This is a genomic window from Streptosporangium brasiliense (assembly GCF_030811595.1).
GTDB classification, from domain to species: Bacteria; Actinomycetota; Actinomycetes; order Streptosporangiales; family Streptosporangiaceae; genus Streptosporangium; species Streptosporangium brasiliense.
Genome location: NZ_JAUSRB010000002.1, coordinates 6331002 through 6441891, shown reverse-complemented (window position 1 = coordinate 6441891; position 110890 = coordinate 6331002). Strand labels below are relative to the sequence as shown.

Annotated in this window: 116 protein-coding genes and 1 pseudogene (1 of these 117 running past the window's edge); 60 read left to right on the top strand and 57 right to left on the bottom strand. The window is 69.5% G+C overall.

What is annotated here, in order from left to right:
- Nucleotides 1-370: 370 nt before the first annotated feature.
- Complete coding sequence (locus J2S55_RS37915; protein WP_306871131.1) at nucleotides 371-727, bottom strand: ArsR/SmtB family transcription factor; 357 nt, start codon at nucleotides 725-727, stop codon at nucleotides 371-373.
- An 81-nt stretch (nucleotides 728-808) separates the two neighbouring features.
- Here J2S55_RS37915 and J2S55_RS37910 point away from each other — a divergent pair, with 81 nt between their 5' ends.
- A complete protein-coding gene (locus J2S55_RS37910; protein WP_306871129.1) occupies nucleotides 809-1930 on the top strand; it encodes a cation diffusion facilitator family transporter in 1122 nt (373 codons plus the stop codon).
- 445 nt (nucleotides 1931-2375) lie between these two features.
- Nucleotides 2376-3581 carry an erythromycin esterase family protein gene (locus tag J2S55_RS37905; RefSeq protein ID WP_306871126.1) on the top strand — a complete coding sequence of 402 codons (1206 nt, stop codon included), beginning with the start codon at nucleotides 2376-2378 and terminating at the stop codon, nucleotides 3579-3581.
- A gap of 389 nt (nucleotides 3582-3970) precedes the next feature.
- Here the strand turns inward: J2S55_RS37905 and J2S55_RS48455 are convergent, their stop codons facing one another.
- Nucleotides 3971-4342, bottom strand: coding sequence for a ClpX C4-type zinc finger protein (locus J2S55_RS48455; RefSeq protein WP_370879737.1), 372 nt, complete (start codon nucleotides 4340-4342; stop codon nucleotides 3971-3973).
- 424 nt (nucleotides 4343-4766) lie between these two features.
- Between J2S55_RS48455 and J2S55_RS37895 the strand changes: the two genes are divergently transcribed.
- The gene (locus J2S55_RS37895; RefSeq protein WP_306871124.1) at nucleotides 4767-6026 is read left to right on the top strand and encodes a pentapeptide repeat-containing protein; all 1260 of its coding nucleotides are present in this window, start codon (nucleotides 4767-4769) and stop codon (nucleotides 6024-6026) included.
- Between the two features lie 611 nt (nucleotides 6027-6637).
- On the opposite strand, the gene J2S55_RS37890 is transcribed toward J2S55_RS37895, so the two are convergent.
- Nucleotides 6638-7516, bottom strand: coding sequence for a helix-turn-helix domain-containing protein (locus J2S55_RS37890; RefSeq protein ID WP_306871121.1), 879 nt, complete (start codon nucleotides 7514-7516; stop codon nucleotides 6638-6640).
- A 41-nt stretch (nucleotides 7517-7557) separates the two neighbouring features.
- Here J2S55_RS37890 and J2S55_RS37885 point away from each other — a divergent pair, with 41 nt between their 5' ends.
- Complete coding sequence (locus tag J2S55_RS37885) at nucleotides 7558-8337, top strand: phytanoyl-CoA dioxygenase family protein (RefSeq protein WP_306871118.1); 780 nt, start codon at nucleotides 7558-7560, stop codon at nucleotides 8335-8337.
- A 565-nt stretch (nucleotides 8338-8902) separates the two neighbouring features.
- On the opposite strand, the gene J2S55_RS37880 is transcribed toward J2S55_RS37885, so the two are convergent.
- The gene (locus tag J2S55_RS37880) at nucleotides 8903-9487 is read right to left on the bottom strand and encodes a TetR/AcrR family transcriptional regulator (RefSeq protein ID WP_306871116.1); all 585 of its coding nucleotides are present in this window, start codon (nucleotides 9485-9487) and stop codon (nucleotides 8903-8905) included.
- A 7-nt stretch (nucleotides 9488-9494) separates the two neighbouring features.
- Nucleotides 9495-10025 (bottom strand): hypothetical protein, encoded by a 531-nt coding sequence (locus tag J2S55_RS37875; protein WP_306871114.1) that lies wholly within the window; start codon nucleotides 10023-10025, stop codon nucleotides 9495-9497.
- A 657-nt stretch (nucleotides 10026-10682) separates the two neighbouring features.
- Here J2S55_RS37875 and J2S55_RS37870 point away from each other — a divergent pair.
- From J2S55_RS37870 to J2S55_RS37855, 5 genes are all read left to right on the top strand, one after another.
- Nucleotides 10683-11153: a hypothetical protein gene (locus tag J2S55_RS37870; protein WP_306871112.1), complete on the top strand. Its 471-nt coding sequence runs from the start codon at nucleotides 10683-10685 to the stop codon at nucleotides 11151-11153.
- A gap of 98 nt (nucleotides 11154-11251) precedes the next feature.
- The gene (locus J2S55_RS48450) at nucleotides 11252-11395 is read left to right on the top strand and encodes a DUF6245 family protein (RefSeq protein WP_370879736.1); all 144 of its coding nucleotides are present in this window, start codon (nucleotides 11252-11254) and stop codon (nucleotides 11393-11395) included.
- A gap of 245 nt (nucleotides 11396-11640) precedes the next feature.
- Entirely contained in the window at nucleotides 11641-12561 is a 921-nt protein-coding gene (locus J2S55_RS37865; protein WP_306871109.1) for an alpha/beta fold hydrolase, read from the top strand.
- A gap of 9 nt (nucleotides 12562-12570) precedes the next feature.
- Entirely contained in the window at nucleotides 12571-13197 is a 627-nt protein-coding gene (locus J2S55_RS37860) for a TetR/AcrR family transcriptional regulator (RefSeq protein ID WP_306871106.1), read from the top strand.
- Nucleotides 13198-13771: 574 nt separating this feature from the next.
- Nucleotides 13772-14263 carry a hypothetical protein gene (locus J2S55_RS37855; RefSeq protein ID WP_306871103.1) on the top strand — a complete coding sequence of 164 codons (492 nt, stop codon included), beginning with the start codon at nucleotides 13772-13774 and terminating at the stop codon, nucleotides 14261-14263.
- A gap of 386 nt (nucleotides 14264-14649) precedes the next feature.
- On the opposite strand, the gene J2S55_RS37850 is transcribed toward J2S55_RS37855, so the two are convergent.
- Complete coding sequence (locus J2S55_RS37850; RefSeq protein WP_306871101.1) at nucleotides 14650-15144, bottom strand: GNAT family N-acetyltransferase; 495 nt, start codon at nucleotides 15142-15144, stop codon at nucleotides 14650-14652.
- 153 nt (nucleotides 15145-15297) lie between these two features.
- On the opposite strand from J2S55_RS37850, the gene J2S55_RS37845 reads away from it, so the two are divergent.
- Nucleotides 15298-16089 (top strand): phosphotransferase, encoded by a 792-nt coding sequence (locus J2S55_RS37845; protein ID WP_306871098.1) that lies wholly within the window; start codon nucleotides 15298-15300, stop codon nucleotides 16087-16089.
- A 264-nt stretch (nucleotides 16090-16353) separates the two neighbouring features.
- Here the strand turns inward: J2S55_RS37845 and J2S55_RS37840 are convergent, their stop codons facing one another.
- Nucleotides 16354-16692, bottom strand: a complete 339-nt coding sequence (locus J2S55_RS37840; protein WP_306871097.1) for a HEAT repeat domain-containing protein — start codon at nucleotides 16690-16692, stop codon at nucleotides 16354-16356.
- Nucleotides 16693-16758: 66 nt separating this feature from the next.
- Here J2S55_RS37840 and J2S55_RS37835 point away from each other — a divergent pair, with 66 nt between their 5' ends.
- Both J2S55_RS37835 and J2S55_RS37830 read left to right on the top strand, forming a co-directional pair.
- Nucleotides 16759-17820, top strand: a complete 1062-nt coding sequence (locus J2S55_RS37835) for a Tn3 family transposase (protein ID WP_306871095.1) — start codon at nucleotides 16759-16761, stop codon at nucleotides 17818-17820.
- 106 nt (nucleotides 17821-17926) lie between these two features.
- Entirely contained in the window at nucleotides 17927-18073 is a 147-nt protein-coding gene (locus tag J2S55_RS37830; protein ID WP_306871092.1) for a helix-turn-helix domain-containing protein, read from the top strand.
- Between the two features lie 31 nt (nucleotides 18074-18104).
- Here J2S55_RS37830 and J2S55_RS37825 read toward each other — a convergent pair.
- Nucleotides 18105-18218 (bottom strand): annotated as a pseudogene (locus J2S55_RS37825) (helix-turn-helix domain-containing protein); the annotation flags it as partial.
- Nucleotides 18219-18381: 163 nt separating this feature from the next.
- On the opposite strand from J2S55_RS37825, the gene J2S55_RS37820 reads away from it, so the two are divergent.
- On the top strand, nucleotides 18382-18873 hold the full coding sequence (locus J2S55_RS37820) for a DinB family protein (RefSeq protein ID WP_306871090.1): 492 nt from the start codon (nucleotides 18382-18384) through the stop codon (nucleotides 18871-18873).
- A gap of 52 nt (nucleotides 18874-18925) precedes the next feature.
- Complete coding sequence (locus J2S55_RS37815) at nucleotides 18926-19960, top strand: alpha/beta fold hydrolase (RefSeq protein WP_306871086.1); 1035 nt, start codon at nucleotides 18926-18928, stop codon at nucleotides 19958-19960.
- 173 nt (nucleotides 19961-20133) lie between these two features.
- On the opposite strand, the gene J2S55_RS37810 is transcribed toward J2S55_RS37815, so the two are convergent.
- Nucleotides 20134-21762 carry an ABC-F family ATP-binding cassette domain-containing protein gene (locus tag J2S55_RS37810; RefSeq protein ID WP_306871083.1) on the bottom strand — a complete coding sequence of 543 codons (1629 nt, stop codon included), beginning with the start codon at nucleotides 21760-21762 and terminating at the stop codon, nucleotides 20134-20136.
- 97 nt (nucleotides 21763-21859) lie between these two features.
- On the opposite strand from J2S55_RS37810, the gene J2S55_RS37805 reads away from it, so the two are divergent.
- Nucleotides 21860-22606, top strand: coding sequence for a TetR/AcrR family transcriptional regulator (locus J2S55_RS37805; RefSeq protein WP_306871079.1), 747 nt, complete (start codon nucleotides 21860-21862; stop codon nucleotides 22604-22606).
- 142 nt (nucleotides 22607-22748) lie between these two features.
- Here the strand turns inward: J2S55_RS37805 and J2S55_RS37800 are convergent, their stop codons facing one another.
- Complete coding sequence (locus J2S55_RS37800) at nucleotides 22749-24026, bottom strand: MFS transporter (RefSeq protein ID WP_306871077.1); 1278 nt, start codon at nucleotides 24024-24026, stop codon at nucleotides 22749-22751.
- Nucleotides 24027-24224: 198 nt separating this feature from the next.
- The gene (locus J2S55_RS37795; RefSeq protein ID WP_306871074.1) at nucleotides 24225-24677 is read right to left on the bottom strand and encodes a carboxymuconolactone decarboxylase family protein; all 453 of its coding nucleotides are present in this window, start codon (nucleotides 24675-24677) and stop codon (nucleotides 24225-24227) included.
- A 47-nt stretch (nucleotides 24678-24724) separates the two neighbouring features.
- Here J2S55_RS37795 and pdxR point away from each other — a divergent pair, with 47 nt between their 5' ends.
- Complete coding sequence (gene pdxR / locus J2S55_RS37790) at nucleotides 24725-26188, top strand: MocR-like pyridoxine biosynthesis transcription factor PdxR (protein WP_306871072.1); 1464 nt, start codon at nucleotides 24725-24727, stop codon at nucleotides 26186-26188.
- Between the two features lie 80 nt (nucleotides 26189-26268).
- Here the strand turns inward: pdxR and J2S55_RS37785 are convergent, their stop codons facing one another.
- Complete coding sequence (locus J2S55_RS37785; RefSeq protein WP_306871070.1) at nucleotides 26269-26910, bottom strand: TetR/AcrR family transcriptional regulator; 642 nt, start codon at nucleotides 26908-26910, stop codon at nucleotides 26269-26271.
- A gap of 103 nt (nucleotides 26911-27013) precedes the next feature.
- On the opposite strand from J2S55_RS37785, the gene J2S55_RS37780 reads away from it, so the two are divergent.
- The 3 genes from J2S55_RS37780 to J2S55_RS37770 all read left to right on the top strand — a co-directional run bounded on the left by J2S55_RS37780 (nucleotide 27014) and on the right by J2S55_RS37770 (nucleotide 28797).
- Nucleotides 27014-27214, top strand: a complete 201-nt coding sequence (locus J2S55_RS37780; RefSeq protein WP_306871068.1) for a hypothetical protein — start codon at nucleotides 27014-27016, stop codon at nucleotides 27212-27214.
- Nucleotides 27215-27292: 78 nt separating this feature from the next.
- Complete coding sequence (locus tag J2S55_RS37775) at nucleotides 27293-27916, top strand: CatB-related O-acetyltransferase (RefSeq protein WP_370879808.1); 624 nt, start codon at nucleotides 27293-27295, stop codon at nucleotides 27914-27916.
- 176 nt (nucleotides 27917-28092) lie between these two features.
- A complete protein-coding gene (locus tag J2S55_RS37770; protein ID WP_306871064.1) occupies nucleotides 28093-28797 on the top strand; it encodes a ubiquinone/menaquinone biosynthesis methyltransferase in 705 nt (234 codons plus the stop codon).
- 124 nt (nucleotides 28798-28921) lie between these two features.
- On the opposite strand, the gene J2S55_RS37765 is transcribed toward J2S55_RS37770, so the two are convergent.
- Nucleotides 28922-29476 (bottom strand): YceI family protein, encoded by a 555-nt coding sequence (locus tag J2S55_RS37765; protein ID WP_306871061.1) that lies wholly within the window; start codon nucleotides 29474-29476, stop codon nucleotides 28922-28924.
- Between the two features lie 100 nt (nucleotides 29477-29576).
- On the opposite strand from J2S55_RS37765, the gene J2S55_RS37760 reads away from it, so the two are divergent.
- From J2S55_RS37760 to J2S55_RS37715, 10 genes are all read left to right on the top strand, one after another.
- Complete coding sequence (locus J2S55_RS37760; RefSeq protein WP_306871059.1) at nucleotides 29577-30428, top strand: helix-turn-helix domain-containing protein; 852 nt, start codon at nucleotides 29577-29579, stop codon at nucleotides 30426-30428.
- 26 nt (nucleotides 30429-30454) lie between these two features.
- Nucleotides 30455-31291, top strand: coding sequence for an aldo/keto reductase (locus J2S55_RS37755; RefSeq protein ID WP_370879735.1), 837 nt, complete (start codon nucleotides 30455-30457; stop codon nucleotides 31289-31291).
- A gap of 349 nt (nucleotides 31292-31640) precedes the next feature.
- Nucleotides 31641-32318 (top strand): GntR family transcriptional regulator, encoded by a 678-nt coding sequence (locus J2S55_RS37750; RefSeq protein ID WP_306871056.1) that lies wholly within the window; start codon nucleotides 31641-31643, stop codon nucleotides 32316-32318.
- A gap of 68 nt (nucleotides 32319-32386) precedes the next feature.
- On the top strand, nucleotides 32387-33292 hold the full coding sequence (locus tag J2S55_RS37745; RefSeq protein WP_306871054.1) for an NADP-dependent oxidoreductase: 906 nt from the start codon (nucleotides 32387-32389) through the stop codon (nucleotides 33290-33292).
- Nucleotides 33293-33711: 419 nt separating this feature from the next.
- Entirely contained in the window at nucleotides 33712-34104 is a 393-nt protein-coding gene (locus tag J2S55_RS37740) for a GntR family transcriptional regulator (protein WP_306871051.1), read from the top strand.
- Nucleotides 34105-34150: 46 nt separating this feature from the next.
- Complete coding sequence (locus tag J2S55_RS37735) at nucleotides 34151-34990, top strand: ATP-binding cassette domain-containing protein (RefSeq protein WP_306871049.1); 840 nt, start codon at nucleotides 34151-34153, stop codon at nucleotides 34988-34990.
- On the top strand, nucleotides 34987-35250 hold the full coding sequence (locus J2S55_RS37730; protein ID WP_306871046.1) for a hypothetical protein: 264 nt from the start codon (nucleotides 34987-34989) through the stop codon (nucleotides 35248-35250). Before J2S55_RS37735 ends, J2S55_RS37730 begins: the two co-directional genes overlap by 4 nt.
- Complete coding sequence (locus J2S55_RS37725; protein ID WP_503167709.1) at nucleotides 35184-36047, top strand: ABC-2 membrane transporter-related protein; 864 nt, start codon at nucleotides 35184-35186, stop codon at nucleotides 36045-36047. The genes J2S55_RS37730 and J2S55_RS37725 overlap by 67 nt, the downstream gene beginning before the upstream one ends.
- Complete coding sequence (locus tag J2S55_RS37720; protein WP_306875929.1) at nucleotides 36044-36673, top strand: hypothetical protein; 630 nt, start codon at nucleotides 36044-36046, stop codon at nucleotides 36671-36673. The genes J2S55_RS37725 and J2S55_RS37720 overlap by 4 nt, the downstream gene beginning before the upstream one ends.
- The gene (locus tag J2S55_RS37715) at nucleotides 36622-37827 is read left to right on the top strand and encodes an alpha/beta hydrolase family protein (protein ID WP_306875730.1); all 1206 of its coding nucleotides are present in this window, start codon (nucleotides 36622-36624) and stop codon (nucleotides 37825-37827) included. The genes J2S55_RS37720 and J2S55_RS37715 overlap by 52 nt, the downstream gene beginning before the upstream one ends.
- Here the strand turns inward: J2S55_RS37715 and J2S55_RS37710 are convergent.
- Nucleotides 37781-38200 (bottom strand): SRPBCC family protein, encoded by a 420-nt coding sequence (locus J2S55_RS37710; RefSeq protein WP_306871042.1) that lies wholly within the window; start codon nucleotides 38198-38200, stop codon nucleotides 37781-37783. The two genes, J2S55_RS37715 and J2S55_RS37710, sit on opposite strands and share 47 nt — an antisense overlap.
- Before the next feature lie 12 nt (nucleotides 38201-38212).
- Nucleotides 38213-38569, bottom strand: coding sequence for a VOC family protein (locus J2S55_RS37705; RefSeq protein WP_306871039.1), 357 nt, complete (start codon nucleotides 38567-38569; stop codon nucleotides 38213-38215).
- A 116-nt stretch (nucleotides 38570-38685) separates the two neighbouring features.
- Between J2S55_RS37705 and J2S55_RS37700 the strand changes: the two genes are divergently transcribed.
- Nucleotides 38686-39651, top strand: a complete 966-nt coding sequence (locus J2S55_RS37700) for a helix-turn-helix domain-containing protein (RefSeq protein WP_306871038.1) — start codon at nucleotides 38686-38688, stop codon at nucleotides 39649-39651.
- Complete coding sequence (locus tag J2S55_RS37695) at nucleotides 39648-40016, top strand: hypothetical protein (RefSeq protein ID WP_306871036.1); 369 nt, start codon at nucleotides 39648-39650, stop codon at nucleotides 40014-40016. The genes J2S55_RS37700 and J2S55_RS37695 overlap by 4 nt, the downstream gene beginning before the upstream one ends.
- Before the next feature lie 28 nt (nucleotides 40017-40044).
- On the opposite strand, the gene J2S55_RS37690 is transcribed toward J2S55_RS37695, so the two are convergent.
- Entirely contained in the window at nucleotides 40045-41499 is a 1455-nt protein-coding gene (locus tag J2S55_RS37690; protein ID WP_306871033.1) for a purine-cytosine permease family protein, read from the bottom strand.
- Between the two features lie 69 nt (nucleotides 41500-41568).
- Here J2S55_RS37690 and J2S55_RS37685 point away from each other — a divergent pair, with 69 nt between their 5' ends.
- Nucleotides 41569-42345: a TetR/AcrR family transcriptional regulator gene (locus J2S55_RS37685; protein ID WP_306871030.1), complete on the top strand. Its 777-nt coding sequence runs from the start codon at nucleotides 41569-41571 to the stop codon at nucleotides 42343-42345.
- Nucleotides 42346-42376: 31 nt separating this feature from the next.
- Nucleotides 42377-43999 carry an amidohydrolase gene (locus J2S55_RS37680; protein WP_306871027.1) on the top strand — a complete coding sequence of 541 codons (1623 nt, stop codon included), beginning with the start codon at nucleotides 42377-42379 and terminating at the stop codon, nucleotides 43997-43999.
- 161 nt (nucleotides 44000-44160) lie between these two features.
- Here the strand turns inward: J2S55_RS37680 and J2S55_RS37675 are convergent, their stop codons facing one another.
- Together J2S55_RS37675 and J2S55_RS37670 are read right to left on the bottom strand one after the other, a co-directional pair.
- Nucleotides 44161-45093: a GlxA family transcriptional regulator gene (locus tag J2S55_RS37675; RefSeq protein ID WP_306875727.1), complete on the bottom strand. Its 933-nt coding sequence runs from the start codon at nucleotides 45091-45093 to the stop codon at nucleotides 44161-44163.
- 169 nt (nucleotides 45094-45262) lie between these two features.
- Nucleotides 45263-46243, bottom strand: coding sequence for a helix-turn-helix transcriptional regulator (locus J2S55_RS37670; RefSeq protein ID WP_306871024.1), 981 nt, complete (start codon nucleotides 46241-46243; stop codon nucleotides 45263-45265).
- A 185-nt stretch (nucleotides 46244-46428) separates the two neighbouring features.
- Here J2S55_RS37670 and J2S55_RS37665 point away from each other — a divergent pair, with 185 nt between their 5' ends.
- Nucleotides 46429-47448, top strand: a complete 1020-nt coding sequence (locus J2S55_RS37665) for a zinc-dependent alcohol dehydrogenase family protein (RefSeq protein WP_306871023.1) — start codon at nucleotides 46429-46431, stop codon at nucleotides 47446-47448.
- A gap of 510 nt (nucleotides 47449-47958) precedes the next feature.
- Here J2S55_RS37665 and J2S55_RS37660 read toward each other — a convergent pair.
- The 7 genes from J2S55_RS37660 to J2S55_RS37630 all read right to left on the bottom strand — a co-directional run bounded on the left by J2S55_RS37660 (nucleotide 47959) and on the right by J2S55_RS37630 (nucleotide 55466).
- The gene (locus tag J2S55_RS37660) at nucleotides 47959-48960 is read right to left on the bottom strand and encodes an Acg family FMN-binding oxidoreductase (RefSeq protein WP_306871020.1); all 1002 of its coding nucleotides are present in this window, start codon (nucleotides 48958-48960) and stop codon (nucleotides 47959-47961) included.
- 13 nt (nucleotides 48961-48973) lie between these two features.
- Complete coding sequence (locus J2S55_RS37655) at nucleotides 48974-49633, bottom strand: CBS domain-containing protein (RefSeq protein ID WP_306871017.1); 660 nt, start codon at nucleotides 49631-49633, stop codon at nucleotides 48974-48976.
- 130 nt (nucleotides 49634-49763) lie between these two features.
- Nucleotides 49764-52049: a heavy metal translocating P-type ATPase gene (locus J2S55_RS37650; protein ID WP_306871014.1), complete on the bottom strand. Its 2286-nt coding sequence runs from the start codon at nucleotides 52047-52049 to the stop codon at nucleotides 49764-49766.
- Nucleotides 52050-52136: 87 nt separating this feature from the next.
- A complete protein-coding gene (locus J2S55_RS37645; RefSeq protein ID WP_306871012.1) occupies nucleotides 52137-53036 on the bottom strand; it encodes a universal stress protein in 900 nt (299 codons plus the stop codon).
- Between the two features lie 192 nt (nucleotides 53037-53228).
- Nucleotides 53229-54053 (bottom strand): universal stress protein, encoded by an 825-nt coding sequence (locus J2S55_RS37640; protein ID WP_306871010.1) that lies wholly within the window; start codon nucleotides 54051-54053, stop codon nucleotides 53229-53231.
- A 67-nt stretch (nucleotides 54054-54120) separates the two neighbouring features.
- A complete protein-coding gene (locus J2S55_RS37635) occupies nucleotides 54121-54603 on the bottom strand; it encodes a CBS domain-containing protein (RefSeq protein ID WP_306871007.1) in 483 nt (160 codons plus the stop codon).
- The gene (locus J2S55_RS37630) at nucleotides 54600-55466 is read right to left on the bottom strand and encodes a universal stress protein (protein ID WP_306871004.1); all 867 of its coding nucleotides are present in this window, start codon (nucleotides 55464-55466) and stop codon (nucleotides 54600-54602) included. The genes J2S55_RS37635 and J2S55_RS37630 overlap by 4 nt, the downstream gene beginning before the upstream one ends.
- Before the next feature lie 316 nt (nucleotides 55467-55782).
- Between J2S55_RS37630 and J2S55_RS37625 the strand changes: the two genes are divergently transcribed.
- A complete protein-coding gene (locus tag J2S55_RS37625) occupies nucleotides 55783-56454 on the top strand; it encodes a pyridoxamine 5'-phosphate oxidase family protein (RefSeq protein WP_306871002.1) in 672 nt (223 codons plus the stop codon).
- A gap of 97 nt (nucleotides 56455-56551) precedes the next feature.
- Here J2S55_RS37625 and J2S55_RS37620 read toward each other — a convergent pair whose 3' ends face one another.
- Complete coding sequence (locus J2S55_RS37620) at nucleotides 56552-57400, bottom strand: universal stress protein (RefSeq protein WP_306871000.1); 849 nt, start codon at nucleotides 57398-57400, stop codon at nucleotides 56552-56554.
- A gap of 48 nt (nucleotides 57401-57448) precedes the next feature.
- Between J2S55_RS37620 and J2S55_RS37615 the strand changes: the two genes are divergently transcribed.
- Nucleotides 57449-58456, top strand: a complete 1008-nt coding sequence (locus J2S55_RS37615) for a glycoside hydrolase family 65 protein (RefSeq protein ID WP_306870997.1) — start codon at nucleotides 57449-57451, stop codon at nucleotides 58454-58456.
- Here the strand turns inward: J2S55_RS37615 and mgtA are convergent, their stop codons facing one another.
- Entirely contained in the window at nucleotides 58457-61138 is a 2682-nt protein-coding gene (mgtA, locus tag J2S55_RS37610; protein ID WP_306870994.1) for a magnesium-translocating P-type ATPase, read from the bottom strand.
- A 170-nt stretch (nucleotides 61139-61308) separates the two neighbouring features.
- Here mgtA and J2S55_RS37605 point away from each other — a divergent pair, with 170 nt between their 5' ends.
- The 4 genes from J2S55_RS37605 (at nucleotide 61309) to J2S55_RS37590 (ending at nucleotide 66256) form a co-directional block, all read left to right on the top strand.
- Complete coding sequence (locus J2S55_RS37605) at nucleotides 61309-63963, top strand: bifunctional acetate--CoA ligase family protein/GNAT family N-acetyltransferase (protein ID WP_306870991.1); 2655 nt, start codon at nucleotides 61309-61311, stop codon at nucleotides 63961-63963.
- A 43-nt stretch (nucleotides 63964-64006) separates the two neighbouring features.
- Nucleotides 64007-64564 (top strand): CBS domain-containing protein, encoded by a 558-nt coding sequence (locus J2S55_RS37600; protein ID WP_306870989.1) that lies wholly within the window; start codon nucleotides 64007-64009, stop codon nucleotides 64562-64564.
- A 160-nt stretch (nucleotides 64565-64724) separates the two neighbouring features.
- A complete protein-coding gene (locus J2S55_RS37595; RefSeq protein ID WP_306870987.1) occupies nucleotides 64725-65690 on the top strand; it encodes an Acg family FMN-binding oxidoreductase in 966 nt (321 codons plus the stop codon).
- A gap of 134 nt (nucleotides 65691-65824) precedes the next feature.
- The gene (locus tag J2S55_RS37590; protein WP_306870983.1) at nucleotides 65825-66256 is read left to right on the top strand and encodes an Hsp20/alpha crystallin family protein; all 432 of its coding nucleotides are present in this window, start codon (nucleotides 65825-65827) and stop codon (nucleotides 66254-66256) included.
- Between the two features lie 302 nt (nucleotides 66257-66558).
- Here the strand turns inward: J2S55_RS37590 and J2S55_RS48445 are convergent, their stop codons facing one another.
- From J2S55_RS48445 to J2S55_RS37570, 4 genes are all read right to left on the bottom strand, one after another.
- A complete protein-coding gene (locus J2S55_RS48445; protein ID WP_370879734.1) occupies nucleotides 66559-66684 on the bottom strand; it encodes a hypothetical protein in 126 nt (41 codons plus the stop codon).
- A gap of 336 nt (nucleotides 66685-67020) precedes the next feature.
- On the bottom strand, nucleotides 67021-68955 hold the full coding sequence (locus J2S55_RS37580; RefSeq protein WP_306870980.1) for a multicopper oxidase family protein: 1935 nt from the start codon (nucleotides 68953-68955) through the stop codon (nucleotides 67021-67023).
- Between the two features lie 339 nt (nucleotides 68956-69294).
- Entirely contained in the window at nucleotides 69295-69528 is a 234-nt protein-coding gene (locus J2S55_RS37575) for a hypothetical protein (RefSeq protein ID WP_306870979.1), read from the bottom strand.
- Entirely contained in the window at nucleotides 69519-70424 is a 906-nt protein-coding gene (locus tag J2S55_RS37570) for a M14 family zinc carboxypeptidase (protein ID WP_306870978.1), read from the bottom strand. Before J2S55_RS37570 ends, J2S55_RS37575 begins: the two co-directional genes overlap by 10 nt.
- 7 nt (nucleotides 70425-70431) lie before the next feature.
- Here J2S55_RS37570 and J2S55_RS37565 point away from each other — a divergent pair, with 7 nt between their 5' ends.
- On the top strand, nucleotides 70432-70593 hold the full coding sequence (locus tag J2S55_RS37565; RefSeq protein ID WP_306870976.1) for a hypothetical protein: 162 nt from the start codon (nucleotides 70432-70434) through the stop codon (nucleotides 70591-70593).
- 12 nt (nucleotides 70594-70605) lie between these two features.
- Here J2S55_RS37565 and J2S55_RS37560 read toward each other — a convergent pair whose 3' ends face one another.
- Together J2S55_RS37560 and J2S55_RS37555 are read right to left on the bottom strand one after the other, a co-directional pair.
- A complete protein-coding gene (locus J2S55_RS37560) occupies nucleotides 70606-71478 on the bottom strand; it encodes a universal stress protein (protein WP_306870973.1) in 873 nt (290 codons plus the stop codon).
- A gap of 319 nt (nucleotides 71479-71797) precedes the next feature.
- Entirely contained in the window at nucleotides 71798-72667 is an 870-nt protein-coding gene (locus tag J2S55_RS37555; RefSeq protein WP_306870970.1) for a universal stress protein, read from the bottom strand.
- 482 nt (nucleotides 72668-73149) lie between these two features.
- Here J2S55_RS37555 and J2S55_RS37550 point away from each other — a divergent pair, with 482 nt between their 5' ends.
- The 5 genes from J2S55_RS37550 to J2S55_RS37530 are packed head-to-tail and all read left to right on the top strand — an operon-like array spanning nucleotide 73150 to nucleotide 77630.
- A complete protein-coding gene (locus J2S55_RS37550; RefSeq protein WP_306870967.1) occupies nucleotides 73150-74223 on the top strand; it encodes a 4Fe-4S dicluster domain-containing protein in 1074 nt (357 codons plus the stop codon).
- Nucleotides 74211-75029, top strand: a complete 819-nt coding sequence (locus J2S55_RS37545; RefSeq protein ID WP_306870965.1) for an FAD/NAD(P)-binding protein — start codon at nucleotides 74211-74213, stop codon at nucleotides 75027-75029. Before J2S55_RS37550 ends, J2S55_RS37545 begins: the two co-directional genes overlap by 13 nt.
- The gene (locus J2S55_RS37540) at nucleotides 75029-75826 is read left to right on the top strand and encodes an NADH-quinone oxidoreductase subunit B family protein (protein ID WP_306870963.1); all 798 of its coding nucleotides are present in this window, start codon (nucleotides 75029-75031) and stop codon (nucleotides 75824-75826) included. Before J2S55_RS37545 ends, J2S55_RS37540 begins: the two co-directional genes overlap by 1 nt.
- On the top strand, nucleotides 75816-77102 hold the full coding sequence (locus J2S55_RS37535; protein WP_306870961.1) for a Ni/Fe hydrogenase subunit alpha: 1287 nt from the start codon (nucleotides 75816-75818) through the stop codon (nucleotides 77100-77102). The genes J2S55_RS37540 and J2S55_RS37535 overlap by 11 nt, the downstream gene beginning before the upstream one ends.
- Nucleotides 77103-77126: 24 nt before the next feature.
- Entirely contained in the window at nucleotides 77127-77630 is a 504-nt protein-coding gene (locus J2S55_RS37530; RefSeq protein WP_306870960.1) for a hydrogenase maturation protease, read from the top strand.
- On the opposite strand, the gene J2S55_RS37525 is transcribed toward J2S55_RS37530, so the two are convergent.
- From J2S55_RS37525 to J2S55_RS37510, 4 genes are all read right to left on the bottom strand, one after another.
- Nucleotides 77627-78484: a universal stress protein gene (locus tag J2S55_RS37525; RefSeq protein ID WP_306870958.1), complete on the bottom strand. Its 858-nt coding sequence runs from the start codon at nucleotides 78482-78484 to the stop codon at nucleotides 77627-77629. The genes J2S55_RS37530 and J2S55_RS37525 overlap by 4 nt on opposite strands.
- A 197-nt stretch (nucleotides 78485-78681) precedes the next feature.
- The gene (locus J2S55_RS37520; RefSeq protein ID WP_306870955.1) at nucleotides 78682-79539 is read right to left on the bottom strand and encodes a universal stress protein; all 858 of its coding nucleotides are present in this window, start codon (nucleotides 79537-79539) and stop codon (nucleotides 78682-78684) included.
- Nucleotides 79540-79638: 99 nt separating this feature from the next.
- Entirely contained in the window at nucleotides 79639-80490 is an 852-nt protein-coding gene (locus tag J2S55_RS37515) for a universal stress protein (protein ID WP_306870952.1), read from the bottom strand.
- Between the two features lie 217 nt (nucleotides 80491-80707).
- Entirely contained in the window at nucleotides 80708-80812 is a 105-nt protein-coding gene (locus J2S55_RS37510) for a universal stress protein (protein ID WP_370879807.1), read from the bottom strand.
- Here J2S55_RS37510 and J2S55_RS37505 point away from each other — a divergent pair.
- The 4 genes from J2S55_RS37505 (at nucleotide 80777) to J2S55_RS37490 (ending at nucleotide 83028) form a co-directional block, all read left to right on the top strand.
- Nucleotides 80777-80959 carry a hypothetical protein gene (locus J2S55_RS37505; RefSeq protein WP_306875926.1) on the top strand — a complete coding sequence of 61 codons (183 nt, stop codon included), beginning with the start codon at nucleotides 80777-80779 and terminating at the stop codon, nucleotides 80957-80959. The two genes, J2S55_RS37510 and J2S55_RS37505, sit on opposite strands and share 36 nt — an antisense overlap.
- Before the next feature lie 22 nt (nucleotides 80960-80981).
- Nucleotides 80982-81185, top strand: coding sequence for a hypothetical protein (locus J2S55_RS37500; protein WP_306870951.1), 204 nt, complete (start codon nucleotides 80982-80984; stop codon nucleotides 81183-81185).
- Between the two features lie 105 nt (nucleotides 81186-81290).
- The gene (locus tag J2S55_RS37495; protein WP_306870950.1) at nucleotides 81291-81806 is read left to right on the top strand and encodes a site-specific integrase; all 516 of its coding nucleotides are present in this window, start codon (nucleotides 81291-81293) and stop codon (nucleotides 81804-81806) included.
- A 100-nt stretch (nucleotides 81807-81906) separates the two neighbouring features.
- Nucleotides 81907-83028: an IS630 family transposase gene (locus tag J2S55_RS37490; protein ID WP_306870948.1), complete on the top strand. Its 1122-nt coding sequence runs from the start codon at nucleotides 81907-81909 to the stop codon at nucleotides 83026-83028.
- 36 nt (nucleotides 83029-83064) lie between these two features.
- On the opposite strand, the gene ybiA is transcribed toward J2S55_RS37490, so the two are convergent.
- Complete coding sequence (gene ybiA / locus J2S55_RS37485; protein ID WP_306870943.1) at nucleotides 83065-83544, bottom strand: riboflavin biosynthesis intermediates N-glycosidase; 480 nt, start codon at nucleotides 83542-83544, stop codon at nucleotides 83065-83067.
- A 263-nt stretch (nucleotides 83545-83807) separates the two neighbouring features.
- Between ybiA and J2S55_RS37480 the strand changes: the two genes are divergently transcribed.
- Genes J2S55_RS37480 through J2S55_RS37470 form a run of 3 tightly spaced genes read left to right on the top strand, consistent with a single transcriptional unit; the run spans nucleotide 83808 to nucleotide 84714 of the window.
- Nucleotides 83808-84188, top strand: a complete 381-nt coding sequence (locus J2S55_RS37480; protein WP_306870941.1) for a hypothetical protein — start codon at nucleotides 83808-83810, stop codon at nucleotides 84186-84188.
- A gap of 38 nt (nucleotides 84189-84226) precedes the next feature.
- On the top strand, nucleotides 84227-84538 hold the full coding sequence (locus tag J2S55_RS37475) for a hypothetical protein (RefSeq protein ID WP_306870938.1): 312 nt from the start codon (nucleotides 84227-84229) through the stop codon (nucleotides 84536-84538).
- A complete protein-coding gene (locus J2S55_RS37470; RefSeq protein WP_306870936.1) occupies nucleotides 84535-84714 on the top strand; it encodes a hypothetical protein in 180 nt (59 codons plus the stop codon). The genes J2S55_RS37475 and J2S55_RS37470 overlap by 4 nt, the downstream gene beginning before the upstream one ends.
- Nucleotides 84715-85199: 485 nt before the next feature.
- On the opposite strand, the gene J2S55_RS37465 is transcribed toward J2S55_RS37470, so the two are convergent.
- Complete coding sequence (locus J2S55_RS37465; RefSeq protein ID WP_306875725.1) at nucleotides 85200-87695, bottom strand: cation-translocating P-type ATPase; 2496 nt, start codon at nucleotides 87693-87695, stop codon at nucleotides 85200-85202.
- 224 nt (nucleotides 87696-87919) lie between these two features.
- On the opposite strand from J2S55_RS37465, the gene J2S55_RS37460 reads away from it, so the two are divergent.
- A complete protein-coding gene (locus J2S55_RS37460; RefSeq protein WP_306870933.1) occupies nucleotides 87920-88177 on the top strand; it encodes a DUF1876 domain-containing protein in 258 nt (85 codons plus the stop codon).
- Between the two features lie 87 nt (nucleotides 88178-88264).
- Complete coding sequence (locus J2S55_RS37455) at nucleotides 88265-88471, top strand: DUF1918 domain-containing protein (RefSeq protein WP_306870932.1); 207 nt, start codon at nucleotides 88265-88267, stop codon at nucleotides 88469-88471.
- A gap of 98 nt (nucleotides 88472-88569) precedes the next feature.
- On the opposite strand, the gene J2S55_RS37450 is transcribed toward J2S55_RS37455, so the two are convergent.
- Both J2S55_RS37450 and ftsH read right to left on the bottom strand, forming a co-directional pair.
- A complete protein-coding gene (locus tag J2S55_RS37450; protein ID WP_306870929.1) occupies nucleotides 88570-89112 on the bottom strand; it encodes a pyridoxamine 5'-phosphate oxidase family protein in 543 nt (180 codons plus the stop codon).
- Between the two features lie 80 nt (nucleotides 89113-89192).
- Nucleotides 89193-91118, bottom strand: coding sequence for an ATP-dependent zinc metalloprotease FtsH (gene ftsH / locus J2S55_RS37445; RefSeq protein WP_306870927.1), 1926 nt, complete (start codon nucleotides 91116-91118; stop codon nucleotides 89193-89195).
- 298 nt (nucleotides 91119-91416) lie between these two features.
- Between ftsH and J2S55_RS37440 the strand changes: the two genes are divergently transcribed.
- Nucleotides 91417-92910 (top strand): bifunctional aminoglycoside phosphotransferase/ATP-binding protein, encoded by a 1494-nt coding sequence (locus J2S55_RS37440; RefSeq protein ID WP_306870926.1) that lies wholly within the window; start codon nucleotides 91417-91419, stop codon nucleotides 92908-92910.
- 147 nt (nucleotides 92911-93057) lie between these two features.
- Here the strand turns inward: J2S55_RS37440 and J2S55_RS37435 are convergent, their stop codons facing one another.
- Nucleotides 93058-94758, bottom strand: a complete 1701-nt coding sequence (locus J2S55_RS37435) for a sensor histidine kinase (RefSeq protein ID WP_306870925.1) — start codon at nucleotides 94756-94758, stop codon at nucleotides 93058-93060.
- Nucleotides 94759-95011: 253 nt separating this feature from the next.
- On the opposite strand from J2S55_RS37435, the gene J2S55_RS37430 reads away from it, so the two are divergent.
- Complete coding sequence (locus tag J2S55_RS37430; RefSeq protein ID WP_306870922.1) at nucleotides 95012-95320, top strand: CBS domain-containing protein; 309 nt, start codon at nucleotides 95012-95014, stop codon at nucleotides 95318-95320.
- Complete coding sequence (locus tag J2S55_RS37425; RefSeq protein ID WP_306870919.1) at nucleotides 95304-95426, top strand: hypothetical protein; 123 nt, start codon at nucleotides 95304-95306, stop codon at nucleotides 95424-95426. Before J2S55_RS37430 ends, J2S55_RS37425 begins: the two co-directional genes overlap by 17 nt.
- A gap of 125 nt (nucleotides 95427-95551) precedes the next feature.
- Here J2S55_RS37425 and J2S55_RS37420 read toward each other — a convergent pair whose 3' ends face one another.
- The 9 genes from J2S55_RS37420 to J2S55_RS37380 all read right to left on the bottom strand — a co-directional run bounded on the left by J2S55_RS37420 (nucleotide 95552) and on the right by J2S55_RS37380 (nucleotide 104214).
- On the bottom strand, nucleotides 95552-96235 hold the full coding sequence (locus J2S55_RS37420) for a CBS domain-containing protein (protein ID WP_306870916.1): 684 nt from the start codon (nucleotides 96233-96235) through the stop codon (nucleotides 95552-95554).
- A 40-nt stretch (nucleotides 96236-96275) separates the two neighbouring features.
- Nucleotides 96276-97184, bottom strand: a complete 909-nt coding sequence (locus J2S55_RS37415; protein WP_306870915.1) for a universal stress protein — start codon at nucleotides 97182-97184, stop codon at nucleotides 96276-96278.
- Nucleotides 97185-97554: 370 nt separating this feature from the next.
- Nucleotides 97555-98667, bottom strand: coding sequence for an IS30 family transposase (locus J2S55_RS37410; RefSeq protein WP_306870913.1), 1113 nt, complete (start codon nucleotides 98665-98667; stop codon nucleotides 97555-97557).
- Entirely contained in the window at nucleotides 98630-99034 is a 405-nt protein-coding gene (locus J2S55_RS37405) for a transposase (RefSeq protein WP_306870910.1), read from the bottom strand. Before J2S55_RS37405 ends, J2S55_RS37410 begins: the two co-directional genes overlap by 38 nt.
- A gap of 133 nt (nucleotides 99035-99167) precedes the next feature.
- Complete coding sequence (locus tag J2S55_RS37400) at nucleotides 99168-99821, bottom strand: response regulator (protein WP_306870909.1); 654 nt, start codon at nucleotides 99819-99821, stop codon at nucleotides 99168-99170.
- Nucleotides 99818-100891, bottom strand: a complete 1074-nt coding sequence (locus tag J2S55_RS37395) for a sensor histidine kinase (RefSeq protein WP_306870906.1) — start codon at nucleotides 100889-100891, stop codon at nucleotides 99818-99820. The genes J2S55_RS37400 and J2S55_RS37395 overlap by 4 nt, the downstream gene beginning before the upstream one ends.
- Nucleotides 100888-101469 (bottom strand): DUF998 domain-containing protein, encoded by a 582-nt coding sequence (locus J2S55_RS37390; RefSeq protein WP_306870904.1) that lies wholly within the window; start codon nucleotides 101467-101469, stop codon nucleotides 100888-100890. Before J2S55_RS37390 ends, J2S55_RS37395 begins: the two co-directional genes overlap by 4 nt.
- Before the next feature lie 405 nt (nucleotides 101470-101874).
- Entirely contained in the window at nucleotides 101875-103050 is a 1176-nt protein-coding gene (locus J2S55_RS37385) for a pentapeptide repeat-containing protein (RefSeq protein WP_306870903.1), read from the bottom strand.
- A 528-nt stretch (nucleotides 103051-103578) separates the two neighbouring features.
- Nucleotides 103579-104214, bottom strand: a complete 636-nt coding sequence (locus J2S55_RS37380) for a hypothetical protein (protein ID WP_306870902.1) — start codon at nucleotides 104212-104214, stop codon at nucleotides 103579-103581.
- A gap of 218 nt (nucleotides 104215-104432) precedes the next feature.
- On the opposite strand from J2S55_RS37380, the gene J2S55_RS37375 reads away from it, so the two are divergent.
- Together J2S55_RS37375 and J2S55_RS37370 are read left to right on the top strand one after the other, a co-directional pair.
- A complete protein-coding gene (locus J2S55_RS37375; RefSeq protein WP_306870901.1) occupies nucleotides 104433-104591 on the top strand; it encodes a hypothetical protein in 159 nt (52 codons plus the stop codon).
- Between the two features lie 222 nt (nucleotides 104592-104813).
- On the top strand, nucleotides 104814-107063 hold the full coding sequence (locus J2S55_RS37370; protein WP_306870899.1) for a LamG-like jellyroll fold domain-containing protein: 2250 nt from the start codon (nucleotides 104814-104816) through the stop codon (nucleotides 107061-107063).
- Between the two features lie 171 nt (nucleotides 107064-107234).
- Here the strand turns inward: J2S55_RS37370 and J2S55_RS37365 are convergent, their stop codons facing one another.
- From J2S55_RS37365 to J2S55_RS37340, 6 genes are all read right to left on the bottom strand, one after another.
- Nucleotides 107235-107570, bottom strand: a complete 336-nt coding sequence (locus tag J2S55_RS37365) for a hypothetical protein (RefSeq protein WP_306870898.1) — start codon at nucleotides 107568-107570, stop codon at nucleotides 107235-107237.
- A gap of 93 nt (nucleotides 107571-107663) precedes the next feature.
- Complete coding sequence (locus tag J2S55_RS37360) at nucleotides 107664-108101, bottom strand: PhzF family phenazine biosynthesis protein (RefSeq protein WP_306870897.1); 438 nt, start codon at nucleotides 108099-108101, stop codon at nucleotides 107664-107666.
- A 79-nt stretch (nucleotides 108102-108180) separates the two neighbouring features.
- On the bottom strand, nucleotides 108181-109263 hold the full coding sequence (locus J2S55_RS37355) for an MBL fold metallo-hydrolase (protein ID WP_306870896.1): 1083 nt from the start codon (nucleotides 109261-109263) through the stop codon (nucleotides 108181-108183).
- A 268-nt stretch (nucleotides 109264-109531) separates the two neighbouring features.
- Nucleotides 109532-109840 (bottom strand): hypothetical protein, encoded by a 309-nt coding sequence (locus J2S55_RS37350; protein ID WP_306870893.1) that lies wholly within the window; start codon nucleotides 109838-109840, stop codon nucleotides 109532-109534.
- Nucleotides 109841-110188: 348 nt separating this feature from the next.
- Complete coding sequence (locus J2S55_RS37345) at nucleotides 110189-110542, bottom strand: hypothetical protein (RefSeq protein WP_306870890.1); 354 nt, start codon at nucleotides 110540-110542, stop codon at nucleotides 110189-110191.
- 11 nt (nucleotides 110543-110553) lie between these two features.
- Nucleotides 110554-110890 carry the 3' portion of a TetR/AcrR family transcriptional regulator gene (locus J2S55_RS37340; protein WP_306870888.1) on the bottom strand. It continues 134 nt past the right edge of the window, so 337 of the gene's 471 nt are visible here — the last part of the coding sequence; its start codon lies beyond the right edge, outside the window; the stop codon is at nucleotides 110554-110556.

Below are 110890 nucleotides of genomic sequence, written 5' to 3'. Positions count from 1 at the left end.
CCGTGCCGCATCCCGGCCTGTCCGGCGGGCTCACGGGCGGGCCGGTCCACCTGGACCACAACGCCACCACACCCGTCGACCCGCGGGTCGGGTCCAGCCGAGATACGGGTAATACCGGCCATGGGTAGATCTCGAAGACGCCGACCTGGGCAGACGGCATCTCGCACGTACGGCCGAGCACCACGCTCCGACTTCCGGGATCAGCCGATCCCGGAAGTCGGCTCCAGGCTGGACTTCCGAGATTTCGCATCCCAGAACCTCAGACAGGCCCCAGCCGCTTCCGAGATCACGAACATGATCGGCTCATGGCCGCCTCCGGCCGCATCTCGGCCGGACCCGGGAAAGGCGTGCGCAGCCGGTCGCGGCGAGTTCAATCGTGCGGCGGGAGATGGCCGAGCTGATGGTCGGCGGCATTGAGCGCTTCGTCGATCAGGCGCCGCAGGTGCCCGTGGCGCAGGGCGTAGATCACGCGACGCCCTTCCTTGCGGGTGGTGACCAGGTCGGCCAGGCGCAGGCGGGCCAGGTGCTGGCTGACCGCCGGGCGGGCGAGGTCGCAGGCCGCGGTGAGCGTCGTCACGTCCGTCTCGCCTTCGGACAACCGCTGCAGCAGGGCCAGGCGGGTGCGGTCGGCCAGAAGGGACAGGATGTCGGCGGCCACCGCCAGGCGTTCGCCCTGGTTGCGCTCCTGCGAGTCATGCGCACCTGAGAGGTGCATGCGTGCGCTCATATGCACATAATGGAGGATGCGTGGTCCGTCGTCCAACCGACCCGCCCGACGCATCCCCCATCCGCACAAGTTGGAGCCGTCATGAGCGACCGGAGCACCCCACATGAGCCGCACCATCCTGACCACGCGTCGGGCGGTACCCATGGCCACGAGCATGAGCACGAGCATGGCCACGGCCACGGGCACGGCCATGGGCACGGGGAGACTGGTGGCGGCGGCAGGATCCGTGCGCTGCTCGCCCGCGCCGGGCACGCCTTCACCCCGCACAGCCACGACAGTGCGGACAAGACCGATGCGGCGCTGGAGTCCAGCAGCCGTGGCATGCGCGTCCTGGCCATCTCCTTTGCCGCGCTCATGGTCACCGGTGTGGTCCAAGCGGTCGTCGTCGCCCGCTCCGGGTCGGTGGCCCTGCTGGGCGACACCTTGCACAACTTCGCCGACGCGCTGACCGCCGTACCGCTCGCGATAGCGTTCTCGGTCGGCAGGCGGATGGCCACCCGCCGCTTCACCTACGGCTACGGCCGGGCGGAGGACCTGGCGGGCATCGTCATCGTCGTGCTGATCGCGGCCTCGGCAGCTCTGGCCGGGTACGAGGCGGTCAAGCGGCTGATCGATCCGCAGAACGTGGAGGCGCTCGCCTGGGTGGCCGGCGCCGGGTTCGTCGGTTTCCTGGGCAACGAACTCGTGGCCCGCTACCGCATCAAGGTCGGCAAGGAGATCGGCTCGGCGGCCCTGGTGGCCGACGGGCTGCACGCCCGCACCGACGGCTTCACCTCGCTGGCCGTGCTGCTCGGCGCCGGCGGCGCCGCGCTGGGTTTTCCCATCGCCGACCCGATCGTGGGCCTGCTCATCACCGTGGCCATCTGCCTGGTACTGCGTGACGCCGCGCGTGAGATCTACCACCGGCTGATGGACGCCGTCGACCCGGCGCTGGTCGAACAGGCCGAGCAGGTCCTCGCCACGGTGCCGGGCATCCGGCGGGTGGGCTCGGTACGGCTGCGCTGGATCGGCCACGCCCTGCGCGCCGAGGTGGACATCCAGGTGGACCACCAACTGTCCCTGGTCGAGGCGCACGCACTGGCCGTAGAGGCCGAGCACCGGCTCATCCACGAGGTGCCCAGACTGAAGGCCGCCACCGTGCACGCCGATCCCGACGGCCCGGCCGGGGCCGATCACCACGCTGTCTTGCTCGCTCATCGATAGTGGGCAGGGCTCACGACCCGCCACCCCCGGCTGCGTGGCGGGCGAGAAACACCGCCGGGTGGGCCCTCCGCTCCCGATCGTGTCCCCAGGCTCTGAGGCTGGCACCTGCTCACAACATGCGATTAGCCGCCAAGTAGTGCTGCGATAGACGGGTCCCGGTAGCCAACAGGACGGCGGCCACAGTCACGTAACTGTGGCCGGGATGAATGTGAGGAATGTCCGCAACGCCGCCGCATGGCGCGGAACGTGTGGCGTGGCCGTACAGCGAGCTCCCGGTCGGCGGTGATCCCCGCCTTCTCATGGTTGCGTATCTCATGGGCGTACAGGCTGTGCTCGCGCACCGGATCCATGGGGCGCACAACCACTACTTTGAAGGTATGTCCTTATCAGCAGCCAGAAATGCCGCAAAAGTTTACACTTTAAGTTCAACGATACAGTTTAAACAATGACGGCCTCGATCCGGGACGCCGCGCGTCCCTTCACCGGCGGTACCCTCACCGCGCTGCTGCCCCGCACCACCCGCCTGCTCGGCCTCGGCGAGCCCACTCACGGCGTCGAAGCCTTCCCCGAGCTGCGCAACGAGATCTTCCGCCACCTCGTCGAACACGAGGGCTACCGCTCGATCGCCATGGAGAGCGACTGCCTGGCGGCCCTGACTGCCGACGCGTACGTCACCGACGGCACCGGGACCCTCGACGACGCGATGAGGCACGGCTTCAGCCATGGCCTCGGCGCCTCACCCGCCAACCGCGAGCTCGTGCGTTGGATGCGCGCCTACAACGAGCAGCGTCCGCCGCAGGAGCGGCTCCACTTCCACGGTTTCGATGGCCCCCTGGAGATGACTGGCGCCGCCAGCCCTCGCCCGGCATTGACCGCACTGCACGATTACCTCTCCGCCCACCTCGACCTGGCCTGGAGCCGCGAGACCCTCGACGAGCTGTTCGGCCCCGACGAGCGTTGGACCAACCCGGCCGTCACCACGGATCCCACCCAGTCCGTCGGCCGCACCCCTGAGGCCAAGGAACTGCGCCTGGTCGTCGACGACCTGCGCACACTGCTCACCGCGCACACCCCTCACCTGACGGCCGCCACCTCCCCTGACGGCTGGTGGCGCGCTGACCTGTACGCCCGCACCGCTGCGGGGCTCCTGCGCTACCACGCCGGCATGGCCGACACGGCGCCCACCCGCGTCGGCACACTGATGTGCCTGCGCGATGCGATGATGGCCGACAACCTCGGCGCCATCGTGGGCCGCGAAGCCCGCCGCGGCCCCACCCTCGCCTTCGCACACAACCGCCACCTGCAGAAAGACAGGAGCCGCTGGCTGTTGCCCGAGGGCTGGGGCCCGCTGGCGGGCCGGACGCTGGAATGGTGGAGCGCCGGGGCAATCGTCGGCACCCGCCTCGGTGAGCAGTACGCCTTCGCGGCCACCACCTTCGGCACCCGCGGCTCCGACGTCCCCCAGCCCGACACCCTCGAAGGGCGACTGTCGGCCCTCCCTGACACCCGCGCCGTCATCGATCCCGTCCGCCTCGCCGCGGTCCTCGACCGGAAGCCAACGCCCCGCGTCCCGACCGACCACACCTACCTTCCCCTCGACCCGGCCACCACCGACCAGACCGACGCCATCATCTTCGTCAAGGAAATCTGAGCCGCCCTTTGGCCAGGGTGTCCACTCGCGGGCGTTCCGTTAGGGCCCCGGAACACCGAGCGATCAGGCTGGACGCCCAGGTCAAGGTGTTCCGTATACGGGTCCCGGTAGTAATCGCGGAAAATCCAACGGACATACCCCTGGCCTGCTCTGATGTGAGGGCGCCGCAGGACTGGTGCGCCGGTCGATGGGGCGGTGGGCCGGACCGGGCATGTCGCTGACCTCGCCCGGATGCCTCACGTCAACGCTGGTCGGCGAGATCCACCGGAACGGCCGCCGCGCGACTCGGGTGCGCTGTCCGGTACATCGGCGACCCAGCAGATCCGATGCGGGTCTTGGGCTTATGCGGGTCGGACCTCTCAGACGCAGGTGGGCTGCCCCGGATCGCGTCACTCCTCGCCGGAGAACCGCTCCCATGCGGACTGGCGGGTGATTCCGAGAGCTTCCCCGAGCCTGGCCCAGGTGACGCCGCGCCGACGCAGTTCCTGTGCCCATGAACGCAGGTCAGCCTCGGCCTGGTCGATGTGCGCGGCGACGCGCGGAATATGGCTCAGCATCTCCTCGTCGGTCAGCGACTCCCACATGGGCACGCGCGGTCCTGCGGTGCTTTCGGGGCTCCCGTCGATGATCGACGCGGATAGAGCCACGCACTCGTTGCAGATGTACACGCCGGGGCCGGCGACCAACTTGTCGACCTCGGTGGTCGGCTTGCCGCAGAAGGAACACCGAGCGAGTCCGGCCAGGGTGTCAGGCGTTGTCACAGCACACTCCCAGGTTGTCAGGGTGTCCCTGACAACCTAGATTGTCAGGGAAGCCCTGACAACTCGTGTGCACGTTGCACCGCCCTGAAACGCCTCGCTGACAACACCCCAGCAGCAGGGCGATGAAGAGTAAATCTCGGTCAGGTGGCGGCGTGGCCCCGGTGCGGCGGGTTGGACAGAACGACGGTGGGGCGCTCATCTTGCAAGCACGTCCTCGGCACCGCCCACCGGACGCCCGCGCACGACCGGTGGCGCATACCTGACAGTGTTTTCGCTCTGTCCGACCTGCCCGGTAACGATCACGTAGCGTCCGGCCGGATGCGGGCCGCGGGCGGCTGAAATGGAGGACATGCCGTTACTGCCGCGCCGTCCTTCCTCCCGAGTCGATGTGCCGGTCGTTGCGGCGGAGGTGGTTCCGCCGCGGTTGCGTACTCCCCGGCCGGCGGCGTGGTGGATCGTGCCGGTCACGTTGCTGGTGGGCGGTGTGGTCGGTGGGCTGGCCTGGCTGCTGCTGGGGGCCGGGTGGAGCGCGGCCGAGGCCACCGCCCGTCAGGGTGCGATCCAGACCGCGCTGGCGGCCGGTGCCGGGGTCGGCGCGGCGGTCACGCTGATGCCGGCCTTCCGCCGTCAGCGTCACCAGGAGCACGCCGCGCACGTCACCGCCTACCTCGCCGAGCGCAACGCCGCGCTGGCCGAGCAGGTGGCCGACAACACCAAGCACGACGCCACCGAGCGCCGGGTCACCGACCTGTACACCAAGGCCGCCGAGCAACTCGGCCACGGCAAGGCCGCCGTCCGCCTGGCCGGCTTGTACGCGCTGGAACGCCTGGCCCAGGACAACCCCGGCCACCGCCAGACCATCGTCAACGTCATCTGCGCCTACCTGCGCATGCCGTACACCCCACCCCCGAGACCCGATCCGGCCGCCGACCGGGCCGAGGCCCTGCGCGCCGCCCGGCGCCGCCACCACGCCCTACGCACCGCCGCCCGCGGACGCACCACACCCCCACCCGCCCCAGCCGGCACCGACACCGGCCAGGACACCGAAGGCGAACGCCAGGTCCGCCTCACCGCCCAACGCATCCTCACCGACCACCTGCGCGACGAACGCACCCTCGAGCAGCGCGAGAGCCAACCCGCCGACGCGCGATTCTGGCCCGGCATGCATGTCGACCTAGCCGGCGCCGCTCTCATCGACCTGAATTTCCTCTCCTGCCGCCTTACCCGCGTCGACTTCCACAGGGCGACCTTTATCGGGGTCACCTGGTTCGACGGGGCGACCTTCATCGGGCACGCCCGGTTCGACGAGGCGACCTTCACCGGGCACGCCTTGTTCCGCGAGGTGATCTTCACCGAGGACGCCTGGTTCTACGGGGTGACCTTCACCAAGAACGTCTGGTTCCGCGAGGCGACCTTCACCGGGAACGCCATGTTCGGCGGGACGACCTTCCACCAGGAGGCCTGGTTCGACCAGGCGACCTTCTACCAGGATGCTTGGTTCGACCAGGCGACCTTCGTTGGGAACGCAATGTTCGACGAAGCGATTGTCCGGCGTCCGGAGGCCGATCATTCCTGGCCGATGGGCTGGGCGGTCGTGGCGTGCCCCGACGGCAGGGGGCGGCTGGAGCGGGTGGCCAAGACGACAGTGGACCCGAGCCTGCCCGACGGTTCAACGCCTGCCTGATAGGGGTCCCCATAGCAAACGGCGGAAATCCAACGGCTTTAGGTCTGGCCTGCGGTTTCTCGCGTTTTCCGTTCCCGCCACGCCACCGGGCCGAGCTCGGCCCGGGGCTGGAACGCGGTGAGCGCCGGGCAGGCGAGCGTGCGGCGGCGTACCGTCACAACCAAGATCACGACCGGTAACGTCGGCGAAGGAGCCCGATGAGCGAGACGTCGTCGATCGAGTCGCGATGGACACGACGGCTGCGGCTGGCGGCCCAGACCGTTCTCGTCATCATGGGGTGGGGCTGGTGGTGATGCTGCCGTTCTCCAGCTGCCGGCGTGGGCCAACTCCCAGCGAGGGCTGGACCAGCCGGGGTTATCGCCCCGCGGACCAGCGCTCCCCCTCCCTGCCACACCGGCCTTCTGGGAGGGAATGCATCTGGACCTGACCGGCGCCCCCTCATCGACCTCGACCTGACCGGCGGCCATGTCACCGAGGCCGCCCGCATTCTCAAGATCGGCCGGTCCACCGCTCACGCGACCCTCGCGGGGCGCTGACCAGCACCCATATCGGTGCGCGGCCCGTTTCCGCCGTATTCCGGTGGCACCCCTGTAGAGCACATCGCTCCAGCTCTAGCTCGGCGGACGCAGGCGGGTGCGGTAGTCGCGGGGCGGCATGCCGTACTCCTGCCTGAAAGCCCGGCTGAAGTGGAACGGGCTGACGAAGCCGGCCGCCGCGGCGACCTGTCCGATGTCGAGGTCGGTCACCTCGAGCAGCCGGGCCGCGTGCCGGATCCTGGCCTCGCGTACAGCCCGCATCGGCGTGCGTCGGGTCTGTTCGGCGAATAGATGGGCCAGCCGGGAGGGCGACAGCGCGACGGAACGCGCCAGCGACGCGACCGAGTGCCGCGCGCCCGGCTCGGCGGCGATGAGCGCGAGCACCCGCTCCACCCTCGGGTCGCCGCCCTGCTCCGACCGGCGCGCGGAGGCGGTCGCCAGCACCAGCACCTCCTCGACCGCGCCCAGCACCAGTTCCCGCGCCGCCGCCGTCACGGCCACGGCGGGCCCGGCGCCCGGCTGAGGCGGCTCGTCGGAGCCCGGCGGGATCCAGCGGGTGTCCTGAAGCGCGCGGCCGAAGGCCCGGTCGATCCGAGCGTGAACGGTCGTGGGCACGCCCTCGACCAGATGGCACCCCGCCGCCAGTGTGTACGGCCCGAGCCAGGTCAGCCAGGACGGGCGCGGCTGGAAGTGCACCCACCAAAACCGCCACCGGTCGCCGCCAGGCGCCACGCGGTAGTGGTGCGCGGCATGGGAGCCCAGCACGACCAGGTCCCCAGGCCCGGCGGTGAACGAGGCCCCCGCCTGCTCGACGAGCCCGGCGCCCGTCTGGGTCCACATCAGCAGCCAGCTGGGCGATCCCGAGGCGCGGCGGGTGGCGTAGCCAGGCCCCCTGTCGTAGTGGCCCACGATCATCAGGTCGGCAGCAGGAACAGACAGGTCCTCAGCGGTCACGGGCATACCCTTCACCGGTCGTGCTTCCTACCGTGGAGGGTATGGGACTCCACGACTTCCACGATCAGGGCTACGTCCTCGTGCCCGCACTGCTCTCCCCCGCCGAGGTCGCCGAACTGCGGGAGGAGTTCATGGCCCTGCACGCCAGGGGCACCGTGCCGGGCCATTTCACGCCGACGCCGCAGGAGCCCGGCCGGCCGTACGATATTCTGCGCGACTATCCGCGGGTCATGCATCCGCACCAGATCAACGATGCGGCGTTGCGCTATCTGCTCGACAGCAGGATCGCGTCGATCCTGCGCGACCTGCTCGGCGAGGAGCCGATAGCAGCCCAGAGCATGTTCTACTTCAAGCCGCCCGGGGCGCGGGGCCAGGCGCTGCACCAGGACAACTTCTATCTGCGGGTCGAACCGGGCACCTGCGTGGCGGCGTGGATCGCGCTCGACCGGGTCGACCGGGCCAACGGCGGCCTGGAGGTGGTGCCCGGCACGCACAGGATGGACCTGTTCTGCCCGGAGGACGCCGACCTGGATGTCTCTTTCACCAGGGAATACGTCCCGCCGCCGCCGGGCCTGGAACGGGTGCCCGTCGATATGGACCCGGGTGACGTGCTGTTCTTCAACGGCAGCCTGGTGCACGGCTCGGAGCCCAACAGCACGGCCGACCGGTTCAGGCGCAGCTTCATCTGCCACTACGTGGGGCGCTCCGCCGAGCGGATCTCCGGCTTCTATTCCACGCTCACCATGTCGGGCGAGCCGGTCCGCCTCGAGCCCGCCACCGGTGGCGGCCCATGCGGGACGGAGGCTACGGGCCCGCACTGATGCTGCGTTCCTCATAGCAGGTAGACGAATTTGCGGCAAAGGCTCGGGGCTGTGGCGGTGGTCGTCCCCAGATTCAGGGGGCGTGGGTTGAGTTGCGCGGTGGCGAGGGTGACCGCGTGGGCGATCTCAATGGCGACGGTAAAGCCTGCCCGGCGAACGCTGCCTTGCGTAGCAGTCGCCACCAGCCTTTCACTGACGCCACTGGCCGTTCGGTTGCTGCTCAACCCCCGTGCACTGGTTCTGCCTGCTCTGACCGCCGATGCGATCGGGTGTGCTTGGTAACCCTTGGTAGTGGCCGCGATGACAGGCCTGTCATTGCGGCCACACTTTTGACACTGGCATCCCATCAACCCCTGACCGCAGTCCCGCCAGGCAACAGCCAGGACTACGACCCGGGACTCAACGCGGGCTCGCTCTCCTTCACTCCTGCCGCTGAGCTCCCCGCCAACCTCCGCCCCGAGTGACGGCCAGCCGCCGGGGCCTTCGCGGGTCCAGCCGGGATACTCGGAAGCACGGCTCGCGCCAGCCGTACGGCTCCCCTGTGAGGGGGTGCAGTTTTCTCGGCTCAGCGACTCGCCTCGGGGGCGGTGTTCCAGAGGCGTGCGAGGAACAAGGTGAGCGTGTCCGTGACGGAGTGGTCGAGCTCGCTCGGATGGTCGAGCGCCCAGGTGTCGAGGGCGTCGAAGACACCGGTGGTCGCCACGGTGATCAGTTCGGCGTTCGGGTACGGGTCGATCACGTTGATGTGCAGGCCGTTCGCGACGAGCCTGTGGATCCAGGAGCTGCCGTCGCCGCCGGGATGAGGCCGCCCGGCAAACACCGCCCGGTCATCGGGGTGGTCGCGCAGGTGCGCCATGAGCCGTGTGGTGCCTGCCGTCACCTGCCCCCACAGTTCATCCTCGGTCTCTACGTCGATCCAGGGACCGAGCGCGGCGAGCATTCGTTCGGCCGCGTCGGCGACTACGGCGCCGAAGAGGTCGTCCTTGCCGTCGAAGTAGTGGTAGGCGGAGGTCTTGGAGATGCCGGCTTCGGCGATGATCTGGTTGAACGACGCGGCGTTCTTGCCGTCGCGGGCGAAGTGGGCGCGAGCGACGGCGAGGATGGCGGCTCGTGTGCCGACCGGCAGTCGGTCGAAGCGAGGCAGCGGCATGGCTTTCCTAGAGGCTGTGCGTGAGCGGGGCGGCCGGTTGCCGGGTGGCAAGCGTGCGATTGGCGCGGACTGTCATGATCCAGTGTGCCGCCCACAGCGGGAGGGCGATTGCTCCGCCGACATACCCGGCCATCCCCGGGAAGAGCGACAGGATCTGGAACGCGCACCAGCCGTATCCGAGTGCCGCCCATCGCCGGATGAACCCGCTCGTCATCTGCTCGTCAGCGGCCAGCGAGGTGGAGACGGCGCGCACGATGAAGAAATCTTCGGTGAAGTTGTAGGGGATCGCGAACATCCACCAGACCGACGTGGGCGACGCGGTCCTGGCACCGGGCCGCACGAGCGTCATCGTCCGCTGGAGGGCTCGGCAGTACAGCGCAACGAGCCCGAAGAAAACGGCGACGGCGATCAGTCCGCCGGGCATTGCCCGCGCTTCGATCTCCCCCAGGATGCCGCGTCCCCACTCCGGTGCCCAGAGCGGATAGCTGAGGAGGATCGAAACCAGGATGGTGCCCGCAGGCTTGACGATGGCTCTCATATCTGGAGTGTACTGGCAGTACACACCAGTGGTTCACCTGTGATTGGGAATGGTCGGGAGCAGCGGAGGGGCGGGACCGCGGCTTTCCCGCAGCCAGAGATACCGACCGGAGAAAGTTGGGCGTCATGGGTTGCTCAGGGTGCTTGTCCGCCCTGTCTGCCCAGGTGACAGCCTGAAGGTATGAGGTGCTCGGACAGGAGCGGGGAATTGTCCGGCACGGAGCGAGAGCATCGTGAAGCGCTGCGACTTCGGGCAGCGGACATGTTCCCCGGAGGGATCAAGCGGTCCCTTGGCGTCCCGATCCTGGCGGCTCCCATTGCCGCCTCCAACTCCCTGACGGAATGGGACGACGAGCCCACCCCTTCCAGGTCGGCAGCCTCGCGGCGTGCGTCACCCTGTCCGCACGGGCCGCCTGGCGCACCGCAAGGGGGACCCGGAGAATTCCCTGTCGGGCGCGGTGACGCCGCAGCAAGAAGCCCGCTTAACGATGAGCCTCGGCGTGCCAAAATTCAGCTCGCCGCATGAAGCACACATGTCCCGACCTGCGGAAATTCATTTTTATACAAATATATGGCTGCCCACTTAGTGACACACACCCACCCTTTGAGTTCACATTTTCGGAGCTCTTTTTATCTACGATAACGATAATTCCCGGCAATGAAAATCAGGTGGGAGAAACGCTTTCCAGGCGAGGCGCGAATCCCCTACATGGCATCCGAAGCGTTCTACACGACCGCCGCCCAGGTCCTACCGACGCCGCTCATCGCCCTCTCGATCGAGATCGGGATGATCTTGCGCCCATACGCAGAAGCCGCCAAAGCGGCACAAGCAGCGGCACAGACATTTCGCGCCCAGATCAAGGAGGGCCTGCCTCCCGCCCTGACCCCCGAGCAACTGCGCAGCCTTGAGATCGTCGTGTCTGATCGAACAGCCCTGTGGCTGCGATGGGCCTTCCTGCTCGGGCTCGGCTTCCTCGCCGGTGAGACAGTCGCCCTACTCGCGGTCGCCTACCGCTGGTACAACCCCTGGACCTTCTACGTCACAGGCGCGTCCATCCTTCTCATGATCATCACAGCTGCCCTCATCCCCCTGCTGCGCCTGAGTCTTGACGTGTACCCGGTCGAGTAGACGCATCTTCCTACCCCTGCGTATTACCCTGCGGTCCCTACCCCTGCGTATAACCTGCGGATATTCAGCCCGCCCCCGCCCCCCAGCTCGGCGCCGCGATGGCCGCCCTCGGAATGTACGACGGCACCAACACCGCCGAGGAGCACGCCGAGGAGGCGGCCCGGCCCGGCGGGCCGGAACCGTATCGGATGCGGCAGGCGCCGGGTCCGGTTCGGATTCGAACAGCGCCAGTTGCTCGCTGAAAGGTTCGACATGGATGAGTTTGAGGCAGCGGAAGCGGCCCGGCGAACCGTTCCGTCCGGGACGGAACACGAGCGGGAAATTCCCGGCTTGAGCGGCCCTCGGCGGCGAGGTCCGCGGCGGGCGGCCTCGCGCTCCAGGTAGTCCAGGCCGTCCTGGTAGGCCGCGCCGAGATCGACCAGGACGCCGACGAGCGCGTTGTATGGTTAGGATACGACTGTATCCATTCAGAGGAGATGAGGTCACCATGCGTGCCTCCGACCGGCCGTCGGCCTTCACCAGCGACTCCGCCCGTGACAGATACTTCGCCGCCTATGGCCGAGTGCTCGGCGAACTGTGGCCGGCGCCGGCGGACGCCATCGACGTCGAGACCCGCGCCGGCAGTGTGCGGATCCACCGGGCCGGGCCCGCCGAAGGGGATCCGGTGATCCTCCTGGCCGGTGCCGGCGGGAACGCCCTGGCCTGGTACCGCTACATCGAGCCGCTGGCACGCATGCGTCCGGTCTTTGCCATCGACCCGCTCGGCGAGCCCGGCTGCTCGGTTCAGAGGCAGCCACTCGCGAACGGCGCCGAGGTCGGCGGCTGGCTCACCGACGTCCTGGCCGCGCTCGGCGCCGAGCGCGCACATATGGTGGGCTCCTCTTACGGCGGCTGGACCGTGATGGAACAGCAGCTCGGCGGGGGCGGCCGGGTCTCGGCGCTGACGCTGGTGGATCCGGTCGGCTTCGCGCCGTTGACCGGGCGGTTCTACCGGTGGGTCATCGTCGGCGGTATGGCCGCCCTGCTCCCCCGAGCGCTGCGACGCCGTATCGCCGACACCGTCGGCAACGGCACGCTGCGCGAGGATGTGCTGATGAAACTGATCGCGGCCAGCCGGTCCTTCCGCCGACGGCTGCCCATCCCGCCCGCCTACACCGACGAGCAGGTGCGTGAGCTGTCCGTGCCCGTGCAGGTGCTGCTGGGCGCCCGTAGCGCGCTGCACGACGCGCAGGCGGTGGCCGCACGGCTGGCCGAGATCGCACCGTCGTGGCGGGTGGAGATCGTGCCCGACGCCGGACACGCGCTGCCCGTCGAAGCTCCAGACCTGGTCATCGAGCGGATCCTCACCTTCCCCGGCCAAGTCCAGGCCGAGATTGCAACGCCGGAACACGACACGGACCGCGGCTAGGAAACCGGCATGCCCAAACAGGTGGACCATGATGAGCGGCGACGCCAGTTGACCGAGGCGCTGCTGCGCATCGCCGGCACCCGCGGCCTGCAGGCGGTGTCGATGCGTGAGATCGCCGCCGAGGCCGGAGTCTCACTGCGCGTCGTCCAGTACTACTTCACCGACAAGCAGGCCCTGCTCGACTCCGGTCTCAGCGAGCTGACCGCCCGCCTGGACCGCCGGGTCAAGCAGCGGGCCGCCGCCGCCACGGGCGGGCTGTCCACACGAAATGTCTTCGAAGCCGTCCTCGGCGCGATCCTGCCCACCGACGAGCAGAGCCGACTGGACTCACTCGCCTGGACCGCCTACTACACCGCCGCCCTCACCGACCCGGCACTCGCCGCGGCCGCGCTCACCCGACCCGACGCGCTGGAAGACTTTCTCACCACCCGGCTCACCGCCGCGCAGCAGGCCGGAGACCTCGCCTCCGACCGCGACCCGCGCACCGAGGTCGCCACACTTCTGGCCCTCGCCAACGGCCTGACCGCCAGCGTCCTGGGCCGACAGCGCAACCATGGAGCCGCCATCGCGATCATCGACTATCACCTCGACCGCCTCTTCGGACCGAAAAGCAGTCCAGATCGGGGTTCCGCGTAGTCACGGATCCGAATGGAGGGGCGCCGCCACCCCACAGGCCGAACCGAAAACGGGTGATCAGGCGGACACCTCCGCCACGCCGAACTGTTCAGACAGCGCAACTGCAGCGTGAGTCATCGAGGTTCAGTCTGACGTCCGGGCTGATCAAGACGGCGACCGTCCCGACCCGCAGAGCCCGGACAACCGCGAGCGCCGACCCGCCCCTCGATGTTCACTCCAGCTGAAGACATTCACTCCCATCCGCAAATTTTCAAATCACGCTCAAGGCCTTCCGTTCCGGCGCAGGTCAGCGGCCGGCAGCGCAGAAGGGTATCCAGCGGTCGGTCCCTGCCTGCCCTTCTTCGGCCATCCTCAACGGGCACCGGGGCCGGCCGCGGTTCGCCGCGCGAGCTCCCGCCGACGGGCTCATCCGGGGGCTGAGCAGCCGCCGGGCCGGTGGCCACCGCCTGGCCTTGCTCAGCCCGGCAGCGCAGGCCCTCCGCTCGGGCCGGCGTCACCAGGGAGAAAAGTAGCTCCGCTCAGAACCTTTACCGGCGTTTCGCAGTCAAAGCAGAGTATGCAGTCAAAGCAGAGCATGATGAAGACGATGATCGGGGCCTCGCTCCTCGCCGGCTCGCTGCTGGTCTCCGGCGCCACCGCGGCGGACGCCCAGACCAAGCCGACGCTGGGCCCCTACGGCTATGGCGCCGTCAAGTTCGGCATGACCGTCAAGCAGGCCAAGGCAACGGGGGACGTCGTCAAGAAGCTGCCGGGCAACGGCGGCTGCTCCGGCTGGGACCTGAAGAAGTTCCCGACCCCCAAGGACTCGGTCGGCATCTATATCTCGCCGAACGTGGGACTGGCCGCCATCTTCGCCGCGAAGGGCATGCAGACCCCGGAAGGCATCAAGATCGGCTCCACCGCCAAGCAGGTGAAGGCGGCCTACCCGCACATCAAGAAAGACGCCCACGGCTTTTATGTGATCACGGCCCCCGGCAACAAGAAGGCTCACTACACCTTCGGCATCACACACGGCAAGGTCACCGAGTACGGCATCGCACTCAACAAGCAGGACTGTTTCAACTAGTTCCGCATCAGGCAACGTTCGCCTCGTTGTGACGTGCCGTCCGGTTGCTGTACCGGGCGGCACGGGACGGTCAGAATGATCAGGCGGCTGAACGCGTGCGGGTCCGTGAGATCGGTGACGACGAGGGACAACGGTTGCTGCGGATCGCCCGCCGGGGTCCCGGGTCGGCGGTGACCTGGCGACGGGCCCAAATGGTGCTGCCATCCGCGCAGGGCATGAACATGGGCGAGATCGCCAAGGTGACGTTCACCAGCCCGGACCGGGTCCGCGATGTGCTCCACAACTTCAACGCGACGGCTTCGACTCGCTCTACCCGTAGTACAAGGGCAGGTGGCCAAAGACGTTCACGCTGCCTGCCAGTCACCCGCTCTCCGGCTGGAGGTGTATCAGCCGGCCAAGGGGGCGCCTTGCTGCTTGCTCAGTAAGATTCCGCGCGGTCCGAAGCCCGCCGAAGAGTAGAAGCGAACGGCCCCGTTGTTCGACGCGAAGATACCGGCATAGATGATCGAGACACCGTGTTCCGCGGCGGCTTGCTCGGCCGCCGTCAGCAAGGCTGACCCGACACCCTCGCCGCGATGCCCGTCCAGGACGACGGTATGGATCTCGGCCGCGCGGCATGGAGCCAGAATCTGATGGGCGGGGGGATCCGCAAGCAGGACCACCTCCACCATGCCCACCACCTCGCCCACCACCTCAGCAACCAAGATCAGCACCTTGGACTCGGTCGAAAGCACCTCCTCGAAGTGCCCGCGCACGTCCTCAACGTCGGGAACGCGATAGACGGCCGGGTCGAGTTGGAGGTGCCTTTCAGCATTCGCGAGACGCAGGCGGACCAGCGCGGGAACGTCCTCACGCTCAGCAGCTCTGATCAAGATCGACATAGCCGGAGCCTTCCAGCTCGCCCACCCAGCCGCAAGGCGCACGGACCAACTTGGAACAGGACGGACGTTGCCCGATGCGGCACCAATTGGCGGCCGGTGACACGTTCCTTGCCAACACCCCAAATCGGTTGACGCGGCTGTAAGCATGGAGCCGTGACGGAGATCGAACTGACCACTGGGATCGGGCGAAGCGCTGTTCACCGCCGCGGCGATGTGCTGGTGCGCGATCCGGGGCCGTGGACGCCTGCCGTACATGCTCTGCTCGACCACCTCGAAGAGGTGGGGTTCTCCGCAGCCCCTCGCCTGGTCGGGACTGGCTACGACGCCGAAGGCAGGGAGACGCTGACCTACATCGAAGGCGACTTCGCCCACCCCGGCGGCTGGTCTCTCGAAGGTGCGGCGGCCGTGGGCCGTCTGATCAGAGACTTGCACGATGCGGTTGGCACTTTCAAGCCGCCAAAAGGCGCCATCTGGTTCCCGTGGCACGGTCGCGAGGCTGGCGGCGGACCGCGGATTATCAGCCACTGCGACACCGCACCGTGGAATATCGTCGCCGGCGACGGCCTTCCGGTCGCGCTGATCGACTGGGAGTTCGCCGGTCCGACCGACCCGTTGGTCGAGTTGGCGCAGGCGTGCTGGCTCAACGCCAAGCTGCACGACGACATCGTGGCGGAGCTGGAAGGGCTGCCCCCGCTCGCCGACCGGGCCAGGCAGCTGCGGGCAATGGTCGACGCCTACGGCCTGCCCCGGGCGGACCGGGCCAGAATGTTCGAGCTGATGGTGGAGTTCGTCGTCTCGGAGATCGCCTGGGAGGCCGACGACGCGCGCGTCACCCCCGCCATGACCACCCACCACGTCGGGCTGTGGGCGATGGCATGGCGGGCGCGGTCGGCCCGCTGGCTGTTGCGCAACCGCAGGACGCTGGTCAACGCGCTCACCGCCTGATGATCCTCACCAGCGTGCGGTGATTTCCCTTCAGCGCCGCTCCGGCGGACGCCCGATGTGCCCCAGCCGATGGTTCTATCTGCTCGCTGCGGCAGCATGGCGGCCAGGCGCCCCCTGGCCGGTGTCGACCAGTGCTGCGACCACAAACGTTGCCCGGGTTGGCCTGGCACGCTGACTTCGGTCCGCAGGTCCGTGGATCAAAGGGCCAGGCTTAGATGCACCACGCACCCGTGCCACCCGACTACACCCCCAGACATGGGTACCTCAGTCGATGCGACGGTTGGCGCGCGCTCGCCACAGCACCTGCCGTGCCTCCTTGCTGGAGAGACGAGTCAGCCCCTGCACCGCCCAGTACCGGAAGGACTCGTCCTCGTCGTCAACAAGCTCACTCAGCAGCGGCAACGCCGACGGAGATTTCGCTTCCCCGATCAGTTCCAGCAGCCAGCAGCTGAGCCCGTGGTCCCCGGGCTCAGCGCGGAACTCCGCGATTAGTTCCTCGACATGTTCGACAACGTGTGATCGAAGCAAGGAGAAGCCGTCTTCCCTTTTCTGCGGATCAGCACAGCGCATCAGCCGCATGGCTTCTCCGAACCGCTCCGTCACCCGACCAAGGCTAATCAACCCGGTGAACGTCCGTGGTCACGACACTAGACACAGAACTACCTATCGGTGATCTTCGGCCTGGTCCACCTGCTGGGCATGCAGTACCGGCCCGCGCTGGCCGACATCCTCGACCAGAAGGGCTGGCGCATCCAGGACGCCGACCACGGCGGCCTGTCCCGGTCCGCCCGCGGGAAGATCGACCTGGGCAAGATCAGACGGCACTGGGGCGACATCCTGCGCGTCGTGGTGTCGATCTACACCGGCGAGATCCGCGCCTACGACGTGATGCGCATGATCCAGCGGGACGGTAACCCGGCCCCGCTCGGGGAGGCGATCGCCCACTACAGGCGGATCTTCAAGACCCTCCGTATCCTCACCCACGCGGTCGAGGAGCCCTACCGGCGCGACATCAAGGGCGTACGCGATCTGCGGGGATCCCGGCGCGCCCTGGCCGGGAGGATCTTCCACGGCAAGAAGGGCGAGCTCAACCAGCGCCACCGCAAGGGCGTGGAAGACCGGCTCGGCGCCCTGGGCCTGGTGCTCAACCAGCGCCACGCTGTGGAACACCTTCTACATGGACCGGGCCATCGATCAGTTCAAGGTCAAGGGCTACCGTTTCGATGCGTCTCGACCCCGGTTGCTCCCCCGGGCGGCGGCGGGACGGATGGATGGCGTCGGCGATGTGCCGGCAGGGGTGCGCGCAGGACTCTTGACGTCATGTCGCTGAAACTCATGACCGCTGTGGTCCTGATGACCGCCCCGGCGCAGGCGATCGAGCCGCCCGCACCGCAGGGGCTCGGCGCGCTGGTCGACGAGCACGTCACCACGGCGATGGCCGAGGAGAAGATCCCGGGCGTGGCGGTGACCGTGGTGGCGGGCGGCGGGCGGGTAGTGCACAAGGGGTACGGCTGGGCCGACGCGGAGCGGCGGGTGCCGGTGGATCCCGGGCGCACCCGGTTCCTCATCGGCTCGGAGCCCAAGTTGTTCACCGCGCAGGCCGCCCTGCAGCTCGTCCGCGCGGGCAAGCGGCCGCGGTGGCCGTCGAACTGGACTGGAGGCAGGACCCGCTCACGATCAGCATCACGGACGACGGCCGCGGACACACCGGCGGCTCAGGTCACGGGCTGATCGGCATCCGCGAGCGGGCGGCGGCCTGCGGCGGGTCGGCATCCTTCGGCCCCGGGCCGGCCGGGCGCGGCTTCGCCGTCACGGTGCACCTGACGGGAGCCGTCTCGTGACGATCCGCGTGGTGGTCGCCGACGACCACGAGCTCATGCGCAGCGGCTTCGCCCTGATCCTGGACACCCAGCCGGACATCACGGCGGCAGCCGAGGCCGGTGACGGCTTGAGCGCCGTCGCCGCGCGCACGCGTACTCACTGACCCGCTCCCTCAATGCCGAGACCCTGGATCATGACCTGCGGCTCTCCGACACGCCGGTTGCCGACGCGAGGTCGGTGAGGGTGATGCCGCGGTGACGGCGCAGCGCACGGAGTCGCGGCCCCACCGCGTCGAGCACCTCACCCATTCCGTGATCCACGAGGCCGACTTGCCGGAACCGCAAGTTTTCGTGCCAGATCGGTGCGCGCCTGGCGAGAGTGAGTGGACACCGAAGCGCCTGACACGGCGGACAGCGCCGCCCCTCCACCCCATGAAAAGCCGCCCCCACCCCACGGAAAGAGGAGACCACCATGCCGAACACCGTGCGCCGCCGCGACACTCCGCCGCCCCGGACCGGGAGCAGTGAGGCTGAGGTCCTGCGCGGATTCCTCGGCTATCTCCGGGCCTCGGTCGCCGCGAAGGTCGAGGGTGCGCCCGGACCGGAGGCGCGAACGGCCGCGGTGCCCTCAGGCACGAACCTGCTCGGCCTGCTCAACCACCTGACTTCCGTCGAACGCTCGATGTTCCTCGGGGACAACGTCACCGACTGGCAGGCGACGTTCCAGGCCGCACCGGAGCACAGCGTGGCCGATGTCGTCGCCCGCTACCGCGAGACGGTCGAGCGCGCGGATGACGTGCTCGACGGGTGCACCGATCTCAGCGCACCGGTCCCTCGAGCGCGGCCCGACCGCCCCGCTCCCAGCATCCGCTGGGCACTCACCCACATGATCGAGGAGACCGGCCGCCACGCGGGCCACGCGGACATCCTCCGCGAACTGATCGACGGCACGACCGGACGCTGACCCCACCACTTTCTCCAGGACAGGAACACATGCTTCTTCAGGACAGGAACACATGTTGACCGCAACCCGGCCGTTGTCGCGCCGCTTCCTCCGATCCGCGCGCACGGTGGCGACCATCACGCTCACCCTCCTGCTCACGATCGGCACCGCAGCCTGTTCCACGCCGACAGCCGGCGACGTTGCCCCCTACGCCGTCGCCACCCAGGGCGAACCGGAGTTCGACAACACCTTCCGACACGAGTTCGCCGACGTCGGCGGCGTCCGCATGCACTACGTGACCGGCGGCAGCGGCACACCGGTGGTGCTGATCCACGGCTGGCCCCAGACCTGGTACGGCTGGTGGCCGATCATGCCGGCACTTGCCGAGCACCACACCGTCTACGCCGTCGACCTTCCCGGACTGGGTGACAGCAACGGCTCGCCGACCGGCTACGACAAGGCCACCCTGGCGCAGTACGTGCACACGTTGATCGCCGACCGGCTCAAGATCCGGGACGCCGCCGTCGTCGGCCACGATTTCGGCGCCGCGGTGGCGTTCCAGTACGCCAGCCAATTCCCCGGCGACACCGCACGCCTCGGCTACTTCGACCTGCCGCTACCCGGACCCGCCGTCGATGCGGCCACGTACCGCTCACTGAGCTGGCACATCGCCTTCCACTCCCAGCGACGGGTTCCCGAGGCGGTCGTAGGCGACGACGTCCGCGAGTACCTGGCGCTGTTCTACCCCCAGGTCTCGTTCGGCGGAACGGCGTTCGGTGGCACCTCGGACCGGTCCCCGTTCACCGACGCCGAGATCAACGAGTACGCACGGACCTACAGCCGGCCAGAGGTCCTGTCGGGCGGCTTCGAGCTCTACCGCGCTCTCGACAAAGACGTCCGCGACACCGCGGCATCGGCACCGGTACGTGTCCCGACCCTGCTCATGACCGCCCAGGGGCAGCTCGACGCGGTCCGAGCCACAGTGGCCCCGCGCATGACCAAGATCGTGCGCGCGGTGGACGTGCCGTACGCGGGGCACTGGCTCGTCGAGGAGAACCCTCGGTTCGTCACTGCGGAGCTGGTGCGTTTCCTCGACGGGAACAGTTGACGGAGGCCAGTGGCGTCAGCGAGTCGAGTGGGACGGAGCTGCCGCCGTCCGCCGCCGGGGCGGGGACCGTAGCGTCGTGGTGACCCGCCCGGCCGAGATGTGGTTTCCGCCGACAGATCCTGGCGGCAGATTCGGAGAAACCGGCGCCGGCGGAGAAGACCCGCGGCCCTGCTTCAGCGGGCGCGCTCGACACGGCCTCCGTCCCATACCGGCTCGGTGCTCTCGTAGACGGTCCCATCGGCACCGAAGACGAGGAAGCGGTCGAAGTCGGCGGCGAACCAGCGATCGTGGGTGACGGCCAGCACGGTGCCGGCGAAGGACGCCAGGCCCTGTTGCAGGGCCTCGGCGCTGGCCAGGTCGAGGTTGTCGGTCGGCTCGTCGAGCAGGAGCAAGGTCGCTCCGGACAGTTCCAGCAGCAGGATCTGCAGTCGCGCCTGTTGTCCGCCGGACAGGGTCTCGAACCGCTGGTTACCAGCCGGTGCGAGTTCGTAGCGGGCGAGCGCGGCCATGGCTCCGTTCAACGTGAGGGCGTACTCGGACGTCACCAGTTCGGCGGGGGTACGACCGTGCAGGTCGGGCCGGGCATGGGTCTGCACAAAGTGCCCCGGCACCACCCGCGCACCGAGCCGCACCGAACCGCTGTGCCGTATCGAGGGCACCGCGCCGTCCGCCGCCTCGGCGAGCAGCCGCAGGAAATGGGATTTACCGGAGCCGTTCGCCCCGAGCACGCCCACCCGTTCGCCGTACCAGATCTCGGTGTCGAAGGATCGCATCAGTCCGGTGAGTTCCAGGGCTTCGCAGATGACGGCGCGTTTGCCGGTACGGCCGCCGCGCAGCCTCATCCGCACGTTCTGCCGCTTCGGCGGGCGCTCGGGCGGGCCCACCTCCTCGAACCGCTGTAGCCGGGTGCGGGCGGCCCGGTAGGCGGAGGACACCGCGTCGTTGTTGGCCGCTGTCTGCCGCAGGGTCTGCACCAGGCGCTTGAGCTTGGCGTGCTCCTCGTCCCAGCGGCGGCGCCGTTCCTCCAACCGATCGATGCGGTCCTGGCGGCCCTGAGCGTAGGTGGCGAAGCCCCCGCCATGGACCCAGACACCGCGCGATTCCACCGTCACGATGCGATCGGTGGCATTGGCCAGCAGTTGCCGGTCATGGGAGACCAACAGCACGGTCTTGGGGGTGGCCCGCAGCCGCTCCTCCAGCCATTGCTTGCCCGGCACGTCCAGGTAGTTGTCCGGCTCGTCCAGCAGCAGGACCTGGTCCGGGCCGCGTAGCAAGGCCTCCAGGACGAGACGTTTCTGTTCGCCGCCCGACAGGGTGGTCACCGTACGGGCAGCGGCGGTGTCATAAGGCAGCCCCAGGGCCGCTGTGGTGCAGGTGTCCCAGACGACCTCCATGTCATAGCCGCCGGCGTCGGTGTAGTCGGTGATCGCCTGCGCGTAAGCCAGCTGGGTCTTCTCGTCCTGGTGAGCCGCCATCGCGGACTCCGCCCGTTCCAACGTGGCGGCGGCCACGCGAACGCCGTGCGGTGCCACGGACAGCAACAGGTCGTGCAACGTCCGATCGTCGCGGACACTGCCGATGAACTGCCGCATCACCCCCAGCCCCCCGGACTGGACCACCCGGCCGTCATCGGGCTGCACATCCCCGGCGATCAGCCGCAGCAGCGTGGTCTTGCCCGCGCCGTTGGGCCCCACCAGCCCGCCCTTGACCCCGTCACCGACGCGGAACGACACCTCATGAAGCAGCAGCCGTCCGTCCGGCAGCACATAGGTCAGCCGGTCAACCTCGATATGCCCCGCCACAGCCACCTCTCATCGACTCGACCCAGGCCACCGGATCGTTGATCCAGTGTCCGGATCAACGATCCGGACACCAGATCATGCTACTAGACTCGTCTTCATGGCCACGAGCAACCAGGGGACAACGTCAGCGGCGGCAGCCACGGGAAACGTGTGGCTTCGGCCGTCCGAGCGTGCGCGACGCGAAGCGCCTCCGCTCCATCGGGACCGGATCGTCGACGAGGCTGTGGCCCTTCTGGACGAGGAGGGCGTCGGCCGGTTGACCATGCGACGGCTCGCCGAGCGGCTCGGCACCGGCTCCACCACGCTGTACTGGCATGTGAAGACCAAGGACGATGTCCTCGACCTCGCACTCGACGCGATCTTCGCGGAGGTCGGGATCCCGCAGCGGGGCGCCCCTGACTGGCGCGCGGGCATCACCGCGTTGATCAGTGAATGGCGTGCCGTCCTTCTGAAACACCCCTGGTCAGCGGCGCTCCTGGGCCGCCCGATGCTGGGCCCCAATGTGCTCGCCCGCAGCGAATTCCTCTATGCCACGCTCCTGGAGGCAGGAATCGCCGACCCCCACCTCACCGCCGCGGCGTACGGGTTGTCCAACTACGTCATCGGCTCCGCACTGATGCAGACGACCTGGCCGACCGGTGAGGAGCAGGCCGCGCGACAGGCCACCCAAGATCACCTCCACGCCAACCGGGAGCGATACCCCACCCTCGCCACCCACGGCCCCCTCGTCGTGGACGGTGATTGGGACACCAGCTTCACCATCGGCCTCACCTGGCTTCTCGACGGCATCCAGGCCAACGCCGCCACCACCCGCGGCCGAGGCCGGCAGACGGAGCGCGAATGACCTGCACATGTCCCACACCGAACGCCGACCTCCGCGCCGGGAGACGTCACCGCAGGCCGCGGCTGTGTCCGACCGAGATTTCGTCGGTGCTGCGGGGACCCCTGTTCCGAGGCTGGTGACGCCGGCCCGAGTGGAGCACCGCCTATCCGCCTCGGACGTCCCGGACCCGCTCGATACCGGCGGCCTCGATGACGGTAGGTGATTCGGGCAGGATCACAGGGATCTCACGTCCGGTGCGCCGGCCGAGGCCGATGACGGGCAGCGTGAGCAGGACCAGCCCGGCACCGATCCATGCCGTACTGGTCGCGGAGAGCGCATCGACGGCCAGGCCGCCGGCGAGGGCGCCGAGCGCGATGGACAGGTTGAACATCGACACATACAGCGACGAGGCGGCCTCGGCCGCGTCCGGAGCGGCGTTGAGGATCCAGGTCTGGAAGGTGACCGGGACGGCCCCGTAGCCCAGACCCCACAGGATGAGGACCGCCGCGGCCGAGACGGTGCCGTCGGCGGCCACCGCGAGCAGCGCCATGGCCGCGGCCAGCACCAGGACGATGGTGACGACGGCCTGGCGCAGCCGTCCGGTGATCAGGGCGCCGGCGATGAAGTTGCCGCACAGTCCGGCGACGCCGAAGACCAGCAGCAGCGTGCTGACCACGCCGGCGTCGACGCCGTCGCCCTGCAGGATGGGCCTGACGAAGGTGTAGGCGGTGAAGTGCCCGGTGATGACGAGAAATGTCATCACGATGCCCAGCCGCACGCCGGCGTGGGAGCGGAAAGCCTTGGGGAGGGCGGAAAAGGAGATCGTCTGCTCCGGCGCCACCTCCGGCATCAGCACGACCATGCCCGCCAGCGAGGTCAGGCCGAGGAGACCGACGGCCGCGAACGCGATGCGCCAGCCGCTGAGGTCGCCGATCAGCGTGCCGATGGGCACGCCGAGGACGGACGCGGCCTCGACGCCGCCGAAGATGACGGCGGTGGCGCGGGCCACGTGCCGTTCGGGCACCAGGCGCAGCGCGATGCCGCCGGCCAGGGACCAGAACCCGCCCACGCTGATGCCGATCAGCACACGTGCGACGAGTACGACGGCGAACCCGGTGGCGAACGCCGACACCAGATTGGCCACGCCCATCAGGCCGACCAGGACGGCCAGCACCAGCCGGCGGTCGACGGCACCCGCGGCCACCGTCACCAAGGGCGCCGAGACGGCGGCGACCAGGCCCGGCACCGTGACCATCAGGCCTGCCGTGCCCTCGGAGACCTCCAGGGCCGAGCCGATCGGGGTGAGCAGGCCCACCGGCAGCAGCTCGGAGGTCATCAGGGCGAAGATGCCCAGCGACACGGCGAGCACGGCGGACCACCCCTTGGCGGGAGAGCGGCCGGCGCCGGGAGAGACCTGCGGAGGGGAATCGGTGGGGGTCACGGCGTCTTCCTTCGTCGGCGAGCAGGTCGCGAGTCATGGGGATGGGGTCGTGGACGTGCGGGCATGGGCATGGGACGGGCGATGGCCGTACGGGCATGGGCATGGGCATGGGACAGGCAATGGCCGTACGGGCATGGGCACGGGACAGGCAATGGCCGTACGGCCACCGCCCGTGGGCTGCGGCAAGCGTGAGGGCGGCTACTGCGTGCCAGGTGTCTTACGCGTGGTCGCGTTCATGCGGTTCCAGGCGTTGACGGTGAAGATCAGCGCGATGAGCTGGGCCAGTTCCCTGTCGTCGAAGTGCTGTCGGGCCTGGGCGTAGACCTCGTCCGAGACGCCCCCCGGGAGCAGGGTGACGGCCTCGCTCAGGGCGAGGGCGGCCCGCTCTTCCGCCGTGTAGAGGCTGGATTCGTGCCAGGCGCTGAGCTGGTAGATGCGTTCCTCGCTCTCTCCGGCCTTGCGGGCGTCGGCCGTGTGGTAATCGATGCAGTAGGCGCACTTGTTGATCTGCGAGACACGTATCTGCACCAGTTCCAGGAGCACCGGGTCGATGCCCTCACGGGCAGCCGCGTCCAGGGCCAGGACGGCTTTGAAGACGCGGGGGGCGACGGCGGCGAAGTTCATGCGCTCGGGGATCTGAACGGTTGTCATGGCGCCAACGCTAGGGGCGCAAAGCACCCGAGATATGGTTCATTTCTGTGGAGAAATCATGGGTCAATTCCGCGTGGCAGCCGGATGGCGATGAGCCCGCGGACCAGGGAGCGGGCAGCGACCTGCACCTCGACCTCGCCGGTGGCGGCGGCGTGCGGGCCCGTCTGATGGGGGCCCTGCGCGAGGCGATCCGGTCCGGGCGGCTCGTCCCCGGGACCCGGCTGCCGCCCTACCGCACTCTCGCGCTCGATCTGGGGATCGCCCGCAACACCGTCGCCGAGGCGTACGCCGAACTCGTCGAGGAGGGCTGGCTGACGGCCCGCCAGGGCTCGGGCACCCGGGTCGCCCGACGTGCCACCCCGATGGAGCCGGATCCGGCGGCCCCCGGTCTGGCCCGCCGGACCCGCCGCCGGGTCCTGTACGACCTCATGCCCAGCTCGCCGGACGCGGCCGCCTTCCCGCGCAGCGCGTGGGCGACCTCGGCACGCAGGGCGCTGGCCGCCGCGCCCAGTGACGCATTCGGCGTCGGCGACCCGCGCGGCAGGGTCGAACTGCGCCGCGCCCTGGCGGAGTATCTGGCTCGGGCCCGCGGCGTACGCGCCGAAGCGGACCGCATCGTCATCTGCGCCGGCTTCGCCCACGCGCTGCGGCTGCTGTGCCGGCTCCTGGACGGTCCCGTCGCTGTGGAGTCGTACGGCCTGGACTTCCACCGCTCGATCGTCACCGACGCGGGGTCGGCGACGATCCCGTTGACGGTGGACGCGCACGGGGCCCGCGTCGAGGAACTGCACGGCACGCGGGCGCGCGCCGTGCTGCTGACCCCGGCGCATCAGTACCCGACCGGCGGGCCGCTCCATCCCGAGCGGCGGGGAGCGGTCGTCGACTGGGCCCGCGCGAGCGGTGCCCTGGTGCTCGAAGACGACTACGACGGGGAGTTCCGCTACGACCGCGACCCCGTCGGCGCCGTGCAGGGTCTCGACCCCGATCGGGTCGTCTACCTCGGCTCGGCGAGCAAGAGCCTGTCCCCCGCGCTGCGGCTGGGCTGGATGGTGCTGCCCGGCTCGCTCGTCGATCGCGTCGTGGAGGCCAAGGGCCCGCGGGAGGTGTGGTCGGGCGTGGTGGACCAGCTCACGCTCGCCGACTTCCTGTCCTGCGGGGCCTACGACCGCCACCTGCGGCGCATGCGCAAGATCTACCGGCGGCGCCGGGACCAGCTCACGGCCACGCTCGCCCGGCGGGCCCCGCACATCCGGGTGAACGGCATCGCGGCCGGGCTGCACGCGGTGCTCCAGCTCCCGGCCGGGACCGAGGCGGCCGCGCTGCGCGCCGCCACCCGGCTGGGCCTGGCCCTCGACGGCCTCAGCGCCTACCGCCACCCCGGCAGCGCGATGGCTCCGCGCGACGGCCTCGTCATCGGGTACGGCACGCCCCCCGAGCATCTGTTCACGGCAGCCGTCGACGCGCTGTGCCTGGCCCTGCCCGACCCGCCGCAGGCCGACGAGGCGCGGTAGGGACGGCCCCGCTCCCGGCGATCACACCCGGTCGGCGCCCGAGCAGGAGCGCAAGACGCCACCGGCCGTCGCGTTGGTGCTCAGGCCCCGTCGCCGACCGGCGGGGACCTGACGAAGGCGCCGGCGGATGCGGCGAGGACGGCGGTCCTGGCCGCGTGGTCGGGAAGGCCCGGGTCGGGTGGCGTACGGAGAAGCACCAACTGGTGATACAGCGGCGCGGTGGCGGCGATGAGCAGTTGCCGCGCGTCGGTGTGCGGCGGGAGTTCGCCGCGCCGAACGGCCCGGCTGACGATGACCTCACAGCGGGCGTACCGGTCCTCCCAGAGCCGCCGCACGCCGCAGGCGGCTTCTTCGGAGCGGAACGAGGCGGCGATCAGGGCTGCGACGATCGGCGGCCGCGCGGTCAGGGCCGCCTGGCTTTCGTGGTTCAGTGCCGCCAGGTCGCCCTGCAGGGAGCCGGTGTCCTGGGGCTGCCAGTCATCGTCGCCCGCCGCCTCGAAGACGTCGGCGAGCAGGCCACCGACATCCCGCCAGCGCCGGTACACCGTTGCGCGATGCACGCCCGCGCGGGCCGCGACAGCATCCAAGGTGAGCCCGTCGTAGCCGCGCTCCCCGAGCTCGGCGCGGACCGCGTCGAGAACCTGCGCGCGGATGCGGCCGGTACGGCCGCCGGGGCGGCGCCGGGGCGGCGGCGCCGCCGGGTCGCCCTGTGCCGATGGCACCGCGGGAGTCATCGCTCGGCCTCCGGTTTGCTCGGCGGACAGCGTCATGACAACATCTTAATGTAGAAGTTGTCGCGTTAGTGGAGGTATCGATGCTCTTCCGATGCTCGCCGAGCGTGAGCGACCTGATCGGGGAGAGTTCGAGCTGCGCGGCGGCCACGACGCCGGCGCCCGCGTGGAGCGCGCCGTGCACGGCCTCGGCCCGGGGCATGGGGGCCGCGACCGCGGCGTAGGCGGCCTGTCCGGTCGCCGTGCGGGCGGCTCCGACATCCGCCGCCAGGTCCTGACGTCCCGCGAGGCATGACTTGCGAGCACCTGCCGTCAGCAGGAGTGCGAAAGGAAACGATCCGTGAAGTCCCAGGTTCCCGCCGACCCGACCGTGATGCACCCCATGCCCGAGCAGCCGCGGGTGGTGCTGCTCCGGCCACTGGTCAAGTCCCCGTTGATCGAGGTCGGGGAGTATTCCTACTACGACGACCCGGACGATCCGACCGCGTTCGAGACACGCAACGTGCTCTACCACTACGGGCCGGAGAAGCTGGTCATCGGCAAGTTCTGTGCGCTGGGCACGGGGGTGCGGTTCATCATGAACGGCGCCAACCACCGCATGGACGGCCCCTCGACCTTCCCCTTCCCCACCATGGGCGGCTCGTGGTCCGAACACTTCGACCTGCTCACCGACCTGCCGAACCGCGGGGACACCGTCGTCGGCAACGACGTCTGGCTCGGCTACGGCGCGACGGTGATGCCAGGCGTACGGATCGGACACGGCGCGATCATCGGTTCCGGCGCCGTGGTCACCTCGGACGTGCCCGACTACGGGATCGTCGGCGGCAACCCGGCCCGCCTCATCCGCACCCGCTACAGCGACGAGGACGTCGCCCGGCTGCTGGCGGTGGCCTGGTGGGACTGGCCGGCGGAGCGCATCACCGAGCACGTACGGGCGATCATGTCGGGCAGCATCGCCGACCTGGAGAGCGCCGCCCTGGACAGCCGTCGCACGTGACGTGGGCACGGGACGTCCCGTGCCCACGTCACGGACGCGGGCCTCACCCGATTTCCACCCCGCACGCCCATGTGCTGCCCTGATCCCCCGGGCGAGGGGGGTGATCCCCCGTGCGGGGGAGGAAGGACCGGCGACGACCTGGCAGGGTGGCGGGGTGACCGAGGAGCCGCGCGCAGATGCCATCGCATGAACCGCCGCCGTCCAAGGACCAGGAGGTCCAGCGGACGTTCAACAAGATCACCGACTACTACGACCGGATGAATCGCCTCATGACGCTGGGGCGACATGCCGCCTGGTGCCGTGACGTCGCGGCGAGCGCGAACGTCCCTTCCGGGGGAAGCATGCTCGACATCGCCACCGGAACCGGCGTCATCGCTCTCGCCGCACTGGAGAACTATCCGGACTCATCCATCCATGCCGTCGATTTCTCGGAGCGGATGCTGACGGAGGCGGCGCGCAAACCGGGGGCCTCCGCCATCACATGGCAGTACGCGGACGCCAACGACCTGCCCTTCGGTGACGGGTCCTTCGATGCCGTCACGCATGGTTACCTCCTCCGCAACGTCGACGATGTCGAGCGCGTGCTGGAAGAGCAGTACCGGGTGCTCAAGCCCGGCGGCCGGGTCGTCATTCTGGAGACCTGCCCACCACGAGGACCGCTCCGTCACCCGGTGACTCTGGGGGTTCGAGTCGTGATTCCCCTTCTCGGCCAGCTGGTCGCACGTGATCGTGAGTCATACGCGTACCTGCAAGAATCCACGCTCGGATTCATGACTCCGAAGGAGGTCGTGGCGATCCTCCGTCGAGTCGGCTTCACCTCCGTAGCGTGGAAGAAGAAGTTCTTCGGCACCCACATGATCATCTCGGCCCGGAAACAGTAGCCTCCGGAGAGGCTCGGGGATCTTCTGCCGCCGCTCGAACCGCGGGTACGCCGCCGCGTGTCGAAGAGCAACGGAGCAGGTGAGCGCCCGCGCCGACGCGCCGCCCCTACGGCCCGGCCCCGTGTCACTCGGGCTCGACGAACTGCATGTCGAGCTGGATCCGGACGGAGTCACCGAGAATGGCGGGGGCGAAGCCGAGGCCGAAGTCGCTCCGGCGGATCTCGCCCTTGGCCTCGAAGCCGACGTGCCGGCGTCCGTCCACGATGGAGTCCTCGACCCCGCCGAACTCGACGTCGAAGGCGACCGCCCGGGTCACCTCGCCGATGGTGAGGTCGCCCTCCATGGTCCACTCGTCGCCGGCACCGTCGATCCTGGTGGAGCGGAACGCCATGACCGGGCGGTTGGCGACGTCGAGCATGTCGGGACCGCTGACGTGGGCGTCGCGGTCGGCGTTGCCGGTGTCGATCGAGTCGAGCGCGACGGTGGCGCTGACCGTGCAGCCGTCGAGGGTGTCGCCGACGGTGAGGTCCGCAGCGAAGCGCCCGAAGTGGCCACGCACCTTGGAGATGCCGAGGTGGCGGATCGTGAAGCCGACCGCCGAGTGGAGCGGGTCGAGGGTCCAGTGCCCGGCGTGGAGCGGCAGAGCGGTCATGGCCGTGGTGGTGGTCTTGGAAGTCATGCCCCCAATCTGGCCCGGGCGGCGGCGCGTGGGGAGGCCGGGCTGAGGCTGGCCCTGACAGGGCGACGATAAGCGCGCCGGGGACCGCTAGGTTGCGGGTGTGAGCGACAACGAGTTGGGCGTGTTCCTGCGGAGCCGCCGGGAGGCCATCAGTCCCGCCGACGTAGGGCTTCCCGCCGGGTTCCGGCGGCGGACGCCCGGGCTGCGCCGCGCCGAGCTGGCCACGATCACGGGGATCAGCGTCGAATACCTCGCGCGGCTGGAGCAGGGCCGCGACCGGCGTCCGTCCCCCCAGGTGCTCGGCGCGCTCGCCGACGCCCTGCGGATGTCCACCGACGAGCGTTTCCACCTCAGGCTCCTGGCGAAGGCCGTCGAAGGCGGCGGCTTGTCCGTCTGCCCCTCGGCGCAGCCGCCGGTCGTGTCCATCCGGCCGACGGTGCGGGCGCTGCTCGACAGACTCGAACCCGCCCCGGCAGTGCTGATCAACCGGATGACGCAGGTGCTCGCGTACACCACGGGCTTCGAGCGTCTGGCCCGGCCCGCCGGCCTCCTGGACGCGGCCGAGCCGAGCTTCGCGCGGTTCGTGTTCACCGACCCGCGCGCCCGCGGCCTCTACCCCGACTGGAACGCCGTCGCGACCCAGCAGGTCGCCATCCTCAAGTGCGCGGCCGGTCTCGCCGATCCGCACGTGGCGGCCCTCGCCGACGAGCTCACCGTCATGGCCGGCGGACCCTTCGTCGAGCGGCTCACCACGCCGGGCGTCCCCGAGCGGGCCGGTGTGCAGCTCTGGGCGCATCCGGAGGCCGGGGAGCTGCACCTCGCCTACGAGGCCCTCGAACTCGCCGACGACCTGCGCCTGATCGCCTACCTTCCGGCGGACGAGGCGTCGTCGGCCGCGCTCGATCGCCTGACCGGCCGCCACCCCGGCACGCTCCGCGTCGTCAACGGCTGACTTTCCAGGGAGAGGCGTAACCGCGCATGACATCACCCGTGTTCCGTATCGGAGGCGAGCTCGGCGTGCGGCGGCTCGGGTTCGGGGCGATGCGCCTGCCGACCGGCCCCGGACCGGCCCGGGAGGCCTCCATCGCCGTGGCCCGGCGCGCCGTCGAGCTGGGCGTCACATTGATCGACACCGCGCACCTGTACGGATGGGGCGCCAACGAGGAACTCCTCGCCGAAGCGCTGCACCCCTATCCGGACGGCCTGCTCATCGCGACGAAGGTCGGGGTCGCGCCGCCCGACCCCCCGCACGACGTGGCGATCTGCGGGCGGCCGGACTTCCTGCGGGATCAGGTCGAGCAGGGCCTGCGCCGGCTCCGGGTCGAACGGCTCGAACTGCTCCAGTTGCATCGCATCGATCCGGCGGTACCGCTCGCCGACCAGCTGGGGGCGCTGCGCGAGCTCCAGGTCGAGGGCAAGATCGGCCACCTGGGACTGTCGGAGGTCACCGTCGCCGAACTCGAAGCGGCGCGGCAGATCATCGACGTCGCGAGCGTGCAGAACCGCTACAGCATGCTGGATCGCGAGCACGAGGCCGTGCTCGACGCCTGTGCCGCGGCGGGGATCGCCTTCCTGCCGTGGCGGCCCGTCCACCTCGCGGCATCGGCGGCGACGGCCGAGATCGCCGCCGTGGCGGCCGAACTCGGCGCCACCGCCGCGCAGGTCTCGCTCGCGTGGCTGCTGCACCGCTCGCCGGTCGTGCTGCCGATCCCGGGGACCGGCTCGATCAGCCACCTGGAGGAGAACGTCGCCGCGGCGGAGCTGCGGCTGAGCGACGACCAGTGGCGGCGACTCGACCGGCTCCAACCACGGTAGCCGCCCGCCGCGACCGGCGCACCAGCCTCCGGAGATCGGATCTGTCGGTAAGAGCGCGACCACCAGGTGCACGGAGTGCTTCTCATCCTGCTTCGCGGAGCTGAGGCCCGGCCCCGGCCAGTGGGCGGACGGCTCCGGCGAGGGAGTGGAGGCGTCCGTCCCGGATCCGCCGGGCCAGGTCTCCGAGGAGACCGGAGGCCGGCGATCCGTGCCGGGTCCGCATCTTCGTTCCATCGGAAAACAGCCAGATGGATGATCATGTGGCTGACACGGTCGCAGCCCGAAGTTCGACAAGTCAACAAGAAATCGAAAATTTGCGTTTCATTCGTCGACCTGATAGCCGTCATCCATGAGCCAGGGAATCAGCACGCTCAACAGGGCCGCGTACGAGCGGCTGCGAGCCGACATCCTCAGCGGGCGACTACGCCCAGGTGATCGGCTCAAGTTCGCCGCACTCTCGGAGCGCTACGGGACCAGCGCCAGCGTCCTGCGCGAGGCGCTGGCGAAGCTCAGCGCGGAGAAGCTCGTGGTGGAGACGCCCAGGCGGGGCTTCCGGGTGGTTCCGCTCTCGACGGAAGATCTCGAAGACCTCACCGCCGTACGGTGCGACATCGAATGCATGGCCTTCCGCCACTCCATCGAACGCGGGGACCTGGCCTGGGAGAGCCGCCTCATCGCGGCGCATCACACGCTGGAGAACACACCCATGACGGTGGACGGCGACCCCGAGCTCTTCCGCGAGGAATGGGCGAAGGCCCACTCGCACTTCCACGTGACGCTGTTCGACGCCTGTGGCAGCCGTCGGCTGCACGAGCTCGCCGTCTCCCTCCGTGACAGCGCGGAGCTCTACCGCCACTGGTCACGCCCGATCGGCAAGGATCAGGACCGGGACATCGCCGGCGAACACCGCCGGTTGCTGGAGGCGGCCCTCGCCCGCGACGCCGACACCGGAGCGGCGAGGCTGCGGGCCCACATCACCCGTACGACCCACGTCCTGCTGGACGCGGTCAGCGGCGTCGGCAGCTGAGCGGAGGCGCGCCCGCGGGCGCTGCCGCTCACATCTCATGCCGCCATATTTCAACCAGGAGGAATGTTTTGCGCGCACTGCACATCGACACGTTCGGCGGGCCGGAGGTGGTGACGGTCCGGGAGCTTCCCGCTCCTGAGCCGGACAGGGACGAGGTCCTCGTCCGGACCGTGGCCAGCAGCATCAACCCGGTGGACGTCAAAACCCGCGAAGGCGCGATACGCGGTGGCGTCCCCCCTCTGCCGATGACCCTCGGCTGGGACCTGGCGGGCGTCGTCCTCGATCCCGGCGGCAGCGGGCTGAGTGTCGGCGAACGCGTGATCGCGATGTCGGCCCAGCTCGCGGCCGGCCGTGGCACGTGGGCGGACCTGATCTCCCTGCCCGTCCACACCCTCGCGATCGCGCCGCTGAACGTGAGCCTGGTCGAGGCGGCCACCCTGCCGCTGCCCGGCCTCACCGCCACCCAGACCCTCGACTGGCTCGACGTCTCCAGCGGCTGGCGGCTGCTGGTCACCGGCGCCGCGGGAGCCGTGGGCGGGCTCGCCGTGCAACTGGCGCGGTCGCGGGGCATCGCGGTCGATGCGCTGGTGTCCCGTCCGGCACACTTGGAGCTCGTCGCCGGGCTGGGCGCTCAGAGGGTCGTGACGGATGTCGCCGAGCTCGACCGGCGACACTACGACGCGGTGTTCGACACCTGCGGGGCCGCTGTCGGAGAAACGGTCGCCGACGGCGGCCGGTACGCCACGATCGCCAGCGAGCACGGCACCCCTCCGGACCTGAGCCACCGGGGTGTCACCACGACACTGCACCAGGTCAAGGAGGACGGGGCGGGCCTGGCCGAGCTGGTCAAGCTGGTAGAAACAGGCGATCTGCGGCTACGCCTCGATTCGAGCTTCCCCATCGCCGAGGTGCGCAAGGCGTACGAACGCCTGGCGACCCGGGGGCTCAACGGGAAGGTCGCCCTGGTGTTCTAGAGAGCCGATCCTGAGCACCATGGTCACCGCGGCAGGCGCGTTCCGTCCCGGACTCAGGGGATGGTGGTGACGGGAGCCCGCGCCGCGCGTCAGTGTCCACGCTCTCGGCCACGGCCGCCGCGCGATCCTGGGGATGTCTTCACCGACTCCGGATGATCGCGCGGCGGCCCTCTCCATGTGATCTCAACCCAGTCGATCGCGGAGTGCCACCGGAGTGTCAGATCGTCCTGCCCGCCCATCTGGTTGACGTAGGCCGGCGCGCAGCCCGCCCCCCGGTCGCCGGGGCGAGCGGGGCGACGACGGCCCGGACGCCGCCCGCGGTGATGGGCCGCTCCGGGCGCCGGGCGACACCGCGATCCTTACGCCTCCTTAACAACTATGACTCTAAAGTACTATTTATCTAGATAAATGGGGGAACGGTGATCGAGTTCTACCTGGACGACCGGTCCGGTGTCTCGCCGTACCTGCAACTGGTCCAGCAGGTACGGCAGGCGCTGCGGCTGGGCCTGCTGCGTGAGGGCGACCAGCTCCCGACCGTCAAGGAGGTGGTGGCGCGGCTGGCGATCAACCCCAACACGGTGCTCAAGGCGTACCGCGAGCTGGAGCACGCGGGTCTGGCGGCTGCCCGGCCGGGGGTCGGGACGTTCGTGACGAAGACACTGACCGACGCCTCGCTGGCCGCGCACGCCCCGTTACGTCAGGACCTGCGGCGCTGGCTGGCCAAGGCCCGCCTGGCCGGCCTCGACGACGAGAGCATCGAGGCCCTGTTCATGACCACCTTTCGGACCGCTGTTCAGGAGGACATAGCGTGACCGCTGTCCTGCAGGCCCAGGAACTGGGCAAGAAGTACGGCCGGCGATGGGCGCTGAGAGACTGCACCATCGACATCCCGGCCGGGCACGTCGTCGGGCTGGTGGGGCCCCCAACGGGGCCGGCAAGACCACGCTGCTGAAGCTGGCCGGGGGCCGGCTGGCGCCGACGTCCGGCAGCATCACCGTGCTCGGCGGCCCTCCCGCCGGCGGGCCGGTGCAACTGGCCAAGATCGGATTCGTCGCCCAGAACGCCCCCGTCTACGCCGGGATGAGCGTCGCCGACCATCTGCGATCAGGGAGCCGGCTCAACCCCGGCTGGGACGACGCGCTCGCGCGGGAGCGCGTCGGACGGCTCGGGCTCGACCCCTCGCAGCGGGCGGGAAAGCTGTCGGGCGGCCAGCGCGCCCAGCTCGCCCTCACCTTGGGCCTGGCCAAACGGCCCGAGCTGCTGATCCTGGACGAGCCGGTCGCCTCGCTCGACCCGCTCGCCCGCCGCGAGTTCCTGCAGGGCCTGATGGAGGCCGTCGTCGAGCACGAGTTCAGCGTGGTGCTCTCCTCCCACCTGGTCGCCGACCTGGAGCGGACGTGTGACTACCTGATCGTGCTGGTCGACTCGCGCGTCCGGGTGGCGGGAGAGGTCGACAGGCTCCTGGCCACCCATCACCGGCTCACCGGCCCGCGACGCGACCCCGACCGGCTGCCCGCCGACCAGCATGTCGTCTCCGTGCGCCACACTGACCGGCAGAGCACCCTCGTCGTCCGCACCGACGCCACGATCCACGATCCCGCCTGGACGGTCAGCCGGCTCAGCCTGGAAGACCTCGTCCTCGCCTACATGGAGAAGCCCGCCGCCGCCCGGCGCGTCGTACTGGAGGTCCAGCGATGATCTGGCTGACCTGGCGCCAGTTCCGCGGCGCGGCCGCGATGACGGCCGCGGCGCTCGTCGTGCTCGCCGCCGTCCTGGCCCTGACCGGCCCGGGCCTGGCCGCCGAGTATTCCACCGGGATCACCGCCTGCGCCCGGGACGCGACTGCGCGCGCTTCTTCGACCGGTTCTTCGCCGACCACCAGACCCCCTTCCTGGCCGTCACCGCCATCGTGCTGGTCCTTCCGGCCCTGGTCGGGCTCTTCTGGGGAGCACCGCTGATCAGCCGGGAGCTGGAGGCCGGCACGCACCTGCTGGTGTGGAACCAGAGCGTCACCCGCACCCGCTGGCTGGCCGCCAAACTCGCGCTCACCGGCCTGGCCGCCGTAGCCGCCGCCTGTCTGTGCAGCCTCGCGGTGACCTGGTGGTCCGGCCCCCTGGACAGGTCCGCCGCCCCGGGCTTCGCGCTGATGGACCCCCTGGTGTTCGGCGCGCGCGGGATCGTCCCCATGGGGTACGCGGCCTTCGCCTTCGTCCTGGGCGTGACCGTGGGGATGCTCGCCCGCCGTACCCTGCCCGCCATGGCCGTCACCCTGGCCGTCTTCGCCGCCCTCCAGATCGCCCTGCCGCTGCTGGTCCGGCCCCACCTGCTCCCGCCGGTCACCTCGACCTTCGAGCTCGGCCCCGCGAACGTGGAAACGTTCGGCCTGCCCCGCGGCGGCGGATCTCCGCGAGTGACCCTGGAGCCGGCGATACCCGGCCACACGGGCGCCTGGGTCCTGTCCAGCCACCTCGTCGACCCGTCCGGACATCCGGTCGGCACCGACGCCGCCGGCGCCACCGTTCAGGTGTCCGTGACATCAGGACCCTGCGCGCTGTCCGAGGCGCAAGGGCAGGGAAGGAACGGCCCGGACGGGTGCCTGGCCGAGGTCAACCGGCTGGGCTACCGGCAGGCGGCGACCTACCAGCCCTTCGACCGTTTCTGGCCCCTCCAGTGGATCGAGACCGGGATCTACGCCCTCCTCACCCTCGGGCTGACGGGGTTCTGCTTCCGGTGGATCCGCGGGCGCCTGTCATGACCGTCAGGGCCATGGCGGCCGGGCTCGCCCTGTTCCTGGCGGTGGCCTGCACGGGGCATACACCGCCGCGCACCCAGCCCGGCGAGGCGGCCCCCGCTGGAGCACCCGCGTGCGCGCAGCCTCAGCGGGGCGCCAGTCCCCCGCCGGAGACACCCGTCACGATCGACGTCATCGAGCAGGCCTACCTCTGTATCCTCGCCAACTACTACAGTGGAGCCACGCTGGACGCCCGCGCGTTGTTGAGCGCGGGATTCGTCGCCTTCACCCAGGGGCTCAACCGCGGCGGACGCGATCTGGCCGAAGCCACCCTGCCGGCGTTGACCGGCGACCGGAGAAGCGACTGGGCGGCGTTCGAGGTGGTCTACCGGCGGGTCACCGACCGGTTGCCGCAGGACGCCGAACTCCGCGAGAAGCTGGCCGCCGCCACTCTGCGGGCCGTCGTGGCCGCCCTGGGCGACAACCACGCCCGCTGGACCTACGGCGTCCGGCGGCCGCCTGCTCCGCGCCCACCCCTCCCCGGTCCGTCGCCGCCGCGTCCACCGGCCCGTCGCCCGGCCCCACGGGCGTCCCGGCCCTGCCCGCGCCCACCGGCCCCCATCCGGTCGGCACCACCGCCCTGCATCTGAAGGACACCTCCCGCCCCGACCCGTGGGCGCCCGAAGCGGGGGCCAGGGAGCTCATGGTCACCCTGTGGTATCCGACGCGGGCCCGTGAGGGGCGGCGCGCCCGGTACATGACCGTGAAGGAGTCGGAGCTCACCCTGAAGGGCAGGAGGGTGACCGGCGCACCGTATGACGTGCTGAGCAAGACGCGCACCAACGCCTTCAGCGACGCGAGACCGGCGGGGCGCAAGGGCAGCCTGCCCCTGGTGGTGCTCTCTCCCGGATTCACCATGCCCCGCAGCACGCTCACGGCCCTGGGCGAGGAGCTGGCCAGCAGAGGGTACGCGGTGGCCGGCATCGACCATACGTATGAGAACTACGCGACGACCTTCCCGGACGGCCGGGTCGCCGGATGCGTCGCGTGCGACAGCGACTCGGACTCCGGCTTCGGCTTCGGCTTCGGCTTCGGCACGAAGGTGGTCGGGGTCCGGGCGGCCGATGTCTCCTTCGTGCTCGACCGGCTGTCCGGGCCGAGCGCGGAGTGGGAGGGCTCCTCCTTGATCGATCCGTCCAGGATCGCGATGGCCGGCCAGTCGATCGGAGGGGCCGGCGCCATCGCGGCCATGCTGAAGGACTCCCGGATACGCGCCGGGATCGACATGGACGGCACCACGTACGCCCGGATCCCGAAGAGCGGGCTGTCGCGGCCGTTCCTGTTCATGGGCTCGGCAGGCCACCCGCCCGGAGGCCGCGACAACTCGTGGGATCGCGACTGGAAGCTCCTGACCGGCTGGAAGCGCTGGCTCCTGCTGCCCGGCGCGGATCACCAGTCCTTCACCGATGTGCCGCTCCTGGCGAGTGCTCTCGGCATCGGCGTACCGGGCGACCTGTCGGCGGCCCGCTCCGTGGAGATCACCCGCACGTACGTCCGGGCCTTCCTCGACCTGCACCTACGTACCGGGCGTCAACCCTGCTGGACAGACCGTCGCCCCGCTACCCCGAGGTCGAGCTCTGCGCCCCGGCCGGGAAGACCTGCCGGTAGCGGATCGCCGTCAGCGCCCCGGCCGGCGGCCCTCCCGGATCGTCCGGGAGGGCCGTCGGCCGGGGTATCGGCGGGTCAGCGAGAGGCGCTCACCGGCCCGGTCCGGGGGCCGCCGTCTCCAGGGCCTGGCGCATGACCGCCGAGCCGTGTTCGACGAACTCGGCCATCGGGGCAGCGAGGGTGTCGGGCAGGACGTCGGTGTGCCAGACGAGCCTGGTCCGGCCGCCCGCTTCGGCGAGGGCCTGCATCGAGGCATGGTGGTGGGAGGGGTGGAGGCTCCCGCCGACGACGGTGTAGGCGACGCGCCTGTTGTCGTGATCGAGGTCGACGAGCCGTTCGTGGACGATGGTGCCGTCGGCGAACGTGACGGTACGGGTGTCCGAGCTCAGGCGCGTGTCGGTGACGAAGCCGGGGGCGAGGCGTTCGTGCACCGCGCCGTAGTCGCTGAGCACGTCCCAGACCTCGTCGGGCGTGGCGTTGACGACGAACTCCCTGTGGATGGAGGCCATTGATACTCCCGGTCAGGCCGCGGCGATGCAGAACAGGTGTCCTTCGGGGTCGGCCAGGACGGTCCACCGGCCCTCACCGGGCTGGAAGTCGGGCTTGGTCGCGCCGAGTGCGAGCAGGTCCCTGGTCGCGGCCTCCGGATCGGTGACCTTGAAGTCGAGGTGGGCGTGCTTGGCGGCGTCAGGCCAGCCGGGCCCCCGGTAGCCGGCGACCCGCTGGAAGGCGAGCTGGATCGGGCCGTCGCCCAGGTAGACGGAATCGTCGTCGCTGTAGGTGACCTCCCAGCCCGTGAGGTTCTGGTAGAACTCGGCGAGCGCCTTCGGGGCGGCGCAGTCGATGATGATCGCGGTGAGCTCCGCGTGAACGGCCATATGGATGACTCCTCGGTGTCGTTGTCTGCCCGCCCAGCATCCGCTCTCGCGTGCCGAAGGGTCTTGAAGATCCTTGCGGGCCGTTTCTGTCGCACCCCCGGCGTAGCGTCTGCGACGTGCTGTCAGCCGTGACCCTCGCCACCCGACCGGAGTTCACCGTGACCACGGTGGCCTGCCGCTCCGATCACACCCGGTGGTCGCAGCCGGAGGCACGCGACGACCACCGGATGGTGCTCGTACGGCGCGGCAGGTTCCGGCGGTGGACCGACGGCTCCGACGCCGATCTGGATCCGACGGTGGCCTACCTGGGCGCCCCGGGGCAGGAGGAACGGTTCGCACACCCCTCCGGCGGCGACATCTGCACCTCGGTGAGCTTCGCGCCCCGGCTCTGGGAAGGGCCCCTGGACGCGATGACGGTGTATGTGGACGCGCGCGTCGACCTGGCTCACCGCCGCCTGCTCGCCGCCGCCGCCGGCGGCGACATCGACTACGCCCTCACCGAGGAGTTGCTCGGTCTCGTCGCGACGGCCGCCGGACAGCCCGCCGAGCGGCCGAGGCCCGCCGACCGGGCGCTGGTCGCGGCGGCCCGTGAGGCGATCCTCGAGGAGGCCCCGGAGGCGGCGCGGCTGTGCTCGCTGGCCGGGCTCCTGAAGGTCTCTCCATACCGGCTGAGCCGGGCTTTCTCACAGCAGATGCGCGTGTCACTGACCCGCTACCGCAACCGCGTCCGCGTCGGCCAGGTCATGGACCGGCTCGCGGAGGGCGGAGTCGGCCTCGCCGAACTGGCCGCCGACCTCGGCTTCGCCGATCAGGCGCACCTCACCCGCACCGTCGGTGAGCACCTGGGACACACACCGACCGCGCTACGCCGGCTGCTCACCCACAGCCGGACGAGTGATCCCCAGCGATCACGAGGTGCCGGACCGGCGGCGGCACGAGAAGACGGTCTCCAGGATCGATGTGTGAGGACCGGCCCGGACACCCCGGTCCCGGCGGTGCGGGATACTCGACCGGTGCTCGCCCGCGGTGGCGCGTCGGTCCCGCGCGGGCACGCCCGCGCCGTCGAGAAGGGACGTCCATGACCGCTGTGTCCGCGCTGCCCGCCCCCGTCATCGCCGAGGCCGGCGGCGGCCGGCTGGACCTGGCCGGACTGCCCGAGGTCGTCCAGGTCCTGACCGACTGCGGATACCCGGTCGAGGGCGGCGACACCGTGACCCTGACCGTGGGCGCCGCGGGCCGATACCGCGACGCGGTGGTCCTGAGCGTCGGTTCGCTGATCCTGGGCGCCGCCCAGATCGAGGGGCACCTGTGCTTCCGGGTGCCGGTGCGGGAGCTGCGGCACGCCACCGAGGACGGTGTGCTGCGGCTGCGCCACACCGTCACCGGCCATCGCGAACAGCGCTCGGCGTGGGCGGAATACACGGTGGTGGACACCGCCGCCCCCTGACCCGCGGCCCGGAGGGCCGCGCGGCGGCTCACCCGCGCGCCACCGCGCCGAGGCCGTCGCGGGAGCGCCGCGCCAGGATCGCGTAGCCGGCCGACGCGACGACGACACCGACGGGCAGGGCGAGGTCCACACCGCCCAGGGCGCGGGCGAGCGGGCCCGTGTACAGGGTGTTCACGCAGAGGGCGGCCGCGGCGGCGCCCGCCGTGAGTGCCAGGGCACCCGCCCGGTTGACGCCCGCGGTGAACCAGAAGGGGCTGCCACGGGTCTCGTCCGTGAGGGCGGGGCCGTCGTAGCGGCCGCGGCGCAGCAGGATGTCGGTGGCGTAGACGGCCATGCTGGGGCCGAGCAGGACGACGGTCAGCTGGAGGACGTTGCTGACGGTGTCGAGGAAGTCGGACACCAGCAGCGCGTACAGGGTGAGGGCGACGCCGAGGACTCCGTCGACGATCACGCTGAGGGAGCGGCGGACGCGGACGCCGACGGCCTGGAGGGCGAGGCCGGAGCTGTAGGCGGTCATGGCGTTGATGGAGATCGTGCCGAGCACCAGGGCGAGCAGGAATACCGGGGTGAACCAGCGGGGCAGGATCGTCTCCAGCGCGGTCTGCGGGTCGGTCATGTCGACCGCGGTCGCGGCGAACGCGCCCAGGGAGGTGACGGCGACGCTGGGCAGGAAGCCGCCGAGCGCGGTCCAGCCCACGATCGCCTTCGGGGAGGTCGTGCCGGGCAGGTAGCGGGAGAAGTCGGCGCTGTTGGTGTACGAGAGCGGGCCCGAGGCGATGAGGGTGATGCCGCCGGCGAGGGCCGTCCACAGGGCGCCGCCGGTCAGCGGCTCGGCGGGCTCGTAGCCGAAGTCGGCGTGTCCGAGCACGCTGAAGGCCACGACGGCGAACGCGGCGGTGAGGGCCACGGTGATCGGGAGGTAGAGCTTCACGATCGTGGCGTGTCCGTAGACGCTGATGGCCAGGGTGAGCGTGGCGATGACCACCACGACGGCGATCTTGACGCCGGTGTCCGGCGCGATGCCGGCCTTCTCGACGAGGGAGAAGGCGGCCAGCGCGGCGGCGGCCAGATTGAGGGCGATGTAGCAGATGCAGATCGCCCAGCCGGTGACCGCGATGTTCACCCGGTTGCCGCGGACGCCGTACATCGCCCTCATGATCACTTCGCTCGGCGTGCCCGAGGCCGGGCCCGAGACGGCGAGCAGGCCGACCGGCACCCAGAACAGGTTGCCCACCACGATCACCGCGAGGGCCTGCCACAGGCTCAGGCCCATGAGTATCAGGGCGCCGCCGACCACCAGGCTCAGGTAGTTGACGTTCGCCGCCGCCCAGACGGCGAACAGCTCCCGGGCACGGCCGTGACGCTCCCGCTCGGGAATGTGGTCGATGCCGTGAACCTCGACACGGCCCGCCCGCCCCGAGGGTGGCGGCGTCTCGTGCGCGCCGTGCACGCCTGGGCGCGGGTCGGGGATCGTGGACGCCATGGAGCCCTCCGGGTGCTGGTCGTACCCACCTGCTTGCTTATTGGTCGCACACTCAATAGCATCCCGGGCATGCCGTCAAGCGTCCAGCGCAAGCGAATTCGGAAAACTCCGGCCGCCCGACATGCGGAAATCGTCGTCGCGGCCGCCACCGTCGCCCTGTCCGAGGGACTGGAGTGCGTCACTCTGCGGCGGATCGGCGAAGAACTCGGCGTCCGGCCGGGGCTGATCAGTCACTACTTCCCCTCGGCGGAGGACCTCGTGGCGGAGGCGTTCGGCAGCGCCGCGAGCGCCGAGCTCGACACCCTCCTGCCGGCCGAGAGGCCTGACGGGACCCCCACGCAGCATCTGGCGCGCTTCTTCGCGCACGCGGCCGGAGAGGCGTACGACGACATCAGCCGGCTCTGGATCAACGCTCGGCACCTCAGCCGCTACCGGCCCGTCCTGCGCGACCGGGTCGCCGAGCAGGAGGCCGCCTGGCGCGGGCGGCTGGAAGGCCTCATCCGGCAGGGTGTCGAGCGGGAGGAATTCCGGACGGACGACCCGTACGTGACGACCATTCAGATCTTGGTCGTGCTCGACGGCCTCGGTGCCCACGCGAACACCGACACCAGCGATCGCCCCGAAGCGGTGACGCGGATGGCTGTCACCACGGCGGAGCGCGGACTCGGCCTGCCGAGCGGCGCGCTCACCCGCCCTGTCGACGCGTCCACCGGCCCCTGCGCCCCCTCCGGCACGGGCTCGACCGCCGGCCGGAACACGGGCCCGGCCGGCGGCAGAGGCACAGGCCCGGCCGCCGGCGCCCACGGCGCGGACCCGGCCGCCGCCTCCTCCAGCACCCCCAGCTGACTCTCCCCCACCCGTTCTTCGAGGAGCCCCTGTGCGCACCCGTCTCGTCCTGCTCTCCGCCGGCCTGCTCGACCCGGTCACCGGCGAGTTCCTGCCGGAGACCGCCCTGGCCGTGTCCGGGGGGCGGATCTCCGCTCTGGGCGACGACCGCCGGATACGCGCACTCGCGGACTCCTCGACGACAGTGATCGACCTCAAGGGAGCCGTGGTGATCCCCGGCCTGGTCGACGGACACCTCCACCCCGTCTCGGGCGCCGAGCTGACCCACGGACTGGACCTGTCACGCTGCGCCGACCTGGACGCGGTGCGCGAGGCGCTGGCCCGCGAGGTCCGGAGCCTCGCGCCCGGCGCGTGGCTGCACGGCTGGGGCCTCGACCCGAACGTCTTCGAGGACCGGCCCGTCGAGGCCGCCGCCCTCGCCCCCGTGCTCGACGGCGTACCGGCCCTCCTGCAGCTCTTCGACGCCCACTCCATGCTGGCCAGCCCGCGCGCGCTCGAACTCGCCGGCGTCGACGGGCCGCGGAGCTTCGCCCAGTCGGCCGAGGTCGTCTGCGACGAGGCGGGCCGGCCCACCGGGCTGCTCCTGGAGGACGCCGCCTGCGAACTCGTCGAGCGTGCCGCTCCGCGGCCCACGCACGCGGAGCGCCGCGCCCGGCTCGCCGCCGCCCTGCGCGGCATGGCCGCCGCGGGACTCACCGGCGGTCACGCCATGGACGCCAACGGCGACAGCCTCGCGCTCTACGCCGAGCTCGACGCGGCCGGAGAGCTGCCGGTGCGGCTGCGGGTCGCGCCCTGGTGCCAGCCCGGCACCGACGCCGACGCGCTGCGCGCGCTCATCGAGCAGCAGGGCACCGGCGGCACGCTGTGGCGGACCGAGGGCGTCAAGCTCTTCATGGACGGCACCATCGACAACGGCACCGCCTGGCTGGAGCGTCCCGACTGCCACGGCGAGTCCACCCACGCCTTCTGGCCCGACCCCGAGGCCTACACCCGTATCGTCGGCGAACTCCACCGGGCCGGAGTGCCCACCGCCACCCACGCCATCGGCGACGCGGCCGTACGGCACGTCCTCGACTCCGTCGAGAAGGCCCTGGCCACCGGGGACCGCGGGGTGCGGCACCGGGTCGAGCACATCGAGACCGTGCCCGACGACACCCTGCGCCGCTTCGCCGCGCTCGGCGTCGTCGCGTCCATGCAGCCCACCCACTGCTGCGACTTCACCCGGGCCGACCACACCGACAACTGGTCGCGCCGCCTCGGCGAGGAGCGCGCCTCGCGCGCCTGGCGCTGCCGCGACCTGTGGGACTCCGGCGCCACCGTCGTCCTCGGCTCCGACTGGCCCATCGCCCCCTACCCGCCGCTGGGCGTCATGGCGGGCGCCCGCCACCGTCGGCCGAGCCGCGATCTCAGCCGGCCCCCACACGGTCCCGAGCAGGCGCTCACCGCCCTGGAGGCTCTGCGGGGCATGACCGTCAACGCCGCCCGCGCGGCGGGCGAGGAGCGCGAGGCCGGCCGGCTCGCCGTCGGCCACCGCGCCGACCTCACGGTCCTGGCCGACAGCCCGCTCACCACCGCCGCCACCGACCTGCCGGACCTGCCCGTGCTGCTCACGGTCCTCGACGGCCGCCCCACCCACCGCGCCGCGAGCCTGTGAGGCGTCACGACGGCCCGGTCGACCGGCGACGCCGCGGACATGTGCCACGGTTCCGGCAAGAAGCGCGCGAGGGCGGGCGGCCGGCGCCCACCGGTAAGGCGGAGCGCGCCAGGGGCGGACGTCGCCCCCGGCCCGGGCGCAGGTGATCGCGTCAGCTCAGGTCAGCGCTGCCTGAAGGCCCTGCGGTAGTCGCGGGGCGGCACGCCGCGGCGGAGCGCGAACTGCTCCCGGAACACGGCGGCGCCGGCGTAGCCGACCTGGTGGGCGATGCTCTCGACGGGCAGGTCGGTGGTCTCCAGGAGCTCTTCGGCGAGGTTCAGGCGCTGGGTCAGCAGCCAGGCATGCGGGGTGGCGCCGGTGGCGGCCTTGAAACGGCGGGCGAAGGAGCGGCGGCTCATCAGGGCACGGGCGGCGAGATCGTCGACGGAGAGGCGGCGGCCCAGGTTGGCCCTGGCCCAGGCGATCACCTCCGACAGCCGCACGTCGTCCGCGCCGGCCGGCACGGGCGCGGGAAGGTACTGCAACTGCCCCCCGCTGCGGTAGGGCACGGTCACCAGGTCGCGGGCGATCGCGTTGGCGTGCGCGGCGCCGTACTCACGACGGATCAGGTAGAGGCAGAGGTCGACGCCCGCCAGCGCACCGGCACCGGTGACGAGCCGGCCCTGGTCGACGTAGAGGGACTCGGGACGGACCCGCACGGCCGGATGGCGGGCGGCCAGGTCGGCGGCGAAGCGCCAGTGGGTGGTCGCCTCCAGACCGTCGAGCAGTCCGGCGGCGGCCGGCAGGAACACGCCGACGCAGTGCGCGGCGATCATCGCGCCCCGGCCGTACGCGGCGCGCAGGGCGGCCAGGACGGCCTGTGCCGGGTCGGCGCGGAACTCCACCCCGGGCAGAGCCAGGATCAGATCGGCGTCGGCGAGCCGGTCCAGGCCGTGCTCGACCGGCAGGGGCAGGCCCAGGTCGGTGCGGAGCATGCCGGGCCGCTCGGCGCAGAGGGCGAAGTCGAAGCCGGGGCGGCAGAAGATCTCGTTCACGATGCCCAGCCCCAGCGCGGTGACCCCCTGCGGCGCGTAGGCGGCGACCGATCGGAACATTGGCACGGAACCCACGATAGTGGGATTTCCGGCCACTGTTTCCAAGGGGGCACGCCGTCGTCAGACTGCTTTCCATGACCGACGCGCCCCGCGAAGGTCAGCAGGCCCGGCATGAAGCGGAGTCCGCCCTGGAGGGCCCTGTCGAGTGCGGCGTTTCATAGGCGGTCGCTCATGAAACGCCTGGTGTGTCAGGTCTGTGGGGGGCCGCGTCTTGCGGTCGGTCGCCGTGCCGGGGCGGGTGGCTGCCGGTGGGGGCGAGGGTGGCGGCCCAGCTGGCGAGGAGTCTGAGGGCGTCGTGGGAGGAGGCGCCGGGGGCGGCCGTGTACACGGTCAAGTTCAGGCCCTGGTCGGCCTGCAGGTCCATCGACTCGAAGTCGAGGGTGAGGTCGCCGACGGCAGGGTGATGGAAGGACTTGGTCCCGAAGTGGTGCAGGCGGACGTTGTGTCGGGCCCAGCGGGTGCGGAAGTCGGTGCTGCGGGTGGACAGTTCGCCGATCAGATCGGTGAGGTCCTTGTCGTAGGGGTCTCGGCCGGCTTCGGTGCGCAGCAGCGCGACGGTGATGTCAGCGGAGGTGTCCCAGTCGGGGAAGAAGTCGGGGCCTGCGGGATCGAGGAACTGAAACCGCGCGATGTTGGCGGGGCGGGCGCGCGACCCACCCCGGCCCAGGCCCTGACCTGCGGTGAGGTCGGGGTCCTGGAAGACGGGCCAGTACATGGCGCGGCCGAGCGGGTTGGCGGCCAGGATGTCCATGCGGCTGTTGCGGATGATCGCGGGGGCATCGCTCATGGCGTCCAGCATGCGCTGCAGACCGGGCCGGACCGTGCGGGCGGGGCGGCGGCGGGCGCCGTGCCGGGCGCGGTGTCCGGCGTTGGCGCTGCGGGCCAGGTCGAACAGGTGAGCGCGTTCGGCGTCGTCGAGGCGGAGCGCGCGGGCGACGGCCTCGAGGACCTCCTCGGAGACGCCGGTGATGTGGCCTTTCTCAAGGCGGGTGTACCACTCGGTGCTCACGCCTGCCAGCACAGCGACTTCCTCGCGGCGCAGTCCGGGGACCCGGCGGCGGCCTCCACCGGGGAGAAGCCCGACCCGTTCCGGCGTGATCTTGGCGCGTCGGCCGGCGAGGAAGTCGCGGATGTCGTCTCGATTGCCCACAGTTTTCACTGTAGGTAAGGGAGATGGCGAGAGGGGGGTTGGGGTTGTCCCCCCCATGAACCCGACCTCCCACGCGCGAGATGAAGCCGGTTTCCTGGTTGTTGTCACAAACAGTGATGACTTTCCGCCGTTACGCGACGGGGAATCCCACCTTGGCCGAAGACATCGCTTAAGGAGACTCACTCATGCGTGGAGCAGTCCTGTACGCCCCGGGTGACGTGCGCGTCGAGGAGCGCGCCGATCCGGAGATCATCGAGCCGACCGACGCGGTCATCCGGCTGACGGCGACCTGCGTCTGCGGGTCGGACCTGTGGCCGTGGCGCGGCGTCGATGAGGTCCGCGACCAGCCGATGGGCCATGAGTACGTCGGCGTGGTCGAACAGGTCGGCGACGAGGTCAAGAACATCAAGGTCGGCGACTTCGTCGTCGGCTCCTTCTTCGCCTCCGACAACACCTGTGAGATCTGCCAGGCCGGCTACCAGTCCCGCTGCGTGCACGCCGAGCTGATGAACAACATCGGCACCCAGGCGCAGCGGGCCCGCGTCCCGCTGGCCGACGGCACCCTGGTCGCCACCCCCGGCATGCCGGAGCCCGACCTGATCCCGTCGTTCCTGGCCGCCTCCGACGTGCTGGGCACCGGCTGGTTCGCCGCGGTCGCGGCCGAGGCCGGGCCCGGCAAGACGGTCGCGGTCGTCGGCGACGGCGCGGTCGGCCTGCTTGGCGTGCTGGCGGCCAAGCAGCTCGGCGCCGAGCGGATCGTCGTCTTCAGCCGGCACCGGGACCGGCAGGAGCTCGCAGTCGAGTTCGGCGCCACTGACATCATCACCGAGCGCGGCGATGAGGGCGTGGCCAAGCTCAAGGAGCTCACCGGCGGCCTCGGCGCGCACTCGGTCATCGAGGCGGTCGGCACGCAGGAGTCGATGATGCAGGCCATCCGCTCCACCCGCCCCGGCGGGCACGTCGGCTACGTCGGTGTGTCCCACGGTGTCGAGCTGCCCGGCGAGGAGCTGTTCTTCTCCGGGGTGCACCTGCACGGCGGCCCCGCCCCGGTGCGTCGCTTCCTGCCGGAGCTGATGCGGCTGATCTGGGACCGGAAGATCAACCCCGGCAAGGTCTTCGACCTCGAACTGCCCCTGGAGGAGGCCGCCGAAGGCTACCGGGCCATGGACGAGCGCCGCGCCATCAAGGTGCTCCTGCGTCCATAGCCCGGCCCGCGACAGCCACCCCGAGCCGTGGCCGGCGCCGCCTCCGGGTGGCGCGGCCGCCGGGCCATGCCGGTGTGCCACGCCGACGACATCGGCTGCTCGTCGCCGGTGCGGCCGGTGTCCCGCTCCACTTCACGAGGCGGCCGACAGCGACCGGGCCGCCTTCCGCTCAAAGCCGGTGTCATCGCCGACCAGACCCTGCTGATCGGCTGACGCGGCCGACCACCCGGTGCAGCCCCTCGCCGACGGCCGTGCCCGGAGGAGCCGGTCCGGTTCAGGGCCACATTCCGCAAGCCGAAACTGTCGGTGCCGCACGATGACCGCCCCGTCCCGCAACAGCGTCTCCTGCCAGCGATTTCTATGCCGCCCTCACCGAGCATCTTGTTCCACCCCGGCGTCGGCACTGATCGTGACCACCTCGGTGTCATAGCGCGCCCGTCGAGCGCTGACCCTGCGGCGGCGCAGTCGCGTGTACCTGGGGGCGTGAGTCTTACCGACACCCCCTTCAGATCAGTTGGGTCGGCGTTCTTGCAGCACGTCGGTGACCGGCCGCCGGACGCCCGCGCTGTCGTCGGAGGTGTAGCCCAGACGCATGATCATTTGAGGGTGCCGGCCGGACAGCAGTTCCTGCCGTAGGAACTCCCGCAGGTGGAACGTCTCCAGCGCCTGGGTGTGGAAGGCCGCGCCGACGTCGTAGGCGGAGGCGTGCAGCAGGACGCGCTGCAGCGCCTGACCGGCCGCGATCCAGTCCTCGCGGGAGTCGGCCGGCGTGGTCAGCACCGCCACGGTCCCGGTGGAGGCGGAGAAGAACTGGTCGGCACCGCTGCCCCAGGGGTGGCCGTGGGCGTAGTCGCGCTGGGCGAAGTGCGGGTCGGTCCGTCGGGGCTCGCGGGGATAGCCCTCGGCCGGGACCCCCTCCTTGCGGGAGCTTCCCGGCGGCTGGGCCCAGCTGATCATCTCCAGGGTCAGCAGCCGGTCCTGGGCCTGCACGTCCTGGGCGGCGCAGGTGAGGGCGGCGAGCACCCGGACCGCGGCCTCCGAGCGGACCGGCGTCAGCCGCGCCCCCTCGGCCTCCGCCTGGGCCACCAGCGCCTCGACCAGACGGTCCGGCACGGGCAGCTCGGTGAAGCCGGCGCGGTGGGTGCGGCGGCGCTCGATCTCACCGTGCAGCAGCCGGGTGTGCTCGTCGGCGACGACGGCCTCCCCCATCCGCACCGTCGCCAGCAGGGCGGGACGGTCGGGGTCGGGCAGCACCCGCACCCGCGGCTCCCAGCCGAGCACGCGCAGCGCGAGCCGCAGGTTCATCAGGGCGGCACCGCAGCTGATCAGCAGCTCCCGGCCCGCGGGGTCGCCGAGCCGCAGCTTCCTGTCGCTGTCGGCCCGCAGGGAGATCTCCTCGCCGTCGACGGCGAAGGACCACGGCTGGGTGTTGTGCACCGACGGCGCCCACACGGCGGCCTGCACCGCCGTGTGGATCGCCGAGGCGATCTCCTCGCTCGTGCGGGCGCTCATGATTGCACCTCCGTCACAGAAGGGGCGGGAAGGGGGCCAGGTCGTCGGATCGGTAGGCCAGGCGGTTGTCCACGTCGAGGACGCCCTCGATCCCGTGGACGGCCGCGACCAGGCGGGAGATCTGCGAGCGGAAGCCGACATGACCCGTCAGCGTGACCACACCCGCCTCGATGTCGACCGTCAGGTGCTCCCGGTCGACGTAGAGGCGGTCGCAGATCTCGGTGATCTCGCGGTCGATCTCCTCGGCGGGGCGGGTGAAGACCTTCAACAGATCGCTCTGGTGCACGGTTCCGACGAGACGTCCGGTGGCCGGCTCGATCACGGGAAGCTGCTTGATCCGGTAGCGGTGCATCAGCTGTGCCGCGTCCCGGACGGTGGTGTCCTTCGTGACCGTGATCGCTGGGGTGGTCATCACCTCTCGGGCTGTGATGCCTGCGGCTTTATGATGCTCCTGGCGTCTGCGATGGCTGTCGAAGACACTGCCCGCAGATGTGGAGTCGGTCTCCTTGAGCAGCAGGTCATCATCGGAGACCACGCCGATGGGGTGCCCATCGGCGTCGATGACGGTGAGCGCACCGACCTTGAAACGCCGCATGGCCTCGACGATCTCGGAGAAGGACGCCTCCGGCCGCACCGCGACCGCTCTGGTGCCCATGACATCTGAGATCTTCATGACTGACCTCCTCAAGGCTCCTCAAGGCTCCTCAATGGCCAGGATCTCGGAGCGGTCCCGCAGGTATCAGCGGCGAAAGTCCCTGATGCGGGGGACCTACGTCCGCTCTCGCCCCGGTGACGGGGCTCCGTCACGCCGGTGAGCCGGCGGCCAGGGAGAAGTAGGCCTCCTCCTCCTGGTCGAAATGGAGGATCAGGACGGCGTGCAGACCGTAGAGGCAGGCACGCAGGTCGTCAAGCTGTTCCAGGCGCAACCCCTCGGCCTCGGCGAGAGTGAGGTGATTCCCCAGGCGACGTACGAGACGTTCGATCTCGGCGTGCGCCCTGCTCATCGTCATCGTGACCTCGGGGCTGCCCAGCACCTGCCCCATGGCCGGATACAGTCGCTGTTCCTCGGCCCGTTCATGGGGCAGCAGGCGTTCGGTGAGGAAGCGATGAACCTCCCGCAGCCGGTCCAGGCCCGCCGCAGAGGGAATTTCGCCCAGTTCGTCGGCCGTTTCGCGGATCAGTTCCAGGGGCGGTCGCAGCGTGGAGTGCTCCGCCTCGAAGCGGCGGAGCAGGGTTTCGGTGGCAGAGGTGACCACCGCCCGGGTTCCCCGGGCGGGGCGCAACGCCCGTAGCGCGTTGACGATCACCGTGATGTCGATGGCCTCTTGCAGGAGGGCACCGGCCGCGGGCGGCAGTGCTCCGGCCGCAGCGGCCGCCATGGCCAGCAGTGACAGCGCCATCCCCGTGGCGGCGCTCTGCACGGCGATACGGCGGGAGCGGCGGGCGACGTCCATGGCGTCGGCGAGCCGGTCCAGGCGGTCGGTGGTGAGCACCACGTCGGCAGCCTGGGTGGAGGCGGCCGAACCCCGGGCGCCCATCGCCACCCCGACGTCGGCCGCCGCCAGGGCCGGGGCGTCGTTGATCCCGTCGCCCACCATCACGGTCACCGCCCTGGCCGCCTCCTGCCGTACCGCCCCGACTTTGGCGGCGGGGGTCTGTTCAGCCAGCACCTGGTCGACGCCCAGTACGATTCCCACGCTTTCGGCGACCTCGGCCCGGTCCCCAGTGAGCATGATCACTCGCCTGATCCCGGCGGTGCGCAGCCGTCGCAGGGTCCGTGCCGCGTCGGCCCGTATGGCGTCGCGGAGCAAGATTACTCCGGCGGCCTGGCCGTCCACCGTCACCCAGACGGTCATTGCGCCGTCCAGCGCGGCCCGCGCCCGCTGGGCCCGCTCCCACTCCGAACGGGAGGGGGCCGCGGCCTTGCCGACCTCTATCCGGTGCCCCTCCACCAGCCCCGTGGTTCCGGTACCCGCCTTCTCCCGGACCTCGGCCGGTTGCGGCAGTGCGGCCCGGTGCGCGCGGGCGGCCTCGACGATCGCGGCGGCGAGCACGTGGGAGGACATCTGGTCCACTGCGGCGGCCAGGAACAGTACGTCCTCGGCGCGGGCGCCAGGAGCGGCCACGACGTCGACCACCTGCGGCCGTCCGGCGGTCAGCGTGCCGGTTTTGTCCAGGATGAGGGTGCGGGCCTGGCCCAGCCTCTCCAAGGCTCCGCCCCCCTTCACCACCACCCCGTGTCGCGCCGTGCGAGACAGCCCGGAGGCGATGGCCGCGGGTGCGGCGAGCAACAGCGGGCAGGGGGTGGCGACGACCAGCACGGCGACGGCCCGCACCGGCTCGCCGGACAGCAACCAGGCGGCGGCCGCCAGCAGGAGCGTGGTCGGCAGGAACCAGGCGGCGAACCGGTCGGCGAGCCGTACGACGGGTGCGCTGTCGGTTTCAGTCTGCCGCGCCAGCCGGACCACTCCCGCATAGGTACTGTCCGCCGCGGTCCGGGTGGCCCGCAGGTCGAAGGCGGCACCGGCGTTCACCACGCCGCTGCGCACGCCTTCGCCCGCGGCGTGCTCCACCGGCATCGACTCCCCCGTCAGCGCCGACTCGTCCAGCAATGCGAGATCACCCGCCACCACCCCGTCGACGGGGACGATCTCTCCGCTGGGGACCAGCAGCAGGTCGCCAGGGCACACCTGTTCGACCGGCACGAGGCGAGGCACCCCGTCCTCGAAGCGCCGGGCCGAATGCGGCGCGCGTTCATACAGGGCATTCAGGTCACGCCTGGCCCGGTGCAGAGCGTAGTCCTCCAGCGCCCGGCCGGTCGCAAGCATCACGCCGATCAATGCGCCGGCAAGGTACTCCCGTACGGCGAGCGCTCCGGCCAAGGCGAGTACGGCGATGGCGTCCACGCCCAGCCGGCCGCTGCGCAACGCCGAGATCACCCATCCGGTCGCGGGCACCACGGCCGCGCCGATGACCACCGTCCACACGATGTCACCGGCCGCCTCCGCACCGGCCAGGCGCAGCATGAGTCCGGCCAGTAATCCGGTCGTGGTGACCAGGAGAAGGGCAATGGTGGCGAACCGTCTCATGTTCTCGGCCTCCCGCGGCGGGCTGAGTCGTCCCGGAAACGGAGGTCCGTTTTGATCACGGCCTCCGGCCCATGGACGGCTCGGCGGTCAGGATCGGACGACCGCCACCGGGCCGTGGGCGTGGTGCAGCACGCCCCGGCTGACGGAGCCCAGCAGCAGTGAGCCGACCGCGCCCATCCCCCGTGAGCCCACGACGACCAGGTCGGCTCTGGTGGAGGCGCTGGTGAGAGCGTCGACGGGGTGCGCGCTGTGGACGTCCTCCACCACTTCCACCTCGGGGAACTTCTCCTGCCAGGCGGCGAGCCGCTCCTTGACCACCCGGTGCTGTGCCTGGCGGATCTCGTCCATGTCGTAGGAGATCTCGGGCGCGAAGGCGTGCACCGGCAACTGCCAGGCGTGGACAGCGCGCAGGGCGCAGCCGCGCAGCCTGGCCTGCTCGAAGGCGTAGGCCAGAGCGGGCTCGCACCGCGGGGAGTCGTCGACGCCGACGACCACCTCGCGGTGCACCGTCTCCCCGCCGGGGCGGACGACGACCACCGGGCCGTGGGCGTGGCCGGCCACGTGCGTGCTCACCGATCCGAGCAGTGCTCCGGCGAAGCCGCCCAGGCCTCTGCTGCCGAGCACGATCGCCGCGGCGCCCGCGGCCTGTTCGCACAGGGTCCTGGTCAGGTTTCCCTCAATCAGTTCGGTGCTCACCTCGACGGACGGCTGACGCCTTCGCGCCGTCTGCTCGGCCTCGGCCAATACTTTCCGCCCGTTCATGACCATCGTGTCGGGCCGCTCGGGGGCGGCGAACCGGTGAATGTCATAGGGACCGCGCTCCACGACGTGCACGATCCGTAGCGGCGACCGCCTGCGGAAGGCGTCGTCGGCGGCCCATCTCACCGCTCTGTCCGCATCGGCCGAACCGTCCACCGCGACGACGATCGGCGAGGAACCCTCGTGCGTGTCCGGACCGACCGGCTGGCTGGTGTCGTTGGAGGACATGTTCTTCTCCCCAGGTAGGATTCCTGCCCGTTCAAGCATCGGACGCGGATATCGGGAAATCCCAGAGGCGCTGGACTACCTGCGCAGGGACTTTCGGCCTGTTTCTGAGTGGTGCTTGTAAGCGGGCTACCCGCTGTGTCCATGGATGGAGTGAGCAGGCTGCGGGTACGCGCTGCAAACGCGACGATTTCCTTATTGATCGTGCGGTTTGACGACGGCCACCGGGCATGAGGCTCGGTGGAGCAGCTCCTGGCTCACCGAGCCGAGAACCCGTGCCCGGACGCAGCCCAGTCCCCGGGACCCGACGACCAGGAGCCGTGCCTGACGGCTACGGGTCAGCAGGGCGGGAAGCGGCGATCCCCTGACCGTGCCGGCCGTGACGGTCACGCCGGAATGGTCGCCGGACAGCGAGGCCATGGTCTCGGCGAGCCAGCGCTCGACCTCCCATCCGGACCGTGGCGAGGTGCCCTTCCGCGCGTGGATTACGTGTACCGGCAGCCGGTGAACCCGGGCATGCCCCAGCGCGAACCTCAGCGCCGCCGCCGAGCAGGCGGATCCGTCAACCCCCACCACGACGTCCCCCGGAGACGGCGGTGATGCCGGATCGGCCCGCCGTACGGCCAGCACGGGGCAGAGCGTGTGGGCGGCGACGTGGGCGCTCACCGAGCCGAGCAGCAGTCCGGCGACCCCGCCGAGCCCCCGGCAACCGACGACCAGCATCTCCGCCGCCCGGCTGAGCGAGACCAGTTCCGGCCCCGGAGTCCCCCGGGCCAGAATCGACCGCACGGCCCGGCCGGGCAGCAGTTTCTCAGCCAGTTCCACTCCCTCGATCAGGGTCCGGCCCGCCAGCCTGCGCACCTGCCCGGTGATCGCCGCCTCGCGCTCGGCGTGGGGGCCGTCCCAGACGTGGCAGATGGTCAGCTCCGCCCGGCCTGTCCCGCACTCCCGCGCCGCCCATTCGACGGCGGTACGGCTCTGCGGTGATCCGTCGAAGGCGACGACGATCTCTCGCCTCATGAGCTCCCCTCCCTCCAGCGGCGACGTCACGCCGTTCGACGTTCAAGAGGAGAGTGACGGCTCCGCATCATTCCCCTGGGGCGTGGGGCATGACCGGGACCAGGCGGAACATCCCCGTCAGCAGCTCCGGAGTCTCCTGTGACCCGGCGAGACGGCCGGCCACGGCCCGCAGCACGTCGGTGGCCGTCACCATCCCCACCAGCTTGTTCGACTCCCCCAGGACCGGGAGCGCGTCGACACCCGCGCCGATCATGGCCTCCGCGGCGTCGGCCAGGCGCGCGTCGAGCGTGGTGTGCGGGCAGCGATGCTCGGCCAGCAGCGGGTGGACCCGCGCGCGTGACTGCTCGGCCGGGCCGCCGGACCAGCGGGCGGTGAGGTCCTCCCGGGTCAGCACGCCCCGCAGGCAACCGCGCCTGTCGACGACCGGCAGGTGGTGGACACCCGCGCGGCGCATGATCTCCCACGCCATCAGCGGGGACTCATCGGGCTCGACGGCGACCAGCGTCCGGCTCATCACCTGCGCAACCGTGAGCTCGCGTACGTCCATCATGCCTCCTCCCGGGCGGGCACGATCGCGACGGGGCAGCGGGCGTGGTGCAGGATCCCGTGGCTCACCGACCCCAGTACGGCCGAGCTGAGCCGGCCCAGTCCCCGCGAACCGACGACGACCAGGTCCGCGGCCTCCGATGCCTCGCAGACGACGGCGACGGGATGCCCGCAGACCACCGTCTCCTCGACTTCCACCTCCGGGTGCTTCTCCCGCCAGGGAGTGAGCGTGTCCGCCGCGATGCGCCGCCCGGCGGCGGAGATCTCCTCGAACAGCGGCGTGTAGACAGTGGCCCCCTGTCCCACCACGGGCATCTGCCAGGTGTGGATCGCGTGCAGCCGGGCACCGCGCCGGGCGGCCTCCTCGAAGGCGTACTCCAGGACCGCCGCCGAATGGGGCGAGGTGTCGAAGCCGACCACGACCTCGTTGTAGGTCCGCTCCTGTGCCCCTCTGACGACCACGACCGGCGCGGCCACGCGCCCGGCCAGGGCGAGGGAGACCGAGCCGAGCAGCAGCCCGGTGAACCCGCCGCGGCCCCGGCTGCCCAGCACGACCTGCTCGGCGTCCTGGGCCTCACGCCGGAGGATCTCGACCGGGCGGCCCGTCTCCAGCACGGTATCGCCCTCGATCCCCGGGGCGCGCTCGCGCGCCAGGCGGGCCGCGTTCTCCAGCACGCCCTGGCAGGACTCGGTCACCGAGTCGCGGAAGCCCGGCGGGGTCTGGAGCGGGATGTCGTAGATCCACGGCTCGCACACCTGGACGATCCGCAGGGCACATCCGCGCCGCACGGCGTCGTCGGTGGCCCATTCGACCGCGGCCTGCGAGGAAGGTGAGCCGTCCACGCCCACCACTACATGCGCTGTCATGTCGTCCTCCTCTGGCTTCCCCTTCCATTTCCATCCGACCTTCTCCCGGCGTTTTCCACAGCGGTCGAAGGACCCGGCCGTCAGGGACTTCCGACCCCTGTCACCGGACTTCGTCCGTAGTGGAATGAAGGACATGGGAAACGCCTCCCTGCGAAGGCGGACCGGCACACGGCGGCGCTCTTGGCCTGCTGAGCGCTGTTCCCCTGTGATAGGAAGCGAGCGATACCGAAAGGCCCGCACGCTGTCCGGTTGAGGGTAGGCGGCATCCGACAGCCCCAACCCATGATCGTTGTTTGTTTCCCGTCAGGAGATTCCGATGACCGAACGTGTGACGGCCCCCGGCGACCTGGCCCGTCGGCTGGCCTTGCGGCGCAAGGAGCTGGGCCTCAGCCGCGAGCAGCTGGCAGGCCAGGCCGGGATCGATCCCGGATACCTCGGCTACCTGGAGGAGACAGCCGCCTCCCCGACTCTCGACACCGTGCGTAAACTGGCCGCCGCCTTGAATACCGGTGTCGAGGAACTGCTCGGCGGGACGATGGACCTGCCGCCCGGGCGCGGCCATCCCGCCCCTCATCCTCGTCTGGAGAGGCTGGAGGCCGAGGAGTGCCTGCGGCTGATCGCTCCCGGCGGCGTCGGCAGAGTGGCCTTCAACGAGCCCGGAGGACCGGCGATTCTGCCGGTCAACTACGTGCTACGCAACAACTCAGTGATCGTCCGCACCGCCGTCGGCGGCCCGCTCGACGACAACCTGCGCACCGGTGTCCAGGGGACCGAGTTCAAGATCGCATTCGAGGTCGACCGCATCGACGACGCCGCCCGCGAGGGCTGGAGCGTGCTCATCCGGGGCGGCGCCCACCACGTCTCCGCCGATGAGCAGGCCGCGGCCGCCGCCTCAGGAGTCCAACCCTGGGCGGGCGGCGAGCGGGAGCTGTACCTCAGCATCGTCCCGGCAGAGATCACCGGCCGCCGCATCCGGCACGTTTCATGATCCTCGAAGAGGTGTACGCCGGAGCGGTCACCGGGTCGGCATCATTGCCACCGGGCCCCAAGAAACCCGCCACGCGCCCCGGGCAGGCTGATTCGATTCATCTGACGACCGCGACGGGGCAGTGAGCATGGTGGAGCACCCCGCGGCTGACGGAGCCCAGAAGGACCGATCCGACGGCGCCGAGGCCGCGGGACCCCATGACGAGCAGGTCGGCTCGTGCCGAGGCGGCCACGAGAGCCGGTACCGGGTGCGCGCATGTCACCTCTTGTACGACATCGACCGTGGGGAACGCCTCTCTCCACTCGACCAGCCGATCCGCGGCCATCCGGCGTTGTCCCTCCCGAATCTCGTCCATGTCGCGGGCGCCCTCAGGCGTGACCCCGTGAACCGGTGCCTGCCAGGCGTAGACCGCCCGCAACGGGCATCCGCGCAGTCCGGCCTGTTCGAAGGCAAAGCCCAGGGCGGGCTCGCATTCGGCGGAACCGTCGATGCCCACGACCACTTCACCGCGTGTCTGTCCGCCACCCGGCCGGACGATCACCACGGCACCGGGCACGTGACCCGCCACACGGATGGGGACCGAACCGAGGAGTGATCCGGCGAAACCCCCCAGGCCACGACTGCCGATCACCAACTCGACGGCTGCTCCGGCCTGCTCGCGCAGGACCTCGACCGGCGGCCCTTCGATCAACTCGGTGGTCACGCAGACCTCCGGCCCGCGTTCGGCGGAGGCCGTGAGCGCCTCGGCGAGCACCTGCTCACCCAGGCGCGACAAGTGGTCGGGCCGACCCGGTGCGGGAAGTTCGGCGACGTCGTGCGGCCAGCGGTCCACGGCGTGAACGATCCGCAAGGGCAAGCCCCTGCGGACGGCGTCATCGACCGCCCAGGCCAGGGCTGCGGTCGCGGCGGCCGAGCCGTCCGTTCCGACGGCGATCGATTCAGTCATGACTTCCCCCGCCGCCCATCGGAGCACGGCACGGGCGGTTTCCCCCGGGTGGAGCAGCGCCGCCTGGTCTCGATGGACGACCCTCACCTGGCGGCTCTGACCATGACGGTCGTCGCGGAGAACTGGAGCGGGCCGTTGGAGATCCGCTCGGTGCTTGACGGGCGCGTCACCAACGCCGGCGTCGCCCGCTACCGCGGGCTGGCCGACCGGCACCTGGTGCCGATCTGTGGGCACGCCGCCCACGGCGTGATCGAACTGCTGGCACGCACCGCCACCTCCCGTGTGGAGATCGCGCTCGCCGCTCGCACCACGCTGGCCGGCGGGCCCTGCCGTACCGGCGTGGAGGAGGGCTGGGTGAGCGACGAGCGGACCGTCGAGGTGAAAGCGGGCGAGGCGGTCACCGTGGAGAAGGTCGTCGCCCTGTACACCTCCCGGGACCGGGCCATCACCGAGAGCGAGGCCGCGGCCAGAGCCGCGGTCGTGCGCGCGGGCGGCTTCTCGTCCCTGCTCAAGCGGCACGCCCGAGCCTGGGACCGGCTGTGGCAGCGGGCGCACGTCACCGCCGAGGACGTCGAGGCGCAGCAGATCCTCAACCTGTGCCTCTTCCACCTGCTGCAGACGGCCTCCCCGCACCTCGCGGAACTCGATGAGAAATACACAGACATCCGGCGGCTGGATCGCATTCTGGAGGCCGAAGGGGACACCCCGAACCGGTACAAGGTCTCCAAGCAGGCCGACGTGCTCATGCTGTTGCACCTGCTGGGACAGGAAGGGGTCGGCGAGATCCTGACCGGCCTCGGCTACGAGTGGAACGCCGAGATGGCGGCTCGGACGGTGGACTACTACCTGGCCCGCACCTGCCACGGCTCCACGCTGAGCGCGGTCGTCCACGCCGGGGTGCTGGCACGCCTGCGCCCCGGCGCCTCCCACCCCTTCTTGGTGGAGGCGCTGAACAACGACGGGAAAGATCTCCAGGGAGGCACCACCGCCGAGGGGATCCATCTCGGCGCGATGGCCGGGGTCGTCTGCCTGTTCGAGGCACAGGCTCGACCGTGATCACCGGCCGGTGCGGCCGGGCAGCGGACCTTGGTGGCTGAACCGGGAGGCCCGGCGCTGCATGTGATGGACATGGTCGCGGCGGCGGACAGTGGGCGGCCTGTCGACAGGGCCTGCGAAGAACACCTTCTTGGCGGACTCGACCAGGATCAGGTAGGCGATGAGCATTCCGGTCAGGGTGAGGAAGAACACGGGCGGCAGTGTGGTGAATCCCAGCGCGTGCGACAGCGGCGATGACGGCAGCGCGATCCCGACGGCGACGACACCGAGGACGGCGGCCAGCAGCGGGACGCTGGGCCGGCTGCGCAAGAACGGGATCCGCCGGGTACGGATCGCGAAGATGATCAGAGTCTGGGTCGCGAGGGACTCCACGAACCAGCCGGAGCGGAACAGTTCGGGGCCGGCGTGGAAAACGCCGAGCATGATCGCGAAGGTGAGGAAGTCGAACAGGGAGCTGATCGGGCCGAAGAAGAACATGAACCGCCGGATGAAGCCGATGTCCCAGTGCGAGGGGGCGTGGAGCTGTTCGGGATCGACGTGGTCGGTGGGGATGCTGAGCTGGCTGGTGTCATAGAGCAGGTTGTTCAGCAGGATCTGGCCCGGAAGCATCGGCAGGAAGCTCAGCACCGCTGAGGCGGAGGCGGCGCTGAACATGTTGCCGAAGTTACTCGAGGTGCCCATCAGGACGTACTTGATGGTGTTGGCGAAGATGCGCCGGCCCTCGGCGACCCCGTCGGCCAGGACCCCGAGATCCTTTTCCAGCAGGACGACGTCGGCGGCGTCCTTGGCGACGTCGGTGGCGGTGTCCACCGAGATCCCGACGTCGGCGGCGTGCAGCGCGAGCGCGTCGTTGACCCCGTCGCCGAGGAATCCCACGTCACGTCCGCGGCGGCGCAGCAGCCGGATCAGCCGCGCTTTCTGTTCCGGAGAGACCCGGGCGAAGATCGTGGTGGTCTCGGCGACGGCGGCGAGGGCGTCGTCGTCCAGTGCGGCGATGTCGGTGCCGGTCATGGTGCCACCCGAGGTCAGGCCGAGGTCGGCGCAGACTTTCTCCGCGACCAGCGGGTTGTCTCCGGTGGCGACCTTCACGGTGATGCCGAGCGCGGCGAGGCGGCGCAGTGAGGCGGCGGCGGCTTCCTTGGGCCGATCGAGAAACACCAGGAACCCAGCCAGGATCAGGTCGCGTTCGTCGGCCGGCGTCGGGACGGTCAGACCGGCAACGGGCCGGGTGGCGACGGCCACGACCCGGCTGCCGGCGGCGAACTGAGCCCGCAGCGTGTCAGCAGCTCCGGCCGGCAGGTCCGGACAGCGGCTCAGGACGGCCTCGGGCGCGCCTTTGGTGATCAGCACCCGGGTGCCGTCCGGACCGCGGAGCACGGCGGTGGTCATTCGGCGTTCATGATCGAACGGCAGCAGCCCGAGCCGCGTGTAGCCGCCGGCCAGGTGCACCGGAGCACCTGGCGCCTGCCACAGCGCCGCATCCAGCGAATTTCCTCCCACCGCGACCGAGCCGCCGGCCGGCAGGTCGGCCTCTGTCGCAGAGGCGGCCTCGGCCGGCAGATCGGACTCGGTCGCCAGCAGACCAAGAAGCAGCACCCGGTCGTCGGTGGCTCCGTCCGGGCCCAGGGCGGCGACGAAAGCGATCCGGCCCTCGGTCAGGGTACCGGTCTTGTCGGTGACCAGGACGTCCATGTCGCCGAGGTCCTCGATGCAGACCAGCCGTTTGACCAGCACCTTGCATCGGGCGAGCCGCCGAGAACCGGCCGCCAGGCTGGTGCTGACCACCGCGGGCAGCAGCTGTGGGGTGATGCCTACCGCGATCGCCAGGGAGAACAGCAATGACTCGATCAGCGGGCGCTGCAGCACCAGGTTCGTCACCAGGATCAGTGAGGTCAGCGTGATCGCGACCTGCAGCAGTAGCACCGAGAAATGCCGCAACCCGGCCTGGAAAGCGGTCTCCGGTTGCCGCTGCCCCAGGCCGAGCGCGATGCGGCCGAAGGCCGCGCGTCCACCGGTCGCGACCACCACGCCGGTACCGCCACCCGCCCGCACGACCGTGCCCATCAGGGCGCAGCAGCGCAGCTCGGCCAGCACCGTGCCGGACGGGACGGGCGCGACCATCTTGTCCACCGGCAGCGACTCACCGGTCAGCACGCTCTCGTCGCATTCCAGACCGGTCGTGGTCAGCAGCCGCAGATCCGCCGGGACGATCCCGCCCAGCGTCAGCCGTACCACGTCGCCGGGCACCAGCACGGTGACGTCAACCTCGACGAGCCGGCCATCGCGCACCGCCACGGCGGTATGCCTGACCTGGGAATGCAGCGCCTGAGCCGCCCGTTCGGCCCGATACTCGTTGACGAAGCCCAACCCCACACTGGCCGCCAGGATCACCCCGATGATCACCGCGTTGGTGCTGTCCCCGACAAAGAACGAAACGACCGCTGTTACCACCAGCAGCACCAGCACCGCATTGCGCAGCTGCCGCCCCAGCACCCGCAACGCCCGAGCGTGGTGGACGCGCACCGCGTTCGGACCACAGATCGCCCGGCGCCGCGCGGCCTCGGCACCGGACAACCCCGCCTCGGTGACGCCCAGCCGGTCGAGCACCTGTACGGCGGGCAGCGCGGCCGCCTCACCGGCGGACAGACCCATCAGGTGTGCCGCACCCGACGGTATGTGCACGGCGGTCCCCATACTCCCCAGCAGAGCACCGCCAGGCGGGATGGCTCTCCGGCCGAAAGGCACCAGCTGGAGGGACCTTCGGCACCCGCGCCCCTTAGAGCCGACAGTCCCTGCCCGCAAGGGCACTTGGACTCTAAGGGTCGCCTCGGCGATGAGCGAGGCTGGACCGTATGAGACGGACCGTTCCCGATGAGTGCGACGTCCTGCTGCGTGAGGGCGGCATCGCCCGCATTCGGCCGCTGCGGCCGGACGACCGCGCGCGGTTGCACGAGCTGGTCGACAGGTCTTCTGAGCGCTCGGCCTATCTGCGTTTCTTCACCGGCGGCACGGCGACCGCCCACGCCTATATGGACCGCATCACAGCGCCGGGCTACCCGGGCCGCGCGTTGGTGGCTCTGTCACAGGGCCGACTGGTGGCGGTCGCGGAGTACATTCCCGGCGATGCGGGCGACGCCGAGATCGCGATCTTGATCGATGACGGGATGCACCACCACGGTCTGGGCACCTTGCTGGTGGAACACCTGGCGTTGAACGCCGCCGACGAGGGCGTGCGTGAGCTGGTCGCCGACGTGCTCGCCGAGAACCGGCCCATGCTCCGGGTGCTGGACGACATCGGGCTGAACGTCACCCGCGCGTTCAACGACGGATCGGTTGAGGTCCGGATAGATCCGCGACCCACCTCGGGCATGTTGGAGCGGATCGAGGCACGCGCGCATCAGGCGGCGTCGACCTCCCTGAGGCGGCTGTTCTGCCCGGAGTCAGTCGCGGTGATCGGCGCCGGCCGCACCCCGGGCGGAGTCGGCCACCACATTCTGCGGAACCTCCTTCAGGGAGGTTTCCCCGGCCCCGTCTACCCGATCAACCCATACGCCAGGCAACTGTGCGGCCTGCCCGTCTACGCGAATGTGGGCAGCGTGCCGGGCCCGATCGATCTGGCGGTCATCGCGACCCCGGCCTGCACCGTGCTGGAAGTCGCCCGCGACTGCGCCGGCCACGGCGTGCGGAACCTCGTCGTCGTCACGGCGGGATTCGCCGAGGCCGGAGAGAAGGGCATGGAAGCTGAACTGCTGAGGATCTGCCGTGAGGCCGGCATCCGGCTGGTCGGTCCCAACTGTCTCGGCATCGTCAACACCGCAGCCCGGCTCAACGCTGGCTTCCTGCCTCACCCGCCCGCCCCGGGGCATCTGGCCCTGATGTCACAGTCCGGCGCGGTCGCCGTCGCCCTGATCGACCGCGCGGCCCGTCTGGAGGTCGGCATCTCCTCCTTCGCCTCGGTCGGCAACAAGGCCGATGTCAGCGGTAACGACCTGCTGGAGTACTGGGAGGACGACCCGGCGACCGACGTGATCGCGCTGTATCTGGAGTCGTTCGGCAACCCTCGTAGATTCGGCCGCATCGCACGGCGAGTGAGCAGGCACAAACCGATCATCGCGGTCAAGAGCGGCCGCGGCGGCTCAGGCGAGCGGGCGGTCCGCTCCCACACCGCAGCCGCCGCCACCCCGGACGTGGTCGTCGACACCCTGCTGAAAGCCTCAGGCGTCATCCGCGTAGACACCGTCCAGGACATGCTCGACACTGCGCGCCTCCTGGCCACCCAACCGCTGCCGCAGGGCAGGCGGGTGGCCATCGTCGGCAACTCCGGCGGACCGCAGGCCCTTGCCGCCGACGCCTGCGAGCAGCGCAATCTGCTGGTCCCCGAGCTGGCGGCGGTCACCCGCGGGCGGCTGCGTTCCCGGCTGCCGGTCGCGGCAGCCGTGGCCAACCCCGTCGACCTCACCGCCGACGGCAGCGCGCAGGAGCTGGCGTTCGCCATCGAGGCCGTCCTGGCCGATCCGGGCATCGACATCGTCATGGTCGTATATACCCCGCCGTTCGGCTCCGGCCTGGGCAGAACCCGCCAGGCCATCGCCCGCGCGGCCACGTCGGCAGGCAAGACCGTGGCCGCGTGCATCAGCGGGCATGACGGCCTGCTGGACGGGCGTGTGCCCTGCTACGCCTTCCCCGAGCAGGCGGTGCAGGCGCTGCACCACGCGGTGGACTACGCGTCCTGGCGCGCCGCACCGCAAGTCCCGCCCGCCGAGCCGCGCCCGGCCGACACCGTCACCGCATGCGGCATCGTCGAGGCGGACCTGACGCGCCACCCCGGCGGCCGGTGGCTCGACTATGGCACCGCCGCCCGCCTGCTCGGCTGCTACGGCATCCAGACGGCCGAGTCGATCGAGGCCGACGGACCGGACAGCGCCGCGGCGGCGGCCGTCATGATCGGGCTGCCGGTGGTGCTCAAGGCCACCGGTCCGGACCTGGTGCACAAGAGTGACGTCGGTGGCGTTCGCGTCGGTCTCGGCACGCCGGACGAGGTCGGCCGCGCCTACAGGGAGATGGCCAGCTCGATCGGACCGGCCATGACCGGCGCGGTCGTCCAGCCGGTGATCGAGGCGGGTGTTGAGATCATCATCGGTGGCGTCGCGCACGAGGCCTTCGGGCCCTTACTCATGGTCGGCATGGGCGGCGTCACCGCAGAGCTTCTGGCCGACCATTCCTTCCGGGTGCCGCCACTCGGCGACCAGGACACGGCGGCGATGATCGCCGAGCTCCGCTGCGCTCCCCTGCTCACCGGTTATCGCGGACGCCCGTGTGTCGACGTGGCCGCGTTACGGAAGCAGATCGCTGGCGTCGGGAGGCTCTTGGAGGATCTCCCGGAGGTGGTCGAGCTCGACCTGAATCCGGTGATCGTCACCCCGGCCGGCGCGGTGGCCGTGGACGTGCGAGTACGGCTCGCTCCCGCAGCCCCGCCGCCCTCGCTCTTCCGCCGGCGGCTCCGATGAACGAGCCGGCCCATCGCACTTGTGGGCCCGTCTGGAGGCAAAGGTGCCTGTCAACGTCAAGGACGTCATGACCCAGCGGGTGATCTCGGTAGGTGAGGACACCTGCTTCAAGGACATCGCCGAGCTGCTCGTCACCCACGCGGTCAGCGCCGTACCGGTCGTGGACGGTGACGACCACGTGACCGGCATCGTCTCCGAAGCCGATCTCCTGCACAAGGAAGAGGACAGAGAGCGGGTTTACGGTGAGAGCTGTCCGCCGCCGCAGGCCCGGCCGGACCAGGGGCCGCATGCGGACAAGGCCAGAGGCAAGGTCGCCCGGGAGCTGATGACCGCCCCCGCAGTCACCGTCTCGATGGATGCGTCGGTGGCGACCGCCGGCCGCCTGATGGAGCACCACGGCGTCAAACGGCTGCCGGTGCTGGACGACCACAGCCATCTGGTGGGCATCGTCAGCCGCCATGACCTGCTGAAGGTGTTCGCCCGCTCTGACCGGGACATCGAACGTGAGGTCCGCGTGGAGGTTCTGGTGACGTCGGCATGCCGCCGGGCGAATGCCCAGACCGGAGCATCAGTCGCTGATCTTGCCCGGTGCCGGCGCTGAAGGCTTTGGCCCCTGCCTCCGACATCCCAGGAGAGCTAGCGTCCAGCGGTTTCGGGCGCGCCGACGACATCTTTGCACGCCGAAAGACCGCACAACTTGGGACCTTCGGTCCTGCCGAGTCCGGTTGCGGTAGGCAAGCCTCAGATGGAGGAGGTGCGTCATGCCCAGCCCAGCCGAGGGACGCCTTGAAACCCGGCGGCTCATCGCCACCGCAGGTGCCGCTCCGTCGATGCACAACACCCAGCCCTGGCGCTTCAGCGTGTACGGGGACGAGACCGTGCGACTGCGGGCAGATCTGGACCGCAGGCTGACGGTGGCCGATCCACGCGATCGTTGCCTGCACATCAGCTGCGGCGCCGCCTTGCTGAACCTGCGGCTGGCACTGCGCGTGGCCGGCTATGACCCTGTGACCTGGCTACTGCCGCGGACCGAGGAGTCGGAGATGAAGGTACCGCTGCTCGCCGTCGTGCGCCCGGCCCGATCGATCCCGCCCTCCGGCGAGGAGCGAAGGCTCTACGACGCCATCGCGGCACGGCACACCAACCGCCGACCGTTCTCTGGATGCATCGTCCCTCGTCCGATCATGCACGAGCTGGTCCGGGCCGCACGTTCCGAAGGCACGGACCTGATCATCGTGGACACCCGGATCAGCGACACGTTCCTGCAGCAGATCGGCATGGCCGACACTCGGCTCCACGCTGACGGCGACTACCGCGCGGAGCTCGCTCGCTGGACCACCGACGTCCCGCGGACGGACGGTATCCCGCCGGATCATCTCGGCCCCGGAGGAGGCACCGGGACACTTAACCGCGATTTCGGTCAGCTACCGGCAAGTGACACCCGGTGGGAGACACGTCCGCAGCTCGCCGTCCTCACCACCTGGGATGATCACCCGCTCGACTGGCTGCGAGCCGGACAAGCGTTGCAACGGGTGCTGTTGGTCGCGACCCTCTATGGTGTATCCGCCTCGTTCCTCAACCAGCCACTGGACCTGCGGGACATGCGCGGCCGGACAGATCCGCGGCACCACCGCGCCCACCCACAGATGATCATCCGCTTCGGTTATGGCCCGGCTGTGCTCGGCACCCCACGCCGTCCCGTTTCGGACATCCTCGAAACAGCCTGAAGGAAACCAGCCGTTTCCAGCTGTTTCACAACGGCGGCCGAAAGTCCTGTTCTTCAGGGACCTCCGACCGCTGCGCCCGCCCCTGCTCGGTGATGGCATCAAGGTAAGGAAACTCCGAAGGGCAGGGAGGAAACATGAGTACGCCGATGCGCCGGGAGCAGCGGGGCCTCGTCCCCGATCTGTTCGATTTGCTGGAGATTCCCTTCGCCGCCCTGCGGCCGCCCATGACCCAGCCCATCAAATTCGAGGACTATGTCAAGGAAGGCCGCTACGTACTACGCGCCGAACTGCCGGGAATCGACCCCGAAAAAGATGTCGAGATAACTCTGTCCAACGGCGTCCTGACCGTCCGCGCCGAGCGGCATGACGAACGCAAGGACCAGCACCGGACGGAGTTCCGCTACGGCTCCTTCACTCGTTCCGTCACGCTACCCGTCGGCGTGGACGACAACGACATCAGGGCGACCTACGACAAGGGCATCCTGGAGGTCAGCGTCAAACTCGCCGACGCCGAGCAGGAGGGGAAACGCATCCCGATCGAGTCCAAGCCGCAGCCGGATACCTGACGGGTCGCGCGGGCCCGCTTGAGGTGAAGCGGGCCCGCATGGCCTCACGGCTGGAGAAGGCGCGCGTTACCGGCGGGGACGTGACGATCACCGAGGTAGCGACCAGGACACCCTGGGGGCCGGGCTCGGGAAGGGCACGGTGATCGCGATGGGTCTGCGCAGCCGTCTGAAGGCGTTTTGCTGCCGGCATCGTCGACGACACTCCCGTAATCCTTCTCACGAGATCAGGCGATGATCAGAGGGGGTCCATCGCCTGACCCGCGCCCGCAAACCGCTCCTCAGTGAGGTGATCTCAGCGACTTTTAGGGGTCGGCCAGGACGGGCAGGCCGCGGGCGCAGGCGGGATACAGGGCCGGCAGGGCGTGGGCGCAGGCGGCGGTGATGTCGTGGATCGATCCGGGCTCGACGTCGGAGACCCACAACGGCATGCCGTCGGGGGCGAACAGCGCTTGGGTGTTGCCGCCGTGGTGATGAGCCTTCCGGAGTACCGCAGGTCGAGGCTTTCGCCTTTGACGCTGGTGGTCTTCTCGCGGCATCGGTCAGCCCTGGACTGTGGGATCCGCGCGGGCCTGCGGTTTCAACCGCGTAACCCGTCGGTCATCGGCCGGCACGCCGCCCTCGTTGTGAAAGCACCTGCAGAACGATGCTCATCCGATGGAAACGGCCCTCGGGGGGAGTCGAGCCGGAGGCGACAAAAGAGTTAACGCGATAGGTCGATACCGCTTTTACTGAAATTGCTCTATATGATGATCGATACGACGCGGTTATGGTAGAGACGGAGGAATGGGCCCGATGTGGTAGGGGCGCATCATCTCGTTGTCCTCATGCTCGACGATATGGCAGTGCCAGACGTATTGGCCGGGCAGGTCGAATTTCGCCTTCACCCGTGTGATCTCTCCAGGGTAGGCGATTACGGTGTCCTTGAAGCCTCGCTCCCATGGCTCCGGCGGTCGCGGATCACCGTCGATCGGCTGCCGGTCGACGACCTGGAACTGCACTTCATGGATATGGATCGGATGCGCGTCCGCCGTGAAGTTGTACATCTCCCAGACTTCGATGGAGTTCAGTGCGGGATTCTCGGTGATCTTGTCGTCCCACCGCAACGGGACGGCCGCGCCGTTCTGCACTGTGCCGAGCAGCGTTATAACCGGGCCCACACCCGGCAGGACGGCCGAATCCTGCTCATTGAGGGAAACCTGCCGGCGGTTGGTCTCCGCACCGAGCGGGGCGGCCGCCGGCAGCTTCAACCGATCCGGTGGAGTGCTGGTGTCACGCGAGGTGAGCGGCACGACCTTGAACTTCATGACCTGGCCGGTGGTGGCGGGATCGGCGAAGGTCCCCGGCTGGCCGTTGAAGGGCTCGTCCGGCCCCTCGTTGATCAGATAGATCTCCGTGCCCACGGGCAGGCCGGTGAAATCCACGATCACGTCAGCCCGTTCGGCCGGCGACATCAGCAGATTGTCGAGTGATACCGGTGCGGGCAGGAAGCCGCCTTCCGCGCCGATCACCCAGAGAGGCAACACCGCTGGAGCGGGACGCGGCGCCAGCGGGTCGGACACCAGCTTGAAGATCAGGAAGCGGCTGTTGCATCCGTTGAGGATGCGGAAGCGGTACCGTCGTGGCTCCACCCCGAGTGCCGGCCAGGTCTTCCCGTTGACGACGATCGTGTTGGCGAAGAACTCCGGGTTCCAGATCGGCGGCACGTCGCTGTCCGGCGCGTACGGGCCGGTGAACCCATCGAAAAAGGCCCGGCTGTTGGGGTAGAACAGGGAACCGTCGTTGTTGAACGAGCGGTCCTGGACGGCCAGCGGGATCTCGTAGTAGCGCTTGCCCGGTCGGTCGCCGACCTGCGGCGCGGGGCCGGGCAAGTAACCTTGCGGCAGGTCGTTGGGGCCGCCGCGGAGCAGATAGAAGCCGGCCGGCCCGGCGTAGACGTTGGCCCTGGTCATGCCAAGAGTGTGGTCGTGGTACCACTGCGTGTTGGCCGGTTGGTCGTTGCCGTATTCGAAGACCACCTCACCGGTGTCCCAGTCGTGGCCCAGCGGTGACTTCTCCTTGAAGAACTTGAAGAAAGAGCCCTCGCGTGCGTATCCCTTTGGGATGTTGGAGGCGTCCGGCAGGTACCACGCCTCGGCGTATCCATCGCTGTAGTCGAAGGTGTGGTTGCCGTGGACGTGGGTGACGAGCGGCACCGGTCCGCGGTAGGGGGTCTGATCGGTGCTGTTCGAGTCGCGGTGCTGCTTGCCGCCCGGGGGGTTGGCCCAGTGCAAGGTCTGGTCGATCGGCAGGAGGTGCGGCAGGAAGCAGCCGTGCTGGTCGACGAGATCGTTGATCCATTTGACTCGGATCGGTCGCCGATAGCGAGCTTCTATGGTGAACGCCGGATAGTTGAACGACTTCGGCTGGTCGACCGATCCGTAGCTCCACACCGTCGTCGCCGGTAGGCCCGGAGGCAGGATCTGCTGCCTGAACTGGCGCACGGCAATCTCGTAGTAGTCGAGCTTGCGTTTTGTCTTGGACGGCGGCATCGCCGGCGGGATCACCAGCGGTGTAACGTACTTTCTGATGGCGGTCGGGTCGACCGTTCGTCCCGGCAGGGATCGCGCGAAGGATGTTTCGGCGAACCGGGTCGGAGCCAGCATGGAGGCTCCGGCAATCGCGCCGATCTGCAGGAATCGTCGCCGTACAAGCTCAGGCATATGTCTTCCGAACTCCTATCGAAGATGGCAATGAAATTGGCAATTTCAGCCATAGGCTACAAATGTGGATATTTCTTTATTTTGCAAGGCAGACGCGCGCCCACCCCTGCCTCTTCTGTGCGAGATAAACCATATTGAGCGGCCACCGTCCGGTTGGCGAGACTCATCTCATTGCTTGGTAAACGGTCGGCCATTAACCGCATGCCGGGCTGCCGATTCTGAAATATGCCAATAATTCAACGCGCCGATGCCCACGATTTTTCCGGCGTTCCTGGTGACTTCTTGAATGACACGAAAGCGGCCCGGCGCGGCCGGTGACCCGATGCGGTGTCGCTCGGCTCAGGGCTTCCGCTTGGCCGACTCCGCGGCGAGCAGGGCCGCGCCGAGCTGCACGGCGACCAGCGAGCGGAGCGGGATCGGGGTGGGCGTCGCGTCGGCTTCGGCCCCGGTGAACCAGTCGTCGAAGCGTGCTCCGAACCGGGCCCGTTCGGCCCGGATGGCGGGCGTCTGGTTGCCCGCGCCGAGCTCGGCGTCCAGCATGCGCAGGCAGGTCCCGCAGTACCTCAGCCGCATGAGGTGCGCGGTCTGCCGGTTGCCGACCGCGCCAGTTCGGCGATCAGGGCGCGTTGCGCGGCGAGGCCGTCCTGGATCACGTCGCCGTACTGCTGGTCGGTGGGGGTCTGGTCGGCGACGCGGGAGTCGGCCCAGTAGGGCAGTTCGGTGACCAGGTGCAGGGCGCCGAAGCGGTCGGCGTAGTCGACGCTGGCGCCGCCGATGCCGTAGGTGGCGGCGATCTGGGCGCCCCTCGGGGTCATGTAGGCGGCGGGGCCGATCGGCACGGCGCTCGGCACCTCCGGCGGCCCCATGTGCAGGGGCAGGCCCTCGGCGGTCGCGATGGCGGCCAGGCGGGCGGCGAGCGCGGGGTCGTGCTTGCTGAGGTAGTAGAACGCGCCCTGGAGCTCGCCGTTGTGCAGGGAGTAGACGAAGGCGGGCTTGACCTCGTCCATCAGCCGCATCAGCGCCTCGGTCTCCGGCAGGGTGCGGTCGAAGAAGTAGTCCTCGCCGGTCAGCGGGAAGGTCCATTCGACCTGGTCGACTTCGGCGGGGCGGTAGAAGTGCTCGGCGTAGGCGCGGCGGTCGCTCGGCCGGGTGTACCAGCCCTCGTTGAGCCGGGCGCCGTCGGGATCGACGCACGGGATGAGGTGCCAGCGGAAGCCGAAGTCCTCGCGCAGCGCGGCGTCCTCGACGAGCTGCCGCAGCAGCGCGCTGACGGTGAGCGCGCCGATGGGCTCGTTGGGATGGGGGCCGCCGATGATCACGGCGTCATGGGGGCCCGCGCCGATGGTCGCCACGCGCAGCGGCTCGCCCAGACGTGAGGTGCCGATGCGGCGCAGCCGTACCAGGTCGGGGTGGGCGGCGGCGAGGTCGTCGAGCTCGGCGTGCATCTGGTCCACGATCGACACCCGCACCCGCACCATGCTGCTGCGCGCGCTGCGCCGCCTGGGCGAACGCGGCTTCGCTCTACTCACGCAACGCTGGCGCACCCTGCAGCACATCACCGCCAGCCCGAGCAAAATCGATGACATCACCCGCGCCGCACTTGTCCTCACCCATTTCGAGCACAGCAGACTCATTTAAAAGTCGCTGAGATCACCTCAATGGAGCCCTTCCGGGGCGCACGACGGCGACGGGGCAGTGGGCACGATGCAGAAGACCGTGGCTGACCGAGCCCAGCAGGGCCGAGCCGAGGGTGCCGAGGCCGCGTGAGCCGACCACGACCAGATCAGCGGCACGTGAGGCGTCGGTGAGGGCGGGTACCGGGTGGCCGCACAGGATCGACTCCTTCACCGAGACATCCGGGTGCTTGTCGCGCCAGAGGACCAGACGCTGGCGGGCCATGCGGGATTCGCTTTCGAACGTCTCCTGCAGCAGATCGGCGTAGGTGACGGCGCGGGAGGCGAACGCCGGGGTCTGCCAGGCGTGAACGACGTGGAGTCGCGCGGCGCGCAGCCGGGCCTGCTCGAAGGCGTACTCCAGGGCGGCCTCACCGTGAACGGATCCGTCGTAGCCGACGGCGATCTCACCGTGAACGCTCTGGGCGGCCTGCCGCACGATGACCACGGGGCCGGCCGCGTGCCCGGCGACTCCCATGCCGACCGATCCGAGGACCAGGCCGGCGAAACCGCCCGATCCACGGCTGCCGAGCACGAGCGTGTCGGCGGTCTCGGATTCGCTTTTCAGCCGCTCGACCACCGCGCCGATCACCTGGTCGGTGGTCACCTCGATCTCCGGCGCTCGCTCGCGGGCCCGAGCGGCCGCCGCGGCGAGCACTTCGTCGCAGTGCTCTCTCAACGCGTCGCTCAGGCCGGGGGCGGTGTGGAAGGGGAAGTCGCCTGCCCACGGTTCACGCACGCACACGATCTTCAAGGTGGCGCCCTTTCGCGCGGCGTCATCGGCTGCCCACTCCAGCGCCGCCGTCGCGGTCGCGGAACCATCGACACCGACGACGATCTGCCCACTCATGGTCATCTCCTTGTCGGGAGCTCCGTGTCTTCCATCTCCATCTCACTGTTGGAGGCCGTCACGCGCAGCGGGCGAACGTCCCCCGCTTTCAGGACTTCCGTCCCGCCCAGGGCCGGCTCCGGCAGACCATCGGGCCATCCCTGAACAACACCAGCGGGAGTCAGGGAATCTCGACGCGCCCGACGATCTACCAACGCGGGAAGCTCTCGGGAAGTCTCTCCGCTTGCCTGTACGGCCCCGCGTCGGGCGGGGACGCGAGACCGACGGCGTACGGGGCGTCCGCCCCGTTTCCGCGGCCATCGAGAGAGTCCTTCCTTGATCAGACGTGTTCGGCTACCACCGCGGCGGGCGCCACGATCAGCGGGCAGGCGGCGTGGTGCAGCAGTGCGTGACTGACCGAGCCCAGCAGCAGCCCGGCGAAGTCTCCGCGTCCACGTGACCCCACGACCAGCAGGTCGGCGTGCGCCGAGGCGTTCTTCAGAACCTCCACCGGATGCCCGTGCTCCGCCTGCTCGATGAGCTTGACATCCGGATAGCGCTCACTCCAGCCCGCCAGCGCCTCGGCCAGCAGACGCCGCTCACCTTCGGCGGTCTCTTCTTCCTCCATAGCAGACAGAGCGAACGTCCCGCAGCCGACGGGCCAGTTCCAGGCGTGAATCGCCCGCAGACCGGCACCACGCAGGGACGCCTCGGCGAAGGCGAACTCGATGGCGCCCCTGCCGTCCGGAGAGCCGTCGACCCCGACGACCACCTCACCGCGTGCCTGCGCGGGCGGATTCCGTATGACGGCGATCGGGCAAGCGGTATGTCCTACCACGCCGAACGCCACCAAGCCGAGCAGCATGCCCTGGAATCCTCCCAGCCCGCTGCTGCCGACCACCAGCAGCTCCGCTTCCTTCGCGGCCTCGATCAGGACGAGGCGTGGGTCACCGGCCAGCAGCGACGACTCCGTCTTCACACGAGGATCTTCTTGACGTGCGCGTTCCAGTGCCGCCGTCAGCATGGACGCGGCCGCATCACGCATCCGCCGGTCCGTATCGGCGTGTGCCGCGTCTTTCGCTGTCGTCAAGGGTAGGGCGGGGACGGCGTGCACGATGCGCAGCGCGGCACCACGCACGCCGGCCTCTCCCACCGCCCAGCTCACGGCCTTGAGAGCGGCCTGCGAGCCGTCGACTCCTACTATGATCATGGCGACCTCCCGATGCTCATGGCAGCATCACACCGCCGGGCGGCAGGAGGTGCCACCGGCGTAGGTCCCCTTCTCGTGGGACCTACGGTCATCCCGTGAAGTGCGCCGCAAGCCCGGCGGGATGCCGTCGGGCTCCTGTCAGGAAGGACCCGCCGTCTCCTCGCGTTGAGGTCTCCTGGCCGTCCGACGAGGGACTTTCGGCACTGCGCGTTCTCACCGGCAAGACGTAATGTTCGAGATAAGGGGTCTCGTCGTGCGACATCGCCCCTGTGGATGGTCTTTCCGGGGGCATCGGCGTCGACATGGTGGTCCTGCCTGCCGGATCGGCGCGGTGGGGTGACCATCGTGGTACGGCCACGGCGAAATCTCAGACGCGTCATCGGCATGGCCGGCGCGCCCGTGTGGAAGGAAGATGACATCGTCTCCTGTCCCCCGGGTGAGGATCCGACATACGAGAAGCCAGGGACAAAGGGGGACGTCCCATGAACGCAGTTGTGACAGAGTCGCTGGAACCGCTCATCGCCGGGCTGCGCTCTCGTGGCTTCACCGTCGTCGGGCCGACGACGCGGGACGGGGCTGTTCGGTTCGCCGAAATCTCCTGCGCCGCGCAGCTACCCGCAGGGCGAGGTGACGAGCAGCAACCCGGCCGCTACCGGCTGACCGAGCGGCACGACGCTCTGGTGTTCGGTTTCGCCGCAAGCCCCGATTCGGCCAAACGCTATACCCAGCCGCCCCGGCAGAGCCTGTTCCGGATGCGTGAGGGGACGGTGGAGGAGGCGGAGGCCGAGGCACCTCGTATCGCCCTGCTGGGCGTGCGCGCCTGCGATCTGGCCGCGATAGCCGTGCAGGACCGGGTGTTCCTCGGCGGCAGGCATCCCGATCCGGCCTACCGCAAGCGGCGCGAGGCGATGCTGCTCATCGCGGTGAACTGCGCGGTGCCCGGCGGCACCTGCTTCTGCGTCTCCATGGGCACCGGGCCGAAAGCCACCGCCGGGTTCGACCTGGCGCTCACCGAACTGAGCGACCCGCACCGCTTCCTGATCGAGACGGGAAGCGGGCGGGGAGCGGAGATCGTCACGACGATCTCGCATCGACCGGCCACCGGGGACGACATCTCGGCCGCCGAGGAGATCTCTCGCGTCGCCGCCACCCGGATGGGCCGCCAAGTGGATACCGACGGCATCCAGGAGCGCCTGGCCGGAGCCCATGACTCCCCACGCTGGGCCGAGGTCGCCTCTCGCTGCCTGGCCTGCACCAACTGCACGATGGTCTGCCCCACCTGTTTTTGCACCACGGTCGAGGACTCCAGTGATTTCACCGGCGGTGTCGCAGAGCGGACGGAGGTGTGGGACTCCTGCTTCACGCTGGACTTCTCCGAAGTCGGCGGCTCCTCCGTGCGCGGCTCGGGATCCGCCCGCTACCGACAGTGGCTGACCCACAAGTTCTCCACCTGGTTCGACCAGTTCGGCATGTCCGGTTGCGTGGGCTGCGGCAGGTGCATCACCTGGTGCCCAACCGGTATCGACGTCACCGAGGAGCTGGGATGCATCCTATGACGTCGGCGCCCTACCTGGTGCGTTCCCGCCGCCCGGACCGGGCCGACACGGTGACCTTGGCTCTCAAGCCGGTCGAGGGCCCGTGTCCGCCGTTTCTACCAGGTCAGTTCACGATGATCTACGCCCCTGGGGTCGGGGAGATACCGGTCTCGATCAGCGGTCGGGCCCGCTCCGGCGGCTATGTGCAGACGATCCGCGCCGTGGGCGCGGTCAGCGGGGCGTTGTGCCGCACCCGGCGCGGTGACGTGGTGGGGGTGCGCGGGCCGTACGGCACGGCGTGGGATCTGTCGGCGGCAGCGGGTCTGGACGTGGTCGTGGCCGCGGGTGGGCTCGGCTTGGCCCCGCTGCGGCCGGTCATCCGAGAGCTGGCCGCTCACGGCTCCCGGTACGGTCGCATCAGCCTGATCGTCGGCACCCGCACGCCCGCGACCCTGATCTACCCCGGTGAGCTGGCCCGCTGGCGCGACAGGGACGGCATCGACGTCCAGGTCACCGTGGACCACCCCGACCTCGCGTGGAAAGGGCCGGTGGGCCTGGTCACGCGGCTGATCGACCGGATCGTCTTCGAACCCCGCCGCACGTTCGCCTTCGTCTGCGGTCCCGAGATCATGATGCGCGCGACCGCGGCCGAGCTGGTGCGACGGGGGGTTTCGGCCGCACGGGTGATGCTGTCGGTGGAGCGCGACATGAAGTGCGGCGTCGGCCGCTGCGGCCACTGCCAGCTCGGCCCACTGCTGACCTGCCTCGACGGTCCGGTGCTGAGCTACGAGCGGGCCGCCGGCCTGCTGGCCGTGAGGGAGCTGTGATGGCCGGGCCGGCGGCCACGGCCGGGCGCCCGCGGCTGGCGGTGTGGAAGTTCGCCTCCTGCGACGGCTGCCAGCTCACCTTGCTGGACTGCGAGGACGAGTTGCTGTCGGTCGCCGCCGAGGTGGACATCGCCTACTTCCTGGAGGCTTCGAGCGCGGTCGGGCCCGGGCCCTACGATCTGTCGCTGGTCGAGGGGTCGATCACCACCCCCGACGACCTGCGGCGGATCCGACATGTGCGACGCGTGTCCAAGCGTCTGGTGACGATCGGTGCCTGCGCGACCGCGGGCGGCATCCAGGCGCTGCGCGACTTCGCCGAGGTGCGCGAGTTCGCCGCGATCGTCTACGCCCGGCCCGACTACATCGCTACCTTGGAACGCTCCACACCGATCTCGGCCCACGTGCCGGTCGACTTCGAACTGCGCGGCTGCCCCATCGACAAACGACAGCTGCTGGAGGTCATCTCGGCTTTCCTAGCCGGCCGGCGCCCCTTCGTACCCGCCCACAGCGTCTGCGTGGAGTGCAAAGCCCGCGGCAACGTGTGCGTCATGGTGGCCCACGGCACACCCTGTCTCGGCCCGGTCACCCAGGCCGGTTGCGGAGCGCTCTGCCCGGCGTTCAACCGGGGCTGCTACGGCTGCTTCGGCCCGATGGAGAGCCCCAACGCCCGGGCGCTCAACGCGCAGTTACGAGAACTCGGCATGAGCACCCCCGAACTGGTGCGCGTCTACCGGACGTTCAACGCCACCGAAGAACCCTTCCGCCAGGCCGCCGAGGAGGCCGAAAGTGACACATAAGTCGATCAGGATCGGCGGGCTGACCCGCGTGGAGGGCGAGGGGTCACTGCTGGTGCGTGCCCGCGACGGCCGCGTCACCGACGTGGAGCTGAACATCTATGAGCCGCCGCGCTTCTTCGAGGCGCTGCTGCGCGGAAGGGATCACACCGAGCCGCCCGACATCACCGCCCGCATCTGCGGCATTTGTCCGGTGGCCTACCAGATGAGCGCCTGTCAGGCCATCGAGGCGGCCTGCGGGATAGAGGTGACCGGGCCCCTGCGGGACCTGCGGCTGCTGCTGTACTACGGCGAGTGGATCGAGTCGCACGCCCTGCACATCTGCCTGCTGCACGCCCCCGACTTCCTCGGCTATGACAGCGGCGTGGCCATGGCGGCCGACCACCGCCACCTGGTGGAGCGGGGGCTGACGTTGAAGAAGGCCGGCAACGAACTGGTGGCAGCTCTCGGCGGCCGGGCGATTCACCCGGTCAACGTGCGGGTGGGCGGCTTCTACCGGGCGCCCGCCCGCGCCGAGCTCGCGCCGGTCGCCGAACGGCTGCGCCGAGCCCGCGAGGAGGCACTGGCGACGGTGGAATGGGTGGCCGGGTTCGACTTTCCCGACGTGGAGCACGACTACCGCTTCCTCGCGCTGCACCACCCGGCGGAGTACGCCATCCTGTCCGGGACGATCGCGGTGAGTGACGGGACCGGATTCGCGGCAGCCGACTGGCCCGCCCACATCGTGGAAGAGCAGGTTCCGCACTCCACCGCGCTGCACGCGCGGCTCGACGGGACCGCCGGCTATCTGGTGGGCGCTCTGGCGCGCTACGCCCTGAACGGGCGGCAGCTGTCCCCGCTGGCCCGGTCGGCGGCCGAAGCCGCCGGGCTCGGCCCCGTCTGCCGTAACCCGTTCCGCAGCATCGTGGTCCGGGCGGTGGAGATCCTGCACGCCTGCGACGAGGCGATCCGGATCATCGAGGATTACACCGAACCGCAGGCGCCGTCCATACCGGCCGAGCCCCGTCCCGGAGTCGGTCACGGGGTCTCGGAGGCTCCGCGGGGCACGCTCTACCACCGCTACCGGATCGACGGCGCGGGATTGATCGCCGAGGCCGACATCGTGCCTCCGACCTCGCAGAATCAGGCTCGCATCGAGATGGATCTGCGTCATCTCGTCGAGCCCCGCCTCGACTTGCCGGAGGCGGAGCTGGCGGCGCTGTGCGAGCGGGCGGTACGCAACCACGACCCGTGTATCTCCTGCTCGGCCCACTTCCTCCACCTTCACCTGGACCGTTGAGATCGATCCAACCCGGGAGGGATCATGCACGCCCCTATCGTCATCGGGATCGGCAACGACTTCCGAGGGGACGACGCCGCAGGGCTGGAGGCGGCCCGACTGCTGCGCGGCATGCTTCCCCCGGAGGTTCCCGTGATCGAGAACGAGGGAGACCCGGCCGAGCTGATCGAGGCGTGGACCGGCGTGGACCTTGTGATCGTGATCGACACGGCGATTTCCGGCGCGCCCCCGGGCGCAGTGGTCCGGCACACCGTCCTCGGTTCTTCTCCCGCACAGGGGGACGCTCCGCAGCCGCCCCCCACCACCATCCAGTACGCCAGCTCCCACGCTCTAGGCGTCGTCGATGCGGTCGCCCTCGGCCACGCACTCGGCCGTCTGCCTCGTGAACTCGCGCTCTACACCATTGAGGGCGCCGACTTCGGGCTCGGAGCCCCGATGACGCCCGCCGTACGGCATGCCGTCGAAGAGACCGTCGCGACCATAGCCGATCTCGTCCCGCAGAGCTCAGTACGGCTCCGCCCCTCCTAGGATGGAACGACGGCGACGGAGCAAGACGCGTGCCTGACCAGCGATCCAGTGATCATACCGAGATGGCCCGTGCGGCGTGCCGTCCGGCCCGTGCCCGCGACGATGAGAGTGGCCTCGGCGCAGGCTGCCCTCAACGCCTCATTCGGCGCACTCATGGTGAGGGCGACATCGGCGGAGACCTCTGGGTACTTCTCCTGCCACGGTGCGAGACGTTCGTTCAGCCGCTCCTGGCAGGCCCGGCTTGAGTCGTCGGGATCGGGCAGGGACGCCATGGCGACGCCCCACGTCAGAAGGCGCGGATGACCTGCGTGTATTACGCGCAGGCGCAGATGCCGCAGAGCCGCCTCATGGAAGGCGAAGTCGAGCACCTCGTCAGCCGTGGTGTTCATGAGGCCCAGAACGACGGGACCCGGGTGCAAGGGCACGGACAGGGGGCCTGCCCCTCGTACGATGATCACCGGCGAGCGCGCATGGGCCGCGACGGTGGCGGTAACGGAACCGAACACAGACCGGGCCGGAAAGCTCAGTCCCCGACAGCCGACCACGACGAGTTCCGCGCCGGCCGACAACTCGACGAGCCGCTGCGCGGCAGAGCCTCCGTAAAGATCGGTCGCCACCTCGGCGATCATGCTGCACGCGCGGGCGCAGTCGGCTCCGTGGTGCAGAACGTGCTCGGCGGCTTCGCGGAGATGAAGCTTGGCTCCGCCGTCGACCTCCCTGTATGGCCACCGCCACGCGTGGGTGAGGGTCAGCGGAAGTTTTCTGAGTTCCGCCTCGTCCATCGCCCAGTCCAGGGCCTGCATGGAGAAATCCGAGCCGTCATAGCCGATGACGATCTTGCGAGATTCCTTCATGGTTATCGCCTCGGTTCCATGGTCGGTGATGCCCGGATTGGTCAGTAGGGCGAAACGTCTCTGTTCACTGGGGACCTCCGACCTTTTTTCGTTAGAGCCGGGCACATCGGCGAGTCATCTGCGCCGCGGTTCAACGAGGTCGCGGGCGACCTGTGGTCGGGGCGAGCACCGGCCTGACCGGAGAGGGCTGCCTGCGATCAGGCGCTGTCTGCGACGGCGATGACGACAAGGGGACAGGCGGCGTGGTGGAGCAGCGAGTGGCTGACCGACCCGAGGAGCATCCCGGCGACGTCGCTGCGCCCGCGTGATCCCACCACCAGCAGGCCGGCGCCCATGGAGACTCTCAACAGGACCTCCACCGGATGTCCTCGTTCGACGTGTTCCACGAGTTTGACTCCCGGGGGATGCTCTCCCTGGCTGGTGAGCGCCCGGGCCAGCAGGAGCCGTTCCGCACCGGCCTGATCGGTCGGGGCCGATGTGCTCTCAGGCCGGCACCCGGCGGTGGATTCGCTCCAGGCGTGGACTGCGCGTAGGTCGGCGCCGCGCAGGTCGGCCTCGGTGAACGCGAACTCGATCGCGGCGGCACCGCCTGGGGAGCCGTCGACACCGACGACGACCTCGTTGCGCGGCTGCGTGCGCATCCTGCGGATGACGGCCACGGGGCAGGTGGCCTGGCCGGACACGCCCAGCGCGACCGAGCCGAGCAGCAGCCCGCCGAAGCCGCCCAGCCCATGGCTGCCGACCACCAGGAGGTCGGCGTCCTTGGAGGCCCTGATCAGACTGAGCCGGGGATCTCCCCGCAGCAGTTCGGACTCCACCTCGGCCCCGCGCCTCTCGTCGCGCGCCTGCCGCAGGGCGTCCGCCAGCACAGAGGCGGCACTCTGGCGCATCCAGCGGCCCACGTGGGCATGAGGCGCGTCATCGGGTAGCTCATACGCCCACGCAGGCACAACGTGCACGATGCGCACCTTGACGCCGCGCATGTCAGCTTCGCGCATCGCCCAGCTCACAGCAGCCAAGCCGCCCGGTGAACCATCGACTCCAACGACGATCATGAGATTTTCTGCCTTGGTCGAACCGCGGCTGATGGGCGTGAGCGGACGGTCAGCGGCTCACGCCGACGGCTCGTCAGGCCTGCCGTACGAGGCCGGTGGTCACGAGTTGACCACCGCCACCGGGCTGTGGGCGTGGTGCAGCACGCCTCGGCTGACGGAGCCCAGCAGCACCGAGCCGACCGCCCCCATCCCCTTCGAGCCCACGACGACCAGGTCGGCCCTGGTCGAAGCATCGGCCAGAGCCTCGACCGGATGCGCGCTCCGAACGTCCTCCACCACCTCCACCTCGGGAAACTTCTCCCGCCAGGCAGCGAGCTTGTCTCGCACCATACGCTGGTGGGAACGGTGAACCTCTTCTATGTCGGCGGGGATCTCCGGTATGAGGCCGTACACCGGCCGCTGCCAGGCGTGGACGGCGCGCAACGCGCAGCCGCGCAGTTTGGCCTGCTCGAAGGCGTAGGCCAGCGCGGGCTCGCATTCGGCGGAGCCGTCGACACCCACGACGATCTCACCGTGCGGCTCGCCGGCATCCGCCCTGACGACCACGACGGTGCCGGGCACATGACCGGCCACGTGGAGGACCATTGAGCCCAGCAGGGCGCCGACGAAGCCGCCCAGGCCGCGGCTGCCGATCACGATCTCGGTGGCCGTGCCGGCCTGCTCCCGCAGAACCTTGGCCGGTGATCCCTCGATCAGTTCGGTCCTCACCCGGACGTCCGGCCGGTATTCCGTGACCACGGTGATCGCTTCGACGAGCACCTGCTCGCCGGCGCGCGCCGCGAGCTCGGCCCAGTCGGGCGGCGGGAACGCGGCGACGCCATACGGCCAGCGCTCCACGACGTGGACGATCTGCAACGGCAACCCTCTGCGGGCGGCGTCATCAGCCGCCCATTTCACGGCCGCCATGGCGGCGGGCGAGCCGTCCGTCGCAGCGGTGATCGATTCGGTCATGACGTGTTCCTCTCGCTTCTGCTGCGCTTCCATCCGACCGCAGCGTCGGCGTTTTCCCCAGGGGCGATCGTCCCGGCATGAACAGGACCTTCGCCCTTTCCCCCGGCGGAGAGTCCGGTCACGTGGCTGAGGATTCTCCGGCGCCGCGGCCGATCAGGCGCGCCACCGCACCGCCTTTCCCGCCGATCGCGTTCGGGCGCCTGCTCCGTCCGGAGGATTACGCCGGCTCCGGAGCCGGCCTCTTCGGACGGACGGCGACGGGACAGTGGGCGTGGTGAAGGACGCCGTGGCTGACCGAGCCGAAGACGGCGGAGGCGAGCAGGCCGTGGCCGCGGGATCCGACGACGGTTCGCACCTCGAACGCGCCGTCTGCACCCAGGACCCGCCCGCCGGCCAGAGCATGCGCCAGCACTACGGCACGACGCTGAGCCTACGAGTCGCCGACAGCAAGGGGTCATGCACCCCGTAGTCGCCCTCTTTCGTACACCCGCATGCCGCCCGGCCGCTATGTCAGCCCGGCCGCCGGTCTCTTCACCACAGCGGTGGCCGTGCCGGAGCCGATGGTCGCCACCGTGGGCGACATCGCCGGCCTGCGGTCGCGCCGCCCCCGGAGCGCCGGCGGCGAGGTGCCCGGCGCCGACGTCGACGATGTCGACGCGCTCCCCCATGCGAAGTGGTCGGCGGTGGCGGCCTAGCTGAAGGCGGGCACGGCCGTCACCACCCGCCGCGCCCGCCTGACCGACGTCGCCGCCCTCCTACGCTGGCTGGACGCCGAGCTGCCCGGCGTCGACCTCCTGCAGGTGAGCGAGGATCACCTGACGCACTACCGCGACGGCATCGGCACCGGATCGGCCCGCGCCGGCCTGGCCCGGCCGGGGGTTGCGCTGACTCCGGCCACGGTGGCCCACCGCCTGTCGAGCCTGTACGGCTACGCGCTGCGCCGACGTCTCACCGCGGTCAACCCGGTCAACCTGGCCGATCCGGTCGAGCGGCCCGAGGTCTCCATCGTCGGTACTACTCCGGCCCGCACCGTGGAGGAGGCCACCGCCCTGGTCGACGGCGCCGAGACCATCAGTGCCGCCTACCCGGCCGATGCCGCAGCCGTGGCGCTGCTCAGCGTGTGCGCGATGTGCGTCGGCGAGTTGGTCGCCCTCACCGTCTCCTCGGTGGCCGCCGACGCCGGCCATCACACGGTGATCCTGTTTCGCCGCAAGGTCGACCGCATGCCGATCCCGCCCCGGGTGCGCGCCCTGCTGCAGCCGCTCCTCGATGACCGCTCCCCGAGTGAGTCGCTGTTCGTCCAGGCCGATGGCTAGTGCTGTGACCGGGATGGTTCACCAGGTTGCGGCCCGCGGTGGTGGGTGCCGGCCCGGTTGGATGTGAGGCAACGACGAACCATCGACAGGTGGAGGCGCGGTGGCAGAGCCCGTTCGAGTCCGCAGGCTGACCGATCAGGAGGGGCAACGGCTGCAGCAGATCGTGCGCCGGGGCAGCACCAGCTCGGTGCGCTACCGGCACACGATGATGCTGCTGGCCTCGGCAGGTGGGAACCGAGTGCCGGTGATCGCCAAGCTGGTGCAGGCTGATGAGGACACAGTGCGCGACGTGATCCACCGGTTCAACGAGATCGGGCTGGCCTGTCTGGACCCTCGGTGGGCGGGAGGCCGTCCCCGCCTGCTCAGCCCTGACGACGAGGATTTCGTCGTGGCGACGGCCACCACCCGCCCTGCCAAACTCGCCCAGCCCTTCACCCGCTGGTCGTTACGCAAGCTCGCCGCCTACCTGCGCCGTGTCCACGGCCGGATGATCCGCATCGGCCGCGAGGCTCTGCGCTGCCTGCTCGCCCGCCACGGCATCACGTTCCAGCGGACCAAGACCTGGAAGGAGTCCAGCGACCCCGAGCGCGACAGCAAACTGGACCGCATCGAGCATGTCCTTGAGCACTTCCCCGACCGCACCTTCGCGTTCGACGAGTTCGGCCCGCTGGGTACCCGTCCCACCGGCGGGGCCTGCTGGGCCGAACAAGGCCACCCCGACCGGGTCCCGGCGACCTACCACCGCACCCACGGAGTCACCTACTTCCACGGCTGCTACTCGGTCGGCGACGACACCCTGTGGGGTGTCAACCGCCGCCGCAAAGGCGCGGCCAACACCCTCGCGGCCCTGAAGTCGATCCGGGCCGCCCGCCCGGACGGCGCCCCGATCTACGTGATCCTGGACAACCTCTCCGCGCACAAGGGCGCCAAGATCCGCGCCTGGGCCCTGAAGAACCGGGTCGAGCTGTGCTTCACTCCGACCAACGCCTCCTGGGCCAACCTTATCGAGGCGCACTTCGGACCGCTGCGGCAGTTCACCCTGGCCAACTCCCACCACCTCAACCACACAGTGCAGACCCGGGCCCTGCACCGCTACCTGCGCTGGCGCAACGCCCACGCCCGCCACCCCGACGTACTCGCCGCACAACGCCGAGAACGCGCACGCATCCGCGGCGAGAAGGGCATTCGCTGGGGCGGACGCCCCCTCGCACCCGCAGCCTGAGTCGCCCCACACGCGGAACACCGCACATTTGCTCCGTCACCGACCGAGGCGCCCGTCACCGTTGCGGGCTTCGGCGAGTTCAGCGCGGAGTCGGCCACGGGTGCGCATCAGGATCTTCCCGAGCATGTTCTTGCCGGTCCCGGTCCGGCCACGACCCCAGTAATGATCGGTGGTGGTGTCCTCGACGATCTCTTCGTCACCGGTGGACAGCAGAATCTCACGGATGGCGGCATGCGCACGGAACTTGGTCGCCACCGCGCGGCGCATCACGTCGTCCTTGACCCGCTCCCAGTCCCTCCGTAGAGGTTTGGACGAATCACGGCCCAGTTCGGCTGCCCGCAGTGGCGTGCGAGCACGCCGGACGAGATCGGCGTGGCGGGTGCCTGCGAACTTCTGCGCCTGGAAGTAGTGCTCTGAAGTGGGCCACCACAACCCGTCAAGGTCGAAGCCATGATCGGAGAAGTTCGAGAAGCATCCGTACGGGACCTCGTCAGCACCGTAGAAGTAGATCGTCATGAGAACCTCACGGGAGTAACTGAAACCCGCACAGTGTCAGACACACTCCCACCGCCCGCAATCAGTTTTCCCGTCCCGGCTGGCCCCTCATCACACCTGCCAAACCGGTGAACCTTCCCGGTCACAGCACTAGCCGTTCGGCCGCTGGCCGACGTCCAAAGCTGCTCGGGCACGCCCCCCGGTCACCACCCAGCGCTACAACCGCGGCCGCCGCAAACTCGACTCCCACGCTGCCTACCAGATGGCCTCCATCCTCGGCGGAGATGCCTGATAGAGAACACCACGCCGACGCCAGGCGTGCAGGAGGCGCTTACCACGATCGCGCAGGCGGCTCCAACCTGCGGGTGCGCTCCTCGGGCATCGTGCACGAAGTCGCGATGACCAAGTGGTTCGCCGACGAGCGCATGCCCGGCCCGGCCTGCATAGCCGGCGTCAGCGGCTGGGATCCCGCTGCGGCGCACCCCGACCGAGGCCCGGTCACCTGCCGCCGATGCCTGAAACTCACCAACCAGATACCCGCCGGCGAGCAGCTGGAGCTGTTCACCTTCGAGCCGGACCGACCCCGGCCGGGCACACAGCGGGTGGTGGCGCCTGACCACCGAGGTCGTTGTCCTGCGTGCGCGGGCACCACGTCGTTACGCTGACCCGATCCCCCGGCAGGTCACCGCGAAGGACGCGCACCATGGTGGCACCACAGGAGGAACCGACCTGGCAGCCGATCAGCATGCTGGCCATGTTGACCGCGCACGTCGAGGACGGCGTGACCATGGTGCGCGAGCAGCACGCCACTCTGAAAAAAGGCCACGCCACGCCCTACGTCCTCGATGACGCCACCGTCACACAGGTCAAGCGGTCTTCACCCAGACCGCTGAGGACAACGAGCTGTTGCCGAGCAGGGCTGGCGCTGGGCCGCCCTCGACGTGAGCGCCGAGCAACGCTGCGGTGTCGAGCGCTACACCGCCCTGTCGAACAGATGCAGGCCGAAACACCGTGATCCTCGCCATCGCCGACGAGCTGGTAAAGGGAACGATCGAGACGGTGCTCGCCAAGAGCGCCCTGGAGCTCGACATCGTGGTGCTCCTCGGACCATTCATCCCCGACGAACAGCATCCGGTTCCTCCTTCACCAGACGGCCGATGTAAGCCCTCCAGGAGAACCATCTCGCCCTAATGGATCAGTGCTCACGAGCACCCTCCCGGCCACCGGCCAGGGGCACGATCTGATCTTAGGGCTCAACGACCCGGAGGCAGTCAGTGCTCACCTGGCGGCGGCTTACCGAACCGAGTCTGCCTGACCAGGCAGAACACTCTCGATTCACCCTGTTAGAGGTGGATTCGTTGGATTTTCCGCGATTATTACCGGGGCCCGGAGAGCCATCGGTGCCGGCGATTACGGATCTGTTCATGACGGGGCTCCTCAGACGTCAGTATGTCAGGCGGTCCAAGCGCCCTGGATGTGGTTGCGGACCGATACGGGTTCAGCGATCATGGCTGATCCCGGCCGCTCCTCCTATGATCATCGGCCGGGCCGAAACCACGTCCCCCTGTGATCGCCGCCACTGGCGGCCTCAGGTTTGACGGATCTGCTCGGCGAGGACGTCCAGCCTGCCCGCACCGGCTTTTGGCGCCTGCCGTCGGAAAGCAGGAGGAAGCCGCTCATCGTGGGCTGCTCCGGGCCTGAATCGCCTTGTGCAGCGTATCGGCCGCCACGACTGCGGGCACGGCCAACGCCGCCAGTGCCCAGCCCGCGGGTGGAGGGAACGATCCGCCGAGCAGGCCGGTCAGCGGCGGGATACCGAGGAAGACCAGCAGTATCACGATCTCGATCGCGACCGCCCACAGCAGGAGAGGATTACCCGCCCATCGCAGGCGCCCAACCCAGCTGGTCTCGCTGCGGCAAGCGAAGGCGTTGGCGAGCTGACCGAGAACCACGGCGGCGAAAGCCGTGCCGGAGGCCGCAGCGAGCAGTTCCGGTGACGGCTCGGCGCCGAACACCCACCCGCCCAGCGCCAATACGGCCCCGAAGCCGGCCATCTCCATAACGGCTTCCGCGGGCCCGAGGATCCCGAACACCCGGTGGACCAAGCGGCGGTCCACCAGCGAACCTGCCCGCGCGGGACCGTGCATAGTCTGTGGGTTGGGTGGTTCGGCACCCAGGGCGAGGGCGGGCAGCAGATCGGTGCCGATGTCCAGGGCGAGCACCTGCAGCACGGTGAGCGCGAGCGGGATCGTGCCGCCGCTGAGCGCCCAGACGGCGAATGGGGTGAGCTCGGCCACGTTGTCGGTCAAATGGTAGGTGAGGAACCTGCGGATGTTGGCGTAGGTGGCCCGTCCGAGCTCCACCGCTGTGACAATGGTTCCGAAATGATCATCTAGCAGGACCAGGTCCGCCGCCTCGCGGGCAACATCGGTACCAGAGGCCCCCATGGCCACCCCGATGTCGGCTTCGCGTAGCGCGGGTCCGTCGTTGACTCCGTCCCCGGTCATCGCCACCACGTGCCCGCGCCCGCGTAACGCACGGGCGATGCGCAGCTTGTCCTCCGGCGTCACCCTGGCGATCACGACTCCGTCGCGGTCGACCAACGCGCCGAGGGCGTCATCGGTCCCGGGCAGCTCGGCGCCGATGACCACGGTCCCCTCCGGCCCGAGCAAGCCGACCTTTTCCGCGATCGCGCGGGCCGTACCGGGATGATCTCCCGTGATCATGGCCAGCTTGATTCCCGCCAGGCGGCATCTTTCGATAGCCTCCGCCACATCTTCACGAGGCGGGTCCTCCAGACCCACGAGGCCGAGAAGGGTCAGGTCCCGCTCCGCCTCAGCCATGGTGGCACCCGCCGGAGCGGTCCGGCGGGCGACGGCCAGGACGCGAAGCCCGTGCCGGCTCATGTCCTCCAGCGCCTGCTCCGCCTCCCCTGTGGCCGTGCACAGCGGCAAAACCGAGTCCGGGGCGCCCTTGACGTGAAGCACGCCGTCGGCGATCGCCGAAGCGCGACGGCGGGCGGAATCGAACGGGAAGCGTCTGGTGACCGCCGCGTCCTCACTTGATCCGGCACGCAGTGCCAACGCGTGCAGGGCGACCTCCATGGGGTCGCCTACCGGCTTCCAGCGGCCGTTCGTATACACCAGTCGGCCAGTCGAGCTGAGCACGGCAGAACGCATGATCTCGGCAGCGGACACCGGCCGGGCGAGGTCGAGGACGCCGGCGGGGGTCCACACCTGCACGACGGTCATTTCATTGCGGGTGAGGGTTCCGGTCTTGTCCGCGCAGATGAACGTGGTCGAGCCGAGCGTCTCCACGGCCTCCAGGCGGCGGACCAGGGCCTTTCGGGCGGCCATTCGCTGCGCCGCCCGGGCCAGCGACAACGTGACCGTGGGCAGCAGCCCCTCAGGGACCAGCGCCACCGTGACCCCGAGTGCGAACAGGAAACCCGCAGAAGGGGCCATGCCAAGCATCAGGGCCAGGGTGAAGAACATCGCTCCGACACCGACCGCGATCACGGCGACCACCTTGACAACCCGCCCGAGCTGGCGAGCGAGCGGACTCGGCGGCCGGGTCGCGCTCCGGGTGAGCGCGGCCACACCGGCCAACCGGGTGCGCGGCCCCGTGGCTGCCACGACGGCGACCGCCTCCCCTTCGACCACGAAGGTGCCCGCAAAGACCGCCGTCCCCTCGTGAGGTCGTGTCGGGACGCTCTCTCCCGTCAGCATCGACTCGTTGACCGCCAGTGCGTGCACCTCGACGAGCCCTAGATCTGCCGAGATCCGATCACCCGCCTCCAGCAGCACGATGTCGCCCACGACCAGATCCGCGGCGTGCACCATCATGCGGCGTCCGTCTCGGACGACCCTCACCTCGGCGGGGATCAGTTCCCGCAGGCGCTGCCCGGCCTTGTCCGCGCGATATTCCTGGACGAAGGCGAACGCTCCGTTCAGCACCACCACCACGACGATGGCCAGTGCCAGCTGAGGCATACCCGCCAGAACCGCCAATCCCGCCGCCACCCACAGCATCAGCGCGAAGAAGTGGACCATCTCCCGGAGCAGCAGCATGGCCGCCGACACCCGCCGACCAGTCGGCAGCATGTTCGCTCCTCCGCCAGCGAGGCGCCGCGCCGCCTCCGCGGAGGTCAGACCCGACCGCACCGGGGACATAGTCGACATGCCTTCACGCTGCCGAGCGGAGTCATCGCCGATATAGAGGAGACCGTCACACAGGAGGGGGACCTTCGGCTCTGTCGGCGTCGTCGTAAGGCATCGACAGTGGATGAGAAAGGCATGCGCACATGAGGACAGGCACTCGACGGTGAGCGCAAGGTAACAAGCGCCGCGAACACGGCGCAGCGATACGAACAATCGTTCGGTGGGAGGTTCTTCCCATGGAAGCCAAACAGTGGACCGTGCAGGTTTACATCACCGAAGAGGGCGACGACACTTCCGCCCGGGCAGTGCTATCCACTAGGGACAAAACTCACATAACCGGGGTGGGACACGCACGTCGCAACCCCGTCGATCAGTCGGCACCTGAGATCGGCGACGAGCTCGCGGCCGCCCGTGCGCTGATCGATCTGGGGAACAGGCTGCTCATCGTTACCTCGGAGGACATCGTTCAGTTCACCGGGCCCACCTCATGGTGAAGACCTCTCACGTCACACAGGCGGGGCGGTGCGACCGGGGCATCGGTGCCCGGGCGGAACGGAAAAGGAAGAAAAAGGGGAAGAACCATGAAAGCAGAGGTCGGAGACCGCTTGATCGTTGAAAGCACCCACCTGGGGGAGTCACGCCGGATCGGCATCATCACCGCGTTACACCACGCCGACGGTTCGCCGCCCTATGACGTGCACTGGCTCGACCAGGAACACGATGTCATGATCTTTCCAGGGCCGGACGCCCACATCGAGCGTCGGCGCGCGGAACCCGGGACATCATGATCGGAGTACCGGGACGATCACACCGTTCCCGCGACGGTGACAAATGAGCCGGTCGCCTTGGTGATCCGCTCGCCACCCAGGCGGTTTCGGGCACTCGCTCAGGCGCCGCCGCTCCGCTCGACGGCGACTCCACCCGGCTGCAGCGGCAGACGACGGCCGGTTACCTGCCGAGCCGTCAGGCGGACGAACACCGGCTCGGCCGCGGTTATCCAGGTAGTAGGCAGCTCCTCCAGGTGTCGCATTTGGTCGAGGTCGGTGACGATTTCGCCGAAGCCGACCAACAACACGCTCCAGCCCACGCGTAGTGCGGGTTCAATGTCGTCAGCTTCGAACGACAGGAGGCCGCCTCGGTGCACAACGTCAATTTTGCCTCCTGGCGAGGACTTGAACACGACACCATCGCGGTCCACCACGAAGTTGACCGGCAGCACCACCACCTCACCGCTCGGGGCCGACCATGCGACCCGGCCGACTCTGACGGTCCGCAGCAACGCCATACAGGTGCCGCGGTCCAGAACCTCGACCTGACCGCCACCTGTGGACGACGTCGTGTCCCTCGCATGCATCGTCGTGGCCTCCCCCCGGTGGCTCCTTCCCTGAAGGGCCACCCCAAAGAACGACTCAGGACCATTCTTCTTCATCTCCACCGTAACGGCCGGTGAAGATCGCGGGCTGCTGCGCACTCTTGGCGCGAACATGCCGATCTCGGACCTATCGCCCCTCATGCGATGCCGTCCAGACCGATAACCGCAGGCCGCTCAGCCTGCAACACGCTACCGACGACGTCACCGGCGATGGTCTCGTGTTCCACCAGGATCGCCGCGAGCCGGTCGAGAGCGCCGCGGTGGGCGCGCAGCAGGTCGATCGCGCGCTTCTCCGCCCCGCTGAGAAGCCGGGCCACCTCTTCGTCGATGATCTTCTGGGTCCGCTCGGAGTACGGCTTGCGCCGGAACTCTTCGGCGTCCTCGCCCAGATACTGAGAAGTGGCCGAGGAGTAGCCGACCGGGCCGAGCGCGGGCGACAGGCCGAAGTCACGCACCATACGAGTGGCGATCTGCGTGGCGGCCGCCAGGTCGTTGGCGGCGCCGGTGGAGCCTTCGCCGAAGACGACCAGTTCCGCGGCCCGGCCGCCGAGCCGTACGGCGAGCAGGTCGGCCAGATAGCTCTCGCTGTAGAGGTGCCGCTCGGCCTCGGGCAGTTGCTCGGTGACGCCGAGTGTCAGACCGGCGGGAAGGATGGTCACCTTCGCGACCGGGTCGGCATGCTCGCACAACGTGGCGAGCAGCGCATGCCCGGATTCATGCACGGCCACCGCGTGGCGCTCTTGCGGGAGCAGAGCGTTGGAGGTCTCCCGGCGGCCCAGCAGTACCCGGTCGCGTGCCGCGTCGAGGTCATGGGCGTCGATGGTCGTACGGCCCGCCCTGACGGCGTTGATGGCGGCCTCGTTGACGAGGTTGGCCAGGTCCGCGCCGGAGAATCCCGGGGTGCCACGGGCGATCACCCCGAGATCGACGTCCGGGGCCAGATGCTTCCCGGCCGCGTGAACGGCCAGGATCGCCGCCCGCTCGACCTGGTTGGGCAGCGGCACAGTCACCTGCCGGTCGAAGCGGCCGGGGCGCAGCAGGGCCGGATCAAGGGTCTCGGGCCGGTTCGTCGCGGCCAGGACGACGATTCCGCTGCTCTGATCGAAGCCGTCCATCTCGGCCAGCAGTTGGTTGAGCGTCTGTTCGCGTTCGTCGTTGCCGCCGGTGACCGCTCCGCCCCGCCGGCCGCCGATGGCGTCGATCTCGTCGATGAAGACGATGGAGGGCGCGCGTCTGCGTGCTTCGTCGAAGAGGTCACGGACCCGCGAGGCGCCCACACCGACGAACATCTCCACGAACGCCGAACCGGTGACCGACAGGAACGGCACGGCTGCCTCACCGGCCACGGCGCGGGCGATGAGCGTCTTTCCCGTCCCCGGAGGGCCCACCATGATCACGCCTCGGGGTGGTTTCGCGCCCGCCGCCGCGTACCGCTCGGGGGCCCGCAGGAAGTCCACGACCTCGCTGATCTCCTGCTTGACACCGTCATAACCGGCGACGTCGCCGAACCGGGTAGTCGGCCGCTCCGCCTCGATGATTTTCGCTCGTGACCGGCCGAACCCCCCGAGACCACCGGCCAGGGACTGCTGCGCCTTCCGTCCGCTCCACATGAACAGGCCGATCAGCAGCGCCAACGGCAGGAAGCTGATCAGGATCGACCCCAGGGAGCCGTCGGACCGGGTCGCGGTGATCTGAACATGATTGGACTGAAGCTGAGCGTCCAGCCGGCCGACGTTGAGGGCTGTGGGAATCTGGGTGGTGAACCTCGCGCCATCCTTCAGGTCGCCGGACACCGCACCCTGATCATCGACCGTCACCGCCTTGACCTGCCCGGTGTTCACCTTCGTCACGAAGTCGCTGTAGGAGTACGGCGTGGCCGCCGACCCGGTGAACATGACGGGTATCAGCAGCCACAACAGGAAGATCGTCATCGCCGCCGGCAGCAGCCAACTCCGCCAGTTGGGAGGCGGCGGTGTCGCCGGCGGAGGTGGGGGCTCATTCGGTGGTCCTGGCTTCGCTTTACCCGTCGCATGCCGGCCGCGCAGTCGAATTCGCGTGATCATCAGCCGGTCTCCCCATCGGTTTCCCTGCTCACCGCCAGCTTTCAACCACACGACAGAGGCGCAGCAGGGCCGAAAGACCCGAAGACCAGGCCGGAAGGCCCCTCTCACGGGCCGGCACCCCCGTCCGGTCATCGATACGGTCTGTCACGGTCCGCCCGATTCACCAGCCATGACCAGGGGAGAAATCAGACATGGGGAGTCTGTCCCACTCACCTGAGCCGGCATTGGAAACGGGCGCCATCCGTCCATTCCGGTCTCGATCGCCTGGACGGCGGACCCGGACATGGAGGCATCGTCGATGAGACCATGGGCGCAGATCAAGGAGACGCACATCGGCGTCGTGCTCCTCCTCGGGGATCACGCTTTCAAACTCAAGAAACCGGTGAACCTCGGCTTCGTGGACTTCACCACCCGGCAGGCCCGGGAGATGAGCTGCCATGAGGAGGTGGAACTGAACCGGCGGCTGGCTCCGGATGTCTACGAGGGAGTCGCCGACGTGCTCGGCCCGGACGGGCAGGTCTGTGAGCATCTCGTCGTGATGCGGCGCATGCCCGAAGAACGCCGCCTCGCCGCCATGATCGATTCGGGGAAACCGGTCGAGGAACACCTGCGACAGATCGCCCGGATGGTCGCGAGCATGCACGGACGCTCCCGCCACAGCCCCCAGATCGACCAGCAGGGAAGCGAGCAGGCGCTACGTTCACGGTGGAGCGCGAGCTTCGATCAGGTCCGGGCGCTTCCCGAGCCGGTCCTCGGCCCCGAGATCGTCGGGGAGATCGAACGGCTCACGCTGCGCTTCCTCGACGGCCGTGATGCCCTGTTCACCGTCCGTGCCGATGAGGGCCGCATCGTGGACGGCCACGGCGACCTGCTCGCAGAGGACATCTTCTGCCTGGACGACGGACCGCGGATTTTGGACTGCCTGGAATTCGACGAACGACTGCGCTTTGTCGACGGCCTTGACGACGCGGCCTTCCTGGCCATGGACCTGGAACGGCTGGGAGCACCGCGGCTGGCGGAGGTGTTCTTGCACCACTACACCGAGTTCACCGGCGACCCCGCCCCGCCCTCGCTGTGGCATCACTATGTCGCCTACCGAGCTTTCGTCCGCGCCAAGGTCGCCTGCTTCCGACAGGGGCAGGGAGACTCCGGTGCGGCCGGGGAGGCTCGCCAGTTCGCCGAGCTCACACTGCGCCACCTGCGGGCAGGCACGATAACCCTGATCCTCGTCGGCGGAGCCCCGGGAACCGGCAAATCGACCCTGGCCGCCGCCCTCGCCGACCGTCTCGGTTACACATTGCTGAACAGCGACCGCGTCCGTAAGGAACTGGCCGGCATCTCGCCTGACCAGTCCGCCTCCGCTCCCTTCGGCGAAGGCATCTACACCCATGAGCACACCGAACGCACCTACGACGAGTTGCTGTCGCGAGCCGGGAAGCTGCTTGAGCATGGCGAGCCGGTCATCCTCGACGCTTCATGGGGCGACGCCGGGCACCGGGCAGCGGCCGAGCGCCTCGCCCAGCGCACCTCCAGCGACCTGGTGGCCTTGCACTGCACCGCTCTGCCGCAGGTCGCCGCCGAACGCCTCGCCCGCCGTACCGGCGCCGTCTCAGACGCCGATCAGGCGATCGGCGCGGCCGTGGCGGCGAGGATGGCCCCTTGGCCCGACGCGGCCGAGATCGACACCAGCGCCTCCCCGGAACAGGCATTGCAGCGGGCGTTGACCGTGATCAACGCTTCTCCGGCCCCTGTTTCCTGGCGGTTCCGACGCCCTCAGATGGAACCCGGCTGATCATCTGCATCATTCAGGTAAAGCTGAACCCAGTGAAAACGTGCGAATACCTTGGCTCATAGGGCTGCCGGGCGCAGAACTCACACGCGCCGCCATGGAGACTCGGGGAATCACCGATTGAACTTCCCGCTGGGCCAGGCAGCGCAGCTAGGCCAGCGGCACGCTCCACATCAAGCAGGTGCCGCCCCCTGGGCGAGATTCGACCGTGAAGGAGCCGCCGAGGCGTTCGGCTCGCCCCTGGAGGTTGCGCAGCCCGCTGCGCCGACCGCCCTCCGACGCCCCCACCCCGTCGTCGAGCACGGTGAGGATGAGCCGATCCTCATCCACCTCGACCACCACCTCGACCTTGGCCGCCCTGGCATGACGCACCACGTTGGACAACGCCTCCCGCAGCACGGCCAGCGCCTGCTCGGCGACCTGGTCCGGCACCATGATGTCGAGCCGGCCCTCCATGGTCAGGCCCGGCATGAAGCCCAGGTGGCCTCGGGCGCCCTCTACCAGCCCTACGATCTGCGCACGCAGTCCCTTCTCACCGTCTTCCGAAGAGATCTGCAAGGCGAAAATGGTTGAACGAATCTGCCGGATGATCGCATCCAACTCATCGATCGACATCTGTAACCGCGACGACGCCTCCGGCCGCTCGACCGTCCGCACCGTGCTCATCAACGTCATCGCCACCGCGAACAGCCGCTGGATCACCACGTCATGCAGATCCTTGGCGATCCGGTCACGATCTTCCAGCAACCCCAGCCGCTCGGCGTCCATCCGGCTCTCGGCCAGTTCCAACGCAATCGCCGCCTGCCCGGCGAAGGCGTGCAACATCCGCAACTCCGCCTGGCTGAAAGGCAACCGTCCTGAGCGCTTGCCCAGCGACAACACCCCGCGCACGCTGCCCGCCGCGCCGATCGGCACCGCGGCCACCGGACCCAGCGCGGCATAGTCCGCGATCGCGATCGGCACTCCGGCCTCGGCCGGATCGGCCACCATCAACGGCTCACCCTTGGTGAACGCCCGCCCCGCCAAAGAGTCGGCGACCGGCGCCTGCGCACGGACCACTTCCCCACAAGCCAACCCCTCAGCGATCATCACTTGCAAGATGCGCCTGCTGTCATCGGGCAGCAGCACCGCCACCACATCGGCGCTGACCATCTCCCGCGCACGCCGGGCGATCAAGGTCAGCACCTGCCCTGGCTCGGCCCCTGACAACAAGCTGGTCGTCACGTCGGAGGAGGCCTGCAGCCACCGTTCCCGCCGGCGGCTGTCGGCGTACAGCCGGGCGTTTTCGATGGCGACACCCGCTGCCGCGGCCAGCGCGGTGACGATCGCCTCGTCCTCGGCGTCGAACTCCCCTCCCCCGCGTTTCTCGGTGAGGTAGAGGTTGCCGAACACCTCCTCGCGCACCCGGATCGGCACGCCGAGAAACGCCCCCATCGGGGGATGCCCCGGCGGGAATCCATATGACTCGGGATGATCCCTGATGTGGGCCAGCCGCAACGGCTGCGGCTCCTTGATCAGCAGGCCCAGCAGGCCCAAGCCGTGCGGCCAGTGCTCGATCCGGGCAATCTCCTCCTCCGTCAGCCCCACCGGGACGAACTGCACCAGCGTTTTGTGCTCCCCCACCGCACCCAGCGCCCCGTAGGTGGCGTCGACCAGCGTGGTGGCGGCCCGCACGATCCGGCGCAGCACCGTCTCCAGGTCCAGATCACTGCCTACTGACACGACCGCGTTCAGCAGCGCGTGCACCCGGTCCCGGGTGCCCAGCACGGCCTCCAGCCGCACCTGCAGCTCCGACAACAGCTCATCCAGCTGCATGTTCGGGAGCAATGTGCTGGGCTCAATCTGTGCCATACCTATGAGTTGCGCATTCGAACATTTGAATGCCCATCCCGACACTGAGCAGGCATTCAAACGTTCGAATGCCGACCATTTCAGGAGAGGACCTCTGACTTCTGCCCCGCCGATCCCGATGGCGGCGAGATGAAGGGGTAAGGAGCCCAGCGAGAACTGAGTGGGCAGAGCATCCCCATCGTCCGGAACTCGGGCGGACGCGAAGCCACGCACGCCATCGACCGGGCCCATATGCGTGTGAGGAGGTTCAGCGATGCGCGTTGAGGTCAAGGATGTCATGACCATGCAGGTGGCGTCGGTCAACGGCAGTACTCCGTTCAAGGACGCCACCGAGGCGCTCATCGCTCACAGCGTCAGCACACTGCCCGTCGTCGACGGCGACGGCCTTCTCGAAGGCATCGTCAGCCACCATGACCTGTTGAAGGTCTTCGTCCGCCGGGACGCCGACATCGCCGACGAGGTGTGCGAGGAGATCCTGCAGCACACCCTGTGGGAGCAGCCCAACGACGCCACCGCCCCAGAGGATCGTCACACTGACCGGGCGCATGCACCGGCGCAGTGACGCCCAGCTCGCGGCGCGGATGGCCGGCCGGGTGAACGGGGTCGTCGATGTGATTGACAAACTGGAGTGGGACCAAGACGACACCCCGGTCTGGAGAGGGCGGTAAAGATACCGGCTCGCCACGGTGTGGCGGAGCTATGCGAGCTCGTCGGAGAATACGACCGAATCGTCGGCCCGTGTCCAGCCCAGATACCCCGACAGCTATAACCTCACATACATATATATAAATGATTATATGGGCATGCAAGCGGGCGGAATCGGATGGGTTCTCGTCTGATCGTCGTGGTCGTAGATGGCGTCGACCTCCAGGTCCACCACTCCCTCGATCCGGCGGCCGGCTTCAGCGAGCTGGGCGGCCTGTGAGCGTCTGGTCAGCCTGACCCCGACGCGCACCGCACCATCGTCCACGGTGATCGCCAGCGTCCGCGTATCCAGGTGCAGGCGTGCGATGGCCGCGGCCACATCCGCCAGGATGTCAGGCGCCCACCTGTCGAGGACCTTCAGCAGGTCGACCTGGTGAACGGTGCCGGTGATCTTCCCGCTGGTGGGGGCAACCACCGGTAACTGCTTGATCCGGTGATCGTGCATCAGCCGGGCCGCCTCCCTGATCGGGGTTTCCGCAGTGACCGTCAATGCCGGACTGGTCATGATCTCCTGAGCGGTCAACCCGGCAACTCTCTCTGGCTCGTGCTGTCGCCGGCGGCCCTCGAAAAGGGGCTCGCCGTAAGAGGTGCCCGTCTCCTTCAACAGCAGATCGTCTTCCGACACCATCCCGATTACGTGTCTGTCGGTGTCGATCACGGCGACGGCGCTCACCTTGAAGCGGCGCATGGTCGCCACCAACTCGGTGAACGTCGCTTGCCGGTGAACCGCGATGGCCACCACACCCATGACGTCTTTCACCTGCGTCACCATGAGCTGTTCCCCGGCTTTCTCCTCGATGAGGATGTTCTGATCAGCCTTCGACGGCGTGGGAGGTGGAAAGTGAACCCTCGGCCTGCAGTGGCTTCTCCTTCAGGACAGGGACGACCGCGACGGCGCAGGACGCATGCTGAAGGATCGAGGCGGTCACCGAGCCGAGCCTGCCGTGCCCGCGTGCGCCGCCGACCACCATCAAAGCGGCCTCCTTCGACAGATCCAGCAAGGCGTCCTTGGGTGATGCGGCGACAAAGTAGGTGCGCACCGACACCGCGGGATGGGCGGCCCGCCACGGCTGCAACCGTTCGAGCATGTCGTCTTCGGCCGCCGTCGTAATGGCTTGTGTGTCGGGCACCAGCGGCATCGGCGCGCTCCACGCCATCGGCTGCAGATGTCCGACGTGCACCGCCACCAAGGGCAGCCTCCGGATGTCGGCCTCGGCGAAGGCGAACTCGATCGCCGCGTCGGGCGTGTGCCCGGTCATCCCCATGACCACCGACCCACGGTGCCGCGGAACGGGAATCGGGCCGGGCCCACGCACGACGACCACCGGGCAGCACGCGTGCGCCGCCACGTAGCCGGCCACCGACCCCACAACGGCCCGGGCCAGAGCGCCCATCCCGCGCGAGCCCACCACGACCAGCTCCGCGCGGGCCGACAGCTCCACCAGCCGCTCGGCGGCGGCTCCCTCATACAGATCGGTAGCGACATCGGTGATCGTGCTGCACGAGCGGGCGCACTCGCCGCCGTGGTACAGCACGTGCTCGGCGGCCTTGCGCAGGTGGCCTCTGGCCTCCTCGTCGGCCTCGCCGTACGGCCATCGCCAGGCGTGGGACACCGTCAGCGGCAGCTTCCTCAGCTCGGCCTCGTCCATCGCCCACTCCAGGGCCTGCATGGAGAAGTCGGAGCCGTCATAGCCGACGACGACGTCGCGGGAATCAGTCATCCCTTCCACCCCCTTCCCAGGATCGGCGGCAAAGACCTCAGCGTGGCAGGGCGGAAGGTCCCACCGGCGTAGGACCTTCCGCCCTGATTTCCGCTATGGCCATGGCCGGGGAGGTCGTCGGGCCGTCATGGCTGGTCGGTCGGGTGAGACGGCAAAGGCCACCGGCTCCATATGCCGAGGCACGATAGCCATGACCGCCGGGACGCCCACAGTGAGACGCGTGGGACTTTCGCCCTACCCGGCAAGTAGAGGGTCGACAAGCATGGATGGCAGTAACCGCAGTCGCATAGGCAGGCACACGGTCTTATCCGGCCCCGGGTCCGGCTGTCTCGATCGGAGCGTCGACCCGGTGAAGGCGAACCTCTTAGATTCAAAGAGTCAAGGCAACACATTGGGCCGGGGTTCGGTAGCCGAGGCACTTGCGGGGGCGGTTGTTCAGTCGGGCGGCCAGGGCGTCGAGGTCGGCTTGGCTGTACAGGCTCAGATCGATGCCTTTCGGTAGGTATTGCCGGATCAGTTTGTTCGTGTTCTCGTTTGTGCCCCGCTGCCATGGGCTGCGCGGTGCCGCGAAGAAGACGTTGACGCCGGTCGCTTCGGTCAGCAGCCGGTGGCCGGCGAGTTCCATACCGCGGTCCCAGGTCAGAGTGCTGAGCAGGCGAGCATCCATCAGTGAGAACGCCTGCTGCAGGGCGGGGATGACCGTCGTGGTGTGACGGCTGGGCAGCGCGACCATGGTCAGGTAGCGGGACTTGCGGTCGACCAGCGTCGCGACCTGGCTGTTCTTGGCTCCGACGATGAGATCGCCTTCGAGGTGGCCGAGCTCGGTTCGGGCGTTGGCTGCGTCAGGCCGTTCCTCGATCGGTCGTGCCCCGGTGATCTGGGAACGCCACTGGCCCTTGACCGTGTTCTTCTTGTTTTTGCGGATGGGACGGCGGGTGCGCAGCTTGGTGCACAGCTCACGCGGAATCACTTTCCACCGGGTCGTGTAGATCGCGCGGTAGATGCTTTCGTGGCTGATCCGCATAAGCGGGTTGCCGGCGTGCATCAGCCGCAGATGCCCCACGATCTGCTCCGGGGACCACTCGTTGTCGAGCAGTTCGATCACCAACTGGCGCAGCACCGGGTTGCCCTGCAAGGCGGACGATTTTGGGCGACGTGCCTGCTCTTGAGCGCGTTGCTCGGCGGCGACCGCACGGTACTTCACTCGGCCGCCGTTGCGGGCGACCTCCCGGCTCACCGTGGATGCCGGGCGACCGATCGACACGGCGATCGAACGTAGTGAGGTTCCAGCCTCGAGGCCGCGAGAGATCGATTCCCGGTCCTCGGCGCTCAAGCGGTCGGCCCGGCGCGCCCGCTCGGCCGGCGCGATGCCACCGTGATGCTTCAGCACCGTGAAAACCGACCCCGGAGGCTTGCTCAGTGCCCGGGAGATCACGCTGATGGACTCACCGGCGCGCCACCGCCGCCACAAGTCTTCTTTCATCGCGTCCGACATTCCCGGTCGACCCATCCGAGCCACGATCCACCCATCCACTAGCGGCGTTGCGTTGATCGTCTGAATCTAAGGTGGCCCGCTTGAGGATGTCGACGTCCTCGCGCAGCCGACGGTTCTCGCGCCGCAGCGCGGCCAACTCCTCGCGTTCACCACTGGTCAGCCCGTCTCGATCGCCGGTGTCGACCTCGGCTTGCCGGATCCAGTCGCGGACCGCGGTCTCGGTCAGATCGAAGTCTGCTGCCACCTGGCCGATCGAACGGTCACCTCGCCGGCACAACTCAACGATCTCGGTCTTGAACTCGCGGGTGAACGAACGGCGAGGGCGCGGTTTCTTCTTCCCCATGCTCTCCATCATGGACATCCTTCCGGGGACGAGCCCCTGATCTCAGATGCCCGTCAAACCGGATCAAGCCCACCCTGGCCCGAGGATCGATCCCGCCTGAGGATCGATCCCGCCTGCGGCCCCGGCCCTGCGGGACGGGACGCCTTCAGGAGCCGGCCCGGACAAGCCCGGTCTCGTAGGCGAGGATCACCAGTTGCACCCGGTCGCGGACGTTCAGCTTCATCAGGGCGCGGGTGATGTGGGTCTTGGCGGTCAGCGGGCTGATCACGAGTTTTTCCGCGATGTGATCGTTGGACAGGCCTTCGGCCACCAGGCGGACGACCTCGCGCTCGCGGGCGGTGAGGGCTGCCAGCCCGTCGCCGCTCGCCGGCGCGGGCCGATGGGCGAACTGCTGGACGACGCGCCGCGTGACGCCCGGCGACAGCAGTGCCTCCCCTGCCGCGACCACGGCGACGGCGCGGCGTAGTTCGGCGGGCTCGACCTCCTTGGTGAGGAAGCCGCTGGCGCCGGCGCGCAGCGCGGCGAAGACGTGCTCGTCGGTGTCGAACGTGGTGAGGATGATGACCTTGGTCGCCGGGCGTTCGCCGAGGATGCGACGCGTGGCCTCGATGCCGTCCATTCCGGGCATGCGGATGTCCATGAGGATCACGTCGGGCTCCGTGGCCCTTGCCTGCCGTACGGCCTCGTCGCCGGTGGCGGCCTCGGCGACAATGGTGAGGTCCTTGGACCGGCGGAGCAGGGCGCGGAAGCCGGCCCGGACCAGGGCCTGGTCATCGGCGAGCAGGACTTTGACGGTCATGCGCCCAGGGGGATGCTCGCCCGGATGGTGAACCCCCCGCTCCCGTCGATGCTCAGCGTGCCGCCCAGAAGGGTGATGCGCTCGCGCATCCCGGTCAGGCCGTGTCCCTCGGCGGGAGCCGCGGCTCCACGGCCGTCGTCGGTCACCTCGGCGATCACCGTGGTGCTCGTCGAGCGCAGCCGTATCGACACGTGGGTGGCTTGGGCGTGTTTGATGGTGTTGGTCAGTGCCTCCTGGACGAGCCTGTAGGTCGCGACGGCCTGCGGGCCGGGGACCGCCGTGGGGTCGCCCTCCTCGTGCAGGTCGACTTTCAGGCCGGTCGTCCTGGCAGCGGCGACGAGAGCGGCGATCCCGTCCAGGTCCGGCACCGGGGCCGTGTCGCCGTCGATCCGCAGGACCCCGATGAGCGAGCGCAGGTCGGCCATGGCCTTGCCGCGCACCTCCATCGCGGTGCGCAGAGCCGCACGCGTCTCCTCCGGATCCTCCTCCAGCGCGTCGGCGGCCACGTTGAGATGTACGCCGACCACGGCCAGCGTGTGGGCGACGACGTCATGGAGTTCACGGGAGATCTCCAGCCGTTGTTCGGCGAGCCGGCGGCGGGCCTCCGCCTCACTCGCCTGCTCCACCTGCGCCCGCCAGCGCGCCTGGAGGTGACGGGCGTTCCCGACCGCCAGCACGAGCGCGAGCCAGAGCGTCTCGGCTCCGCCGGCGGCGAGCACGCGGGCCGGAGAACCGCCGGTGACGGCCCAGTCCCAGGCCAGCGCGTACAGCAGCAGCACCGCTCCCACGCCCACCGCCCAGCGGGTACGGCCCGAGGCGGCGACGGTGTAGCAGGCCACGGTCAGCGGCCACACCCAGCCGCCCTCGAACAGCCCCGCTCCCTGGAAGGCGAGCAGCACGACCGCCGAGACCAGCAGCACGCCGACCGGCCACCGCCGCCGCACCACCAGCAACCCGCCGAGCAGGAGCCCCATCGTGGCCACCGGCCAGCCGATCGGAGCCCCGACCGCCGCCATCCCGGTCAGGACGGCGACGGTCGTGAGAACCGCGGGCAGCAGAGTGATGATCATCGGCCGGTACGGGGCAGGCGCACCGCGGCCAGGGCCATCCAGCCGAGGCAGGCGGCGATGGCGACGCGCTCCGTCAGCCCCACCACCGGAGGCAGGGAACGCGCGACCATGACGTCCACGAGAGTGACCACAAACAGGATCATTCCAGACACCAGGACATAGGTCGCACCGGTTAGCGGGGCGTCCTTCGGCCATGCGCGGGTGAGCACCACGCCGGCGGCCGTGAAGGCCGCGAAGGCCACCCAGGCGGAGAAGCCGTGCACGGACTCCGACACCGAAGGGTTGTCCCATTGCCCGGGCGGGTCGGCGGGGAAGATCGCGGCCAGGAGGAGCCCCGCCGACCAGAGGCCGAGCAGCCACGTACCCGCCCGGCTGGTACCGGTGCGGGCCACCGCGACCGTCAGGGCCGCCGCGGCCACCGCGATGGCCACCAGCCCCAGCGGAACCAGCCAGCCCGCACCCGTGTTGACGAACCTGCTGATCGTCTCCCCCACGGGGCTCATTTCCCTGTTGACCACGTCCGAGATCACGAAAGCCGCAGTGCCGACACCGACTCCGGCCAGAACCAATTTCTTCATGGCGACGACGTTAGAGAAGACTCCTGATCCTCGGCGTCGTCCGATTGCAGACACCTGCCCGTACATCGATCGGTGTACAAGCACCTGCGGGGTCGGCCCGGCTTCGCAGGGGTGCCACCGGAATACGGCGGAAACGGGCCGCGTCCGCCGGAGACCGCACGTCAGGCCTCCGGGGAGGATCGGACCGGATTTTGGCGCTAGAACCGACCGGCTCGCCGTCCGGTCAGGCGGCGGGAGCGGACGCCGGGGTTTCGGCTGTGGATGGCGGTGCCCGGCGTGGGGCCGGATTGGCTTCCATCGTGGCCCCACTGCGCTGACCTGGGCAGGCGCCGCCCCGAGAACCGGACAGAACCAACGCACTGTCCGGTATACGGCCAAGGGTCGCCGCCGGCGCGCCGCCTCCAGTCAGGCATCCTCGGCGGGGCCGCCGATTGCTTCCTCTCGAATCAAGCGGCCGCGCCCATCCGGCGTCACCTCCAGCCGCCACCCGTCCGGCCACACATGAGCGGCCGCGGGATCGACCGCCACCGCCTCGCCCAGCGAGGGAGTCTTGGTGAAGGTCGCCTCGTCGAACATGGTGTCCCCGGTGAAGGTCGCCCCGCCGAACCCGGCATCATCGGTGAAGGTCGCCCCGCTGAACCAGGTGTCCCCGGTGAAGGTCGCCCCGCCGAACCAGGTGTCCCCGGTGAAGGTCGCCCCGCCGAACAGGGTGCCCCCGGTGAAGGTCGCCCCGCCGAACAGGGCACTCCCAATGAAGGTCACCCCGCCGAACCCGGCGTCGGTGACGTGGCCGCCGGTCAGGTTGAAGCCGATGAGGGTGGCGCCGGTCAGGTCCAGGCGCATCCTCTCCCAGAAGGTCGGTGCGGCCGGGAGGGTGGAGCGCTGGTCTGCGGGGCGTTCGTCGCGCAGGTGGTCGGTGAGGATGCGTTGGGCGGTGAGGCGGACCTGGCGTTCGCCTTCGGCGTCCTGACTCGTGCCGGCGCCGGTCGGGCCGGGTGGGGGTGTGGTGCGTCCGCGCGCGGCGGCGCGTAGGGCGTGGTGGCGGCGCCGGGCGGCGCGCAGGGCCTCGGCCCGGTCGGCGGCCTCATCGAGTCTCGGGGGCAGGGTGTATGGCATCCGTAGGTAGGCGCAGATGACGTTGACGATGGTCTGGCGGTGGCCGGGGTTGTCCTGGGCCAGGCGTTCCAGCGCGTACAAGCCGCCCAGCCGGACGGCGGCCTTGTCGCTGCCGAGTTGCTCGACGGCCTTGGTGTACAGCTCGGTGACCCGGCGCTCGGTGGCGTCGTGCTTGGTGTTGTCGGCCACCTGCTCGGTCAGCTGGGCGTTGCGTTCGGCGAGGTAGGCGGTGACGTGCGCGGCGTGCTCCTGGTGACGCTGCCGGCGGAAGGCCGGCATCAGCGTGACCGCCGCGCCGACCCCGGCACCGGCCGCCAGCGCGGTCTGGATCGCACCCTGACGGGCGGTGGCCTCGGCCGCGCTCCACCCGGCCCCCAGCAGCAGCCAGGCCAGCCCACCGACCACCCCACCCACCAGCAACGTGACCGGCACGATCCACCACGCCGCCGGCCGGGGAGTACGCAACCGCGGCGGAACCACCTCCGCCGCGACAACCGGCACATCAACTCGGGAGGAAAGGCGACGCGGCAGTAACGGCATGCCCTCCATTCCAGCCGCCCGCGGCCCGCATCCGGCCGGACGCTACATGATCGTTATCGCCGCGAATCAGACAGGGGTGCCACCGGAATACGGCGGAAACGGGCCGCGCCCGCTGGAGACCGCACGTCAGGCGGTGGGAGCGGAAGCCGGGGTTTCGGCTGTGGATGGCGGCGCCCGGTGTGGGGCCGGATTGGCTCCCACAGCGCCCACACTGCGCTGACCTGGTCGGACGGCGTCCCAAGAACCGGACAGAATGAAGGTTCTGTCCGATATGCCCGCCGCCGTTGCCTCTTTCTCCCGTACTTAGTCTGCCCCCCTTCAAGGCCGCCGAAGGCGTCGCTCTCCGGCTCGTAGATGCCGCCGACCCAACCGACCGCCAGGTCGTCGGCGCGCAGCCGGAGCTTTCCTTCCTTGCGCAGGAAGTGGAAGCGGCACCCCCTTCACGGTGGCGACCTAGGCGGCCAGCCGGGCCCGGGTCCAGGCGAGCGCGGCCAGCGCGGCGCGTGCCTGGTAGGCGCGCAAGTGCGGCACACCCGGCGGCGGAGACAGCTTGCTCGCCCGCGTCCAGTACCCGGCGTACGCGGCGGCGTAGCTGGTGACCACGAGGCCGGGCAGGTCGTGCCACGCGGGCACACCGCCGAGTGTTTTCTCCGCATCGAGCGGCGCGTGCCCGGCCATGATCATGTGCGGGATCAGGTCCACGACGTCCTGCCATGCGGCGCCGATCGACGGCTGCGCCCAGTCAACGACCATCAGCGCGTCATCGCTGTCGCGGATGAGCAGGTCGTCCGGCCGAATGTCGCCGTGGACCAGCGAGGGCCCGGCCGTGCAGGCAACCCACACGCGTTCGAGGTCGGCCGGCATGCCCAGCCGATCCCGTTCCCACGGGCCAAGGCCGGCGGCGGGATCGTCCGCGGCGCCGCAGCGCAGCAACTCCGCCCAGCCGTGCAGCAGTCCGCCACGCGCCTGGGGTCCCGGTAGTAATGGCGGAAAATCCAACGGATATCGCTGACCAGCGTCGACGTAGAGCATCCAGGCAAGATCAGCGGCATCCTCGGCCCGATGCGCGGCGCCCGCCAACTGGCGCACCAGCTCTGCAACGCTCTTGCATCAGAGCAGTTCAGAGGCATATCCGTTGGATTTTCCGCGATTACTACCGGGACCCCTATTAGCCCTTTCTGGCTTACTTGGTCTGCCCCCCCAATCCGGGCCGTTCGTCGACGAGGACCAGGAGCACGCCGAGGAGGCGGCCCGGTTGCCGGAAGACTTCAAGGGGCAACCTTTCGGCGATCCCCCGAACAGAGGAGATGCCAATGGGCGCGGCCCAGTTCGACCACCACCGCCTTGAGAACAGCGCACTGTCAGTCCCGAACGACAACCCCGAGACAGCGAAGGTGCTCGCGATTCTCGCGCTCGCCGCAGCAGTCAACCGGCTGGCCGAGGCGCATGAGGAGGCCAACTCCTGAGCCATCACGATGCTGTCGTTCTAGTCCCGATTGATACTCAACGCGTCGAGTATCAATCGGGACTAGACAAAATAAATCTCTGCGAAGCATCGTGACACGGAGAACTTCGGGAGAAATAATCCAATTCGAGTTCGGTGATCAACGGGGTGGATCGCCGCCACGGGCTTCAGTTCTTCTCTGCCTACGGGGGCACATGTGAACAGGTTCCGTCATGCTCTCGCTGTGCTGAGCAGCCTCTTTACTCTCAGCGCTCTCCTTATCACACCCGGTGCGGCAAGCGCATCCGTCCCCGAGCCCGGCCTGGTGGCCGCGTTCGGCATGAACGAGGGCAGCGGCTCCGCGATCGGCGACGCATCCGGAAACGGCAACAACGGCACGGCCACCGCCACCACCTGGGTGGATGGCAAGTTCGGTAAGGCTCTGTCGTTCGATGGCCTGTCGGGCCTGGTGACGGTGAACAGCTCGGCGAGCCTGCGACTGTCGTCGGCGATGACGCTGGAGGCATGGGTGAATCCCGCCACCGCCGATGGCCGACGACCCGTCATCGCGAAGGGCCTCGGCGAGGAGCCAGAGTACGCGCTGACCGAGAGCGACGGCCTGAGATCGCAGGACGAGGGGATACCCACGGCGTACGTGAACACCCTTAGCCTCCGGAAGCTACGCGCCAGCCGTAGCCTCCCCGTCTACGGCTGGCACCACCTCGCCGCGACCTATGACGGGCAGTGGCTGCGGATATACATCGACGGCTTTCTGTCGCGGCGGACCGCGGTCACCGGGACCATCCAGTCAAACGACGGGGCGCTGCTGATCGGCGGTCATCCCGTCTGGGGTGAGTACTTCAAGGGCTCCATCGACGAAGTGCGGATCTACAACGTGGCCAGGACCACTGCCCAGATCCAGCTCGACATGGCCAATCCGATCACGGCGACCGACAGCCCACCGTCGGCTCCCACGGACCTGACCGTCTCGACCACGTACGCCGACGTGGGGCTCCGGTGGAAGGCCTCGAGCGATGACTACGGTGTGCGGGGGTACGAGGTCCACCGCTCGACGATCTCTGGCTTCACCCCCTCTTCCAGCACCTGGATCGGCGCCACCACCTCTGCGGGTTCCACGCTCTACTCCGATGTGGGCCAGCCGTCGGGCGTGTACTACTACCGCGTCGTCGCGCTGGACACCGCCACGCAGGCCAGCGCGCCTTCGAACCAGGCCACCGCGACGATCACGACGCCCGGAGATCCGCCGTCGGCGCCCGGCCCGCTCACCGCAGGCGGCAGACTCGACGGAGCCGAGCTGAGCTTCGTCAAAGCCGAAGGCGTTCACGGTGTCAGCCACTACCAGCTCCACCGGTCGACAACGCCTGGCTTCACGCCCAATGACCAGACCCGGATCGCCAACATCACCACCACGCTCTACAGCGACTACTACCTGGAGGACGGGGTTTACTACTACCGGGTCATCGCCGTGGACTACGCCGGCCAGGTCGGGCCCCCGTCCAACGAGGCGTCGGCGAGGATTCCCGATCTCCCGCCCACTGCTCCGGAGGCCACCGTGCAGGCGGGGGCAGGCCGCGCGGAGATCTCCTGGACGGCAGCCTCGGACGACGACGCGGTAACCGCGTACGAGGTCTGGCGATCCACCTTCTGGAACTTTTCGGCGGGCAGCACCGCTTCGGTCCTGGTCGGCAAGGTCACCACGCGGTCCGTCGTGGACACAGGACTGTCCGCGGGCCGCTACTACTACCGTGTACGCGCTCTGGATACCGCCCACCAGCCCGGTGAACTGTCCGCCAGTGCCGCCGCCGACGTGACGGAGTGCCCGCCCGCCGACTGCCTCGTCGCCGCGTACGGCATGGAAGACGGCGGCGTCACCGTCACCGACGCGTCCGGCAACGGCAACAACGGCACGGCCACCGCCACCACCTCAGCCGACGGCAAGCACGGCAGGGCGCTCGCGTTCATCTCGACCACCAGTGAGGTCATGGTGCCCTACTCCCCGTCGCTGCACCTGGACACGGCCATGACCGTGGAGGCGTGGGTCTACCCGACGGAGATCACCGGGTCCCACGTGTTGGCGTCCAAGGGGTCCGGGCAGCGGTGGGGGCAACACGCATTCACCCTGTACTCGACTTTCGCCAACTGGAACGAGCCGCCGTCCGGTCCCTACATCGTGATCGACAGTTACGGCGTCTCGCACACGAGCGTGCTGCCGGTAAACACGTGGACCCATCTCGCGGCCACCTTCGGCGGCGGCAAGATACGCCTGTACGTGAACGGGGTCTTGGTACCCAAGGACTACGAGCCCACCTACGATCCGATCAAACCGGAGACCAACCCGATATACCTCGGCCGCTCCCACCTCGGCGACAGGTCCTTCAAGGGACTGATCGACGATGTCCGCATCTACACCACGCCCCTGACCGCCGAACAGATCCAGGCGGACATGAACACCCCGGTCGGAGGAGGCACCTGATCACTGCGGGTTCACGTACGGGGTCTCGGTAGTTTCGGCGAAATTTTCAACGGATATGCAGGTCAGAGCCTCCTTAGGACCTTCGAGTACAGCTTGGAAGACGGGCCGCTGACCTGCATATCCGTTGTTTCCTGCGCCATTACTACCGGGACCCCGAGGAGGAGGAAGCCGTCAGGGAGGTTGGGACCAGTCACAGGCCCGTGCTCTCCGGCCGAGCGCTGAGCCGCTGGTCGGTGTCCTCGCAGCCCGAGAGGGCCTCGTTGATCCGGCGGGCCATGGCGAGAGCGGCGGTCCAGCCGTGGCGGATCCGGTCACGGTCGTCGGCCACGACGCGGCGGCGGTGAGGGCGGTGCCGGCGTACCGCTCGAACGCGCCGTGGTCTTCCATGTCGTCGGCTGCCTGGCCCAGCATGTCGACGATGAACTCGGCCATGGCGGGGCTGGTGAGGACGATCCACTCGGCCACGCGCGCGTCGAGCATGCCGGTGATGAAATCCGACTCGTACATGGCCTTCGAGGAGGCTGAGTGCAGAAATTAGCGGTAGAGAGTTGATCTTCGTACCGATTCGGTGACGGCCCCCGTTTGGGCAGGTCTCGGGCCCTACGTTCCTGGGCCATGCCTTTCGAATTTCTCTCTGATGAGCAGATCGCCCGCTATGGCCGCTTCCCCGAGGAGCCCTCGGCCGCGCCGACATCTACGCCTGCGAGTTGGAGGCCGCTCACCCGGCGCCGCACTTCTCCCTGGTCCGGGCGATGGGCGGCACCGATGACGATGGAAGGGAACGATGGCACGGCCGGTACCCAGCAGCCACTGGGCCAGGGCGGCGTTGAAGCTTCCCGTCACCAGGTCCTCCAGCGTGGCCCTGCCGAACGGGATGAATGTCCGGGCCTCGAACGCGGACGGCGACCCCGCCGGGTACGGCCCGGCCACACCGGTATCGGGGTCGAGGTACCCGGGCTTGAGGGTGAGCACCGCCTCGGCGTCTGCGAGCAGCACCCCCACCCAGCCGGGCCCGTTGTCGGCCCACGCGACGTCCACGATGTCGGACCGGCCGATTCCGAGCGTCGCTCCTGATCCGGGGGCCGACGACCTGAAGAGCCGCGCGGGTCCCCAGGGCTTATCTCCCGGTGGTGTGGAGATAGCCGGCGACGGCGAAGGCCGCCTCGCTGTCCAGCACGATTGCGTGATCGATGATCTGGCCGTTGGACAGCACGAGGCGCAGGCCACTGGCCGACGGCAGCACTCGGGTGGGCAGGCCGCTGCGGTCGAGCTGCCGCTGCAGCCACACCGCCTGGGCGATGCGGTAGTCGACGCCGGAGTAGGCCGCGTCATAGTGCTGGATGAGCACCTGGCGAGGCCGCAACGCCGCGGCGATGACGGGCACGTCGCGGGTTTCCAGGTGACATGCCTCGGCGCGGCCCGGCGCCCGGTCGATGTTGGAGGCGTCCGCGTGGGCGATCACCAGGACAGGGGCTGGGGAGATCACGGCCACCTGGTGAAGAAGATCCGGCGCGAGGGTGGTGTCGGAGGTATACCAGATCGCCCCGGCCGCGCTCTCGTAGATCAGGCCGATCGCCGAGCCGGTGCAGCCGCGTTCCTCGAGGTGCAGCGCCGGGGTGGCATGCAGGACCAGGTCGCCGACCCGCACCGACGCCTCGCCGGGGCCGTCGGTCGCCGGATGCGCGAGCGTGACCAGGTCCACCATCCCGTCCTGGCCCACGTGGTAGGGGGAGAACGCGGCGAACCGCTCGGCCGTCGTGGGGTTGACCAGCACGAGCTTCCGGTCTGGGGTGGCCGCGTGGCTGGCCATGCCCTCCAGGCACGGGATCAGGTCGCTGTAGTGATCGGGGTGGAAATGCGTGACGGCGACGGCGTCCAACTCGCTCCATGCGAACAACCCTTGCTCGGCGAGCTGCAGCAGCAGGCCCAGCGCGGCCGGGCCGGGGTCGACGAGCACAGTGGTGGCCGCGGTGCGGACAAGGTGGCCGCCGGCGCCGCCGGCGAGCATCCCGTACCGGCAGCCCAGCGCCCCCAGCAGCACCACCTCGCACGTGCCTGGTGCCGGGCGGGCCGCACGCGGCGGGTCGGCGACCAGGGGATGGCGCATCGCGATGTCGGCGGCATCGGCCGCCGCCAGGATCGAGAGCAGCTCGTCGTCGGAGGCCGCCCGCAGGCGCATGGCCACGTCGGATTCCGGCATGCCGGCTCTGGCCATGGATCCCCCGACGTCTTGGTGCCCGATCCCGGACACCCGATTATGCCGGTCCCCCTTGTGGTCGAGGGGGAAGCCGGGGAAGTCCGGTGGCGGCCCGGGCCTTCGCCGGGCTCCGTCGCGGGACGGCGAACGTCATCGCGTCTGCGGTGCCCGGCCGGGGCGGGCTCGGCCCGGTAACCGGCCACATCAGGACGGCTGTCTTCTTCTGTTTCGCGCCGCGGTTGCGATCCCGCTCCCACCGCCTCCGCCCGTGTCACATGATCCATGTGTAGTTGTCGTCAGTGACCGCGGGTAAGCCCGCATCGGTGATGGCGGCCAGGGCGGGACCGATCGGCGGGAAGATCGGCAGATCCCGGGTTGTGCGGTAGTCCCTCCACTCGATATGGCCCACCTCGTGGGTGCCGTCGGGGAGTTCGTCGTGTTCGACGGTGGCCAGGCCGGCGCGCACCTGCGGGGTGAGGTGAACGCGGTGGATCAGGTGGTCGGCGCGGGCCCGGCAGACCTCACTGACCCGCAGCACCAGGGCCAGGTCGCGTAGGTTGTCCCCGGCGGCCTGCACCATCCGGCCGATCTCGCCGCCGTCGCGCGCCGGGGTGATGCCCTCGGAGCTGACGCGCGGCCGTACGGCTAAAGGGCAAGATGGGCGATCTGCCGGAGGCTCAGCTCGCCGCGGTGCGCGGGATGATCTTCACCATCTTCGGCTGCGCGGGTTGACCGCGGCTCCCGCGGCGCCGATTACCGGTGGCGTTACGGCGCCCGCGCCGAGCACGTGCACTATCTGATCCGACGCGAGGCGGAACACACTCGGGGCAAGACCGTCTGAAGGGAGCCTGCGGATCGGGACGATCCGCAGGCTCCCTTCAGGGATCTGTGACGTTCAACCGTGCTGTCGCGGCGACTTCGACTACGGCTACGCGGCCAGTGACGACTCGATCAGCGCTACGGTGGCGCGCGGGTTCTCCACGCCGATGACCAGGCGCGCGTACTGCTCGTCGGCCAGTTCGATCACCACCGCCCGACTCGCGTCACGGATGTCCCAAAACACTCTTTCGCCATCCATGTGGAAGGTGCCCGCCGTGATAACACCGGGGATGTGCGCCCCCGGCGCGCGTATGCCCTTCGGCTCGGTGACCACACCCGGATCCGCCGTGGCGCCGCGGACGTTGGCCAGCGGAATGACCAGGCGGCTCTTCAGTGCCCAGAGCTTGTCCAGTCCTTCGATCTCCACAACGAGGGAACCTTCTTCGATGTGCACCTGTGCCATGCCTGAACTCCTTAGGAGAGGTTGCTCGCCCTGGCCCGTAGCCGAAGGCCCAACAGTTGCGCGGTGAACCGGACGGCCGCGGGCGCGTCGAGGCCAAGGGATGATGCGGCGGCGTGGTCGAGGGCAGTGATCGCGCCACCGACCTCCTTGGCCACCTCGGCATCTTCTGGCGCTCGTTCGGCCGTGGCCATCAACAGCAGATCCAGGCCCGGCGCCTCCAGCGCGCTCCGCACCGCCCTCTCCGGCTCGCCGGCCCGGGTGATCTGCTCGATCATCGGCGCCAGGTGATGCTCCAGCGACCACCGCAGCGCGGCCAGGTAGAGGCCGCGCTTGCTACCGAACGTCTTG

Bases quoted from the DNA above. Each gene is read 5' to 3' on its own strand.
- J2S55_RS37915 (WP_306871131.1), bottom strand. From the start codon at position 727: ATGAGCGCACGCATGCACCTCTCAGGTGCGCATGACTCGCAGGAGCGC.
- J2S55_RS37910 (WP_306871129.1), top strand. From the start codon at position 809: ATGAGCGACCGGAGCACCCCACATGAGCCGCACCATCCTGACCACGCG.
- J2S55_RS37905 (WP_306871126.1), top strand. From the start codon at position 2,376: ATGACGGCCTCGATCCGGGACGCCGCGCGTCCCTTCACCGGCGGTACC.
- J2S55_RS37885 (WP_306871118.1), top strand. From the start codon at position 7,558: ATGGGACTCCACGACTTCCACGATCAGGGCTACGTCCTCGTGCCCGCA.
- J2S55_RS37880 (WP_306871116.1), bottom strand. From the start codon at position 9,487: ATGCCGCTGCCTCGCTTCGACCGACTGCCGGTCGGCACACGAGCCGCC.
- J2S55_RS37875 (WP_306871114.1), bottom strand. From the start codon at position 10,025: ATGAGAGCCATCGTCAAGCCTGCGGGCACCATCCTGGTTTCGATCCTC.
- J2S55_RS37870 (WP_306871112.1), top strand. From the start codon at position 10,683: ATGAAAATCAGGTGGGAGAAACGCTTTCCAGGCGAGGCGCGAATCCCC.
- J2S55_RS48450 (WP_370879736.1), top strand. From the start codon at position 11,252: ATGGCCGCCCTCGGAATGTACGACGGCACCAACACCGCCGAGGAGCAC.
- J2S55_RS37865 (WP_306871109.1), top strand. From the start codon at position 11,641: ATGCGTGCCTCCGACCGGCCGTCGGCCTTCACCAGCGACTCCGCCCGT.
- J2S55_RS37860 (WP_306871106.1), top strand. From the start codon at position 12,571: ATGCCCAAACAGGTGGACCATGATGAGCGGCGACGCCAGTTGACCGAG.
- J2S55_RS37855 (WP_306871103.1), top strand. From the start codon at position 13,772: ATGATGAAGACGATGATCGGGGCCTCGCTCCTCGCCGGCTCGCTGCTG.
- J2S55_RS37850 (WP_306871101.1), bottom strand. From the start codon at position 15,144: ATGTCGATCTTGATCAGAGCTGCTGAGCGTGAGGACGTTCCCGCGCTG.
- J2S55_RS37820 (WP_306871090.1), top strand. From the start codon at position 18,382: ATGCCGAACACCGTGCGCCGCCGCGACACTCCGCCGCCCCGGACCGGG.
- J2S55_RS37815 (WP_306871086.1), top strand. From the start codon at position 18,926: ATGTTGACCGCAACCCGGCCGTTGTCGCGCCGCTTCCTCCGATCCGCG.
- J2S55_RS37805 (WP_306871079.1), top strand. From the start codon at position 21,860: ATGGCCACGAGCAACCAGGGGACAACGTCAGCGGCGGCAGCCACGGGA.
- J2S55_RS37795 (WP_306871074.1), bottom strand. From the start codon at position 24,677: ATGACAACCGTTCAGATCCCCGAGCGCATGAACTTCGCCGCCGTCGCC.
- J2S55_RS37780 (WP_306871068.1), top strand. From the start codon at position 27,014: ATGCTCGCCGAGCGTGAGCGACCTGATCGGGGAGAGTTCGAGCTGCGC.
- J2S55_RS37775 (WP_370879808.1), top strand. From the start codon at position 27,293: ATGCACCCCATGCCCGAGCAGCCGCGGGTGGTGCTGCTCCGGCCACTG.
- J2S55_RS37770 (WP_306871064.1), top strand. From the start codon at position 28,093: ATGCCATCGCATGAACCGCCGCCGTCCAAGGACCAGGAGGTCCAGCGG.
- J2S55_RS37765 (WP_306871061.1), bottom strand. From the start codon at position 29,476: ATGACTTCCAAGACCACCACCACGGCCATGACCGCTCTGCCGCTCCAC.
- J2S55_RS37755 (WP_370879735.1), top strand. From the start codon at position 30,455: ATGACATCACCCGTGTTCCGTATCGGAGGCGAGCTCGGCGTGCGGCGG.
- J2S55_RS37750 (WP_306871056.1), top strand. From the start codon at position 31,641: ATGAGCCAGGGAATCAGCACGCTCAACAGGGCCGCGTACGAGCGGCTG.
- J2S55_RS37735 (WP_306871049.1), top strand. From the start codon at position 34,151: ATGGGCGCTGAGAGACTGCACCATCGACATCCCGGCCGGGCACGTCGT.
- J2S55_RS37730 (WP_306871046.1), top strand. From the start codon at position 34,987: ATGATCTGGCTGACCTGGCGCCAGTTCCGCGGCGCGGCCGCGATGACG.
- J2S55_RS37720 (WP_306875929.1), top strand. From the start codon at position 36,044: ATGACCGTCAGGGCCATGGCGGCCGGGCTCGCCCTGTTCCTGGCGGTG.
- J2S55_RS37710 (WP_306871042.1), bottom strand. From the start codon at position 38,200: ATGGCCTCCATCCACAGGGAGTTCGTCGTCAACGCCACGCCCGACGAG.
- J2S55_RS37705 (WP_306871039.1), bottom strand. From the start codon at position 38,569: ATGGCCGTTCACGCGGAGCTCACCGCGATCATCATCGACTGCGCCGCC.
- J2S55_RS37695 (WP_306871036.1), top strand. From the start codon at position 39,648: ATGACCGCTGTGTCCGCGCTGCCCGCCCCCGTCATCGCCGAGGCCGGC.
- J2S55_RS37690 (WP_306871033.1), bottom strand. From the start codon at position 41,499: ATGGCGTCCACGATCCCCGACCCGCGCCCAGGCGTGCACGGCGCGCAC.
- J2S55_RS37685 (WP_306871030.1), top strand. From the start codon at position 41,569: ATGCCGTCAAGCGTCCAGCGCAAGCGAATTCGGAAAACTCCGGCCGCC.
- J2S55_RS37675 (WP_306875727.1), bottom strand. From the start codon at position 45,093: ATGTTCCGATCGGTCGCCGCCTACGCGCCGCAGGGGGTCACCGCGCTG.
- J2S55_RS37665 (WP_306871023.1), top strand. From the start codon at position 46,429: ATGCGTGGAGCAGTCCTGTACGCCCCGGGTGACGTGCGCGTCGAGGAG.
- J2S55_RS37660 (WP_306871020.1), bottom strand. From the start codon at position 48,960: ATGAGCGCCCGCACGAGCGAGGAGATCGCCTCGGCGATCCACACGGCG.
- J2S55_RS37655 (WP_306871017.1), bottom strand. From the start codon at position 49,633: ATGAAGATCTCAGATGTCATGGGCACCAGAGCGGTCGCGGTGCGGCCG.
- J2S55_RS37650 (WP_306871014.1), bottom strand. From the start codon at position 52,049: ATGAGACGGTTCGCCACCATTGCCCTTCTCCTGGTCACCACGACCGGA.
- J2S55_RS37645 (WP_306871012.1), bottom strand. From the start codon at position 53,036: ATGTCCTCCAACGACACCAGCCAGCCGGTCGGTCCGGACACGCACGAG.
- J2S55_RS37640 (WP_306871010.1), bottom strand. From the start codon at position 54,053: ATGAGGCGAGAGATCGTCGTCGCCTTCGACGGATCACCGCAGAGCCGT.
- J2S55_RS37635 (WP_306871007.1), bottom strand. From the start codon at position 54,603: ATGATGGACGTACGCGAGCTCACGGTTGCGCAGGTGATGAGCCGGACG.
- J2S55_RS37630 (WP_306871004.1), bottom strand. From the start codon at position 55,466: ATGACAGCGCATGTAGTGGTGGGCGTGGACGGCTCACCTTCCTCGCAG.
- J2S55_RS37625 (WP_306871002.1), top strand. From the start codon at position 55,783: ATGACCGAACGTGTGACGGCCCCCGGCGACCTGGCCCGTCGGCTGGCC.
- J2S55_RS37620 (WP_306871000.1), bottom strand. From the start codon at position 57,400: ATGACTGAATCGATCGCCGTCGGAACGGACGGCTCGGCCGCCGCGACC.
- J2S55_RS37605 (WP_306870991.1), top strand. From the start codon at position 61,309: ATGAGACGGACCGTTCCCGATGAGTGCGACGTCCTGCTGCGTGAGGGC.
- J2S55_RS37595 (WP_306870987.1), top strand. From the start codon at position 64,725: ATGCCCAGCCCAGCCGAGGGACGCCTTGAAACCCGGCGGCTCATCGCC.
- J2S55_RS37590 (WP_306870983.1), top strand. From the start codon at position 65,825: ATGAGTACGCCGATGCGCCGGGAGCAGCGGGGCCTCGTCCCCGATCTG.
- J2S55_RS48445 (WP_370879734.1), bottom strand. From the start codon at position 66,684: ATGCCGTTGTGGGTCTCCGACGTCGAGCCCGGATCGATCCACGACATC.
- J2S55_RS37580 (WP_306870980.1), bottom strand. From the start codon at position 68,955: ATGCCTGAGCTTGTACGGCGACGATTCCTGCAGATCGGCGCGATTGCC.
- J2S55_RS37575 (WP_306870979.1), bottom strand. From the start codon at position 69,528: ATGCGGCTGAGGTACTGCGGGACCTGCCTGCGCATGCTGGACGCCGAG.
- J2S55_RS37565 (WP_306870976.1), top strand. From the start codon at position 70,432: ATGCTGCTGCGCGCGCTGCGCCGCCTGGGCGAACGCGGCTTCGCTCTA.
- J2S55_RS37560 (WP_306870973.1), bottom strand. From the start codon at position 71,478: ATGAGTGGGCAGATCGTCGTCGGTGTCGATGGTTCCGCGACCGCGACG.
- J2S55_RS37555 (WP_306870970.1), bottom strand. From the start codon at position 72,667: ATGATCATAGTAGGAGTCGACGGCTCGCAGGCCGCTCTCAAGGCCGTG.
- J2S55_RS37550 (WP_306870967.1), top strand. From the start codon at position 73,150: ATGAACGCAGTTGTGACAGAGTCGCTGGAACCGCTCATCGCCGGGCTG.
- J2S55_RS37545 (WP_306870965.1), top strand. From the start codon at position 74,211: ATGCATCCTATGACGTCGGCGCCCTACCTGGTGCGTTCCCGCCGCCCG.
- J2S55_RS37540 (WP_306870963.1), top strand. From the start codon at position 75,029: ATGGCCGGGCCGGCGGCCACGGCCGGGCGCCCGCGGCTGGCGGTGTGG.
- J2S55_RS37530 (WP_306870960.1), top strand. From the start codon at position 77,127: ATGCACGCCCCTATCGTCATCGGGATCGGCAACGACTTCCGAGGGGAC.
- J2S55_RS37525 (WP_306870958.1), bottom strand. From the start codon at position 78,484: ATGAAGGAATCTCGCAAGATCGTCATCGGCTATGACGGCTCGGATTTC.
- J2S55_RS37520 (WP_306870955.1), bottom strand. From the start codon at position 79,539: ATGATCGTCGTTGGAGTCGATGGTTCACCGGGCGGCTTGGCTGCTGTG.
- J2S55_RS37515 (WP_306870952.1), bottom strand. From the start codon at position 80,490: ATGACCGAATCGATCACCGCTGCGACGGACGGCTCGCCCGCCGCCATG.
- J2S55_RS37500 (WP_306870951.1), top strand. From the start codon at position 80,982: ATGCCGCCCGGCCGCTATGTCAGCCCGGCCGCCGGTCTCTTCACCACA.
- ybiA (WP_306870943.1), bottom strand. From the start codon at position 83,544: ATGACGATCTACTTCTACGGTGCTGACGAGGTCCCGTACGGATGCTTC.
- J2S55_RS37480 (WP_306870941.1), top strand. From the start codon at position 83,808: ATGCCTGATAGAGAACACCACGCCGACGCCAGGCGTGCAGGAGGCGCT.
- J2S55_RS37475 (WP_306870938.1), top strand. From the start codon at position 84,227: ATGGTGGCACCACAGGAGGAACCGACCTGGCAGCCGATCAGCATGCTG.
- J2S55_RS37465 (WP_306875725.1), bottom strand. From the start codon at position 87,695: ATGTCCCCGGTGCGGTCGGGTCTGACCTCCGCGGAGGCGGCGCGGCGC.
- J2S55_RS37460 (WP_306870933.1), top strand. From the start codon at position 87,920: ATGGAAGCCAAACAGTGGACCGTGCAGGTTTACATCACCGAAGAGGGC.
- J2S55_RS37455 (WP_306870932.1), top strand. From the start codon at position 88,265: ATGAAAGCAGAGGTCGGAGACCGCTTGATCGTTGAAAGCACCCACCTG.
- J2S55_RS37450 (WP_306870929.1), bottom strand. From the start codon at position 89,112: ATGAAGAAGAATGGTCCTGAGTCGTTCTTTGGGGTGGCCCTTCAGGGA.
- ftsH (WP_306870927.1), bottom strand. From the start codon at position 91,118: ATGATCACGCGAATTCGACTGCGCGGCCGGCATGCGACGGGTAAAGCG.
- J2S55_RS37440 (WP_306870926.1), top strand. From the start codon at position 91,417: ATGAGACCATGGGCGCAGATCAAGGAGACGCACATCGGCGTCGTGCTC.
- J2S55_RS37435 (WP_306870925.1), bottom strand. From the start codon at position 94,758: ATGGCACAGATTGAGCCCAGCACATTGCTCCCGAACATGCAGCTGGAT.
- J2S55_RS37430 (WP_306870922.1), top strand. From the start codon at position 95,012: ATGCGCGTTGAGGTCAAGGATGTCATGACCATGCAGGTGGCGTCGGTC.
- J2S55_RS37425 (WP_306870919.1), top strand. From the start codon at position 95,304: ATGCACCGGCGCAGTGACGCCCAGCTCGCGGCGCGGATGGCCGGCCGG.
- J2S55_RS37420 (WP_306870916.1), bottom strand. From the start codon at position 96,235: ATGGTGACGCAGGTGAAAGACGTCATGGGTGTGGTGGCCATCGCGGTT.
- J2S55_RS37415 (WP_306870915.1), bottom strand. From the start codon at position 97,184: ATGACTGATTCCCGCGACGTCGTCGTCGGCTATGACGGCTCCGACTTC.
- J2S55_RS37410 (WP_306870913.1), bottom strand. From the start codon at position 98,667: ATGAAAGAAGACTTGTGGCGGCGGTGGCGCGCCGGTGAGTCCATCAGC.
- J2S55_RS37405 (WP_306870910.1), bottom strand. From the start codon at position 99,034: ATGATGGAGAGCATGGGGAAGAAGAAACCGCGCCCTCGCCGTTCGTTC.
- J2S55_RS37400 (WP_306870909.1), bottom strand. From the start codon at position 99,821: ATGACCGTCAAAGTCCTGCTCGCCGATGACCAGGCCCTGGTCCGGGCC.
- J2S55_RS37395 (WP_306870906.1), bottom strand. From the start codon at position 100,891: ATGATCATCACTCTGCTGCCCGCGGTTCTCACGACCGTCGCCGTCCTG.
- J2S55_RS37390 (WP_306870904.1), bottom strand. From the start codon at position 101,469: ATGAAGAAATTGGTTCTGGCCGGAGTCGGTGTCGGCACTGCGGCTTTC.
- J2S55_RS37375 (WP_306870901.1), top strand. From the start codon at position 104,433: ATGCCAATGGGCGCGGCCCAGTTCGACCACCACCGCCTTGAGAACAGC.
- J2S55_RS37365 (WP_306870898.1), bottom strand. From the start codon at position 107,570: ATGTACGAGTCGGATTTCATCACCGGCATGCTCGACGCGCGCGTGGCC.
- J2S55_RS37355 (WP_306870896.1), bottom strand. From the start codon at position 109,263: ATGCCGGAATCCGACGTGGCCATGCGCCTGCGGGCGGCCTCCGACGAC.
- J2S55_RS37350 (WP_306870893.1), bottom strand. From the start codon at position 109,840: ATGGTGCAGGCCGCCGGGGACAACCTACGCGACCTGGCCCTGGTGCTG.
- J2S55_RS37345 (WP_306870890.1), bottom strand. From the start codon at position 110,542: ATGGCACAGGTGCACATCGAAGAAGGTTCCCTCGTTGTGGAGATCGAA.